This is a genomic window from Klebsiella sp. 54 (genome assembly GCF_018223875.1).
Classification (GTDB): domain Bacteria; phylum Pseudomonadota; class Gammaproteobacteria; order Enterobacterales; family Enterobacteriaceae; genus Klebsiella; species Klebsiella quasipneumoniae.
Genome location: NZ_JAGRRA010000003.1, coordinates 173,014 through 288,356, shown reverse-complemented (window position 1 = coordinate 288,356; position 115,343 = coordinate 173,014). Strand labels below are relative to the sequence as shown.

The 115,343-nt window shown below is 58.1% G+C and carries 105 protein-coding genes, 3 tRNA genes, 1 pseudogene and 1 other annotated feature (1 of these 110 running past the window's edge); of the genes and pseudogenes, 68 read left to right on the top strand and 41 right to left on the bottom strand.

Going from position 1 to position 115,343, the window contains the following annotated elements:
• Positions 1-38 precede the first annotated feature (38 nt).
• From pobA to bglJ, 4 genes are all read left to right on the top strand, one after another.
• Positions 39-1,223, top strand: a complete 1,185-nt coding sequence (gene pobA, locus KHQ24_RS11045; RefSeq protein WP_211777274.1) for a 4-hydroxybenzoate 3-monooxygenase — start codon at positions 39-41, stop codon at positions 1,221-1,223.
• A gap of 16 nt (positions 1,224-1,239) precedes the next feature.
• Entirely contained in the window at positions 1,240-2,121 is an 882-nt protein-coding gene (locus tag KHQ24_RS11040) for a helix-turn-helix domain-containing protein (RefSeq protein ID WP_023319686.1), read from the top strand.
• A gap of 264 nt (positions 2,122-2,385) precedes the next feature.
• Positions 2,386-3,108, top strand: a complete 723-nt coding sequence (locus KHQ24_RS11035) for a helix-turn-helix transcriptional regulator (protein ID WP_025999143.1) — start codon at positions 2,386-2,388, stop codon at positions 3,106-3,108.
• Complete coding sequence (bglJ, locus tag KHQ24_RS11030; protein ID WP_023319687.1) at positions 3,069-3,743, top strand: DNA-binding transcriptional activator BglJ; 675 nt, start codon at positions 3,069-3,071, stop codon at positions 3,741-3,743. The genes KHQ24_RS11035 and bglJ overlap by 40 nt, the downstream gene beginning before the upstream one ends.
• Before the next feature lie 5 nt (positions 3,744-3,748).
• On the opposite strand, the gene KHQ24_RS11025 is transcribed toward bglJ, so the two are convergent.
• Positions 3,749-4,207, bottom strand: coding sequence for a YbaK/EbsC family protein (locus KHQ24_RS11025; protein WP_004886490.1), 459 nt, complete (start codon positions 4,205-4,207; stop codon positions 3,749-3,751).
• A 333-nt stretch (positions 4,208-4,540) separates the two neighbouring features.
• Between KHQ24_RS11025 and KHQ24_RS11020 the strand changes: the two genes are divergently transcribed.
• Positions 4,541-5,884: a PTS cellobiose transporter subunit IIC gene (locus KHQ24_RS11020; protein ID WP_002887650.1), complete on the top strand. Its 1,344-nt coding sequence runs from the start codon at positions 4,541-4,543 to the stop codon at positions 5,882-5,884.
• 50 nt (positions 5,885-5,934) lie between these two features.
• Here the strand turns inward: KHQ24_RS11020 and fhuF are convergent, their stop codons facing one another.
• The 3 genes from fhuF to KHQ24_RS11005 form a co-directional block, all read right to left on the bottom strand.
• Positions 5,935-6,723, bottom strand: a complete 789-nt coding sequence (fhuF, locus tag KHQ24_RS11015) for a siderophore-iron reductase FhuF (RefSeq protein ID WP_211777273.1) — start codon at positions 6,721-6,723, stop codon at positions 5,935-5,937.
• A gap of 106 nt (positions 6,724-6,829) precedes the next feature.
• A complete protein-coding gene (locus KHQ24_RS11010; protein WP_004886496.1) occupies positions 6,830-7,876 on the bottom strand; it encodes a GGDEF domain-containing protein in 1,047 nt (348 codons plus the stop codon).
• 23 nt (positions 7,877-7,899) lie between these two features.
• Positions 7,900-8,070, bottom strand: coding sequence for a hypothetical protein (locus KHQ24_RS11005; RefSeq protein ID WP_072096669.1), 171 nt, complete (start codon positions 8,068-8,070; stop codon positions 7,900-7,902).
• 70 nt (positions 8,071-8,140) lie between these two features.
• Here KHQ24_RS11005 and KHQ24_RS11000 point away from each other — a divergent pair, with 70 nt between their 5' ends.
• Entirely contained in the window at positions 8,141-8,380 is a 240-nt protein-coding gene (locus KHQ24_RS11000; RefSeq protein WP_004886500.1) for a DUF1435 domain-containing protein, read from the top strand.
• A 21-nt stretch (positions 8,381-8,401) separates the two neighbouring features.
• Here KHQ24_RS11000 and KHQ24_RS10995 read toward each other — a convergent pair.
• The 4 genes from KHQ24_RS10995 to rsmC all read right to left on the bottom strand — a co-directional run bounded on the left by KHQ24_RS10995 (position 8,402) and on the right by rsmC (position 9,920).
• Positions 8,402-8,488 (bottom strand) — tRNA-Leu (locus KHQ24_RS10995).
• A 30-nt stretch (positions 8,489-8,518) separates the two neighbouring features.
• Positions 8,519-8,605: transfer RNA gene (locus tag KHQ24_RS10990), tRNA-Leu, on the bottom strand.
• A 28-nt stretch (positions 8,606-8,633) separates the two neighbouring features.
• A tRNA-Leu gene (locus KHQ24_RS10985) sits at positions 8,634-8,720 on the bottom strand.
• Between the two features lie 171 nt (positions 8,721-8,891).
• A complete protein-coding gene (rsmC, locus tag KHQ24_RS10980; protein WP_032455519.1) occupies positions 8,892-9,920 on the bottom strand; it encodes a 16S rRNA (guanine(1207)-N(2))-methyltransferase RsmC in 1,029 nt (342 codons plus the stop codon).
• A gap of 102 nt (positions 9,921-10,022) precedes the next feature.
• Here rsmC and KHQ24_RS10975 point away from each other — a divergent pair, with 102 nt between their 5' ends.
• The 13 genes from KHQ24_RS10975 (at position 10,023) to deoD (ending at position 22,505) form a co-directional block, all read left to right on the top strand.
• Positions 10,023-10,436, top strand: a complete 414-nt coding sequence (locus KHQ24_RS10975) for a DNA polymerase III subunit psi (RefSeq protein ID WP_004886506.1) — start codon at positions 10,023-10,025, stop codon at positions 10,434-10,436.
• Positions 10,405-10,851 carry a ribosomal protein S18-alanine N-acetyltransferase gene (gene rimI, locus KHQ24_RS10970; protein WP_004886508.1) on the top strand — a complete coding sequence of 149 codons (447 nt, stop codon included), beginning with the start codon at positions 10,405-10,407 and terminating at the stop codon, positions 10,849-10,851. Before KHQ24_RS10975 ends, rimI begins: the two co-directional genes overlap by 32 nt.
• Positions 10,852-10,865: 14 nt before the next feature.
• The gene (gene yjjG, locus KHQ24_RS10965; RefSeq protein WP_004886511.1) at positions 10,866-11,543 is read left to right on the top strand and encodes a pyrimidine 5'-nucleotidase; all 678 of its coding nucleotides are present in this window, start codon (positions 10,866-10,868) and stop codon (positions 11,541-11,543) included.
• 90 nt (positions 11,544-11,633) lie between these two features.
• A complete protein-coding gene (gene prfC, locus KHQ24_RS10960) occupies positions 11,634-13,223 on the top strand; it encodes a peptide chain release factor 3 (protein ID WP_002887711.1) in 1,590 nt (529 codons plus the stop codon).
• Between the two features lie 219 nt (positions 13,224-13,442).
• The gene (gene osmY / locus KHQ24_RS10955; protein WP_017901234.1) at positions 13,443-14,063 is read left to right on the top strand and encodes a molecular chaperone OsmY; all 621 of its coding nucleotides are present in this window, start codon (positions 13,443-13,445) and stop codon (positions 14,061-14,063) included.
• 129 nt (positions 14,064-14,192) lie between these two features.
• Positions 14,193-14,354: a DUF1328 domain-containing protein gene (locus KHQ24_RS10950; RefSeq protein WP_002887716.1), complete on the top strand. Its 162-nt coding sequence runs from the start codon at positions 14,193-14,195 to the stop codon at positions 14,352-14,354.
• A gap of 153 nt (positions 14,355-14,507) precedes the next feature.
• Positions 14,508-15,581: a patatin-like phospholipase family protein gene (locus tag KHQ24_RS10945; protein ID WP_004886521.1), complete on the top strand. Its 1,074-nt coding sequence runs from the start codon at positions 14,508-14,510 to the stop codon at positions 15,579-15,581.
• Positions 15,578-16,372, top strand: a complete 795-nt coding sequence (locus KHQ24_RS10940) for a metal-dependent hydrolase (RefSeq protein ID WP_211777272.1) — start codon at positions 15,578-15,580, stop codon at positions 16,370-16,372. Before KHQ24_RS10945 ends, KHQ24_RS10940 begins: the two co-directional genes overlap by 4 nt.
• A 129-nt stretch (positions 16,373-16,501) precedes the next feature.
• Positions 16,502-17,779: a NupC/NupG family nucleoside CNT transporter gene (locus KHQ24_RS10935; protein ID WP_017901232.1), complete on the top strand. Its 1,278-nt coding sequence runs from the start codon at positions 16,502-16,504 to the stop codon at positions 17,777-17,779.
• Between the two features lie 415 nt (positions 17,780-18,194).
• The gene (gene deoC, locus KHQ24_RS10930; protein ID WP_032455521.1) at positions 18,195-18,974 is read left to right on the top strand and encodes a deoxyribose-phosphate aldolase; all 780 of its coding nucleotides are present in this window, start codon (positions 18,195-18,197) and stop codon (positions 18,972-18,974) included.
• Between the two features lie 109 nt (positions 18,975-19,083).
• Entirely contained in the window at positions 19,084-20,406 is a 1,323-nt protein-coding gene (gene deoA / locus KHQ24_RS10925) for a thymidine phosphorylase (protein WP_004886532.1), read from the top strand.
• A gap of 52 nt (positions 20,407-20,458) precedes the next feature.
• A complete protein-coding gene (gene deoB / locus KHQ24_RS10920; protein ID WP_004886536.1) occupies positions 20,459-21,682 on the top strand; it encodes a phosphopentomutase in 1,224 nt (407 codons plus the stop codon).
• Positions 21,683-21,785: 103 nt separating this feature from the next.
• Positions 21,786-22,505 (top strand): purine-nucleoside phosphorylase, encoded by a 720-nt coding sequence (deoD, locus tag KHQ24_RS10915; protein WP_004886539.1) that lies wholly within the window; start codon positions 21,786-21,788, stop codon positions 22,503-22,505.
• Between the two features lie 89 nt (positions 22,506-22,594).
• On the opposite strand, the gene lplA is transcribed toward deoD, so the two are convergent.
• Both lplA and KHQ24_RS10905 read right to left on the bottom strand, forming a co-directional pair.
• Entirely contained in the window at positions 22,595-23,611 is a 1,017-nt protein-coding gene (lplA, locus tag KHQ24_RS10910; RefSeq protein WP_043522288.1) for a lipoate--protein ligase LplA, read from the bottom strand.
• Positions 23,611-24,258 carry a YtjB family periplasmic protein gene (locus KHQ24_RS10905; protein ID WP_017901229.1) on the bottom strand — a complete coding sequence of 216 codons (648 nt, stop codon included), beginning with the start codon at positions 24,256-24,258 and terminating at the stop codon, positions 23,611-23,613. The genes lplA and KHQ24_RS10905 overlap by 1 nt, the downstream gene beginning before the upstream one ends.
• Positions 24,259-24,362: 104 nt before the next feature.
• Between KHQ24_RS10905 and serB the strand changes: the two genes are divergently transcribed.
• From serB to nadR, 3 genes are read left to right on the top strand one after another with little or no spacing between them, the layout of a single operon-like run.
• On the top strand, positions 24,363-25,334 hold the full coding sequence (gene serB / locus KHQ24_RS10900) for a phosphoserine phosphatase (RefSeq protein WP_004886545.1): 972 nt from the start codon (positions 24,363-24,365) through the stop codon (positions 25,332-25,334).
• A 9-nt stretch (positions 25,335-25,343) separates the two neighbouring features.
• Complete coding sequence (gene radA, locus KHQ24_RS10895) at positions 25,344-26,726, top strand: DNA repair protein RadA (protein ID WP_002887800.1); 1,383 nt, start codon at positions 25,344-25,346, stop codon at positions 26,724-26,726.
• Between the two features lie 21 nt (positions 26,727-26,747).
• Positions 26,748-27,980, top strand: coding sequence for a multifunctional transcriptional regulator/nicotinamide-nucleotide adenylyltransferase/ribosylnicotinamide kinase NadR (gene nadR / locus KHQ24_RS10890; protein WP_004886547.1), 1,233 nt, complete (start codon positions 26,748-26,750; stop codon positions 27,978-27,980).
• Positions 27,981-28,073: 93 nt separating this feature from the next.
• Here nadR and ettA read toward each other — a convergent pair whose 3' ends face one another.
• Positions 28,074-29,741, bottom strand: a complete 1,668-nt coding sequence (gene ettA, locus KHQ24_RS10885; RefSeq protein ID WP_004204211.1) for an energy-dependent translational throttle protein EttA — start codon at positions 29,739-29,741, stop codon at positions 28,074-28,076.
• Between the two features lie 228 nt (positions 29,742-29,969).
• Between ettA and sltY the strand changes: the two genes are divergently transcribed.
• Complete coding sequence (gene sltY, locus KHQ24_RS10880; protein ID WP_004204212.1) at positions 29,970-31,907, top strand: murein transglycosylase; 1,938 nt, start codon at positions 29,970-29,972, stop codon at positions 31,905-31,907.
• A gap of 88 nt (positions 31,908-31,995) precedes the next feature.
• A complete protein-coding gene (gene trpR, locus KHQ24_RS10875; RefSeq protein ID WP_004204213.1) occupies positions 31,996-32,325 on the top strand; it encodes a trp operon repressor in 330 nt (109 codons plus the stop codon).
• Here the strand turns inward: trpR and yjjX are convergent.
• Positions 32,312-32,827 carry an inosine/xanthosine triphosphatase gene (yjjX, locus tag KHQ24_RS10870; protein ID WP_064178541.1) on the bottom strand — a complete coding sequence of 172 codons (516 nt, stop codon included), beginning with the start codon at positions 32,825-32,827 and terminating at the stop codon, positions 32,312-32,314. The two genes, trpR and yjjX, sit on opposite strands and share 14 nt — an antisense overlap.
• A 113-nt stretch (positions 32,828-32,940) precedes the next feature.
• Between yjjX and gpmB the strand changes: the two genes are divergently transcribed.
• Positions 32,941-33,588 (top strand): 2,3-diphosphoglycerate-dependent phosphoglycerate mutase GpmB, encoded by a 648-nt coding sequence (gene gpmB / locus KHQ24_RS10865; RefSeq protein WP_004204216.1) that lies wholly within the window; start codon positions 32,941-32,943, stop codon positions 33,586-33,588.
• On the opposite strand, the gene robA is transcribed toward gpmB, so the two are convergent.
• Complete coding sequence (robA, locus tag KHQ24_RS10860; protein WP_004204217.1) at positions 33,585-34,454, bottom strand: MDR efflux pump AcrAB transcriptional activator RobA; 870 nt, start codon at positions 34,452-34,454, stop codon at positions 33,585-33,587. The genes gpmB and robA overlap by 4 nt on opposite strands.
• A 209-nt stretch (positions 34,455-34,663) precedes the next feature.
• On the opposite strand from robA, the gene creA reads away from it, so the two are divergent.
• From creA to creD, 4 genes are read left to right on the top strand one after another with little or no spacing between them, the layout of a single operon-like run.
• Entirely contained in the window at positions 34,664-35,137 is a 474-nt protein-coding gene (creA, locus tag KHQ24_RS10855; RefSeq protein ID WP_004204218.1) for a protein CreA, read from the top strand.
• A gap of 12 nt (positions 35,138-35,149) precedes the next feature.
• Complete coding sequence (creB, locus tag KHQ24_RS10850) at positions 35,150-35,839, top strand: two-component system response regulator CreB (protein WP_135730093.1); 690 nt, start codon at positions 35,150-35,152, stop codon at positions 35,837-35,839.
• Positions 35,839-37,263 carry a two-component system sensor histidine kinase CreC gene (gene creC / locus KHQ24_RS10845; RefSeq protein ID WP_009309172.1) on the top strand — a complete coding sequence of 475 codons (1,425 nt, stop codon included), beginning with the start codon at positions 35,839-35,841 and terminating at the stop codon, positions 37,261-37,263. Before creB ends, creC begins: the two co-directional genes overlap by 1 nt.
• 59 nt (positions 37,264-37,322) lie before the next feature.
• Positions 37,323-38,675 carry a cell envelope integrity protein CreD gene (gene creD / locus KHQ24_RS10840; RefSeq protein WP_211777271.1) on the top strand — a complete coding sequence of 451 codons (1,353 nt, stop codon included), beginning with the start codon at positions 37,323-37,325 and terminating at the stop codon, positions 38,673-38,675.
• Positions 38,676-38,738: 63 nt separating this feature from the next.
• On the opposite strand, the gene arcA is transcribed toward creD, so the two are convergent.
• A complete protein-coding gene (arcA, locus tag KHQ24_RS10835) occupies positions 38,739-39,455 on the bottom strand; it encodes a two-component system response regulator ArcA (protein WP_002887843.1) in 717 nt (238 codons plus the stop codon).
• A gap of 95 nt (positions 39,456-39,550) precedes the next feature.
• Between arcA and yjjY the strand changes: the two genes are divergently transcribed.
• The 6 genes from yjjY to thrC all read left to right on the top strand — a co-directional run bounded on the left by yjjY (position 39,551) and on the right by thrC (position 45,814).
• Positions 39,551-39,691, top strand: coding sequence for a protein YjjY (yjjY, locus tag KHQ24_RS10830; protein WP_004146984.1), 141 nt, complete (start codon positions 39,551-39,553; stop codon positions 39,689-39,691).
• A gap of 397 nt (positions 39,692-40,088) precedes the next feature.
• Entirely contained in the window at positions 40,089-40,775 is a 687-nt protein-coding gene (locus KHQ24_RS10825) for a tRNA/rRNA methyltransferase (protein WP_004204223.1), read from the top strand.
• A 211-nt stretch (positions 40,776-40,986) separates the two neighbouring features.
• The gene (gene thrL, locus KHQ24_RS10820) at positions 40,987-41,055 is read left to right on the top strand and encodes a thr operon leader peptide (RefSeq protein ID WP_004222578.1); all 69 of its coding nucleotides are present in this window, start codon (positions 40,987-40,989) and stop codon (positions 41,053-41,055) included.
• Positions 40,994-41,111, top strand: a sequence feature (Thr leader region). (Overlaps the previous gene by 62 nt.)
• A gap of 25 nt (positions 41,112-41,136) precedes the next feature.
• A complete protein-coding gene (gene thrA / locus KHQ24_RS10815; RefSeq protein WP_009309175.1) occupies positions 41,137-43,599 on the top strand; it encodes a bifunctional aspartate kinase/homoserine dehydrogenase I in 2,463 nt (820 codons plus the stop codon).
• 1 nt (position 43,600) lies between these two features.
• Positions 43,601-44,530, top strand: a complete 930-nt coding sequence (gene thrB / locus KHQ24_RS10810) for a homoserine kinase (RefSeq protein WP_186926287.1) — start codon at positions 43,601-43,603, stop codon at positions 44,528-44,530.
• A gap of 3 nt (positions 44,531-44,533) precedes the next feature.
• On the top strand, positions 44,534-45,814 hold the full coding sequence (thrC, locus tag KHQ24_RS10805; protein WP_002887863.1) for a threonine synthase: 1,281 nt from the start codon (positions 44,534-44,536) through the stop codon (positions 45,812-45,814).
• Positions 45,815-45,862: 48 nt separating this feature from the next.
• On the opposite strand, the gene yaaA is transcribed toward thrC, so the two are convergent.
• Together yaaA and KHQ24_RS10795 are read right to left on the bottom strand one after the other, a co-directional pair.
• Positions 45,863-46,636: a peroxide stress protein YaaA gene (gene yaaA / locus KHQ24_RS10800; protein ID WP_009309177.1), complete on the bottom strand. Its 774-nt coding sequence runs from the start codon at positions 46,634-46,636 to the stop codon at positions 45,863-45,865.
• Between the two features lie 77 nt (positions 46,637-46,713).
• Positions 46,714-48,144, bottom strand: coding sequence for an alanine/glycine:cation symporter family protein (locus tag KHQ24_RS10795; RefSeq protein ID WP_004204227.1), 1,431 nt, complete (start codon positions 48,142-48,144; stop codon positions 46,714-46,716).
• A gap of 202 nt (positions 48,145-48,346) precedes the next feature.
• Here KHQ24_RS10795 and tal point away from each other — a divergent pair, with 202 nt between their 5' ends.
• The 3 genes from tal to KHQ24_RS10780 all read left to right on the top strand — a co-directional run bounded on the left by tal (position 48,347) and on the right by KHQ24_RS10780 (position 51,408).
• On the top strand, positions 48,347-49,300 hold the full coding sequence (gene tal, locus KHQ24_RS10790) for a transaldolase (RefSeq protein WP_004204228.1): 954 nt from the start codon (positions 48,347-48,349) through the stop codon (positions 49,298-49,300).
• A gap of 99 nt (positions 49,301-49,399) precedes the next feature.
• Positions 49,400-49,987: a molybdopterin adenylyltransferase gene (gene mog / locus KHQ24_RS10785; protein ID WP_004204229.1), complete on the top strand. Its 588-nt coding sequence runs from the start codon at positions 49,400-49,402 to the stop codon at positions 49,985-49,987.
• Between the two features lie 119 nt (positions 49,988-50,106).
• Positions 50,107-51,408, top strand: coding sequence for an MFS transporter (locus tag KHQ24_RS10780; RefSeq protein WP_009309178.1), 1,302 nt, complete (start codon positions 50,107-50,109; stop codon positions 51,406-51,408).
• A 56-nt stretch (positions 51,409-51,464) separates the two neighbouring features.
• Here the strand turns inward: KHQ24_RS10780 and satP are convergent, their stop codons facing one another.
• The 3 genes from satP to KHQ24_RS10765 form a co-directional block, all read right to left on the bottom strand.
• Positions 51,465-52,031 (bottom strand): acetate uptake transporter, encoded by a 567-nt coding sequence (satP, locus tag KHQ24_RS10775; protein WP_004204231.1) that lies wholly within the window; start codon positions 52,029-52,031, stop codon positions 51,465-51,467.
• Between the two features lie 88 nt (positions 52,032-52,119).
• Positions 52,120-52,869: an acidic protein MsyB gene (msyB, locus tag KHQ24_RS10770; protein ID WP_048979796.1), complete on the bottom strand. Its 750-nt coding sequence runs from the start codon at positions 52,867-52,869 to the stop codon at positions 52,120-52,122.
• Between the two features lie 28 nt (positions 52,870-52,897).
• On the bottom strand, positions 52,898-53,302 hold the full coding sequence (locus KHQ24_RS10765; protein WP_009309180.1) for a DUF2541 family protein: 405 nt from the start codon (positions 53,300-53,302) through the stop codon (positions 52,898-52,900).
• Between the two features lie 396 nt (positions 53,303-53,698).
• Here KHQ24_RS10765 and dnaK point away from each other — a divergent pair, with 396 nt between their 5' ends.
• From dnaK to nhaR, 4 genes are all read left to right on the top strand, one after another.
• Positions 53,699-55,615 carry a molecular chaperone DnaK gene (gene dnaK / locus KHQ24_RS10760; RefSeq protein WP_004204234.1) on the top strand — a complete coding sequence of 639 codons (1,917 nt, stop codon included), beginning with the start codon at positions 53,699-53,701 and terminating at the stop codon, positions 55,613-55,615.
• Positions 55,616-55,702: 87 nt separating this feature from the next.
• Entirely contained in the window at positions 55,703-56,836 is a 1,134-nt protein-coding gene (gene dnaJ, locus KHQ24_RS10755) for a molecular chaperone DnaJ (RefSeq protein WP_002887955.1), read from the top strand.
• Between the two features lie 176 nt (positions 56,837-57,012).
• Positions 57,013-58,188, top strand: coding sequence for a Na+/H+ antiporter NhaA (nhaA, locus tag KHQ24_RS10750; RefSeq protein WP_017901221.1), 1,176 nt, complete (start codon positions 57,013-57,015; stop codon positions 58,186-58,188).
• A gap of 53 nt (positions 58,189-58,241) precedes the next feature.
• Positions 58,242-59,138 carry a transcriptional activator NhaR gene (nhaR, locus tag KHQ24_RS10745; RefSeq protein WP_002887961.1) on the top strand — a complete coding sequence of 299 codons (897 nt, stop codon included), beginning with the start codon at positions 58,242-58,244 and terminating at the stop codon, positions 59,136-59,138.
• Between the two features lie 108 nt (positions 59,139-59,246).
• Here the strand turns inward: nhaR and rpsT are convergent, their stop codons facing one another.
• Positions 59,247-59,510 (bottom strand): 30S ribosomal protein S20, encoded by a 264-nt coding sequence (rpsT, locus tag KHQ24_RS10740; protein ID WP_002887965.1) that lies wholly within the window; start codon positions 59,508-59,510, stop codon positions 59,247-59,249.
• 116 nt (positions 59,511-59,626) lie between these two features.
• Between rpsT and KHQ24_RS24555 the strand changes: the two are divergent.
• The 8 genes and pseudogenes from KHQ24_RS24555 to KHQ24_RS10705 form a co-directional block, all read left to right on the top strand.
• Positions 59,627-59,832, top strand: a pseudogene (locus tag KHQ24_RS24555) (DUF2575 domain-containing protein); the annotation flags it as partial.
• 7 nt (positions 59,833-59,839) lie between these two features.
• The gene (gene ribF, locus KHQ24_RS10735) at positions 59,840-60,778 is read left to right on the top strand and encodes a bifunctional riboflavin kinase/FAD synthetase (protein WP_004204236.1); all 939 of its coding nucleotides are present in this window, start codon (positions 59,840-59,842) and stop codon (positions 60,776-60,778) included.
• Positions 60,779-60,821: 43 nt separating this feature from the next.
• Positions 60,822-63,638, top strand: coding sequence for an isoleucine--tRNA ligase (gene ileS, locus KHQ24_RS10730; RefSeq protein WP_004204238.1), 2,817 nt, complete (start codon positions 60,822-60,824; stop codon positions 63,636-63,638).
• The gene (gene lspA, locus KHQ24_RS10725; RefSeq protein ID WP_004204239.1) at positions 63,638-64,138 is read left to right on the top strand and encodes a signal peptidase II; all 501 of its coding nucleotides are present in this window, start codon (positions 63,638-63,640) and stop codon (positions 64,136-64,138) included. The genes ileS and lspA overlap by 1 nt, the downstream gene beginning before the upstream one ends.
• 116 nt (positions 64,139-64,254) lie before the next feature.
• Entirely contained in the window at positions 64,255-64,704 is a 450-nt protein-coding gene (fkpB, locus tag KHQ24_RS10720) for an FKBP-type peptidyl-prolyl cis-trans isomerase (RefSeq protein WP_023291927.1), read from the top strand.
• A gap of 1 nt (position 64,705) precedes the next feature.
• Positions 64,706-65,656, top strand: a complete 951-nt coding sequence (gene ispH, locus KHQ24_RS10715) for a 4-hydroxy-3-methylbut-2-enyl diphosphate reductase (RefSeq protein WP_211777270.1) — start codon at positions 64,706-64,708, stop codon at positions 65,654-65,656.
• A 67-nt stretch (positions 65,657-65,723) separates the two neighbouring features.
• Positions 65,724-66,638 (top strand): ribonucleoside hydrolase RihC, encoded by a 915-nt coding sequence (gene rihC / locus KHQ24_RS10710; RefSeq protein ID WP_211777269.1) that lies wholly within the window; start codon positions 65,724-65,726, stop codon positions 66,636-66,638.
• A gap of 29 nt (positions 66,639-66,667) precedes the next feature.
• A complete protein-coding gene (locus tag KHQ24_RS10705) occupies positions 66,668-67,033 on the top strand; it encodes a DUF805 domain-containing protein (RefSeq protein WP_211777268.1) in 366 nt (121 codons plus the stop codon).
• Here the strand turns inward: KHQ24_RS10705 and KHQ24_RS10700 are convergent.
• Positions 66,981-67,910, bottom strand: coding sequence for a LysR family transcriptional regulator (locus KHQ24_RS10700; RefSeq protein ID WP_211777267.1), 930 nt, complete (start codon positions 67,908-67,910; stop codon positions 66,981-66,983). The genes KHQ24_RS10705 and KHQ24_RS10700 overlap by 53 nt on opposite strands.
• Positions 67,911-68,002: 92 nt before the next feature.
• Here KHQ24_RS10700 and KHQ24_RS10695 point away from each other — a divergent pair, with 92 nt between their 5' ends.
• Positions 68,003-68,632 carry a hypothetical protein gene (locus tag KHQ24_RS10695; protein ID WP_004204246.1) on the top strand — a complete coding sequence of 210 codons (630 nt, stop codon included), beginning with the start codon at positions 68,003-68,005 and terminating at the stop codon, positions 68,630-68,632.
• 5 nt (positions 68,633-68,637) lie between these two features.
• Here KHQ24_RS10695 and KHQ24_RS10690 read toward each other — a convergent pair whose 3' ends face one another.
• The 6 genes from KHQ24_RS10690 to citS form a co-directional block, all read right to left on the bottom strand.
• Positions 68,638-69,342, bottom strand: coding sequence for a response regulator (locus KHQ24_RS10690; protein ID WP_080847995.1), 705 nt, complete (start codon positions 69,340-69,342; stop codon positions 68,638-68,640).
• Positions 69,335-70,963, bottom strand: a complete 1,629-nt coding sequence (locus KHQ24_RS10685) for an ATP-binding protein (RefSeq protein WP_048322953.1) — start codon at positions 70,961-70,963, stop codon at positions 69,335-69,337. The genes KHQ24_RS10690 and KHQ24_RS10685 overlap by 8 nt, the downstream gene beginning before the upstream one ends.
• A gap of 165 nt (positions 70,964-71,128) precedes the next feature.
• Positions 71,129-72,430, bottom strand: coding sequence for an oxaloacetate decarboxylase subunit beta (locus tag KHQ24_RS10680; RefSeq protein WP_004204249.1), 1,302 nt, complete (start codon positions 72,428-72,430; stop codon positions 71,129-71,131).
• A 15-nt stretch (positions 72,431-72,445) separates the two neighbouring features.
• Positions 72,446-74,215 (bottom strand): sodium-extruding oxaloacetate decarboxylase subunit alpha, encoded by a 1,770-nt coding sequence (oadA, locus tag KHQ24_RS10675; RefSeq protein WP_211777266.1) that lies wholly within the window; start codon positions 74,213-74,215, stop codon positions 72,446-72,448.
• Positions 74,216-74,230: 15 nt separating this feature from the next.
• Positions 74,231-74,479 carry an oxaloacetate decarboxylase subunit gamma gene (locus KHQ24_RS10670; protein ID WP_004204254.1) on the bottom strand — a complete coding sequence of 83 codons (249 nt, stop codon included), beginning with the start codon at positions 74,477-74,479 and terminating at the stop codon, positions 74,231-74,233.
• Positions 74,480-74,636: 157 nt separating this feature from the next.
• On the bottom strand, positions 74,637-75,977 hold the full coding sequence (gene citS / locus KHQ24_RS10665) for a citrate/sodium symporter CitS (protein ID WP_004204255.1): 1,341 nt from the start codon (positions 75,975-75,977) through the stop codon (positions 74,637-74,639).
• Between the two features lie 256 nt (positions 75,978-76,233).
• On the opposite strand from citS, the gene citC reads away from it, so the two are divergent.
• The 12 genes from citC (at position 76,234) to folA (ending at position 90,390) form a co-directional block, all read left to right on the top strand.
• Positions 76,234-77,262: a [citrate (pro-3S)-lyase] ligase gene (gene citC / locus KHQ24_RS10660; RefSeq protein WP_004204257.1), complete on the top strand. Its 1,029-nt coding sequence runs from the start codon at positions 76,234-76,236 to the stop codon at positions 77,260-77,262.
• A gap of 30 nt (positions 77,263-77,292) precedes the next feature.
• A complete protein-coding gene (gene citD, locus KHQ24_RS10655) occupies positions 77,293-77,586 on the top strand; it encodes a citrate lyase acyl carrier protein (RefSeq protein ID WP_017901212.1) in 294 nt (97 codons plus the stop codon).
• Positions 77,583-78,452 (top strand): citrate (pro-3S)-lyase subunit beta, encoded by an 870-nt coding sequence (gene citE / locus KHQ24_RS10650; protein ID WP_004204262.1) that lies wholly within the window; start codon positions 77,583-77,585, stop codon positions 78,450-78,452. Before citD ends, citE begins: the two co-directional genes overlap by 4 nt.
• A 10-nt stretch (positions 78,453-78,462) precedes the next feature.
• Positions 78,463-79,989, top strand: coding sequence for a citrate lyase subunit alpha (gene citF / locus KHQ24_RS10645; RefSeq protein ID WP_004204263.1), 1,527 nt, complete (start codon positions 78,463-78,465; stop codon positions 79,987-79,989).
• 18 nt (positions 79,990-80,007) lie between these two features.
• Positions 80,008-80,916 carry a triphosphoribosyl-dephospho-CoA synthase CitG gene (gene citG / locus KHQ24_RS10640; protein WP_211777265.1) on the top strand — a complete coding sequence of 303 codons (909 nt, stop codon included), beginning with the start codon at positions 80,008-80,010 and terminating at the stop codon, positions 80,914-80,916.
• A gap of 226 nt (positions 80,917-81,142) precedes the next feature.
• Positions 81,143-81,964, top strand: coding sequence for a 4-hydroxy-tetrahydrodipicolinate reductase (gene dapB / locus KHQ24_RS10635; protein WP_211777264.1), 822 nt, complete (start codon positions 81,143-81,145; stop codon positions 81,962-81,964).
• Positions 81,965-82,421: 457 nt separating this feature from the next.
• A complete protein-coding gene (gene carA / locus KHQ24_RS10630; protein ID WP_004204266.1) occupies positions 82,422-83,570 on the top strand; it encodes a glutamine-hydrolyzing carbamoyl-phosphate synthase small subunit in 1,149 nt (382 codons plus the stop codon).
• 17 nt (positions 83,571-83,587) lie between these two features.
• Positions 83,588-86,812 carry a carbamoyl-phosphate synthase large subunit gene (gene carB, locus KHQ24_RS10625; protein ID WP_004204267.1) on the top strand — a complete coding sequence of 1,075 codons (3,225 nt, stop codon included), beginning with the start codon at positions 83,588-83,590 and terminating at the stop codon, positions 86,810-86,812.
• A gap of 168 nt (positions 86,813-86,980) precedes the next feature.
• Entirely contained in the window at positions 86,981-87,214 is a 234-nt protein-coding gene (locus KHQ24_RS10620) for a YgdI/YgdR family lipoprotein (RefSeq protein ID WP_002888059.1), read from the top strand.
• 131 nt (positions 87,215-87,345) lie between these two features.
• The gene (kefF, locus tag KHQ24_RS10615) at positions 87,346-87,879 is read left to right on the top strand and encodes a glutathione-regulated potassium-efflux system oxidoreductase KefF (RefSeq protein ID WP_004204269.1); all 534 of its coding nucleotides are present in this window, start codon (positions 87,346-87,348) and stop codon (positions 87,877-87,879) included.
• A complete protein-coding gene (gene kefC / locus KHQ24_RS10610; protein ID WP_004204270.1) occupies positions 87,872-89,737 on the top strand; it encodes a glutathione-regulated potassium-efflux system protein KefC in 1,866 nt (621 codons plus the stop codon). Before kefF ends, kefC begins: the two co-directional genes overlap by 8 nt.
• 173 nt (positions 89,738-89,910) lie before the next feature.
• Positions 89,911-90,390, top strand: a complete 480-nt coding sequence (gene folA / locus KHQ24_RS10605) for a type 3 dihydrofolate reductase (RefSeq protein WP_004204271.1) — start codon at positions 89,911-89,913, stop codon at positions 90,388-90,390.
• 277 nt (positions 90,391-90,667) lie between these two features.
• Here the strand turns inward: folA and apaH are convergent, their stop codons facing one another.
• From apaH to lptD, 6 genes are read right to left on the bottom strand one after another with little or no spacing between them, the layout of a single operon-like run.
• A complete protein-coding gene (gene apaH, locus KHQ24_RS10600) occupies positions 90,668-91,516 on the bottom strand; it encodes a bis(5'-nucleosyl)-tetraphosphatase (symmetrical) ApaH (RefSeq protein WP_004204272.1) in 849 nt (282 codons plus the stop codon).
• A gap of 4 nt (positions 91,517-91,520) precedes the next feature.
• Positions 91,521-91,898: a Co2+/Mg2+ efflux protein ApaG gene (gene apaG, locus KHQ24_RS10595; protein WP_004204274.1), complete on the bottom strand. Its 378-nt coding sequence runs from the start codon at positions 91,896-91,898 to the stop codon at positions 91,521-91,523.
• 2 nt (positions 91,899-91,900) lie between these two features.
• A complete protein-coding gene (gene rsmA / locus KHQ24_RS10590; RefSeq protein ID WP_065878099.1) occupies positions 91,901-92,722 on the bottom strand; it encodes a 16S rRNA (adenine(1518)-N(6)/adenine(1519)-N(6))-dimethyltransferase RsmA in 822 nt (273 codons plus the stop codon).
• Positions 92,719-93,708 carry a 4-hydroxythreonine-4-phosphate dehydrogenase PdxA gene (gene pdxA / locus KHQ24_RS10585; RefSeq protein WP_023319708.1) on the bottom strand — a complete coding sequence of 330 codons (990 nt, stop codon included), beginning with the start codon at positions 93,706-93,708 and terminating at the stop codon, positions 92,719-92,721. The genes rsmA and pdxA overlap by 4 nt, the downstream gene beginning before the upstream one ends.
• Before the next feature lie 5 nt (positions 93,709-93,713).
• Complete coding sequence (gene surA / locus KHQ24_RS10580; protein WP_211777263.1) at positions 93,714-95,000, bottom strand: peptidylprolyl isomerase SurA; 1,287 nt, start codon at positions 94,998-95,000, stop codon at positions 93,714-93,716.
• Between the two features lie 54 nt (positions 95,001-95,054).
• Positions 95,055-97,403, bottom strand: coding sequence for an LPS assembly protein LptD (gene lptD / locus KHQ24_RS10575; RefSeq protein ID WP_032431190.1), 2,349 nt, complete (start codon positions 97,401-97,403; stop codon positions 95,055-95,057).
• A gap of 243 nt (positions 97,404-97,646) precedes the next feature.
• Between lptD and djlA the strand changes: the two genes are divergently transcribed.
• The gene (djlA, locus tag KHQ24_RS10570; RefSeq protein ID WP_008807470.1) at positions 97,647-98,474 is read left to right on the top strand and encodes a co-chaperone DjlA; all 828 of its coding nucleotides are present in this window, start codon (positions 97,647-97,649) and stop codon (positions 98,472-98,474) included.
• A 30-nt stretch (positions 98,475-98,504) separates the two neighbouring features.
• Here djlA and KHQ24_RS10565 read toward each other — a convergent pair whose 3' ends face one another.
• Together KHQ24_RS10565 and KHQ24_RS10560 are read right to left on the bottom strand one after the other, a co-directional pair.
• Complete coding sequence (locus KHQ24_RS10565) at positions 98,505-99,203, bottom strand: response regulator (RefSeq protein WP_004204282.1); 699 nt, start codon at positions 99,201-99,203, stop codon at positions 98,505-98,507.
• The gene (locus KHQ24_RS10560; RefSeq protein WP_032455545.1) at positions 99,193-100,818 is read right to left on the bottom strand and encodes an ATP-binding protein; all 1,626 of its coding nucleotides are present in this window, start codon (positions 100,816-100,818) and stop codon (positions 99,193-99,195) included. The genes KHQ24_RS10565 and KHQ24_RS10560 overlap by 11 nt, the downstream gene beginning before the upstream one ends.
• Positions 100,819-101,141: 323 nt before the next feature.
• Here KHQ24_RS10560 and KHQ24_RS10555 point away from each other — a divergent pair, with 323 nt between their 5' ends.
• Together KHQ24_RS10555 and citX are read left to right on the top strand one after the other, a co-directional pair.
• Entirely contained in the window at positions 101,142-102,506 is a 1,365-nt protein-coding gene (locus KHQ24_RS10555) for a 2-hydroxycarboxylate transporter family protein (protein WP_211777262.1), read from the top strand.
• Between the two features lie 179 nt (positions 102,507-102,685).
• On the top strand, positions 102,686-103,225 hold the full coding sequence (citX, locus tag KHQ24_RS10550) for a citrate lyase holo-[acyl-carrier protein] synthase (RefSeq protein WP_004204286.1): 540 nt from the start codon (positions 102,686-102,688) through the stop codon (positions 103,223-103,225).
• Between the two features lie 42 nt (positions 103,226-103,267).
• Here the strand turns inward: citX and rluA are convergent, their stop codons facing one another.
• The 6 genes from rluA to araB all read right to left on the bottom strand — a co-directional run bounded on the left by rluA (position 103,268) and on the right by araB (position 113,621).
• Positions 103,268-103,927: a bifunctional tRNA pseudouridine(32) synthase/23S rRNA pseudouridine(746) synthase RluA gene (rluA, locus tag KHQ24_RS10545; RefSeq protein ID WP_004204288.1), complete on the bottom strand. Its 660-nt coding sequence runs from the start codon at positions 103,925-103,927 to the stop codon at positions 103,268-103,270.
• Between the two features lie 11 nt (positions 103,928-103,938).
• Positions 103,939-106,845 (bottom strand): RNA polymerase-associated protein RapA, encoded by a 2,907-nt coding sequence (gene rapA, locus KHQ24_RS10540; RefSeq protein WP_211777261.1) that lies wholly within the window; start codon positions 106,843-106,845, stop codon positions 103,939-103,941.
• 187 nt (positions 106,846-107,032) lie between these two features.
• The gene (gene polB, locus KHQ24_RS10535; RefSeq protein ID WP_049115496.1) at positions 107,033-109,390 is read right to left on the bottom strand and encodes a DNA polymerase II; all 2,358 of its coding nucleotides are present in this window, start codon (positions 109,388-109,390) and stop codon (positions 107,033-107,035) included.
• Positions 109,391-109,566: 176 nt separating this feature from the next.
• Positions 109,567-110,262, bottom strand: coding sequence for an L-ribulose-5-phosphate 4-epimerase (gene araD, locus KHQ24_RS10530; RefSeq protein WP_049004281.1), 696 nt, complete (start codon positions 110,260-110,262; stop codon positions 109,567-109,569).
• A gap of 136 nt (positions 110,263-110,398) precedes the next feature.
• Complete coding sequence (gene araA / locus KHQ24_RS10525; protein WP_057213368.1) at positions 110,399-111,901, bottom strand: L-arabinose isomerase; 1,503 nt, start codon at positions 111,899-111,901, stop codon at positions 110,399-110,401.
• 10 nt (positions 111,902-111,911) lie between these two features.
• Positions 111,912-113,621, bottom strand: coding sequence for a ribulokinase (gene araB, locus KHQ24_RS10520; RefSeq protein ID WP_211777260.1), 1,710 nt, complete (start codon positions 113,619-113,621; stop codon positions 111,912-111,914).
• Between the two features lie 337 nt (positions 113,622-113,958).
• Between araB and araC the strand changes: the two genes are divergently transcribed.
• Positions 113,959-114,804 carry an arabinose operon transcriptional regulator AraC gene (gene araC / locus KHQ24_RS10515; protein ID WP_004204301.1) on the top strand — a complete coding sequence of 282 codons (846 nt, stop codon included), beginning with the start codon at positions 113,959-113,961 and terminating at the stop codon, positions 114,802-114,804.
• A gap of 128 nt (positions 114,805-114,932) precedes the next feature.
• Positions 114,933-115,343, top strand: the 5' portion of a protein-coding gene (locus tag KHQ24_RS10510) for a DedA family protein (protein WP_017901199.1). Its footprint extends 357 nt past the window's final position; 411 of the gene's 768 nt are visible here — the first part of the coding sequence; it begins with the start codon at positions 114,933-114,935; the stop codon falls past the right edge of the window.

Here is a 115,343-nt window from a genome sequence, read left to right as displayed (position 1 = left end):
TATACAAATAATTAACCCTGCAAAAGTGAGACAATCCTATGAAAACACAGGTCGCGATTATTGGCGCTGGCCCTTCCGGACTGCTGCTGGGGCAGCTCCTGCACAACGCCGGCATCCACACGGTCATTCTTGAGCGTCAAACGCCGCAGTATGTGCTGGGGCGCATCCGCGCGGGAATTCTGGAAAGCGGTACCGTCGCTCTGCTTCGCGAAGCGGGCGTGGCGCAGCGAATGGACGTCGAAGGCCTGGTGCATCATGGGGTGGAGTTTCTCTTTGACGGCCAGCGGGTGCCTGTCTCACTGAGCGAGCTGACCGACGGCAAGAGCGTGATGGTTTACGGCCAGACTGAAGTGACCCGCGATCTGATGGCTGCCCGGGCCGCCAGCGACGCGCCGATCGTGTACGGCGTGAGCGAAGTGACTATCCATGACGCGAAAAGCGACCGGCCGACGATCACCTATCTTAGCGAAGGAGAATTCTGTCGCCTGGAGTGTGACTTTATCGCCGGTTGCGACGGGTTCCATGGCGTGTCGCGGCAAAGTATTCCCGCTGACATCCTCAAAACTTACGAGAGCGTCTGGCCGTTCGGCTGGTTAGGCCTGTTGGCGGATACGCCGCCGGTCAATCCGGAGCTGATCTATGCGCATCATCAGCGGGGATTCGTTTTATGTAGTCAGCGCTCACTTACTCGCAGCCGCTACTATTTGCAGGTTCCGCTGAGCGATAAAGTGGAAGACTGGTCGGACGAACGCTTCTGGCAGGAGTTGAAATGCCGATTGCCGGCGGATCTGTCATCAAAGTTAGTGACTGGTCACTCACTTGAGAAAAGCATCGCTCCCTTGCGCAGCTTCGTCGTAGAGCCGATGCAATATGGGCGATTGTTTCTGGTGGGGGATGCCGCGCATATCGTACCGCCGACCGGCGCTAAAGGGTTGAACCTGGCGGCATCGGACGTGAACTATCTGTGGCGGATCCTTCGCGAATACTACCATCATGGCCGGAGCGATCTGCTCGCGACCTATTCGCGACTAGCGCTGGATCGGGTCTGGAAAGGGGAACGCTTTAGCTGGTTCATGACCCGCCTGCTGCACGATTTCCCGCAGCAGAGCGAATTCGACGCCAAAATGCAGGCGGCCGATCGCCGCTACTATCTGGGCTCGCGCGCTGGGCTGACCACCATCGCGGAAAACTACGTGGGCCTGCCCATGGAGCGCGTCGTCTGACTGAACAGGAGTAACTATGTCGCCCGTCCAAACTGTTCCGGTATTTAAGCTCTATGGCGAGGAGCGCGGCTGGCCGACGCCGGACCTGCTGCACTGCGAATCGATTTTGCAGCGCAGCAGCCTGTATCAGTGGCATATTCGTGTCCACCAGCACGCCGAAATGGTCCAGCTCCTCTATCTGCACAAAGGTCGGGCGGAGATCGAAATTGAAGGCACCACTGCGGTGATGACGGAATCCTGCATCCAGGTGGTGCCCGCCCTCTGCATTCATGGCTTTCATTTTTCACCCGGGACGCACGGATTTGTGCTCTCCCTGGCGCTGCCGCTGCTGAGCCGCTTTGAAAATCAGTTCGGCCGGCCGCTGGATGTGCTTAGCGTAGCGCAGTGTCTGCCGGTGGGGCGTTCCCGGGGGCGTATGCATACGCTGTTTTCAGCGCTTCGCGAGGAGTACAGTGCCGATCATGACGCACGGGAAATGATGCTTTATTCGCTGCTGGGGACGCTGCTGGTCTGGCTGAACCGGCAGTGCCGCCCCGCACCGCCCGCGGAAGACAAAGCGGAGCGAAAGCGCAGTATGATGCGTCATTTTTCCCGGCTTATTGAGAGCCACTACCGGCAGCATCTCCCGCTGGCGGAGTATGCGAAGTTGATTGGGCTGTCGGTCACGCATTTAAACTATTTATGTCGCGAGTTCTATGGCTGTAGCGCTCTCGGGGTACTGCATCAGCGACTGATGCTTGAGGCGCGGCGTAACCTGCAGTACACTCGCATGACGGTAACGCAACTCTCTGATTATTTGGGTTTTAGCGACGCCGCCTATTTTTCTCGCTTTTTCCGCCGCTACAGTGGCATGTCGCCTAAAGCATTTAGAGAAGCAATTAAAGAGAATGCTTCATAATTTTCAAGCCTGAAATTATTTTTGCTAAATAATAGTTTTATCTTTTCTAATTTATTAGCGCAGAGGCGTCTGTGCTAATATTCATCGCAAGTATACACAGGAATAATATTTACACGGTATGACCACGGTTCGGTCATGCAGTATATCGTGTACGCGGGCCATGAATATGCTTTTAATATTCATCCAGTAAATGGTATGGCGATCGAGTCACTCGCCGAACGTTTACGGGCAAGCGAAGGAACTTCGACAGGAAGCGGAGGTGTTATGTTACCAGGACAAGGTAAGTTTGGCGTCGTTATTAGTAAAATCCCCGTCATGCAGTCAGGGTTAAAGGTGATCTTCAATGAGAACCTCCCGGATTACGAACTCAGTTTTTGTCGCTCTCATGATGAGCTCACCCTTTTACAACTGCGGCGGGCGGTGCTGGTCGTTGCGGATATCTCCGGCGAGATTGCGCAACCCCGGGCCGTCTGCGAGCGTTATTACGCCCTCATGACCCAGTATCGTGATATTCACTGGGTTTTTATGGTCAGCGACAGCCTCTATCCATTAGCCGTTGAGCTATTAATTCGTCCCGAAAGCTCGCTCATCTCCGAGAGCGAGCCGGTAAACCGGCTGATTGAGGTGATTTGTGCTGGTAGCCGTGCGGCTGAGCAGATTAGCCGTACGCTGTTTACCGGGAATGAGGACAGCGATTTCGCAAGCTACCACTCTGCGGCGATGCTGACCCTGTCAGAGCGAAAAGTTCTGCGCCTTCTGGCGAAGGGATGGGGAATTAACCAGATCGCCGCGCTGTTGAAAAAGAGCAATAAGACGATCAGCGCGCAGAAAAATAGCGCAATGCGTCGCTTATCGCTACGCAGCAACGCTGAAATGTATGCCTGGATCAACAGCGCGCAGGGAATGCAAGAGCTGAATATCAATTCAGCTTACGGGGAGCAAATGGAATGGAAAAAAATAGCACAACCCGTCATGTCGCCATCGTAGAAAAATGTGTGATGACGGAAATGGCCTGGCGCTATATCTTTAGCCGTGAAGATAACAGCCAATACCGCATTCATTTTTTTAAAAATATCAATTTGCTCAGGGCGGTGGAAGCGTCTTTCCCATGGTCAGCAATGATCTTTTCACTTTCAGGGAGTCGTTCGTCCAGAGCCGAGAGCCTGCTTTTTCTTCACGAGATGGCGAGGATCCGACCGGAAGTCCAAACGATTATTCTGGCTAATAATGAAAGCGAAATGCGCCTGATCGGCCATTTAATGCCGTCCTGCCTGCACGGTATATTAAATAAATCTGCGCCGCGACGCGGGTTGCAGGAGCATTTATTACAGCTGCTGGATAATCATTCCCTCGCCGGCAAAGAGCATTTTTGCGGCAGAGAGGCATGCAACGATCCGCTAAGTCCGACGGAGCACGCTATTCTTCGGTATATGTCGTGGGGATATTCGCTTTCGGAAATTGCGGTGCAGCTGAACCGGAACATTAAAACCATCCGCGCGCATAAGTTCAACGCCATGACCAAGCTCGGGGTTCGCTCTGACATTGGTTTATTAAACGCGGCGGATATCTTGCTGCATTTACCGATAAACGGCCCGACCAGCGCCGTTAAACAGGTGGCATAACGCGGCTATATGCATACGTCTACCCATGTTGCGTCGGTGAGCTGCGCCATTCGTTCTGGTTCGATGCGAACGGCGCTGTGAATAGCCCCCGCTGCGGGTAGTACCTCCTGATAGTGCCTGAGCGAGACGTCACAGAAGACGTCCAGCGGATTTTCCAGACCAAACGGGCACACGCCGCCGACCGGATGGCCGGTCCAGGTCACCACCTCATCGCTGCTCAACATACGCGCTTTTGCGCCAAAGGTTTCTTTCAGCTTTTTATTATCCAGCCGCGCATCGCCCCTGGCGACGATCAGTACAATTTTATCTTTGATCTTGAGCGACAGCGTTTTGGCTATTTGTCCCGGCTCAACGTTGTGCGCGGCAGCGGCGAGCGCCACGGTGGCGGTACTCTGGTTTAACTCAATAATTTCGATATCGGGGGCGTGTTCGGCAAAGAACTGCCGTACAGACTGCAGACTCATTGGATTCTCCTGATTTAAGCCTGGTTAAATCTGTCACAAGCCTGGCGGAGTGTAAATATCGGCGCGGACAATCCAGATTCTTTCTATTTTGTCGATCTCCTTCACATTCACCGTAACCGGTTACTGTAACCGGTTGCGGTTATCTGCATTGAGATGAATACTGGAACAGTCACTTCTCCTTTTATTTATAACAAAAGAGCCGTGTATGAATCGTTGTGTTATGAGCAGTATAGCCGGTGATCCACCCGCGGCCTGCTGCATCAAAAAGCGGTCATCGTAACGGCAGGGTAATCGTTGTTGGGCCAGTATCAATAGCCTGTCAGGAGGGCTACTATGTCTGCTAACCATGCTGCGTTTAATTTGATATTTCGCTTTGTAGAAAATTACATAAGCCCCATAGCAGGGCGGATCTCATCGCAGCGTCACGTCATGGCTATCCGTGACGGTTTTATCTCCGCGATGCCGTTTATGATCGTCGGATCGTTTCTGCTGGTGTTTGCTTATCCTCCTTTTTCCCCGGATACCACCTGGGGTTTCGCCCGCGCCTGGCTGGATCTGGCAAAAGAGTTCGAGGGGCGCATACTGACCCCCTTTGATATGACAATGGGGATCATGTCGATCTACATCTGCGCGGCAATCTCTTACAACCTCGGTAAGCACTACGAGAAATCCAATCAGCTCGATCCCTTTATGTGCGCGATGCTGTCGATCATGGCCTTTTTACTGATTGCCGCGCCGAAGACGAATGGCACGCTGCCGGTGGATAGCCTCGGCGGAACAGGGATCTTTACCGCCATTCTGGTGGCGATCTACTGTGTGGAGATGATGCGTTTTCTCAAAGCACATAACATCGGTATCCGTCTACCGGATCAGGTCCCTCCGATGATCAAAAATTCCTTTGATCTGTTGATCCCGGTGCTGGTGGTTGTGCTGACGCTCTATCCGCTGAGCTTGTTTATTCAACACCATTTTGACATGCTGATCCCGCAGGCCATTATGGCGATTTTCAAACCGCTGGTTTCGGCAGCCGATTCCCTGCCGGCGATCCTGCTGGCGGTCCTCATCGGCCATCTGCTGTGGTTTGCCGGGATCCACGGTGCGGCGATCGTTTCCGGGATGCTGCAGATGTTCTGGCTGACCAACCTCGGTATGAACCAGCAGGCGCTGGCCCAGGGCGCACCTCTGCCGCATATCTTTATGGAGGCGTTCTGGACCTTCTTTATCGTGGTCGGAGGTTCCGGTGCCACCATGGGGCTGGTGTTCTGCTATCTGCGCAGTCGTTCAGCGCATTTGCGCTCCATTGGTCGTTTGAGCGTGGTGCCAAGCCTGTTTAACATTAACGAGCCGGTCATCTTTGGGACGCCTATTGTCATGAATCCGGTGTTCTTTATTCCGTTCCTGCTGGCGCCGATGGTGAATGCGGTGCTGGCCTGGGCGGCAATGAAGCTGGATCTGATCGGCCGCGTCATCTCCGTGGTGCCGTGGACGGCGCCGGCGCCGATTGGCGGTGCCTGGGCGCTGGGCTGGGATTTCCGGGCGGCAATTCTGGTCATCGTTCTGGCCTGCGTGTCGGCGATTATCTACTTCCCGTTCTTTAAGGTGTATGAGAAACAGCTGCTTGCTCAGGAAGCGGAAGAGGCCGAACGGGCGGAACAGGAGAGTCAGCAGACCGCATAAATAGTGACCGGGCGGCCACAGGCTGCCCGTAGCTTATTGGGAACAGGGCGTTATTTTAACGTGCAGTCGCCGCACTGTTGGACGTGCGGCAGGCGATAGCGCTGACAGCAGGTGCGTCGGACTAACTGCCCTTCACGCAGCACGACCGTTCGCCATAGTGGGTTATCCTGACCATCGGCGAGTTGTTTTTCAAAGAAACAGTGCTGGCGCAGGGCGGCAAGCTGCTCATCCCCCAGCAGCGCGCGCATTTCCCCAAGATACCAGTTAATCAGATAGCCTGTATTGCTCCAGATAAGCTTGCCATTGATTTCGCCCGTCGCTTCCAGCGCCTCAATAACCGGCTGCAGGGTGCGCGTCACCAGGGCATCCATCCGCGACAGCGGTGACAGTCTCTCGATGCCTGCATCACTATGGACATCAATCCAGAAACAGGCCGCCCGGCCGCTTTCGTGAAATTCGACGTGGAAATGTTCCGGCGCCAGGCTGAGACCCTGTGGTTCATTGAGCAACGCCAGCATCAGCGGCGGCACCAGCAGACCGATATACCATTGCGCCCAGAGCGAGAGCAGAGGTTTCTGTTCCCGTGTCAGCGTTGGCTGATGACGATAGATATGATCGGAATAAGTGGCCAACAGGGAGCGTAAGGCGGTGGGTTGCGACCACTCGGCGAGCGTCAACGCGTGACCGGGAGCGGATTCATCCAGGCGCAGGAAATCGAGCAGATGGGGGCGCAGGGTGGCGATTTTTTCCCGAATACTCTCCGCCAGGGCGCGCTCAGCCGTCGGCAAAGGGGCCCGCCAGATAAGTTCATCGCTGAGAGGAAGGGAACGCCAGGCCATTCGATTTCCAGATACAAATCTAAATGATAATGATTCCTGATATTAGTTGTTTGCAGGCGGCATGGCAAGAATTTTGTCGGCGCCACGATGCCGCAGCGCGCGCGGGTTAACTGGCCAAAATAATGTTGCGGCCTTTATTTTTAGCTTCATAGAGTGCGCCATCGGCTCGCGCCAGCGCTTGCTCAATATTGTCATCAATGAGCGGCGTCAGACCAATACTGATGGTCACGTTGGTGGCGACGCTCTCATTAAACATATGCGGGATTTTCAGGTCATAGACCCGCTGTCGAATTCGTTCGGCAGCCTGCCAGGCCGTTTCTTCGCTGCTATTGGTCAGCAGCACCATAAACTCCTCTCCACCAAAGCGGGCGACAATATCGCGCGAGCGTACGGCGTTACGAATGGCAGCAGAGACGCGAATGAGCGCCTGATCGCCCATCATATGACCGTAGTGATCGTTATAGGCTTTGAAATGATCGATATCGAGGAGCAGCACGAAGTGGTTATCGCCGTCCAGCGCCAGCAGGGTATCGAGGCGATTCTGCAGTCCGCGGCGATTATACAAACCGGTCAGGGGATCCAGCATACTGAGATCGTTGAGGGTGTTGCGTTCCTGCATCAGTTTATCCATCAATCCTTGTGTAAAGGCATCGCTGCGCTTCTGGATAATATTTTGCAGGGTAATACCGGCAATAGGCAGCATAAAACAGTAAGTCATGCGCAACCATTGTTCTCCCTCCGCCATTATCAGGCAGGCAAGGAAAGTCGGTAAAGAGTGGAGGGTAAAGGCAGTGATATTATTGGAAAAAGCGATGGTGCCGATAAACAGAATGCTTAATAGGGCGATCACCAGATAGTTAAAATGCGGCGGTGTCAATAGCATCGCCTTTGTCACTACGTGCCATGCCCATAGCATGCCAAATAACAACGAGATAGCGGAAATATTTATTTTCGATTGCGGCCATTTCCAGTGCCAGAGTAGCAGCAACCCGCTGCAGGCCACGATCAGGGCGCAGGGCAGCGTGAAACGAACTACCGTAAATAGGGGGGTGACCAGCGACAGAGAGGAAGAAATGAAATTAAGCAGTAAAAAAAGCCGTAAGGAATATTGATATTTTTGTGCGTAATGTGCTCGCCAGGTTTGTGCAGTCATATCGGAAGAATCATTATTAGTCGTTAAATTTCAAAATGATGAAAGCCAAAAATGAAGAGTCTGATAACAATGTGCAAAAAAAGGTTATTTGCAAAATAAGAAAAATATTTAATATATATCGATAATCCGCTTAATTTATCACCTTCATGAATGTATGTCATTACCGCGAACGTAAAGAATAAGGCACAGAGCACTTTGCAAATGACAAATGATAAAAATTATCATATGATATTGGTTATCATTATCGTTGTGAGAGGTAAAACCATGCTGCTGCGAGCATTAGGAAGCGGTTGGGCAGTCGTCGTTCCCGGCGCGCTGATTGTCGCTCTCGGGTATGCCGGGGTGTCGGCTGACGTATGGCGGACGCTGGTCGCGGTGGGCATGCTGATGTCCGCGGTGATGATATGGCATCGTCAACTGCGCCATTTTATCCTGCTGCCATCGTGCGTTGCATTGATTGGTGGGATAATGCTGATGATGGTGGATATCAAACTGAGAGGATAACGTCGGGAGAGGGAAGAATATTGGTGCGAGGGGGGGGACTTGAACCCCCACGTCCGTAAGGACACTAACACCTGAAGCTAGCGCGTCTACCAATTCCGCCACCTTCGCACAGTATTCTTTCTTTGGATATTGCCTCGTTGGTGCGAGGGGGGGGACTTGAACCCCCACGTCCGTAAGGACACTAACACCTGAAGCTAGCGCGTCTACCAATTCCGCCACCTTCGCCCAGTGCGAGCAATATCTTCGTGGATTATGGTGCGAGGGGGGGGACTTGAACCCCCACGTCCGTAAGGACACTAACACCTGAAGCTAGCGCGTCTACCAATTCCGCCACCTTCGCATACCATCGACACTATGAAAGTATCGTTACCACGGAGGCGCATTCTAGTGGTTTTCGGCGACACGTCAATAGTTAATTATGCAGGTTGTATCGATTGCTGCAAAAATGGGCGGATTTGCCCGCGGGAAGCGCCAGCGGCACCAGGAGCGGGCCGCCGGCGTGAAAAGACGATTATTTTTTCGCCTGACGGGTCATGATGGTGCGATAGACCTTAAAACGTCCGGTCTGGGCGATCACCTCATGGAAGCCGAACGTCTCATCCAGCACCTGCGGATACGGCAGGAAGGCGTTGGCGACAATGCGCAGCTCGCCGCCGCTGTTGAGATGGCGAACCGCGCCGCGGATCAGCGCCTGGGCGGCTTCGAGGCTGGTCTGCAGGCCGTCATGGAATGGCGGGTTGGAGATGATCATGTCGAAGCGACCATTGACCTCGGAGAAGACGTTGCTGGCAAACACATCGCCAGCCAGGCCGTTGGCGGCAAGCGTCGCGCGGCTGGCTTCAACCGCCGGGGCGCTGACGTCGCACAGGGTGAGGCGCACTTTCGGCGAATGGCTGGCCAGCGCGGCGGCCAGCACACCCGCGCCGCAGCCGACGTCCAGCACTTTCCCTTTGGTATGCGGCTCGAGGGTGGAGAGCAGCAGCTGGCTGCCGACGTCCAGACCGTCGCGGCTGAAGACGCCCGGTAGGGTTTTAATCGTCAGATTATCCAGTGTGTATTCGCCCCAGAAAGCTTCGGCGTCGAAGGCGGGCTGCTTTTCCAGACGGCCATGATAGAGGCCACAGCGGCGAGCGCTATCCACTTTGTTTAATGGCGCGTATTCAGCCAGCATCTGCTCCGCGCTGCGGACGCCGCTGCGGTTTTCACCGACGACGAAAATGTCGCTTCCCACTGGCAGCAGAGAGAGCAGGTTCATCAGCTGGAACTGCGCCTCTGGTTTGTTCTTTGGCCAGTAGTAGATCAGGGTGTCGCACTCGGCGACGTCAGCCGCCTCAGCCACTAAGCTAAAACGGACGGTGTCACCCATCTGGCGGCTGAGGACCTGCCAGTGGTGGAACTGCTGGGTGTGGGCGCGGCTGGCCGCGGTATCCAGACGCGCAGGCAGGTCATCCTGCAGGTCACCGGCAAACAGAACGCGGGCGGACTCGAAATCATCACTGTGGCGCAGCAAGACTTCACTTGCCGGGGTAAAAGCGGACATGAAACACTCCTTCATTAAGACTGGCGCCGATTATAGTAGTTTGTTGGCGCAGATACGACGGATTTGCTATATTGCGCGCTTGTTTAACAGGAGTGTTTCGCTATGACATCCCGACGAGACTGGCAACTACAGCAGCTGGGCATTACCCAGTGGTCGCTGCGCCGACCGGGGGCGTTACAGGGCGAAATCGCTATCTCGCTTCCTGAACATATTCGTTTGGTGATGGTGGCGGAAACCCCGCCGTCGCTGACAGAGCCGCTGATTGGCGACGTATTGCGCGCGCTGGCCGTAACGCCAGATCAGGTCCTGCAGCTGACCCCGGAGCGGGTGGCGATGCTGCCGCAGGACAGCCGCTGTAACAGCTGGCGGTTGGGCACAGAGGCGTCGCTGCCGCTGGCGGGCGCCCAGGTGTCCACCCCCGCTTTTGATGAACTCCAGACCAGCGCGCCGGCTCGCAGGGCGCTCTGGCAACAAATCTGCGCACATGAACACGATTTCTACCCTCAGCACGGCTGATTTAACCCGAGCCTGGCAAATCGAAACCCGCGCCCACGCTTTCCCGTGGAGCGAACAGACCCTGGCCAGTAACCAGGGGGAACGCTATCGCAACTATCAGCTGTCGGTGGATGGCGAAATGGCGGCTTTCGCCATTACGCAAGTGGTGCTGGATGAGGCGACGCTGTTCAATATCGCTGTCGATCCCGCTTACCAGCGCCGTGGCCTGGGGCGAGCGCTGCTGGAACATGTCATTGATGAAGTCGAAAAGCTCGGCGTCGTCACGCTATGGCTGGAGGTGCGCGCCTCCAACGTTGCCGCCCTCGCGCTGTATGAAAGCTTAGGCTTCAATGAAGCGACGATTCGCCGCAACTACTACCCGACGGCCGACGGGCGCGAAGACGCCATTGTTATGGCTCTGCCAATCAGTATGTAAGACAAGGTGATACGATGAAATGGGACTGGATTTTCTTTGATGCCGATGAAACGCTGTTTACGTTTGATTCTTTCAGCGGCTTACAGCGGATGTTTCTCGACTACAGCGTGACCTTTACCGCCGAAGATTTTCAGGACTATCAGGCCGTGAATAAGCCGCTATGGGTGGATTACCAAAACGGCGCCATCACCTCGCTGCAGCTGCAGCACCAGCGTTTTGACAACTGGGCGCAACGTTTGAATGTGCCGCCGGGGGAGCTCAACGACGCGTTTATGAATGCGATGGCGGAAATCTGTGCGCCGCTGCCGGGTGCGGTCTCTCTGCTCAACGCGCTGCAGGGCAAGGTCAAAATGGGCATCATCACCAACGGCTTTACCTCGCTGCAGCAGACTCGTCTGGAGCGGACCGGTTTACGCGATCACTTTGATTTGCTAATTATTTCTGAAGAAGTGGGCGTCGCTAAACCGGACGCGCGCATTTTCGATTACGCGCTGGCGAAGGCGGGTAACCCACCGCGCTCGCGGGTGCTGATGGTCGGCGATACCGCCGAGTCGGATATTCGCGGCGGCGTGAACGCCGGACTGGCGACCTGCTGGCTCAATGCGCATCAGCGCGAGCTGCCGGCGGACCTCGAGCCGGACTGGACGGTGACCTCGTTAAGCGAACTGGAGCAGCTCCTGTGTAAACACTGATTGCCTCCCCCCCGTTGATGGGTAAAATAGCCGCAATTTTTCGTATTCCACATGCGTGGCCCATGGCCGCGTTTACTTAGAAGATTAATTATGACGTTGTCTCCTTATCTGCAAGAGGTGGCCAAACGCCGCACTTTTGCCATTATCTCTCACCCGGATGCCGGTAAGACCACCATCACCGAAAAGGTGCTGCTGTTCGGACAGGCGATTCAGACCGCCGGTACCGTAAAAGGCCGTGGCTCCAGCCAGCACGCGAAATCCGACTGGATGGAGATGGAAAAGCAGCGTGGTATCTCGATCACCACCTCGGTAATGCAGTTCCCGTATCATGACTGTCTGGTGAACCTGCTGGATACCCCGGGGCACGAAGACTTCTCCGAAGATACCTACCGTACCCTGACGGCGGTGGACTGCTGCCTGATGGTGATTGACGCGGCAAAAGGCGTCGAAGATCGGACCCGTAAGCTGATGGAAGTCACCCGTCTGCGCGATACGCCGATCCTCACTTTTATGAACAAACTCGACCGTGATATCCGCGATCCGATGGAGCTGCTGGATGAAGTCGAGAACGAGCTGAAAATTGGCTGCGCGCCGATTACCTGGCCTATCGGCTGCGGTAAGTTGTTCAAGGGCGTCTATCATCTCTACAAAGATGAAACCTACCTGTATCAGACCGGTAAAGGCCATACCATCCAGGAAGTGCGCATCGTGAAGGGGCTCAACAACCCGGATCTTGACGCGGCGGTGGGGGAAGATCTCGCGCAGCAGCTGCGTGACGAGCTGGAGCTGGTGCAGGGCGCGTCGAACGAGTTCGATAAAGATCTGTTCCTGGCCGGGGAAATCACCCCAGTGTTCTTCGGGACCGCGTTAGGTAACTTCGGCGTTGACCATATGCTGGATGGCCTGGTGGAGTGGGCGCCGGCGCCGATGCCGCGTAACACCGACACCCGTGAAGTCACCGCCACGGAAGAGAAGTTCACCGGCTTCGTGTTTAAAATTCAGGCCAATATGGACCCGAAACACCGCGACCGCGTGGCTTTCATGCGCGTGGTGTCCGGTAAATATGAGAAAGGCATGAAGCTGCGTCAGGTGCGCATCGGTAAAGACGTGGTGATCTCCGACGCGCTGACCTTTATGGCCGGCGACCGTTCACACGTCGAGGAAGCCTATCCTGGGGATATTATCGGCCTGCATAACCACGGCACCATTCAGATTGGCGATACCTTCACCCAGGGCGAGATGATGAAGTTCACCGGTATTCCGAACTTCGCACCGGAACTGTTCCGTCGTATTCGCCTGAAGGATCCGCTGAAGCAGAAACAGCTGCTGAAAGGGCTGGTTCAGCTCTCTGAAGAGGGCGCGGTGCAGGTCTTCCGTCCGATCGCCAATAACGATCTGATCGTCGGCGCCGTGGGGGTGCTGCAGTTTGACGTCGTCGTGGCGCGCCTGAAAAGCGAATACAACGTGGAAGCGATTTACGAATCGGTCAACGTGGCCACCGCGCGCTGGGTTGAATCCACTGACGTGAAGAAATTCGAAGAGTTCAAGCGCAAAAATGAAGTTCAGCTGGCACTGGATGGCGGCGATAACCTGACTTACATCGCTCCGACGATGGTCAACCTGAACCTGACGCAGGAGCGTTATCCTGACGTGGTGTTCCGCAAAACGCGCGAGCACTAATCCCTGACGAAGCGCGGCGCAGGCCGCGCTTTTTTCTTCTTCTGCCCGCGCTTCCTTCCTTCTGGAAAGTTCTTAAAACGCCGCTAATTCGTCTGTTTTTTATCCATATCCTCCGCAACCCCTTCGCCTGTCTACTATATTTAATTCGTGTTTTTAAAAATGCTGGCGTAATTCACTGCGATAAGACGCCAGCGCTGGTGAAAAAACGAGGACATCACGATGACCAGACTAAAGAATGCCAATATGTTGCTGGCGCTCTTCTTAGGCTTAGCCGCGTTGAACGCCTCGGCAGAGACGGAAAAAACAACGGTAGACAGTGCGAAGTCAGCTGCCAGCAATGCGGGAGAGGCGGTAGACAATTCGATTAATAAAGTCGGCGATTTTATGGACGACAGCACCATTACCGCGCGGGTAAAGGCGGCGCTGATCGACCATAAGGATATTAACTCCGGCGATATTTCGGTGAAAACGGAAAACAAAGTGGTCACCCTCAGCGGCGACGTCACCAGTGCTGAACAGAAAAGTCAGGCGCTGAGCGTGGCAAAAGCGGTCGAAGGCGTCTCTCAGGTTAACGACAAACTGACGGTGCAGCACAAATCGTCGAGCGAGACGGCGACGCTGAAAGGCTATGCCGGGGATACCGCTATTACCAGCGAAGTGAAAGCCAAGCTGCTGGCGGATGACATTGTCCCTTCGCGCAATGTGAAAGTAGAAACTAACGCCGGCGCCGTGCATCTGACCGGTACGGTGGCTTCCGCTGCGCAGGCTGAGCGCGCCGCAGAGATTGCGAAAGCGGTCTCCGGTGTGAAAAGCGTCCGCAACGATCTTAGCGTGAAGTAAATCGAGTTATTAACAAAAGTGTTGTCTGGCCAAGGTTGCCGAACGAATAGCAGCATCCACTGAGCGATGAGCTAGACAGAAAGGGTGCGCAAACCGCTGTTCACCGTCCATTATGGTAAGGAGAAAAGTATGTTTCGATGGGGAATTATTTTTCTGGTCATTGCATTAATTGCTGCGGCCCTGGGCTTCGGTGGTCTGGCGGGTACTGCCGCTGGCGCCGCGAAAATCGTCTTTGTCGTCGGGATTATCCTGTTCCTGGTGAGCCTGTTTACTGGACGCAGACGTCCTTAGGTGGCCCGCGATGCGGGCGATGCTGAAGCCTGAGCATTTTTACTGACACGTCGTCTTACACAAAGCCAGTCCTGCGGACTGGCTTTCGCGGTTTAAGCGGCGGGCAAATTGCGTTACCTTGTCAGGAGAAGACCAATCGAACAGGAAAGCAGGGTGGGGCAACGCATTCCCGTCACGCTGGGCAATATCGCCCCGCTGGCGGTTAAACCCTTCCGACCAGGCAAGCTGGCGCTGGTGTGTGAAGGCGGGGGACAGCGAGGGATTTTCACCGCCGGGGTTCTGGACGAATTCATGCGCGCCGGATTTAACCCCTTTGACCTGATGCTGGGGACTTCCGCGGGGGCGCAAAACCTCTCCGCCTACATGTGTAATCAGCAAGGCTATGCCCGCAAAGTCATCACCCGCTACACCACCTCACGCCAGTTTTTCGATCCGATGCGCTTTGTGCGCGGCGGCAACCTTATCGATCTCGACTGGCTGGTCGAGGCCACCTCGCAGCAGATGCCGCTGGCCATGAACTATGCTGAAACGCAGTTCGCGCAGGGAAAAGAGCTGTGGATGTGCGCCTGTCGCGGCGACGATTACTCCGCCAGCTATTTTTCACCAACGCCGCAAACCTGGCTGGATCTGATCCGCGCCTCCAGCGCCATCCCTGGATTTTATCGCAGCGGCGTATTGCTTGACGGCGTCAGCTACCTTGACGGCGGCGTCAGCGATGCGATCCCGGTTCAGGAGGCGGCCCGCCGCGGCGCTCAGACCATCGTGGTGATCCGCACCGTCCCCTCGCAGATGTTTTATACCCCGGAGTGGTTTAAGCGGATGGAGCGCTGGCTGGGGGAGAGCAGCCTGCAGCCGCTGGTCAATCTGGTGCATCACCACGAAACCACCTATCGCGCCATCCAGCAGTTCATCGAGAAACCGCCCGGTAAGCTGCGGATCTTCGAAATCTATCCCCAGCGGCCGCTGCGCAGCATGGCGCTTGGCAGCCGACTGCCGGCGCTGCTGGAGGACTACAAAACCGGACGCCAGTGCGGCCGTTATTTCCTGGCCACCGTGGGTAAACTGCTGGCTGACCGGCCGCCGCTGTTGCGCCACGCGCCGCGTGTTGCCCGGCCCTCGCCGGTGGTGGTGCCGCCGGTGCCGGTGGCCAATGAAGCGCCGCAGGCGACCATCATCGCTGCGCCGCAGGCCAATGACGCAAGCTTTAATCATGAGGATCTGGCGTGACGCACCGTTTTATCGATACCCACTGCCACTTCGATTTTTCCCCCTTCGCGGAAGATGAGGTCGCCAGCCTGGCGCGTGCGGCGCAGGCCGGCGTCGGACGAATTATCGTTCCGGCCATCTCCGCTGAGCGTTTTAGCCGCGTGCTGGCGCTGGCGGCGCAGCACGAGGCGCTGTATGCCGCGCTGGGCCTGCATCCGATTGTCATTGAGCAGCATACCGATGAGGGGCTGGCGCAACTGGAGGCGTCGCTGGCGCAGCGCCCGCCAAAACTGGTGGCGGTGGGGGAGATTGGTCTCGATCTCTATCGCGACGAGCCGCAGTTCGATCGTCAGCAGGCGCTGCTGGAAGCGCAGCTGCGTCTGGCGAAGCGTTACGATCTGCCGGTGATTCTCCACTCCCGACGCACCCACGATAAGCTGGCGATGCTGCTGAAAAAACATGCCCTGCCGCGTACTGGGGTGGTACATGGCTTCGCCGGCAGTCTGCAGCAGGCCGAGCGCTTTGTGCAGCTTGGCTATAAGATCGGCGTTGGCGGCACCATTACCTATCCCCGCGCCAGCAAAACCCGCGAGGTGATGGCGCGTCTGCCGCTTTCAGCCCTGCTGCTGGAGACCGATGCCCCGGATATGCCGCTCAATGGCTTTCAGGGACTGCCCAATCGCCCGGAACAAGCTGCGCGGGTATTTGAGGCCCTGTGCGAACTGCGCCCTGAGCCTCCGGCAGCCATAGCCGAAGGGATAATGCGCAACACACTCGCCTTGTTTTCCTTACCCTCAGCCACTGTATGGTGATCGAATTCTCATAATTGTCCATCCATATCATTGATTTGCTTAAAATGTGTGAAGCCAGGCGGGCAGGATAGTTTCGGGCCGATATAATCACGCCGTTAGTGCTGGACTATCAAAACACAGGGAATCTGTATGCAAATCCTCATGGGACTTATCGGCATGGTGGCGCTGTTGGCCATTGCTGTGCTGCTCTCCAATAATCGAAAAGCCATTAACCTGCGTACCGTGCTCGGCGCCTGGATAATCCAGGTGGGTATCGGCGCGTTAATATTGTATGTACCGGCCGGGCGCTCGGCGCTGTTAGCGATGTCGAACGGCGTCGCCAGCGTTATTGCCTACGGCAATGAAGGGATTAGTTTCATCTTCGGCGGGCTGGTTTCCGATAAAATGTTCGAGGTATTTGGCGGCGGCGGCTTCGTCTTTGCCCTGCGCGTGCTGCCGGTGATCGTTTTCTTCTCGTCGCTGATTGCCGTGCTTTACTACCTGGGCATTATGCAGCTGGTCATTCGCATTCTCGGCGGCGCGCTGCGGGCGGTTCTGAAGACCTCGCGTACCGAGTCGCTGTCGGCCACGGCGAACATCTTCGTTGGTCAGACCGAAGCGCCGCTGGTGGTGCGTCCTTATATCGCCACCATGACCCGCTCGGAGCTGTTTGCGGTCATGTGCGGCGGCCTGGCCTCGGTGGCGGGTTCCGTGCTGGCGGGCTATGCGCAGATGGGCGTTCCGCTGGAGTACCTGATTGCCGCGTCGTTTATGGCGGCGCCGGGTGGACTGCTGTTTGCCAAAATTATCGTACCGGAAACGGAGAAACCGGACGATAACCCAGCTCATGACCGCCAGAGCGCGGATGCGGATAAACCGGCCAACGTGCTGGACGCCGCCGCCTCCGGCGCCGCGTCTGGTATGCAGCTGGCGCTCAACGTCGGCGCAATGCTGCTGGCGTTTATTGCGCTGATCGCTCTGCTGAACGGCATTCTGTCCGGCGTCGGCGGCTGGTTTAACCATCCGGAGCTGTCGCTGCAGATGATCCTCGGCTGGGTCTTCTCACCGCTGGCGTGGGTGATCGGCGTGCCGTGGCACGAAGCGACGGTAGCGGGGTCGTTTATCGGCCAGAAGCTGATCATTAACGAGTTCGTGGCCTATATGAACTTTGGCGAGTATCTGAAGGCGGACGCTGAGGTGGCGGCGGCCGGGCTGCAGGTTATTTCAGATCACACCAAAGCCATTATCTCTTTCGCGCTATGCGGATTCGCCAATCTGTCATCGATCGCCATCCTGATTGGCGGCCTCGGGGGGATGGCACCCAACCGGCGTCAGGATATCGCCCAGCTTGGGCTGCGTGCGGTGGCGGCGGGGACGCTGTCTAACCTGATGAGCGCCACCATCGCCGGGGTTTTCCTCGCCCTCTAAACCTGTTACCTGAACCAGCGGCCGTCGCGTCGCTGGTTTTATTGAGTTTGTGAAAATTCCATCATTTCTGGTTTTCAGAAAAACCATTTACATTTCAAATGATAATCATTTTATCACCGGCAGTGCGGACAAAATGTGCGCCACGTTGTCGAGTGGCGCTGTTATTATGTGTTAGAATTGTCACATCCCCATTGGTTGCAGAGTTTTGATTATGCTTAAGAGGGGCGTGATGATAATTGTCGCGGTATGCACCGATGTTTCGTGATTAAAATCACATTACAGTAATGCAAATTAGTAAGTGGTTTTCATTAACTGTGATGAATGTCGAAGTGTAACAGCGAGTGAATGTTACAATAGTAACAGACTCGCAAGGTGAACAAACTATTGAACCGGCACTGCGCCGGCGGAGTATGAAATGACTGATTTAAAAGCAAGCAGCCTGCGCGCGTTAAAACTGATGGACCTGACCACCCTGAACGACGACGACACCAATGAGAAGGTGATTGCCCTGTGTCATCAGGCGAAAACCCCGGTGGGTAACACCGCGGCGGTCTGTATCTATCCGCGCTTCATCCCGATTGCCCGTAAGACGCTGAACGAGCAGGGAACGCCGGATATCCGCATCGCCACGGTCACCAACTTCCCGCACGGTAATGACGATATCGACATTGCTCTGGCGGAAACCCGCGCGGCGATCGCTTACGGTGCTGATGAAGTGGACGTGGTTTTCCCGTACCGCGCGCTGATTGCCGGTAACGAACAGGTCGGCTTCGAGCTGGTGAAAGCCTGTAAAGAGGCCTGCGCGGCGGCCAACGTGCTGCTGAAAGTGATCATCGAAACCGGTGAGCTGAAAGAAGAAGCGCTGATCCGTAAAGCGTCTGAACTCTCTATCAAAGCCGGGGCCGATTTCATCAAAACCTCGACCGGTAAAGTGCCGGTGAATGCCACGCCAGAAAGCGCGCGCATCATGATGGAAGTCATTCGTGATATGGGCGTTGAGAAAACCGTTGGCTTCAAACCGGCGGGCGGCGTGCGCAGCGCGGAAGATGCGCAGCAGTTCCTGGCGATCGCCGATGAGCTGTTTGGCGCCGACTGGGCCGATGCTCGTCACTACCGCTTTGGCGCCTCCAGCCTGCTGGCCAGCCTGTTGAAAGCCCTGGGCCACGGCGACGGCAAGAGCGCCAGCAGCTACTGATTGTCAGACATTGCCGGATGAGGCTTCACTTATCCGGCCTACAGGATCGTAGGGCGGGTAAGCGTAGCGCCACCCGCCACCATTCACCCGATTCCTCATGGGGGTTACCGTGTTTCTCGCACAAGAAATTATTCGTAAAAAACGTGATGGTCAGGCATTAAGCGATGAAGAGATCCGCTTTTTCATCAACGGCATCCGCGACAATACTATCTCAGAAGGGCAGATCGCCGCGCTGGCGATGACCATCTTCTTCCATGATATGTCTATGCCGGAGCGCGTTTCGCTGACCATGGCGATGCGGGATTCCGGTACCGTTCTGGACTGGAAAAGCCTCAACCTTAACGGCCCGATCGTCGATAAACACTCCACCGGCGGCGTCGGGGATGTCACTTCGCTGATGCTGGGGCCGATGGTGGCCGCCTGCGGCGGCTATGTGCCGATGATTTCCGGCCGCGGCCTCGGCCATACCGGCGGTACCCTGGATAAACTGGAAGCCATCCCGGGCTTCGATATTTTCCCGGACGACAACCGCTTCCGCGAGATTATTAAAGATGTCGGCGTGGCGATTATCGGGCAGACCAGCTCCCTCGCTCCGGCGGACAAACGTTTCTATGCCACCCGCGATATTACCGCGACGGTGGACTCCATCCCGCTGATCACCGCCTCGATCCTTGCCAAAAAGCTGGCGGAAGGGCTGGATGCGCTGGTGATGGACGTTAAAGTCGGCAGCGGCGCGTTTATGCCGACTTATGAGCTTTCCGCCGCGCTGGCGGAAGCGATCGTCGGGGTCGCCAACGGCGCCGGCGTGCGCACCACCGCGCTGCTGACCGATATGAACCAGGTGCTGGCCTCCAGCGCCGGGAACGCCGTTGAAGTTCGCGAAGCGGTTCAGTTCCTGACCGGCGAATACCGCAACCCACGCCTGTTCGACGTGACGATGGCGCTGTGTGTGGAGATGCTGATTTCCGGCAATCTGGCGAAAGATGACGCCGAAGCCCGGGCGAAACTGCAGGCGGTGCTGGATAACGGTAAAGCGGCGGAAGTCTTTGGTCGCATGGTCGCGGCGCAGAAAGGACCGAGCGACTTTGTCGAGAATTATGATCATTATCTGCCGACGGCGATGCTGAGCAAAGCAGTCTATGCTGATACCGAAGGTTTTATCAGCGCGATGGACACTCGCGCGCTGGGCATGGCAGTGGTTTCTATGGGCGGCGGCCGCCGTCAGGCATCAGACACCATTGACTATAGCGTTGGCTTTACCGAGATGGCGCGTCTGGGTGACCGCGTGGACGGACAGCGTCCGCTGGCGGTGATCCATGCCAAAGACGAGAACAGCTGGCAGGAGGCCGCGAAAGCGGTCAAAGCGGCCATTAAACTGGACGATAAAGCTCCGGAAATTACACCGACAGTCTATCGCCGTATCACTGAATAGCGATATACTGATCTGATCGCTTTTTTGCAGCGCAAGATGTATGGAGAACAAGATGAAACGTGCATTTATCATGGTGCTGGACTCCTTTGGGATTGGCGCAACGGAAGACGCAGACCGTTTTGGCGACGTCGGCGCCGATACGCTGGGCCACATTGCGGAAGCCTGCGCCAAAGGCGAAGCTGACCACGGCCGCAAAGGCCCGCTGAATTTACCGAACCTGACCCGTCTGGGGCTGGTGAAAGCGCATGAAGGCTCCACCGGTAAAATTGCCGCCGGAATGGATGGCAATGCCGAAGTGATTGGCGCCTATGCCTGGGCGCATGAACTCTCTTCTGGTAAAGATACGCCGTCCGGCCACTGGGAAATCGCTGGCGTGCCGGTACTGTTTGACTGGGGCTACTTCAGCGATCACGAAAACAGCTTCCCGCAGGAGCTGCTGGATAAGCTGGTGAAACGCGCCAACCTGCCGGGCTACCTCGGCAATTGCCACTCTTCCGGGACGGTGATCCTCGATCAGCTCGGCGAAGAGCATATGAAAACCGGGAAACCGATTTTCTATACCTCCGCTGACTCCGTATTCCAGATCGCCTGTCATGAAGAGACCTTTGGCCTCGACAAACTGTATGAGCTGTGCGAAATCGCCCGTGAAGAGCTGACCGAAGGCGGCTACAACATTGGCCGCGTCATCGCCCGTCCGTTTATCGGCGATAAAGCCGGCAACTTCCAGCGTACTGGCAACCGTCACGATCTGGCGGTCGAACCGCCGGCGCCGACCGTGCTGCAGAAGCTGGTTGACGAGAAGAACGGCCACGTGGTGTCTGTCGGTAAGATAGCGGATATCTACGCCAACTGCGGCATCACCAAAAAAGTGAAAGCCACCGGGCTGGACGCGCTGTTCGACGCAACCATTAAAGAGATGAAGGAAGCTGGCGACGAGACTATCGTCTTCACCAACTTCGTCGACTTTGACTCCTCCTGGGGCCACCGTCGCGATGTCGCCGGCTACGCGGCGGGTCTGGAACTGTTCGACCGTCGTCTGCCGGAGCTGATGGAGCTGGTAGGGGAAGACGACATTCTGATCCTCACCGCCGACCACGGCTGCGACCCGACCTGGACCGGTACCGACCACACCCGCGAGCATATTCCGGTGCTGGTGTACGGCCCGAAAGTGAAACCAGGTTCGCTCGGTCACCGTGAAACCTTCGCGGACATCGGCCAGACTATCGCGAAATACTTTGGTACGTCTGACATGGAATATGGCAAAGCCATGTTCTGAGGTCATTGCCCGGTGGCGCACAGCGATCCGGGCCTACTATTTTGTAGGCCGGGTAAGGCGTAGCCGCCACCCGGCAAAAACAACAATATAAAAGGAACTGAAGATGGCAACTCCTCACATTAACGCAGAAATGGGCGATTTCGCTGACGTAGTTTTGATGCCGGGCGACCCGCTGCGCGCCAAGCACATTGCCGAAACCTTCCTCGAAGACGTGCGTGAAGTGAATAACGTGCGCGGCATGCTGGGCTTCACCGGCACCTATAAAGGCCGCAAAATCTCCGTAATGGGCCACGGGATGGGTATCCCGTCCTGCTCTATCTACACCAAAGAGCTGATCACCGATTTCGGCGTTAAGAAAATCATCCGCGTTGGCTCCTGCGGCGCAGTGCGCGAAGACGTCAAACTGCGCGACGTGGTGATCGGCATGGGCGCTTGCACCGACTCCAAAGTGAACCGTCTGCGTTTTAAAGACCATGACTTCGCGGCGATTGCCGATTTCGGCATGGTGCGTAACGCGGTAGACGCGGCGAAAGCGTTGGGCGTTGACGCGCGCGTCGGCAACATCTTCTCCGCAGACCTGTTCTATACCCCGGACCCGTCCATGTTCGACGTGATGGAAAAATACGGCATCCTGGGCGTGGAAATGGAAGCGGCGGGTATCTACGGCGTGGCGGCGGAGTTCGGGGCGAAAGCGCTGACCATCTGCACCGTGTCTGACCATATTCGTACCCACGAGCAGACCACTGCCGCGGAGCGTCAGACCACGTTCAACGACATGATTAAAATCGCGCTGGAATCGGTACTGCTGGGCGACCAGGAGTAAGCGTGGTATAGCCCGGTAGCGCTTTGTTTACCGGGCTTGAGTCAAGTCTGTAGGCCGGATAAGGCGTAGCCGCCATCCGGCTTTTTTTATCAGCGCACTGCGCCGGCAATCCATGCCGACAGCTCTTTCAGTTCCGCTTCTTGCTCCGGGAAATCGCCGACCAGCGCCTCACACTGCTGCTGCAAAACCTCAGCCCGATACTGACAGCCGACTAAGCGTGCCGCCAGCGCCTCCAGCGGCGCCGGATTCAGGCTATCGGTAAAGGCCTGCGCGCGGGTGATATGTCCTTTCTCAACGTCAAAATGCAGCTCGACGCCGCCCCAGGGGAAGCGCTCGTCCAGCAGGTGGGAAAAGGCGGGCGCCTGGCCGAAGTTCCATTCCCAGCTGCTCTGGCGAGCGAAAGTGTCGGCAAAGTTCGGCAGGTCCGGCGTGTTGTCCGGGGAGATCACCTCGGCGTCTACCCGTTCGCCGTAATGGCTGAAGAACGCCTCCTGGATCGCCTCGCAAACTTGCTGATGGGTAATGCCCGGCAGTAGCTCAACCAGATTCGCCACTCGCCCGCGCACCGAGGTAATGCCTTTAGCCTGCAGCTTTTTCTGGTCCGGGTTGAGGTAGTTGGCAAGACGGCTTAAATCGGCGTTGAGCAGCAGGGTGCCGTGGTGAAAACCGCGGTCCATGGTTTCACGATAGGCGGAGCCGGAGACTTTGCGGTCGCCGCTGTCGGTTTTGACCACCAGATCGTTGCGCCCGGAGGCTTCGGCGGTTACGCCGAGTGAATTGAGCGCCGCCAGCACAATAGCGGTGGAGACGGTTTTGTCGTACTCCGGTTTGCCAGCCATAAAGGTAAAGCAGGTATTGCCGAGGTCGTGGAACACCGCGCCGCCGCCGCTGCTGCGACGGGCCAGCCGCACATGATCTTCTTCCATTCGGCGGGTATTACACTCCTTCCACGGGTTCTGCGCGCGGCCGATGACCACGGTATCGGCATTGCGCCACAGGAACAGCACCCGCTGGGTGGCGGGCATCTGGCGGAAAATGCACTCCTCGACCGCCAGGTTGAACCACGGGTCGTAAGAGTCAGAAAGCAGGAGGCGCAGTGTGGACATTATAGATTTCCTTTCTTTTCATCGTCTTCATCCTCAACCGGCTTGTTGGCGGTGAGCAGGAAGGGCGATTGCTGCCAGCGGGTGCGTTTGCCCTGCAGCAGCGTGCGGGTCAGTACCACGCCGATGGCCAGGGACAGCAACAGCATCAGGCGTAAGATATTGGTGGTATTATCCACCTGCTTCGCCTCGGTCGCCAGAGTATGGGTATCGAGGGTCAGACGCAGATAGCCCAGCGGGCCATTTTTTCCCGGCACCGGTTCGACAATCTGCTGGTTGAAGTAGCCGCCGGCTTTCTTACCATCCAGCGCCAGCCGGTCGCGAACCTCGACGCTTTCGCCAGAGCGCGCCACCAGGTCGCCCTGTTCGTCATATACCCCGGCGTCAAGTACGCGGCTGTTGTGGGTGAGCTGCGTCAACAGCTGATGGATGCGCTTCTCGTCCGGCGTCTCGCTGCGCATCAGCGGCGCGAGATTCAGCACCACCTGCTGCGCCAGCGTGCGGGCCAGCTCTTCCAGCTGCGGATTGCGTTGTTTCTGACTGTTCTGACTGAACCACGAGGCGCCCTGCATCAGCGCGACGAGCAGGGCGAGACAGATAAGGACAATGACCGCACGATGCAGCCGGAATTTCAGTTTTGCGCGAACCATATTCCACCTTTGAAAATTTGCAGCTTAATGTTGCCAGAAGCGCTGGTTACAAGGTAGCCTCATGCGTTATTTTCCTCGCCTGAATGAAGAGATGTGGAGCCGTAATGCCTAACAGTTTGACCTGGTGCGACCTGCCTGAAGACGTTTCCCTGTGGCCTGGGTTGCCGCTTTCCCTGAGCGGTGACGAGGTCATGCCGCTGGATTATCACGCCGGGCGCAGCGGTTGGCTGCTGTACGGACGTGGGCTGGATAAACGCCGTCTGACGGCGTGGCAGCGCGAGCTGGGCGCCGCGTTAGTGATCGTCGCCTCCTGGGTGGTCGAGGATTACCAGGTGATCCGCCTGGCGGGCTCGCTTACCCCGCGTGCGACGCGACTGGCGCATGAGGCGGGGCTGGACGTCGCGCCATTGGGTAAAATCCCCCATCTGCGCACCCCAGGGCTGCTGGTGATGGATATGGACTCCACGGCGATCCAAATTGAATGCATCGATGAGATCGCGAAACTGGCCGGCACCGGCGAGCTGGTGTCGGAAGTGACCGAGCGGGCGATGCGTGGCGAGCTGGACTTCACCGCCAGCCTGCGCCAGCGCGTGGCGACGCTAAAAGACGCCGATGCCAACATTCTGCTGCAGGTTCGCGACGCGCTGCCGCTGATGCCGGGCCTGGCGCAGCTGGTGCTCAAGCTGGAAACGCTGGGCTGGAAGGTGGCGATCGCCTCCGGCGGCTTTACCTTCTTTGCGGAGTATCTGCGCGACAAACTGCATCTCGACGCGGTGTTCGCCAACGAACTGGAGATCCGCGACGGTAAGCTTACCGGCAACGTGCTCGGCGATATCGTCGATGCCAAATACAAAGCCAATACGCTGCGCAAGCTGGCGGAAAAGTATGAGATCCCAACGGCGCAGACCGTGGCCATCGGCGATGGCGCCAACGACCTGCCGATGATTAAGGCTGCCGGGCTTGGCATCGCGTATCATGCGAAGCCTAAAGTGAATGAACAGGCGGAAGTGACTATCCGCCACGCTGACCTGATGGGGGTATTCTGTATTCTCTCGGGCAGCATGAACCAAAAGTAAGAGGTAAACGTGGCGAAAGCTCCAAAACGCGCATTTGTCTGTAATGAATGTGGTGCGGATTATCCGCGGTGGCAGGGGCAATGCAGCGCCTGCCATGCCTGGAATACCATCACCGAGATGCGCATCGCCGCGTCGCCGCAGGTGGCGAGAAACGAGCGTTTGTCAGGCTACGCCGGTAACGCCGGCGTCTCGAAGGTGCAGAAGCTGTCAGACATCAGCCTGGAAGCGCTGCCGCGTTTCTCCACCGGGTTTAAAGAGTTCGATCGCGTACTCGGCGGCGGCGTGGTGCCGGGCAGCGCGATCCTGATTGGCGGCAACCCCGGCGCGGGGAAATCGACCCTGCTGCTGCAGACTTTGTGCAAGCTGGCGGAAGGGATGAAAACGCTGTACGTCACCGGGGAGGAGTCCCTTCAGCAGGTGGCGATGCGCGCTCATCGCCTTGGGCTGCCGACGGCGAACCTGAACATGCTCTCGGAAACCAGCATTGAGCAGATCTGTCAGATTGCCGATGAAGAAAAACCGCAGCTGATGGTGATCGACTCAATCCAGGTGATGCATATGGCCGACGTTCAGTCGTCGCCGGGCAGCGTCGCCCAGGTACGTGAAACGGCGGCCTATCTGACGCGCTTTGCCAAAACTCGCGGCGTGGCGATCGTTATGGTCGGCCACGTCACCAAAGACGGTTCGCTGGCCGGCCCGAAGGTGCTGGAGCACTGTATTGACTGCTCGGTGCTGCTGGACGGCGATGCCGACTCCCGTTTCCGCACTCTGCGCAGCCACAAAAACCGCTTTGGCGCGGTGAATGAGCTGGGCGTTTTCGCCATGACCGAGCAGGGGCTGCGCGAAGTCAGCAACCCGTCCGCTATCTTCCTCAGCCGGGGAGATGAAATCACCTCCGGCAGCTCGGTGATGGTGGTCTGGGAAGGGACCCGCCCGCTGCTGGTGGAGATCCAGGCGCTGGTGGATCACTCGATGATGTCCAACCCGCGCCGCGTGGCGGTGGGGCTGGAACAGAACCGTCTGGCGATCCTGCTGGCGGTGCTGCATCGCCACGGCGGCCTGCAGATGGCCGATCAGGATGTCTTCGTCAACGTGGTCGGCGGGGTGAAGGTCACGGAAACCAGCGCCGATCTGGCGCTGCTGCTGGCGATGGTCTCCAGCCTGCGCGATCGCCCGCTGCCGCAGGATCTGGTGGTCTTTGGCGAAGTGGGGCTGGCCGGCGAAATTCGCCCGGTGCCGAGCGGTCAGGAGCGTATCTCCGAAGCGGCGAAGCATGGCTTCCGCCGCGCCATCGTCCCGGCGGCCAATGTGCCGAAAAAAGTGCCGGAAGGCATGCAAATCTTTGGTGTGAAAAAGCTTTCAGACGCGCTAAGCGTTTTTGACGACTTATAATAAGTTAAAAGGAGATTAGCGATGTCGTCATTTGACTATTTAAAAAGCGCCATAAAGCAGAAAGGCTGTACCCTGCAGCAGGTGGCGGAAGCCAGCGGGATGACCAAGGGGTATCTCAGCCAGCTGTTGAACGCCAAAATCAAAAGCCCGAGCGCGCAGAAGCTTGAAGCGCTGCATCGCTTCCTCGGGCTGGAGTTTCCCCGCCGACAGAAAAGCGTCGGCGTGGTGTTTGGTAAATTTTACCCGCTGCATACCGGGCACATCTATTTGATTCAACGCGCCTGTAGCCAGGTCGATGAGCTGCATATCATCATGGGCTACGACGATACTCGCGACCGCGAGCTGTTTGAAGAGAGCGCCATGTCGCAGCAGCCAACGGTGCCTGACCGCCTGCGCTGGCTGCTACAGACCTTTAAATATCAGAAGAATATTCGCATCCATGCGTTCAATGAAGAGGGGATGGAGCCCTATCCGCACGGCTGGGATGTGTGGAGTCATGGGATCCGCGCTTTTATGAGCGAAAAAGGGATCGAGCCGAACCGGATCTATACCTCGGAAGAGGCCGATGCGCCGCAGTACCTTGAGCATCTGGGGATCGAGACGGTGCTTATCGATCCTAAGCGGACCTTTATGAATATTAGCGGCGGCCAGATCCGCGAGAACCCGTTCCGCTACTGGGAATATATTCCGACGGAAGTGAAACCGTTCTTTGTGCGGACGGTGGCGATCCTCGGCGGCGAGTCGAGCGGTAAATCAACGCTGGTCAATAAGCTCGCCAATATCTTCAATACTACCAGCGCCTGGGAATATGGCCGGGATTATGTCTTTTCGCATCTCGGCGGCGATGAGATGGCGCTCCAGTATTCTGATTACGATAAAATTGCCCTCGGTCATGCCCAGTATATTGATTTCGCAGTGAAATATGCCAACAAGGTGGCATTTATCGATACCGACTTCGTCAGCACTCAGGCGTTCTGTCTGAAGTACGAGGGGCGTGAGCACCCGTTCGTGCAGGCGCTGATTGATGAATACCGCTTTGACCTGGTGATTCTGCTGGAGAACAACACCCCGTGGGTGGCTGATGGGTTACGCAGTCTTGGGAGTTCCGTGGATCGTAAAGAGTTTCAGTCGCTGCTGGTGTCGCTGCTGAAAGAGAATGAGATCGAGTTCGTCCATGTTAAGGAGTCGGACTACGATACGCGCTTCCTGCGCTGCGTCGAGCTGGTGAAGCAGCTGATGGGGGAGCAGGGGTAGGTCCTCTGCGGGCTGTTGCCCTCACCCCGGCCCTCTCCCGGTGGGAGAGGGAGCAAACATTAAAAAAGGCAACTTGCGTTGCCTTTTTGCATTTTATTTTGAGATACGTTTGTACTTGATTCGCTTCGGCTCCAGCGCGTCGGCGCCGAGAGTGCGTTTCTTGTACTCTTCGTACTCGGTAAAGTTACCTTCGAAGAACTCCACCTTACCTTCATCCTGGTAATCCAGAATGTGGGTGGCAATACGGTCAAGGAACCAGCGGTCGTGCGAGATAACCATCGCGCAGCCCGGGAACTCCAGCAGGGCGTTTTCCAGCGCGCGCAGGGTTTCGATATCCAGGTCGTTGGTCGGTTCATCGAGCAGCAGGACGTTACCGCCGACCTGCAGCAGCTTCGCCAGGTGCAGACGACCGCGTTCACCGCCGGACAGCTCGCCAACGCGTTTACCCTGGTCGACGCCTTTGAAGTTAAAGCGGCCCACGTAGGCGCGGCTCGGCATTTCGGTGTTGCCGATCTTCATGATATCCAGGCCGCCGGACACTTCTTCCCACACGGTTTTGCTGTTGTCCATCGCGTCGCGGAACTGATCGACGGAAGCCAGCTTAACGGTTTCACCCAGGGTGATGGTGCCGGAATCTGGCTGTTCCTGGCCAGACATCATGCGGAAGAGGGTGGATTTACCCGCGCCGTTCGGACCGATGATGCCGACGATAGCGCCTTTCGGTACCGAGAAGCTCAGATCGTCGATCAGCACGCGGTCGCCGTAGGATTTGCGCAGATGGCTGACTTCCAGAACTTTATCGCCCAGACGCGGGCCTGGCGGAATGAACAGTTCGTTGGTCTCGTTACGTTTCTGGTATTCAACGTTGTTAAGCTCTTCAAAGCGCGCCAGACGGGCTTTGCCCTTAGACTGACGGCCTTTTGCGCCCTGGCGAACCCACTCGAGCTCTTTCTCGATGGATTTGCGACGTGCGGCTTCCTGAGAAGCTTCCTGCGCCAGACGCTGATCTTTCTGCTCCAGCCAGGAGGAGTAGTTGCCTTCCCACGGAATACCTTCGCCGCGGTCAAGTTCGAGGATCCAGCCGGCGACGTTATCGAGGAAGTAACGGTCGTGGGTAATCGCCACCACGGTGCCTTCGAAGTCGTGCAGGAAGCGTTCCAGCCAGGCGACGGACTCGGCGTCGAGGTGGTTAGTCGGTTCGTCGAGCAGCAGCATATCCGGTTTTTCCAGCAGCAGGCGGCACAGCGCGACGCGGCGGCGTTCACCACCGGAAAGATTAGCGATTTTCGCATCCCAGTCCGGCAGGCGCAGGGCGTCGGCCGCGCGCTCCAGCTGCACGTTCAGGTTGTGGCCGTCGTGCGCCTGGATAATCTCTTCGAACTTGCCTTGCTGTGCGGCAAGCTTATCGAAGTCCGCATCCGGCTCGGCGTATTTGGCATAGACTTCGTCCAGACCCTTCAGCGCGTTAACCACTTCGGCGACCGCTTCTTCCACGGACTCGCGTACGGTGTGCTCCGGGTTGAGCTGCGGCTCCTGCGGCAGGTAGCCAATTTTAATGCCGGGCTGCGGACGCGCTTCACCTTCTATCTCGGTGTCGATACCGGCCATGATGCGCAGCAGGGTAGATTTACCGGCGCCGTTCAGACCGAGCACACCGATTTTCGCGCCAGGGAAAAAGCTGAGGGAGATATTTTTCAAAATATGACGTTTCGGCGGAACCACTTTGCCGACACGATGCATGGTATAAACGAATTGAGCCACGTTGGACTTCGCCTCTTTCTATTTTGATAGATAGTTCAAAGCCGAAGTGTAGCCTTTTTCGCGCGCTAATCCCAGCGAGGCGACAGGATTCACAGAAGCGTAAAAAAATGTTCAGGACATGGCGCGTTTAGCGTTGTCTGATTAGCATAAGTAAAGCCGCCTGCCGAACCGGCAGGGGCTTTTAAGCGGCACGATGCTGCGAAAATGCACCTGAAAGAGGAAGAGCTTGTGGAAAAAGCCAAAAAAATGGCGTGGCATCTTTTGGCTGCCAGCGTTGGTCTGTTGGCGTTGAGTCAGCTGGCGCATGCGGATTCACTGGATGAACAGCGCAGCCGCTACGCACAAATTAAGCAGGCGTGGGATAACCGGCAGATGGATGTGGTTGACCAGCTGATGCCCACGTTAAGCACCTATCCCCTGTATCCCTATTTGCAGTACCGGCAGATTACCGACGATCTGATGAACCAGCCGGCGCTGGTGGTGAAAAACTTTATTGACGCCAACCCGACGCTGCCCCCGGCGCGTTCATTACGTTCGCGTTTCGTGAATGAACTGGCCCGGCGCAGCGACTGGCGCGGCTTGCTGGCGTTTAGCCCCGATAAGCCGACCAGCACCGAGGCGCAGTGCAACTACTACTACGCCAAACTGAGCGTGGGTCAGTCGCAGGAGGCCTGGAGCGGAGCGAAAGCGCTCTGGCTGACGGGCAAGAACCAGCCCGGCGCCTGTGAACCGCTGTTCAGCGCCTGGCGCGACTCCGGCCAACAGGATCCGCTGGCCTATCTCGAACGGATCCGCCTGGCGATGAAGGCCGGCAATATTGGGTTGGTGAAATCGCTGGCCCAGCAGATGCCTGCCAACTACCAGAGCATCGCCAGCGCCGTGGTCGCCCTGGCTAACGATCCTAACAGCGTTCTGACCTTTGCCCGTACCACCGGGGCGACGGACTTTACCCGCCAGATGGCCGCCGTCGCTTTCGCCAGCGTCGCCCGTCAGGATGTGGAAAATGCCCGTTTGATGATCCCTTCGCTGGTGCAGGCCCAGCAGCTCAATGAGGATCAGACCCAGGAGCTACGCGATATTGTCGCCTGGCGCCTGATGGGGAACGATGTGACCGAAGAGCAGGCCATCTGGCGCGACGATGCGATTATGCGCTCGCAGTCCACGCCGCTGGTGGAGCGGCGGGTACGGATGGCGCTGGGGACGGGCGATCGCCATGGTCTGAATACCTGGCTGGCGCGCCTGCCGATGGAGGCGAAAGAGAAAGACGAATGGCGCTACTGGCAGGCGGATCTGTTGCTGGAGCGCGGCAGGGACGAGGAGGCGCAGGCGATCCTCCGGTCGTTGATGCAGCAGCGGGGTTTCTACCCGATGGTCGCTGCGCAGCGTCTCGGCGAGGAGTATACCTTCCGCATTGATAAAGCGATTGGCACGCTCGATCCGGCGCTGGCCTCCGGTCCGGAGATGGCCCGGGTGCGCGAGCTGATGTACTGGAATATGGATAACACCGCGCGCACTGAATGGGCGAACCTGGTCACCAGCCGTAGTAAATCCCAGCAGGCGCAGCTGGCGCGTTACGCTTTTGATCAACACTGGTGGGATCTGAGCGTGCAGGCGACGATCGCCGGAAAACTGTGGGATCAGCTGGAGGAGCGCTTCCCGCTGGCCTATAACGATCTGTTTGCCCGCTATATCAGCGGTAAAGATATTCCGCAGAGCTACGCGATGGCGATTGCCCGCCAGGAGAGCGCCTGGAACCCGAAAGTGCGCTCGCCGGTCGGCGCCAGCGGGCTGATGCAGATTATGCCGGGCACCGCGACGCATACCGTCAGCATGTTCAGCATTCCCGGCTACAGCGGCCCGTCGCAGCTGTTGGATCCGGAAACCAACATCAACATCGGCACCAGCTATCTGCAGTACGTTTACCAGCAGTTCGGTAATAACCGCATTTACGCCTCGGCGGCCTATAACGCCGGGCCGGGTCGGGTACGCACCTGGCAGGGGAACAGCGCCGGACGGATCGACGCCGTGGCGTTTGTCGAGAGTATTCCGTTCTCGGAAACACGCGGCTACGTGAAGAATGTCCTCTCCTATGACGCCTACTATCGCTACTTTATGGGTCAGCAGGATAAGCTCTTCAGCGATGCGGAGTGGCGGCAGCGTTACTGATCGCCGGGAAGTATGTTATGCTTTGTACTCGTTGATGAGTACATTCGACGGGCAGCGTAAGCTGCCCGTCTCAATATGGTGGCGCGATATGACCCAACAATCTCCCTATTCCGCGGCCGTTGCCGAACAACGTCATCAGGAGTGGCTGCGCTTTGTGGCGCTGCTACAGCAGGCCTATGCGCAGGATCTGCATCTACCGTTGCTGCAGCTCATGCTGACCCCTGATGAGCGTGAAGCGCTGGGGACTCGGGTGCGCATTATCGAAGAGCTGCTGCGCGGTGAGATGAGCCAGCGCGAGCTGAAAAATGAGCTCGGTGCCGGCATTGCGACCATTACCCGCGGGTCCAACAGCCTGAAGTCGGCGCCGGTTGAGCTGCGCCAGTGGCTGGAGCAGACGCTGCTGGCTAGCGATAAATAGCGTTGTGGAACGGGCTTAACGCCAGCACGACCGCCTGATGGTAAACGCTGCTGCGGGTTAATTTGCCGTTGGTGAAAACCCCAATCGCTCCCTCTTTACGACCAATCTGATCGATGCCGGTATACTGCGACATGACCGGCCCGAGGGCTTCGCCAGCGCGAACCTGCTCAAGAATAACGTCAGGCAACGGCAGCGTGGCTGAGCGCGCTTCTCCGCGCTGGCTGGCGCTTTCGATGACCACCCAGCTAAAGGTACTGCCATCGTCAATTCCGGCTTCGATGGCGACCCAGAAATCGGCATGGGGCTGGGCGAGGCGCGCATTGGCGACGCGATTTCGTGCGCCAGCGCGCGTTTCCTCGCTGCCGAATGGCTGTTCCGGCACGCCGCTCTCGACGGAGACGGACTCAATGTGGCAGGATCCTTCGCCGAAAATCTCGTCAAAAGCCTGCAGAATTGCCTGAATTTTGGCGGGATTAGTGGTCGCTGAGACAACATGGTGCATAATCAAAACAACTCAGAATAAACTAACGTCATCGCAGTATACTCTAAATCACCCCCAGGGCAGTCGGTAATGCCCGCAAGCGGTCGATAACGAGTTCAGAACGGAAAAAAAGCATGTTACAGGTATACCTTGTTCGCCACGGTGAAACGCAGTGGAACGCCGAGCGACGTATTCAGGGTCAGTCCGACAGCCCGCTGACCGCACACGGTGAGCGCCAGGCCTGGCAGGTTGGCGAGCGCGCCAGAACGCTGGGGATCACCCATATCATTACCAGCGATCTGGGACGAACCCGTCGCACAGCAGAGATTATTGCCGAAGCCTGCGGCTGCAGCGTGATCGCTGATGCGCGCCTGCGCGAGCTGGATATGGGAGTGCTGGAGAAGCGCCATATTGACTCGCTCAGCGAAGAAGAAGAGGGCTGGCGCCGCCAGTTGGTCAACGGCACGCCGGATGGTCGCATTCCGCAGGGCGAATCGATGCAGGAGCTTAGCGAACGTATGCATGCGGCGCTGGCCGCCTGTCTGGAATTACCGGCCGGTAGTCGACCGCTGCTGGTGAGTCATGGTATCGCGCTGGGCTGCCTGGTGAGTACGATTTTAGGGCTGCCGGCATACGCAGAGCGTCGTCTGCGCCTGCGCAACTGCTCGATCTCGCGCGTCGATTATCAGCAAAGCCCGTGGCTGGCTTCCGGCTGGGTGGTGGAAACGGCGGGCGACGTCTCGCATCTTGACGCCCCCGCGATGGACGAGCTGCAGCGTTAACGGCGGATCGGGATCAGATACTCGCAGCGCAACTGAATCGGCGTGGCCTGATCCCGGCTTTCATCTTCAGGATAGAAGCGTTCAATATCCAGCCCCTTGCGACGCGTCAGGTTCAGCATCGGCATGCAGGTGCCGTAGACCGTCAGGATGAATTCCTGCAGGCCGGTACCCAGCCCTTCATACGTAAACATGACATACTCGCCGCCCTCCAGCGTCACCGGATGGGCGTTCTGCAGGTGGCCGTTAGCCATCTCCGGCGTCAGCGCGGTGGTATAGAACACTTCCTGCTCATCGTCTTTCTCCAGGCTCGGACGCGGTTCATGCAGCCCGTAGAGCACCGGGGGGATCGACGGCGAGTTGCCGAGGAAATCTCGCCAGAACTGGACCCGCATCTGGTTGCGGAAGTCGGATATTTCCTCCAGCTTACAGGTATAGCTCTGAGTCACACCGAGCAGTTGAGTCGTGGGTAGGGCGACAAATTCATGTTTCGGCAGGGTAAACTCGCCAAGACGTAGCGGCGGACGCATACCGAACGAGCTCCAGTCCGGCGAGCGGCGGTAGAGAGCCGGCGTCAGCGAGAATTGCTTCTTGAACGCCCGGGTGAAGGTCTGCTGGGAGTCGAAACGGTACTGCAGCGCAATATCAAGGATTGGACGGGCGGTAAGGCGTAATGCGACAGCTGATTTCGACAACCGGCGCGCGCGAATATAGGCACCGATAGCGTGGCCGGTGACATCCTTAAACATTCGCTGCAGATGCCACTTGGAATAACCTGCCTTCGCCGCCACATTGTCCAGAGAAAGCGGCTGATCCAGGTGACCTTCCAGCCAGCTAAGGAGATCGCGAATAATCCCTGCTTGATCCATAAAATGTCCCCATCCTTAAACACAGGTGCCTGATATTAAAGTAGCGGATAATAGCATTTTTTGATGTTTTAGCATTCAGTGTTTTTTTTGCTTTTAAATGCGGTAGGTCAGTGGATCTGAACGATAATTTTGTAAAGCTGTGATCTATAAACCTTTTCTGCTAAGTCCGTGATAATCACTTAGCTATATTTTTTAATAATGGTAACAATATGAAATACAAGAAGTTTGCGATGGGCCTGCTGTTGCTGGCCGGCTGTCAGATTGCTCAGGCGGAGCAGATTGGTTCCGTGGATACGGTCTTCAAATGGTTAGGACCGGATCACAAAATTGTCGTCGAAGCCTTTGACGATCCGGATGTACAGAACGTGACCTGCTACATCAGCCGGGCGAAAACCGGCGGGATCAAAGGCGGCCTGGGGCTGGCGGAGGATACCTCCGACGCGGCCATCTCCTGCCAGCAGGTCGGGCCGATTGAGCTGACGGACAAAATCAAAAATGGCAAAAGCCAGGGCGACGTGGTGTTCCAGAAGCGCACCTCGTTAGTATTTAAAAAGCTACAGGTCGTTCGCTTCTATGATGCGAAGCGCAATGCGCTGGTCTACCTGACCTATTCGGATAAAGTAGTTGATGGTTCGCCGAAGAACGCCATCAGCGCCGTGCCGATTATGCCCTGGAATAAATAAACGGGAGCGCGCATGCAGCAGCCATGGATTTGGTTAGTTGAGGATGAACAGAGTATCGCCGATACCCTGGTTTATATGCTCCAGCAGGAGGGCTTCCAGGTCACCGTCTTCGACCGCGGGTTGCCCGCGCTGGAGGCGGCGGCGCATCAGGCGCCCGATGTCGCCATCCTCGACGTTGGCTTGCCGGATATCAGCGGCTTCGAGCTCTGTCGGCGCCTGCTGACACGTTATCCGGCGCTACCGGTGCTGTTTCTCACGGCGCGGAGCGATGAGGTCGATAAGCTGCTGGGGCTGGAAATCGGCGCTGACGATTACATCGCCAAGCCGTTTTCGCCGCGCGAAGTTTGCGCGCGGGTGCGCAGCGTGCTGCGACGGCTGCAAAAATTTGCCGCGCCTTCGTCGGTAGTTCGCGTCGGCGAGTTTGTGCTTGACGAGCAGGCGGCGTCGATAAGCTGGTTCGGCCAGCCCCTGAACCTGACGCGCTATGAATTTCTGCTGTTGAAAACTTTGCTTCACGCGCCCGGTCGCGTTTTCTCCCGTCAGCAGCTGATGGAGCGGGTATGGAGCGATGCCTGGGAAAGCCTCGACCGCACCGTCGACACCCACATCAAAACCCTGCGCGCTAAACTGCGGGCCGTGAATCCTGATTTGTCGCCAATCAATACCCATCGCGGGATGGGCTACAGCCTGGGGCGCAGCTGATGCGCATCGGCATGCGCCTGCTGCTGGGCTATTTCCTTATCGTCGCGATCGCCGCGTGGTTTGTACTGTCGATCTTTGTCCAGGAAGTGAAGCCGGGCGTGCGCCGGGCGACGGAGGGGACCCTCAACGATACCGCCACCCTGCTGGCGGCGCTGGCGCGTGAGGACCTGCTGGTGGCAAACCCGCAGCAGGGCAGGCTGGCGCAGGCCTTTCAACAGCTCAACCAGCAGCGGCTAAACGCCAACATTGGCGGAATTAAAAAGGTGCGTAATGAGTACCGCGTCTATCTGACCGATGCCCGGGGCAAGGTCGTGTTTGACTCCAGTGGAGAGGCGACAGGGCAGGACTATTCACGCTGGAACGACGTCTGGCTCACCCTGCGCGGGCAGTATGGCGCGCGCAGTTCGCGCAGCGATCCGCATGATGAAGCCAGCTCGGTGATGTATATCGCCGCGCCGGTGATGGATAAGGGGCGGATTATCGGCGTGCTGAGCGTCGGTAAACCCAACCTGGCGATGACGCCGGTCATTAAGCGCAGCGAGCGGCGGATCCTCTGGGCCGGCGGCGCCCTGCTGGGCATTGCGCTGTTGATCGGCTGCGGCGTCGTCTGGTGGATCAATTTCTCTATCGGTAAGCTGGTGCGCTATGCGGACTCCGTGACCGCTGACCGCCCGCTGCCGTTGCCGGAGGTCGGCAGCAGCGAACTGCGTAAGCTGGCCCAGGCGCTGGAGAGCATGCGGGTGAAGCTCGAAGGCAAAAACGCCATCGAAAACTATGTCTATGACCTGACGCACGAGCTGAAAAGTCCGCTGGCGGCTATTCGCGGTGCGGCGGAGATTCTGCGCGAAGGGCCGCCGCCTGCGGTGGCGGCGCGGTTTACTGAGAATATCCTTGCGCAGAACACCCGCATGCAGCTGCTGGTGGAGCGGTTACTCCAGCAGGCGCGACTGGAAAGCCGGCTGGAGATAAAGCTACAGCCGGTGTCGATAGATGCGCTATACCAACGCCTGGCGGAGGAGCGCGACATCGCCCTGGCGGCGAAAGCCATTACTCTGCGCTGGCAGGCGAGTGGGATGCTGGTCAATGGCGATGGCGAACTGCTGGCCCAGGCGCTGGGTAATCTGCTCGACAACGCGATTGATTTTACCCCCCAGGGCGGCGAGATCGCCCTGGGGGTAGAGAAACGAAATGCAGAGGTGCAACTGAGCGTAACGGATAACGGATGCGGTATTCCGGACTATGCCCTGACGCGGATCTTTGAGCGGTTCTACTCGCTACCGCGTGAAGACGGCCACAAGAGCAGCGGCCTTGGGCTGGCCTTCGTTCGTGAAGTGGCGCGCCTGCATCATGGCGATATCCGTCTGCGCAATCGGCCCGAAGGCGGCGTGGTCGCTACGCTGAGACTTCACCGTCCCTTCACATAGCTTCAAATTCTCCCCACACAGCCGCCCTATGGTGAGGCCATCACGATAGGGAGAAAGCTATGTTGAAATCACCGTTATTCTGGAAAATCACCACGCTAATAGGCTGTATTGTGCTGTTATCTCTACCTTTAATGATGGTCAGGGAGCTCATCAATGAGCGGGCTGATTATCGCAGCGAGGTAGTGGACGCCATTGAGCAGAGCACCAGCGGTTCGCAAAAACTCGCCGGGCCGCTGATCGCTATTCCGGTAACCGAGACGCTGACCCGCAGGGAAAACCAAAAAGAGGTCGCCTATCAGCGTAGCTGGGTGTACTACTGGCTGCCGGAGTCGCTGGCGGTCACCGGCAAACAGACCGTGGAGTCGAGAAGGGTGGGCATCTACAGCGGGCAGGTATGGCATAACGCCCTGCAGATTAAGGCCACCTTCGATCCGCTGCGTCTGGCGTCGCTGCGAAAAACGCATATCACCCTGGGCCTGCCGCGGCTGGTGGTGAGCGTCGGCGATGCCCGCGGCATTGGCGCCATCCACGCCCCGAAGGTTAACGGCAGCGTATTAAGCGTGGAACCAGGGCTGGGGATCAGCGGCGATGGGGCGGGCATCCATATGCGGATGCCTGCGCTGGCGGAGGACAACAAGCCGCTTGAGATTGCTTTTTCGCTCGATCTGAACGGGACGGGCGCATTTTCACTGGCGCCGCTCGGGCGCAACAGCGAGCTGCAGCTGACCAGTAACTGGCCGCATCCCGGCTTTCTCGGCAGCTTCGTGCCAACGAAACGCGAAGTGAATGCTGCCGGCTATCGCGCCCACTGGCAAAGCAGCTGGTTCGCCAATGATATGGGCAGCTATTTCAAGGATGATATGGAGATCCCGTGGTCGCGCTTACCGGCGTTCAGTGCCGATGTCATGTCGCTTGCCGACCAGTACCAGCTAACCGATCGGGCGACAAAATATGCCATCCTGTTAATCGGGCTGACGTTTATGGCCTTTTTCGCTTTCGAGAGCCTGACCCATCGACCCCTGCATCCGATGCAATATTTGCTGGTGGGCTTATCGCTGGTGCTGTTTTACCTGGTGCTGCTGGCGCTTTCGGAGCACATTGGCTTTACCGCCGCCTGGCTGGCCGCCAGTCTGTGCGGCGCGGTGATGAATGGGATCTACCTCCAAGCGGTGCTCAGGGGATGGCGCAACAGCCTGCTGTTTGTCGCCGCGCTGCTGCTGCTGGATGGGGTGATGTGGTTTCTGCTGCACTCCGAGGACAGCGCGCTGCTGTTGGGGACCGGTGTGCTGGCGCTGGCGCTGAGCATTCTGATGTTTTTGACCCGGCGAGTGGACTGGTATGCGTTATCGTTACCGAAAGGCAGTGCGCCGCCGTCTGCCGATGACGACAAACTGCGCCTGTGGAAAGAGTGACGGCATAAAAAAACGGCGCCCTCGGGGCGCCGTTTTCACATCATAGCTGCGGAATAACTCGCATTATTCCTGCAGATCGCCACAGAAACGGTAACCTTCACCGTGGATGGTAGCGATGATTTCCGGAGTATCCGGAGTGGATTCGAAGTGTTTACGAATCCGACGAATGGTCACGTCAACGGTACGGTCATGCGGCTTCAGCTCGCGACCGGTCATTTTCTTCAGCAGCTCGGCACGAGACTGAATTTTGCCCGGGTTTTCGCAGAAGTGCAGCATCGCGCGGAATTCACTGCGCGGCAGCTTGTACTGTTCGCCGTTCGGGCTAACCAGGGAACGGCTGTTGATATCGAGTTCCCAGCCGTTGAACTTGTAGCTTTCCACGCTGCGACGCTCTTCGCTCACGGTACCGAGGTTCATGGTACGGGAGAGCAGGTTGCGCGCGCGGATAGTCAGTTCACGCGGGTTAAACGGTTTAGTGATATAGTCGTCAGCGCCGATTTCGAGGCCAAGGATCTTATCCACTTCGTTGTCGCGGCCGGTTAAGAACATCAGCGCGACGTCGGCCTGCTCGCGCAGCTCGCGCGCCAGCAGAAGACCATTTTTACCCGGCAGGTTGATATCCATGATCACCAGGTTGATATCATTTTCAGACAGGATCTGATGCATTTCCGCGCCATCGGTCGCTTCGAATACATCGTAACCTTCTGCTTCGAAAATACTTTTTAACGTGTTGCGTGTTACCAACTCGTCTTCAACGATAAGAATGTGCGGGGTCTGCATGTTTGCTACCTAAATTGCCAACTAAATCGAAACAGGAAGTACCAAAGTCCCTGACCTGCCTGGTGCATGTCGCAAATTAACATGCGCGGCGTAACATGACTAAAGTACGTAATTGCGTTCTTGATGCACTTTCCATCAACGTCAACAACATCATTAGCTTGGTCGTGGGTACTTTCCCTCTGGACCCGACGGTGTCAAAAACGGCTGACATCCTAACCATTTTAACAGCAACATAACAGGCTAAGAGAGGCCGAACACCCAATAAAACTACGCTTCGTTGACATATATCAAGTTCAATTGTAGCACGTTAACAGTCTTGTGAAATCATTGCATCGCCATGCTCTTTATAGTCACAATCTTTACCCGGCTCAACTAGTTGCGTGGATAAATTAATAAATACAGTGAATCCAATGTCTGGAACGATGCGTCAGATGAAATTTCATTGCCCATCATATGGATAAATGGGTTCTGTTAACATACTCCTTGTCATGGCCTCCTGAGAACAGTTTAGATTTTTTTATGGGTAAGAAAACGCAATTTTAGTGATTTTTGTTGCAAATTTGTAAATTTTCACCGCGTAAAATGGGGGGCTCCGCGCCTCAGACAACGCCTGAGAGAGAGAATGAAACCGCAATGCGTTTAACGATTATTTTGGTCGGTCCTGCCCGGGCCGAGAATGTCGGTGCCGCCGCCAGGGCGATGAAAACCATGGGATTTCGCGATCTGCGGATCGTGGACAGTGAAGCCCATCTGGCGCCGGCGGCACGCTGGGTGGCGCACGGCTCAGGCGACATCCTCGATGGCATCACCACCTATTCCACCCTTGCTGAGGCGCTGCACGACGTCGATTTTACCGTCGCCACCACCGCCCGCAGTCGCGCGCGGTTTCACTATTACGCCACGCCGCAGCAGTTGTTGCCGCTGCTGGAGGAGAAGGCGAACTGGATGACCCATACCGCGCTGGTATTTGGCCGTGAAGACGCCGGATTGACCAATGAGGAGCTGGCCCTGGCCGATGTGCTGACCGGCGTGCCGATGGTCGCGGATTATCCGTCGCTGAACCTCGGTCAGTCGGTGATGGTTTACTGCTATCAATTAGCATCGCTTATGCAACAATCGGCTCCCGCCGCTGCCGCGGCAGACCATCATCAGCTGCAGGCGTTGCGCCTCCGCACCATGGCCTTGCTTTCGCGTCTGGGCGTGGAGGACGATGCCAAACTGGCCGACTGGCTGTCGCAACGATTGGGGCTGCTGCAGCAGCGAGACACGGCAATGTTGCATCGTTTGCTGCATGATATTGAAAAAAACCTACCAGAATAAAGTTCTGTCATATTTTTTATTTATGGTTGCATGTACTGTTTTTGCGGGAGGTGTTCCGCCAATCTGGGTGTTTTTTCTTGTCGAGGTGGCGCAATACGTAAGCCGGCTGAAATGGGGTTAATTGAGAAATTCATTGACTTAAGACGGCAGATACTTTAACCAATATAGGCAGGACACACAGACAGATAAAAATACAGAGTACACAACATCCATGAATCGCATCGGCATGATTACCACCATTATCACCACCACCATTACCACAGGTAACGGTGCGGGCTGACGCGTACAGGAAACACAGAAAAAAGCCCGCACCTGAACAGTGCGGGCTTTTTTTTTGACAAGAGATCAAGGGGTAAGAACCATGCGAGTGTTGAAGTTCGGCGGTACATCAGTGGCAAATGCGGAACGGTTTCTGCGGGTTGCCGATATTCTGGAGAGTAATGCTAGGCAGGGGCAGGTAGCGACCGTCCTGTCTGCCCCGGCGAAGATCACTAACCATCTGGTAGCGATGATTGAAAAGACCATTGGCGGCCAGGATGCCCTCCCCAATATTGCCGACGCTGAACGCATTTTTGCCGAACTTCTTCAGGGCCTTGCCGACGCCCAGCCCGCTTTCCCGCTCGCCCAGTTGAAAGCCTTTGTTGAGCAGGAGTTTGCTCAGATTAAGCATGTCCTGCACGGTATTAGCCTGCTGGGTCAGTGCCCGGATAGCGTCAATGCCGCGCTGATCTGCCGAGGCGAAAAGCTCTCCATCGCCATCATGGCGGGTCTGCTGGAAGCCCGTGGTCATAAAGTCAGTGTCATTAACCCGGTGGAAAAACTGCTTGCCGTTGGTCACTACATGGAGTCCACGGTCGATATCGCCGAATCCACCCGCCGCATCGCCGCCAGCCAGATCCCGGCAGACCATATGATCCTGATGGCTGGGTTTACCGCTGGCAATGAGAAGGGGGAGCTGGTGGTGCTGGGGCGCAACGGCTCCGACTATTCGGCTGCGGTGCTGGCCGCCTGCCTGCGCGCCGATTGCTGCGAAATCTGGACCGATGTCGACGGAGTGTACACTTGCGACCCGCGCCAGGTGCCGGATGCGCGTCTGCTGAAATCGATGTCTTATCAGGAGGCGATGGAGCTCTCCTATTTTGGCGCGAAAGTGCTGCACCCGCGCACCATCGCCCCTATCGCCCAATTCCAAATCCCATGTCTGATTAAAAATACTGGCAACCCGCAGGCGCCGGGAACGCTCATCGGCGCCAGCCGCGACGAGGACGATCTGCCGGTTAAAGGCATCTCTAACCTCAACAACATGGCGATGTTCAACGTTTCCGGGCCGGGGATGAAAGGCATGGTCGGCATGGCCGCCCGCGTCTTCGCCACCATGTCCCGCGCCGGCATCTCGGTAGTGCTGATCACCCAATCCTCCTCCGAGTACAGCATCAGTTTCTGCGTGCCGCAGAGCGACTGCGCGCGAGCCAAACGGGCGATGGAAGATGAGTTTTACCTCGAGCTGAAAGAGGGACTGCTGGAGCCGCTGGCCATTATGGAGCGTCTGGCTATTATCTCGGTGGTGGGCGATGGGATGCGCACCCTGCGCGGTATCTCGGCGAAATTTTTTGCCGCGCTGGCCCGCGCCAATATCAATATCGTGGCGATTGCTCAGGGTTCTTCCGAACGCTCCATTTCGGTGGTGGTCAGCAATGACGACGCTACCACCGGCGTGCGCGTGACCCATCAGATGCTGTTCAACACCGACCAGGTGATCGAAGTGTTCGTCATCGGCGTCGGCGGCGTCGGCGGCGCGCTGCTGGAGCAGATCAAACGCCAGCAGGGTTGGCTGAAGAGCAAACATATCGATCTGCGCGTTTGCGGCGTGGCCAACTCTCAGGCGCTGCTGACCAGCGTGCATGGTCTGAATCTGGAAAACTGGAGTGAAGCGCTGGCGGAGGCGAAAGAACCCTTTAATCTTGGCCGCCTGATCCGCCTGGTAAAAGAGTACCACCTGCTGAATCCGGTGATCGTCGACTGTACCTCCAGCCAGGCGGTCGCCGATCAGTACGCCGACTTCCTGCGCGAAGGTTTCCATGTGGTCACGCCGAATAAAAAGGCCAATACCTCTTCACTGGATTACTATCATCAGCTGCGCCACGCGGCGAGCAGCTCGCGCCGCAAGTTCCTCTATGACACGAACGTTGGCGCTGGCCTGCCGGTGATTGAGAACCTGCAGAACCTGCTCAACGCCGGCGATGAACTGCGCCATTTCTCCGGGATCCTTTCCGGCTCCCTGTCGTTTATCTTCGGCAAGCTGGATGAGGGCGTGAGTTTCTCGGCGGCGACGGCAATGGCCCGTGAGATGGGGTATACCGAGCCGGATCCGCGCGACGATTTATCCGGGGTGGACGTCGCGCGTAAGCTGCTGATTCTGGCCCGTGAGACCGGGCGTGAACTGGAGCTGTCGGACATTATCGTCGAGTCGGCGCTGCCGGCGGACTTCGACGCCAGCGGTGATGTCGAGACCTTTATGGCCCGCCTGCCGTCGCTGGATGATGAGTTCGCTTCGCGGATCGCTAAGGCGCGCGATGAAGGTAAAGTCTTGCGCTATGTCGGTAACATCGAAGAGGATGGTACCTGCCGGGTGAAAATTGCCGCCGTTGACGGCAACGATCCGCTGTACAAAGTCAAAAATGGCGAGAACGCGCTGGCCTTTTACAGCCACTATTATCAGCCATTGCCGCTGGTGCTGCGCGGCTATGGTGCCGGGAACGACGTCACGGCGGCCGGCGTATTCGCCGACCTGCTGCGCACCCTTTCCTGGAAGTTAGGAGTTTAAGATGGTCAAAGTATATGCCCCGGCTTCCAGTGCCAATATGAGCGTCGGGTTTGATGTGTTGGGCGCGGCGGTCACGCCGGTCGATGGCACGCTGCTTGGCGACAATGTCACTGTCGAAGCGGCGGAGCAATTTAGCCTGCAGAATCTGGGACGCTTCGCCAGCAAACTGCCGACGGCGCCGCAGGAGAACATTGTTTACCAGTGCTGGGAAAGCTTTTGTCGGGAGATCGGTAAGACGGTGCCGGTGGCGATGACGCTGGAAAAAAACATGCCGATTGGTTCCGGGCTGGGTTCCAGCGCCTGCTCGGTGGTCGCCGCGCTGGTGGCGATGAACGAGTTTTGCGGTAAGCCGCTGAACGAGACGCGCATGCTGGCGCTGATGGGGGAGATGGAAGGGCGTATCTCCGGCAGCATTCACTACGACAACGTGGCGCCGTGCTATCTTGGCGGCATGCAGTTGATGATCGAAGAGAATGGGATTATCAGCCAGCAGGTGCCCGGGTTTGATGAGTGGCTGTGGGTGCTGGCCTATCCGGGGATTAAAGTCTCCACCGCCGAAGCGCGGGCGATTCTGCCGGCGCAGTACCGCCGTCAGGATTGTATCGCCCATGGTCGCCACCTCGCGGGCTTTATTCATGCCTGCTACACCCGCCAGCCGCAGCTGGCGGCAAAATTGATGAAAGATGTGATTGCCGAACCGTACCGAACCAAACTGCTGTCGGGCTTTAGCGAAGCGCGTCAGACGGCCATGGAGATGGGCGCCCAGGCTTGCGGCATCTCCGGCTCTGGCCCAACGCTATTCGCGTTGTGCGATAAGCCGGACACCGCACAGCGCGTCGCCGACTGGCTTGGCGCGCACTATCTACAGAATCAGGAAGGCTTTGTTCATATTTGCCGGCTGGATACGGCGGGCGCACGCGTAGTGGGATAACCAATGAAACTGTATAACTTAAAAGATCACAATGAGCAGGTCAGCTTTGCGCAGGCCGTTACCCAGGGACTTGGCAAGCATCAGGGCCTGTTCTTTCCGCACGATCTGCCGGAATTCAGCCTGACTGAAATCGACGATATGCTGGCGCAGGACTTTGTCACCCGCAGCGCCAAAATTTTATCCGCCTTTATCGGCGATGAGATCCCGCAGGATGTCCTGCAGCAGCGGGTCCGCGCGGCGTTTGCGTTTCCGGCGCCGGTGAGCAAGGTTCAGGAGGATGTCGGCTGTCTGGAACTGTTCCATGGCCCCACGCTGGCGTTCAAGGATTTCGGCGGCCGCTTTATGGCGCAGATGCTGACCCACATTGCGGGCGACAAGCCGGTCACCATCCTCACGGCGACCTCTGGCGATACTGGTGCGGCGGTGGCGCATGCTTTCTATGGTCTGCCGAACGTTAAGGTGGTGATCCTCTATCCGCGCGGCAAGATCAGCCCGCTGCAGGAGAAGCTGTTCTGTACTCTCGGCGGCAACATCGAAACCGTGGCGATTGACGGCGACTTCGACGCCTGCCAGGCGCTGGTGAAGCAGGCGTTTGACGATGAAGAACTGAAGGCGACGCTGGGGCTGAACTCGGCTAACTCCATTAACATCAGCCGCCTGCTGGCGCAGATCTGCTACTACTTCGAAGCGGCGGCGCAGCTGCCGCAGGAAGCCCGCAATCAGCTGGTGATTTCTGTGCCGAGCGGCAACTTCGGCGATCTGACCGCCGGTCTGCTGGCGAAGTCGCTGGGTCTGCCGATCAAACGCTTTATCGCTGCCACCAACGCCAACGACACTGTTCCGCGCTATCTGCAGGGCGGCGAGTGGGCGCCAAAAGCCACCCAGGCGACGCTGTCCAACGCCATGGACGTCAGCCAGCCGAACAACTGGCCGCGTGTCGAAGAGCTGTTCCGCCGTAAAATCTGGCGTCTCAGCGAGCTGGGCTATGCCGCGGTCGATGATGAGACCACCAAAGCGGCAATGCGCGAGCTGAAGGCCATCGGCTACATCTCTGAGCCGCACGCGGCGATTGCCTGGCGCGCGCTGCGCGATCAGCTGCAGCCGGGAGAGTACGGTCTGTTCCTCGGCACCGCCCATCCGGCGAAGTTCAAAGAGAGCGTGGAGGAGATCCTGCAGGAGACCCTGCCGCTGCCGAAAGAGCTGGCCGACCGCGCCGACCTGCCGCTGCTGTCTCACAACCTGCCGGCGGATTTCGCCGCGCTGCGTAAGCTGATGATGGGCTAAATCCTTACCGTCCCCCTGTCGCGTCGAACACCGCAGGGGGACGCTTACTTACTGCTCGTGGCGTTTAAACACCAGTTCGCCTTTCTCCGAAGCCTCCGCATCAAAGAAATAGCCTTCGCTATTAAAGGATTTCAGCTGCTCCGGCTGGGTTAAGCGATTTTCAATAATGTAGCGGCTCATCAGGCCACGGGCTTTCTTGGCATAGAAGCTGATCACTTTGAATTTGCCGTTCTTCTCATCGAGGAAGACCGGCTTGATCAGCTGGCCCTGCAATTTTTGCGTTTTCACCGATTTAAAATACTCATCGGAAGCCAGGTTGATGACGATATCGTCGCCCTGAGCCTGCAGCGCCTGATTCAGCTTCTCGGTAATGGTATCGCCCCAGAACTGGTACAGATCTTTACCGCGCGGGTTTTCCAGACGGATCCCCATCTCCAGGCGGTAGGGCTGCATCAGGTCCAGCGGGCGCAGCACGCCATACAGGCCGGAGAGCATGCGCAGGTGTCGCTGGGCGAAGTCAAAGTCGTCCTCAGTGAGCGTCTCTGCCTGCAGGCCGGTGTAGACATCGCCCTTAAAGGCGAGGATCGCCTGGCGGGCATTTTGCGGCGTAAAGTCAGGGTGCCAGTCGTGGAAACGGGTGGCGTTCAGATCCGCCAGCTTGTCGCTGATGCTCATCAGCTTGCCGATTTGCGGCGCGGTCAGCTGACGGGCGATGCTGATAAGCTCTTGAGAATACTCGAGGAGTTCGGGCTGGGTATAGCGAGTCGTTGCCAGCGGGCTTTGATAATCGAGCGTTTTAGCAGGTGAAATCAGAATCAGCATATCCAGTCCTTGCAGGTAATTTCGACGAATTTTAACAAAAAAAGTGCATGGTGGGATCGATAGCTGCGATTGCCGCGTTATTCGCGCGGCAGTTCATTCCACGCGCCCGGGGCCAGCTGCTGGTGAATCTCGGGATAGCGCGATGCATCAAAAGTGGGCTGGATGCCCAGCTGGCGCTGACGCAGATAATCACTGGCGATAATTCGCACCGTCGGGGAGAGCAGCAGGATGGCCGTCAGGTTGGTCATCGCCATCAGCGCCATAATGATATCCGCGCTCTGCCAGACGACCGGCAGGCTAACCAGGGTCCCCAACAGCACCATCAGGACGGTGAGTATTCGCAGACCCCAGATATAACGCGGCTTATCCAGATGCAGAAAGATCAGATTATTTTCCGCATACACGTAGTTGGCCACGATAGAGCTAAAAGCGAACAGCAGCACGATGAGGGCGATAAAATCCGCTCCCCAGCCGCCGACCAGCACGCTCATCGCGTGTTGCAAGTCCTGAATACCATTGAGCGTATATTCATTGTCGGGCCGCGGCGCCAGCATGACGATAATCGCGCTGGCGGTACAGATCACGATGGTATCGATAAACACGCCTATCATCTGCACGATACCCTGCGCCGCCGGGTGCGGCGGCCATGAGGCGGCGGCTGCGGCGGCGTTAGGCGAAGAGCCCATCCCTGCTTCATTGGAGAACATGCCGCGCTGAAAGCCGCTGGTCAGCGCCTGGCTGATGGTGTAGCCCACCGCGCCGGCGGCGGCTTCCTGCCAGCCGAAGGCGCAGCGAAAGATGGTGGCGAAAATCGTCGGCAGGGCGGTGATATGCCACAGGCCGATAAGCAGGCTGGTGGCGATCCATAGCAGCGCCATGATGGGCACTATCCACTGCATCAGGCGCGCCACGCCGCGTAAACCGCGGAGGATGGCCAGCAGAACGACAACGGCCAGCACGCCGCCGCTGACCGCCGCCGGCAGATCGAACGCATAGCGCAGGGCATGAGCCACGGAGTTGGCCTGCACGGTATTGAAGATAAAGCCATAGGCCAGCAGCAGGAGGATCGAAAACAGCACGCCCATCCAGCGCATGCCGAGCCCGCGCGCCATATACCAGGCCGGGCCGCCGCGGAACTGGCCGCGGCTATCGCGTTCTTTATACAACTGGGCAAGGGAACATTCGGCGAAGCTGCTGGCCATGCCGAGCAGGGCGGAGACCCACATCCAGAATACCGCTCCTGGTCCGCCGGCGGCAATGGCCAGCGTGACGCCGGCAAGATTACCGCTGCCAACCCGGGCGGCAAGACTGGTACATAACGCCTGAAAAGAGGTTAAACCGCCCGGCTGCGGGTGCAGGCTTTTTTTCAGACTGCGGCTAAATTTGCGCACGTAACGGAACTGAATACCCCGGGTTTGCCAGCTAAACCAGATCCCTGCACCCAGTAGCAGATAAATCATCACTGAGCCCCAGAGTATTTCATTGATAAATGAGAGAAAATCAGGCATTAAACATCCTCTTGTCCATGCCGGAACGCCAGTGTAAGCGTTACCAATTAAGTGACAATCCTTGCGCTTTCAGCAAATTAATCTGCATAGTTTATCACACTCTGCGCTCTTCTCTCGTCGGCGGTTGCGCTGACCCGGCAGCGTGTTATCATCTGGGCAGACCGGTTACATCCCCTTAACTGCTGTTTAAGAGAAATATATCATGACGGATAAATTAACTTCTCTGCGTCAGTACACCACTGTCGTCGCTGACACCGGAGATATTGCGGCAATGAAGCTGTATCAGCCTCAGGATGCCACCACCAACCCTTCCCTGATCCTCGGCGCGGCTCAGATCCCTGAGTACCGTAAGCTGATTGACGACGCTGTGGCCTGGGCTCGTAGCCAGAGCAGCGATCGCGCACAGCAAATCCTTGATGCTTCCGACAAGCTGGCGGTGAACATCGGTCTCGAAATTCTGAAACTGATCCCGGGCCGTATCTCCACCGAAGTGGATGCACGTCTCTCCTACGACACCGAAGCGTCTATCGCCAAAGCTAAGCGCATCATCAAGCTGTATAACGACGCGGGCATCAGCAACGATCGTATTCTGATCAAGCTGGCTTCCACCTGGCAGGGCATTCGCGCCGCTGAGCAGCTGGAAAAAGAAGGCATCAACTGCAACCTGACCCTGCTGTTCTCCTTCGCTCAGGCTCGTGCTTGCGCCGAAGCGGGCGTCTTCCTGATTTCGCCGTTCGTTGGTCGTATCCTCGACTGGTACAAAGCCAACACCGATAAGAAAGAGTACGCGCCGGCAGAAGATCCGGGCGTGGTTTCCGTCAGCGAAATCTACGAGTACTACAAGCAGCACGGTTATGAAACCGTAGTGATGGGCGCCAGCTTCCGTAACGTTGGTGAAATTCTCGAACTGGCTGGCTGTGACCGCCTGACCATCGCCCCGGCGCTGCTGAAAGAGCTGTCCGAGAGCGAAGGCGCCGTTGAGCGTAAACTGGTGTATACCGGTGAAGTGAAAGCGCGTCCGGAGCGTATTACCGAATCTGAGTTCCTGTGGCAGCATAACCAGGATCCGATGGCGGTAGACAAACTGGCGGAAGGTATCCGTAAGTTTGCGATCGACCAGGAAAAACTGGAAAAAATGATCGGCGAACTGCTGTAATCCCGCAAGTGGCCGACGCCCGTCGGCCACATTACACTGTCTGTCCCGCCAGCAGCAGTGTATCATTTCGTTTAACGCTACAGTTTGAACGGAATAACCATGAATACCTTACGAATCGGCTTAGTTTCCATTTCCGATCGCGCCTCCAGCGGCGTCTATCAGGACAAAGGCATCCCGGCACTGGAAGAGTGGCTGGCGCGTGCCCTCACTACCCCTTTTGAACTGCAGACTCGCCTGATTCCGGATGAGCAGGTCATTATTGAGCAAACGCTGTGCGAACTGGTTGACGAGATGGGGTGCCACCTGGTGCTGACCACCGGCGGAACCGGCCCTGCGCGTCGCGATGTGACGCCCGACGCCACGCTGGCGATTGCCGATCGCGAGATGCCGGGCTTCGGCGAGCAAATGCGCCAGGTTAGCCTACACTTTGTGCCGACGGCGATCCTTTCCCGGCAGGTCGGGGTGATCCGCAAGCAGGCGCTGATCCTCAATCTACCCGGACAACCGAAAGCGATTCAGGAGACCCTGGAAGGGGTGAAAGATGCTGACGGCAACGTGCTGGTGCACGGTATTTTCGCAAGTGTACCTTATTGTGTACAGTTGCTGGAGGGGCCTTATGTGGAAACCGATGGCCGTGTGGTAGAAGCATTTCGTCCAAAAAGCGCCAGACGCGAAACTTTATCCTGAATTTGATGCATTTGTGACATAACCTGCATCGCTGATGGTGTGCCGTTTTATTTACGATATAGTGCTGTTTACTTTACACACTATAAAATACGCTGCACACCTCAGGATGAAATCGCGTTATGTCATATGCAAACCGACCGCTCAACCGCCAGGATTATAAAACGCTAACGCTGGCCGCCCTTGGCGGCGCGCTGGAGTTTTATGACTTTATCATCTTCGTTTTCTTCGCCGCCGTCGTCGGCGAGCTCTTCTTCCCCGCGGATATTCCGGAATGGCTGCGCCAGGTACAGACCTTTGGCATTTTCGCCGCCGGTTACCTGGCGCGTCCGCTGGGGGGGATCATCATGGCCCACTTTGGCGATCTGGTAGGGCGTAAAAAAATGTTTACCCTCAGCATTCTGCTGATGGCGGTGCCGACCCTGGCGATTGGTCTGCTGCCGACCTACAGCTCGGTGGGCATCGTCGCGCCGCTGCTGTTGCTGCTGATGCGTATTCTGCAGGGGGCGGCGATCGGCGGCGAGGTACCTGGCGCCTGGGTGTTTGTCGCCGAGCATGTTCCGGAAAAACGCATTGGTATCGCCTGCGGCACGCTGACGGCCGGCCTGACCGTAGGCATCCTGCTGGGATCGGTGGTGGCGACGCTTATCAACACCAGCCTGACGCTGCAGGGGATCCACGACGGCGGCTGGCGGATCCCCTTCCTGCTGGGGGGCGTATTTGGCCTGGTGGCGATGTATCTGCGCCGCTGGCTGCAGGAGACGCCGATTTTTCTTGAGATGCAGCAGCGCAAAGCGCTGGCGCAGGAACTGCCGGTAAAGGCGGTCGTCCTCAAGCACCAGAAGGCGGTGGCGGTCTCTATGCTGCTGACCTGGCTGCTGTCGGCAGGCGTGGTGGTGGTGATCCTGATGTCGCCGGTCTGGCTGCAGAAACACTATGGCTTCGCCCCGGCGATGACCCTGCAGGCCAACAGCATTGCCACGATTATGTTGTGCATCGGCTGTCTGCTCGCCGGGCTGGCGGCGGACCGCTTCGGCGCCAGCCGCACCTTTATCGTCGGCAGCCTGCTGCTGGCGGTTGCCAGCTGGGCATTTTATCACCTGTCCGGCGCCAGCCCGCAGCGGCTGTTTCTGCTGTACGGTACGGTGGGACTCTGCGTGGGCGTGGTGGGGGCGGTGCCTTATGTCATGGTGCGGGCCTTCCCGGCGGAAGTGCGCTTCACCGGCATTTCCTTTTCCTACAATCTGTCGTACGCGATTTTTGGCGGCCTGACGCCGATTGCCGTCACGATGCTGATGGGGGTGTCGCCGATGGCCCCGGCCTGGTATGTTCTGGCCTTGTCGCTGATGGGCTTGGGATTAGGTATCTGGCTGCGTCAGGGGCTGACGGCGGCGAGGTTGCCGGAAGGGGAGCTGCAGCGCTAAGCAGGGTTTACCGATGATGACCAGCCGCCGCCCTGTCACAGGGCGGCGGCGGAAGATTAACGCGGTTCGCCGATCGGCAACACGGTGCGGCCGAACTGCTCGTTCAGCACTTCGCCCATCGCCAGGTAAATGGCGCTGGCGCCGCAGATCAGGCCGATCCAGCCGGCTACTTTCACGATGCCTTCGTTATCTACCAGATGCCCAATCGCCAGCAGCGCGAACAGCACCGTCAGGCTCAGGAACACGAACTGCAGCATACGTGCGGCTTTCAGCGTGCCGAAGAACATGAACAACGTAAAAATACCCCACAGGCCGAGATACATGCCGAGGAAGTGCGCGTTCGGCGCATCAGCCAGGCCCATTTTCGGCATCAGAAGGATAGCAACCAGCGTCAGCCAGAAGCTGCCGTAGGAGGTAAAAGCGGTCAAGCCAAAGGTGTTGCCTTTTTTGTATTCCAGCAGGCCGGCAAAAATTTGCGCAATGCCACCGTAAAAAATGCCCATCGCCAGGATAGCTACATCGAATGCGAAGAGGCCGCTATTCGCCAGGTTAAGCAGAATAGTGGTCATGCCGAAGCCCATAAGGCCCAGCGGTGCCGGATTAGCCAACTTAGTGTTGCCCATAATTCCTCAAAATTATCATTAAAAGGGAAGCATTACCCCGCGACTTGGCGGCGGGGCGCGGCATAATAATGAGGCGCGTAAAGGCTGTCTATGATCTGGCGGGGTATTTTTCACCAATTTCAGTTGCGCCCGACGACGAGTGGAGCATTTGTCGTAAACAGGCAATTTGCAGGACCGCGGGGATGGTGACCCGATAAGCGCTGCCGCTCACCGCTTTCACGCTGTTCAGCGCGGCGCCAAGCGGCCCCCCCAGCCCGGCGCCGCGTACCAGGCCATGACCGATGACGCTCACGGCGGCGTGCGTGCGCAGGATGGCGGTTAACCGCTCATCCAGTAGCAGGGCAACGCCTTCACTCAGCTTGCGGCGTCTCAACAGATGGGGCAGCAGGCTTTCCAGCTCAAGACTCCGGCACTCCACCGCGGCGAGAAACTGCGTTTTTTGTGCCGCATCCAGCTTATTCCAGCTGTGCTGCAGAAAATGCGTCAACAACTGTTGCTCAATCTGCGGCGTCGTCATCTGTTTATCGACCTTTGCCTTCAGCCTCTTACACACATCCAGCAGGATGGCGCGATAAAATTTGCCATGGCGGCGCAGCGTATTGGCGATGCTGTCGCCGCCGAAATGCTGTAGCTCGCCGGCGATCAACTGCCAGTTGCGGCGATAGCGCTCCGGGTGGCCCTCCATAGACAGAAAGGTTTCGTTGCGCAGCAGCGTACTGGAGAGACGGGGTTTGCCATTTTCCCCGTGGGTCAGAATACGGGTAAACGCTTCCAGATGCGCCTCGCTGCACTCAGGCAGAAAGGCGAGATCGTCATCATCCAGATAATTAATACGCATAACGTTTTCTCTCGGGCAGGGGACGACGTTAGTCGTCGCCGATAATTTTCAGTGAGGCCATATCTGAGGAGTTGACCGTCTGGCCGGAGAAGGCGATTTTTTTCACACAGCGCTTGTTGTCGTTATCGCTGTTGAGGGTGATCCAGCCGGTGGTGTTGCCCTCTTTGATCCCGGCGGGCACGTTCAGCGTGTGGCTGGCGCCGTGGCTGGCCTTAAAGTAGACGGTTGCTCCGGAGAGCTGTATATCGCCGCGCTCGGCGCTGAGCTGAATACGTTTGACCACCCGGCAGACGGGGAGCTTCAGCGTCAGATCGTTGGTCTCATTGCGCGGCATGGCGATCACGCCGAGGATCTTATGGTCGTTGGCGGCCGCCGAGGTGATAACTGACACGCTAAGGATAAGCCCCGCTGAAAGCCGGAATAGTGATTTCATTAATCTGTCCCCTGAATAAGTAAAGTGCGAGGGCGGGGATCTTATCACTGCGAAAACGGGGCTTTTAGCGCACAAGTATTGCGTTTTATGTCAATGATATTATGAATATATTTGGTTATTTTATTCGTTATTTATATGGATGTTTCGCCATCTTTTTTGCCGCCCGGCAACATCGTTTGCTGAGCCATCGGCGACAGGGGGCGAGGGCGTCGGCTGGTCCCCGGCAAAAAATTTTTCTACTTGCCCCTTGATGCCGGAGTGGGCGACCCCATCTTGTAGTCAACCGCAGTGAAGAACCTGAAAAAAAATGATGTCTGGGCAGTTGAAACCGCAGGTTTCGCCCTTATTACAGGTTCACAACCACATGTTGATCGAATTTTTAGTGGAGACGTTTAGATGGGTAAAATTATTGGTATCGACCTGGGTACTACCAACTCTTGTGTAGCGATTATGGATGGCACTACTGCACGCGTGCTGGAGAACGCCGAAGGCGATCGCACCACGCCTTCTATCATTGCCTATACCCAGGATGGTGAAACTCTGGTTGGTCAGCCGGCTAAACGTCAGGCAGTGACAAACCCGCAAAACACCCTGTTTGCGATTAAACGCCTGATTGGCCGCCGCTTCCAGGACGAAGAAGTTCAGCGTGACGTTTCTATCATGCCATACAAAATTGTTGCCGCAGACAATGGCGACGCATGGCTGGATGTGAAAGGCACCAAAACGGCACCGCCGCAGATCTCTGCTGAAGTGCTGAAAAAAATGAAGAAAACGGCTGAAGATTACCTGGGTGAACCGGTAACTGAAGCGGTTATCACCGTACCGGCTTACTTCAACGATGCGCAGCGTCAGGCCACCAAAGATGCTGGCCGTATCGCCGGTCTGGAAGTCAAACGTATCATCAACGAACCGACCGCGGCCGCGCTGGCGTACGGTCTGGATAAAGAAGTGGGCAACCGTACTATCGCGGTTTACGACCTCGGTGGTGGTACTTTCGATATCTCTATTATCGAAATCGACGAAGTGGATGGCGAAAAAACCTTCGAAGTACTGGCGACCAACGGTGACACCCACCTGGGCGGCGAAGACTTCGATACCCGTCTGATCAACTACCTCGTTGATGAATTTAAGAAAGATCAGGGCATTGACCTGCGCAACGACCCGCTGGCGATGCAGCGTCTGAAAGAAGCCGCTGAGAAAGCGAAGATTGAACTGTCTTCTGCTCAGCAGACCGACGTTAACCTGCCGTACATCACTGCAGATGCGACCGGTCCGAAACACATGAACATCAAAGTGACTCGCGCGAAACTGGAAAGCCTGGTAGAAGACCTGGTTAACCGTTCCATCGAGCCGCTGAAAGTAGCCCTGCAGGATGCCGGTCTGTCCGTTTCCGATATCAACGACGTGATCCTCGTTGGTGGTCAGACTCGTATGCCGATGGTGCAGAAGAAAGTGGCCGAGTTCTTTGGTAAAGAACCGCGTAAAGACGTTAACCCGGATGAAGCCGTGGCGATCGGTGCTGCCGTTCAGGGCGGTGTACTGACTGGTGATGTGAAAGACGTTCTGCTGCTCGACGTGACCCCGCTGTCGCTGGGTATCGAAACCATGGGCGGCGTGATGACTGCGCTGATCAGCAAAAACACCACCATCCCGACCAAGCATAGCCAGGTGTTCTCTACCGCTGAAGACAACCAGTCTGCGGTCACCATCCATGTGCTGCAGGGTGAGCGTAAACGCGCGTCTGATAACAAATCTCTGGGTCAGTTCAACCTGGATGGTATCAACCCGGCGCCGCGCGGCATGCCGCAGATCGAAGTGACCTTTGACATCGATGCTGACGGTATCCTGCACGTCTCCGCGAAAGACAAAAACAGCGGTAAAGAGCAGAAGATCACCATCAAAGCGTCTTCCGGTCTGAACGAAGAAGAAATTCAGAAAATGGTTCGCGAAGCGGAAGCTAACGCCGAATCTGACCGTAAGTTCGAAGAGCTGGTACAGACCCGCAACCAGGGCGACCATCTGCTGCACAGCACTCGCAAGCAGGTTGAAGAAGCAGGCGATAAACTGCCGGCTGACGACAAAACTGCCATCGAGTCTGCGCTGACCGCGCTGGAAACTTCGCTGAAAGGTGAAGACAAAGCGGACATCGAAGCGAAAATGCAGGCGCTGGCGCAGGCTTCCCAGAAGCTGATGGAAATTGCCCAGCAGCAGCATGCTCAGCAGCAGGCGGGTTCCGCTGACGCTCAGGCGAGCAACGCGAAAGACGACGATGTTGTCGACGCTGAGTTCGAAGAAGTGAAAGATAAAAAATAATCGCCCTTTGAACGGGTAAAACACTGGCACGGGCGAAGAGGTTTCCTCTCCGCCCGTGCACGCATGTTAAGGGGCTGAAAAACACCGATGGCAAAGCAAGATTACTACGAGATTTTAGGCGTCTCCAAAACAGCGGAAGAGCGTGAAATCAAAAAGGCTTATAAGCGCCTGGCCATGAAGTATCACCCGGACCGCAACCAGGGTGATAAAGAGGCCGAAGCCAAATTTAAAGAAATCAAAGAAGCGTATGAAATCCTGACTGATGCCCAGAAGCGTGCGGCCTACGATCAGTACGGCCACGCGGCCTTTGAGCAGGGCGGCATGGGCGGCGGCGGCGGTTTTGGCGGCGGTGCGGACTTCAGCGATATCTTTGGCGATGTTTTCGGCGATATCTTTGGCGGCGGACGTGGCCGGCAGCGCGCGGCGCGCGGCGCCGATCTCCGTTACAACATGGAGCTGACGCTGGAAGAAGCGGTACGTGGCGTCACCAAAGAGATCCGTATTCCGACGCTGGAAGAGTGCGACGTCTGCCACGGCAGCGGCGCCAAAGCAGGCAGCAAACCGCAAACCTGTCCGACCTGTCATGGCGCAGGCCAGGTACAGATGCGTCAGGGCTTCTTTGCGGTACAGCAGACCTGTCCGCACTGTCAGGGACGCGGTACGCTGATTAAAGATCCGTGCAATAAATGTCATGGTCACGGCCGCGTTGAGAAGACCAAAACCCTGTCGGTTAAAATCCCGGCGGGCGTGGATACCGGAGACCGGATCCGTCTGGCGGGTGAAGGTGAAGCCGGCGAGCATGGCGCACCGGCAGGCGATCTGTACGTTCAGGTCCAGGTGAAGCAGCACGCTATCTTTGAGCGTGAAGGCAACAACCTGTACTGCGAAGTGCCGATCAACTTCACCATGGCTGCGCTGGGCGGCGAGATTGAGGTCCCGACGCTCGACGGCCGTGTCAATCTCAAGATTCCTGGCGAAACCCAGACCGGCAAACTGTTCCGCATGCGCGGCAAAGGCGTGAAATCCGTTCGCGGCGGCGCGCAGGGCGATCTGCTGTGCCGGGTGGTGGTGGAGACGCCGGTGGGGCTGAACGAGAAGCAGAAGCAGCTGCTGAAAGAGCTGCAGGAAAGCTTCGGCGGCCCGACCGGGGAAAACAACAGCCCGCGTTCGAAAAGCTTCTTCGACGGTGTGAAGAAGTTCTTCGACGATTTGACCCGCTAATTCCGCTTTCGCTGACTCCTGGCCCGGGCCTTTGCTGCCCGGGCTTTTTTTGTCTTATCGCTCCTCTTTGATTCGTAAAAATCGAATGTTTACTCAACTTAAATCTGATTTTTTCGAGTTATCAGTTTGTGTATTATGCTTTTATCGAGTTATTCACCAACAGGATGAAAGTAAAAGTGAAACATCTGCAACGATTCTTCAGTAGCGATGCTTCCGGCGGCATTGTCTTAATCATCGCCGCGGTGCTGGCGATGGTCATGGCCAATACCAGCGTGACCAGCGGTCTGTATCACTCCTTCCTTGATACGCCTGTACAGCTGCGGGTGGGGGCGCTGGAGATCAACAAGAATATGCTGCTCTGGATCAATGATGCCCTGATGGCGGTGTTCTTCTTGCTGATTGGCCTCGAGGTCAAACGCGAGCTGATTCAGGGCTCGCTGGCGAGTCGTCGTCAGGCGGTCTTTCCAGTGATTGCCGCGCTCGGCGGGATGATCGTCCCGGCGCTGGTCTATCTGGCCTTTAACGCTCAGGATCCTGTCGCCAGAGAGGGATGGGCGATCCCGGCAGCGACGGATATTGCCTTTGCCCTTGGCGTGCTGGCGCTGTTAGGCAGCCGCGTCCCGACGGCGCTAAAGATTTTCCTGATGGCGCTGGCGATCATTGATGACCTGGGGGCTATCGTGATTATCGCGCTGTTTTATACCCACGACCTGTCAATGCTCTCGCTGGGCGTGGCGGCGGCGGCGATTGCGGTGCTGGTGGCCCTGAATCTGAGCGGCGTGCGGCGCACTGGGATCTATATTCTGGTCGGCGCGGTGCTGTGGACGGCGGTGCTGAAGTCCGGCGTTCACGCGACGCTTGCCGGAGTCATCGTCGGCTTTATGATTCCGTTACAGGAAAAGCAGGGTAAATCCCCGGCCAAAGCGCTTGAGCATGTCCTGCACCCGTGGGTCGCGTTTATGATCCTACCGCTGTTTGCCTTTGCCAACGCGGGTGTCTCGTTGCAGGGGGTCACACTTGATGGACTGACGTCGCTGCTGCCTCTGGGCATCATGGCCGGCCTGTTTATCGGTAAGCCGCTGGGGATCAGCCTGTTCTGCTGGCTGGCCCTGAAGCTGAAGTGGGCCTCGCTGCCGGAGGGGACCACCTGCGGGCAGATTATGGCGGTGGGTATCCTGTGCGGGATTGGCTTTACGATGTCGATTTTTATCGCCAGTCTCGCCTTTGGCAACGTGGATCCCGCGTTGATCAACTGGGCCAAGCTTGGCATCTTGATCGGCTCAGTGTTATCGGCCGTCACCGGATACCTCATACTGCGTCAGCGCGCGACGGATACTCGCCTCGCGGTATAACCTTTCTGCGGAGGGCCTCTCCGGCCCTCCAGGACATTATCAGGGAGAGAAGCATGTCACATATCAACTACAACCATCTGTACTACTTCTGGCACGTCTATAAAGAAGGGTCTGTCGTGGGCGCGGCGGAGGCGCTGTTTCTGACGCCGCAGACCATTACCGGGCAGATCAAAGCGCTGGAGGAGCGTCTGCAGGGTAAATTATTCAAGCGCAAGGGAAGAGGGCTGGAGCCGAGCGAGCTCGGGGAGTTGGTCTTCCGCTATGCCGACCGGATGTTTACCCTGAGCCAGGAGATGCTCGACATCGTCAACTATCGCAAAGAGTCTAATCTGCTGTTTGACGTCGGCGTGGCCGATGCGCTCTCGAAGCGGCTGGTCAGCGGCGTGCTGGATGCCGCCGTTGTCGAAAGCGAGCAGATTCATCTGCGCTGTTTTGAATCCACCCATGAGCTGCTGCTGGAGCAGTTGAGCCAGCATAAGCTCGATATGATTATCTCTGACTGCCCGATCGACTCGACGCAGCAGGAAGGGCTGTTTTCGGTGAAGATTGGCGAGTGTAGCGTCAGCTTCTGGTGTATGAACCCGGCGCCGACGAAGCCGTTCCCGGCTTGTCTCGAAGAGCGACGGCTGCTAATCCCCGGCCGACGATCGATGCTGGGACGTAAGCTGCTGAACTGGATTAATGTGCAGGGGCTGAAGGTGGAGATTCTCGGCGAGTTTGACGACGCGGCGCTCATGAAAGCCTTTGGCGCTGCGCATAATGCGATATTTGTCGCGCCGACGCTCTACGCGCATGATTTCTATCATGATGAATCGATTGTCGAAATTGGCCGCATGGATAGCGTGATGGAGGAGTATCACGCTATTTTCGCCGAACGGATGATTCAGCATCCGGCGGTACAGCGCATCTGCAATCGCGATTATTCGTCGCTGTTTACTGAACCCAGATAGCCGGAAAGCGTGGCTGGCGTGGCTCAGGTCGCGCCAGGGCGGGGAAGATGACAGGCATAAAAAAACCCGCTTTCGCGGGTTTTTTCACAAAGCGACAACAAGCAGCAATTAAGCCAGTTTGTTGATCTGAGCGGTCAGGTTAGCCTTATGACGCGCAGCTTTGTTTTTGTGGATCAGACCTTTAGCAGCCTGACGGTCCACGATCGGTTGCATTTCGTTAAATGCTTTTTGTGCAGCAGCTTTGTCGCCAGCTTCGATAGCTGCGTATACTTTCTTGATGAAAGTACGCATCATAGAGCGACGGCTAGCGTTGTGCTTGCGAGCCTTTTCAGACTGAACGGCGCGCTTCTTAGCTGATTTGATATTAGCCAAGGTCCAACTCCCAAATGTGTTCTATATGGACAATTCAAAGGCCGAGGAATATGCCCGTTTAGCCTTCTTTTGTCAATGGATTTGTGCAAATAAGCGCCGTTTAACACCACAGCGCTTCATTACGTAGTGATGGCGCAAGATTCTACCAGCTTGTTGCAGGCGAATACAGCTTTTCCACCATAAAAATCGCCGGGGGCGGGCGGTTTTCCCGCTTACCCGCGCTGAGTGAATGAATTCCTGAGAACTTTCGTTGCCGAGGAGCAATCGCTGGTTAACGTTGACAGTTGTACAAGGTATACTCGGACGATTTTCACTGTTTTGAGCCAGACATGAAGCTGATACGCGGCATACATAATCTCAGTCAGGCCCCGCACGGGTGCGTGCTGACCATTGGCAATTTTGACGGCGTGCATCGTGGGCATCAGGCGCTGCTGCAGCGATTGCGCGAAGAGGGCCGCCAGCGCGGTTTACCGGTGGTGGTGATGATTTTCGAACCCCAGCCGCTCGAGCTTTTTGCCGCCGATAAAGCCCCGGCGCGGTTGACCCGCCTGCGTGAAAAGCTGAGCTATCTGGCTGAAAGCGGGGTCGACTATGTGCTGTGCGTTCGCTTCGACCGCCGGTTCGCCGCGCTGACGGCGCAGGATTTTATCAGTGAACTGCTGGTGCGCCGCCTGGGCGTGCAGTTCCTTGCCGTCGGTGACGATTTCCGCTTTGGCGCTGGTCGCCAGGGGGATTTCTTGTTATTACAAAAGGCGGGGGCGGAATACGGCTTCGACGTCACCAGCACCCAAACCTTCTGCGAAGGCGGGGTGCGGATCAGCAGCACGGCGGTGCGTCAGGCGCTGGCCGATGACGATCTTCTTCTTGCGGAGACGCTGCTCGGCCATCCGTTTAGCATTTCCGGACGCGTCGTGCATGGCGACGAACTGGGCCGTACCATAGGTTTTCCGACGGCGAACTTACCGCTGCGTCGTCAGGTTTCCCCGGTTAAAGGGGTCTATGCGGTAGAAGTGACAGGTCTGGGCGACAAACCAATCGCCGGTGTCGCCAATATTGGCACCCGTCCAACGGTAGCGGGCGTGCGTCAGCAGCTCGAAGTGCATCTGTTGGACGTTGTAATGGACCTCTACGGTCGCCATATCAATGTAGTACTGCGTAAAAAGATACGTAATGAGCAGCGGTTTGCGTCGCTGGACGAGCTGAAGGCGCAAATCGCACGTGATGAGTTAACGGCCCGCGAATTATTTGGGCTGACCAGCCAGGCCTGAGCCACTGGTGTTTATCAAACCGAAATACGGAACCGAGAATCTGATGAGTGACTATAAATCGACCCTGAATTTGCCGGAAACAGGGTTCCCTATGCGTGGCGACCTCGCCAAACGCGAACCGGGAATGCTGGCGCGTTGGACCGATGATGACCTGTACGGCATCATTCGTGCAGCCAAAAAAGGCAAAAAAACCTTCATTCTGCATGATGGCCCTCCTTATGCGAATGGCAGCATTCATATTGGTCACTCGGTAAACAAGATTCTGAAAGACATTATCGTTAAGTCCAAAGGACTGACGGGCTATGACTCGCCTTACGTTCCGGGCTGGGACTGCCACGGTCTGCCGATCGAGCTGAAAGTAGAGCAGGAATACGGCAAGCCGGGCGAGAAGTTCACCGCAGCAGAATTCCGCGCCAAGTGCCGCGAATATGCCGCCGAGCAGATCGACGGCCAGCGTAAAGACTTTATTCGCCTCGGCGTGCTGGGCGACTGGTCGCATCCGTACCTGACCATGGACTTCAAAACCGAAGCCAATATCATTCGCGCGCTGGGCAAAATCATCGGCAACGGCCATCTGCATAAAGGCGCCAAGCCGGTGCACTGGTGCGTAGACTGCCGTTCCGCGCTGGCGGAAGCGGAAGTGGAGTATTACGACAAGACTTCCCCATCCATCGACGTGGCGTTCCACGCGGTAGATAAAGCCGCGGTGCTGGCGAAATTCGGCGTCGCCGACGTCAACGGCCCGGTGTCGCTGGTTATCTGGACCACCACTCCGTGGACCCTGCCGGCTAACCGCGCCATCTCCCTGTCGCCGGAGTTCGACTATGCGCTGGTGCAGGTTGACGGTCAGGCGCTGATCCTGGCGAAAGACCTGGTCGAGAGCGTGATGAAGCGCGTTGGCGCGGCCGATTACACCATCCTGGCGGCGGTGAACGGCGCCGAGCTTGAACTGATGCGTTTCCAGCATCCGTTCCTGGATTTCGACGTGCCGGCGATCCTTGGCGACCACGTGACGCTGGATGCCGGTACCGGCGCGGTGCATACCGCCGGCGGCCACGGTCCGGACGACTACACGATCAGCCAGAAATACGGTCTGGAAATCGCTAACCCGGTTGGCCCGGACGGAGCTTATCTGCCAGGCACCTATCCGTCCCTGGACGGTATCAACGTCTTCAAAGCCAACGATATCATCGTTGAGATGCTGCGTGAGCGCGGCGCGCTGCTGCATGTGGAAAAAATGCAGCACAGCTATCCGTGCTGCTGGCGCCACAAGTCGCCGATCATCTTCCGCGCCACCCCGCAGTGGTTCGTGAGCATGGATCAGAAAGGTCTGCGCGCGCAGTCGCTGAAAGAGATCAAAGGCGTGCAGTGGATCCCGGACTGGGGCCAGGCGCGTATCGAATCGATGGTCGCCAACCGTCCTGACTGGTGTATCTCCCGTCAGCGTACCTGGGGCGTGCCGATGTCGCTGTTCGTGCATAAAGAAACCCACGAACTGCACCCGCGTACCCTTGAGCTGATGGAAGAAGTCGCGAAGCGTGTTGAAGTCGACGGCATCCAGGCGTGGTGGGATCTCGATTCCCGCGACATCCTTGGCGATGACGCTGACAGCTACGAGAAAGTGCCGGATACCCTCGACGTCTGGTTTGACTCCGGATCGACCCACTCTTCCGTGGTTGACGTGCGTCCGGAATTCGCCGGTCACGCCGCCGATATGTATCTGGAAGGCTCCGACCAGCATCGCGGCTGGTTCATGTCCTCGCTGATGATTTCCACGGCGATGAAAGGCAAAGCGCCCTATCGTCAGGTACTGACCCACGGCTTCACCGTCGATGGTCAGGGGCGCAAAATGTCCAAGTCTATCGGCAACACCGTTAGCCCGCAGGACGTGATGAACAAGTTGGGCGCCGACATCCTGCGACTGTGGGTGGCTTCCACCGACTACACCGGCGAAATGGCGGTCTCTGACGAGATCCTCAAACGCGCCGCGGACAGCTATCGTCGTATCCGTAACACCGCGCGCTTCCTGCTGGCGAACCTGAACGGTTTCGATCCGGCAAAAGACATGGTCAAACCGGAAGAGATGGTGGTGCTGGATCGCTGGGCGGTCGGCTGCGCGCAGGCGGCACAGGAAGATATCCTGAAAGCCTACGAATCCTACGACTTCCACGAAGTGGTGCAGCGCCTGATGCGCTTCTGCTCCATTGAGATGGGCTCGTTCTACCTCGACATCATCAAAGACCGCCAGTACACCGCTAAGGCGGACAGCGTGGCGCGTCGCAGCTGCCAGACCGCGCTGTTCCACATCGTGGAAGCGCTGGTGCGCTGGATGGCGCCGATCATGTCCTTCACTGCGGACGAAATCTGGGGTTACCTGCCGGGCGAGCGTGAGAAATACGTCTTTACCGGCGAATGGTATCAGGGTCTCTTCGGCCTGGCCGACGACGAAGCGATGAATGACGGCTTCTGGGATGAGCTGCTGAAAGTCCGTGGCGAAGTCAACAAAGTGATCGAGCAGGCGCGTGCGGATAAGAAAGTCGGTGGTTCGCTGGAAGCTGCGGTGACGCTGTATGCTGATGCCGACCTGGCCGCTAAGCTCAACGCACTGGGGGATGAATTGCGATTTGTCCTGTTGACCTCCGGGGCGAACGTCGCAGACTATGCGAGCGCATCTGCTGATGCGCAGCAGAGCGAACTGCTCAAAGGGCTGAAAGTCGCATTGAGTAAAGCTGAAGGTGAGAAATGCCCGCGCTGCTGGCATTACACCACCGATATCGGCAAGGTGGCGGAACACGCGGAAATCTGCGGACGCTGTGTGAGCAACGTCGCCGGTGACGGCGAGCAACGTAAATTCGCCTGATGAGTAAATCGATCTGTTCAACGGGGCTACGCTGGCTGTGGGTGGTCGTAGCCGTGCTGATTATCGATCTGGGCAGCAAATTCCTGATCCTCCAGAACTTCGCTCTGGGGGAGACGGTTCCGCTGTTCCCGTCGCTTAATCTGCATTATGCCCGCAACTATGGCGCGGCCTTTAGCTTCCTCGCCGACAGCGGCGGCTGGCAGCGCTGGTTCTTTTCCGGGATCGCGATCGGCATTTGCGTGGTGCTGACGGTGCTGATGTACCGTTCGAAGGCGTCGCAAAAGCTGAACAATATTGCCTACGCCCTGATTATTGGCGGCGCGCTGGGCAACTTGTTCGATCGCCTGTGGCACGGCTTTGTGGTCGATATGATCGACTTCTACGTCGGCGACTGGCACTTCGCCACTTTCAACCTCGCCGATAGCGCTATCTGCATCGGCGCGGCGATGATTGTGCTGGAAGGCTTCCTGCCGAAACCGACCGCAAAAGAGCAGGTGTAAATGTTAATGCCGGGTGGCGCCACGCCTGCCCGGCCTACAGAATGTGTGGTCTCCCGTCGCCCGGTAAGCGTAGCGCCTCCGGGCAACAGGTGACCTAAAACAAGCGAGCAATTTGCATGTCTAAATCCGTACAGAGCAACAGCGCGGTTCTCGTTCACTTCACGCTGAAGCTGGACGATGGATCCACCGCCGAGTCCACCCGTAACAATGGCAAACCGGCGCTGTTTCGCCTCGGCGACACCTCCCTGTCTGAAGGGCTGGAGCAACAGCTTCTTGGTCTGAAAGAGGGCGAGAAAAAGGCCTTTTCGCTGGAGCCTGACGCCGCTTTTGGCGTCCCGAGCCCGGACCTGATTCAGTATTTCTCTCGCCGCGAGTTTATCGACGCCGGCGAGCCGGAGATCGGCGCGATTATGCTCTTTACCGCAATGGATGGCAGCGAAATGCCTGGCGTGATCCGCGAAGTGAACGGCGATTCCATCACCGTCGACTTCAACCATCCGCTGGCCGGGCGCACTGTTCATTTTGATATTGAAGTGCTGGAGATCGATCCGGCGCTGGAGGATTAACATGCAGATCCTGTTGGCTAACCCGCGCGGCTTTTGCGCTGGCGTTGACCGCGCTATCAGCATTGTAGAAAACGCGCTGACGCTGTACGGCGCGCCGATCTATGTTCGTCATGAAGTGGTGCATAACCGCTATGTAGTGGATAGCCTGCGCAAGCGCGGCGCCATATTTATCGAACAGATCAGCGAAGTACCGGACGGCGCGATCCTGATTTTCTCCGCTCACGGCGTATCGCAGGCGGTACGGAATGAAGCGAAGAGCCGCGACCTGACGGTGTTCGACGCCACCTGTCCGCTGGTGACGAAAGTGCATATGGAAGTCGCCCGCGCCAGCCGCCGTGGCGAAGAGTCGATTCTGATCGGCCATGCCGGACACCCGGAAGTCGAAGGCACTATGGGGCAGTACAATAACCCGCAAGGGGGCATGTACCTGGTCGAGTCGCCGGAAGACGTTCTCAAGCTGGAAGTCAAAAACGACGCCCGGCTGTCGTTTATGACCCAGACCACCCTCTCGGTGGACGATACCTCTGATGTGATTGACGCGCTGCGCGCGCGTTTCCCGAAAATCGTCGGCCCGCGCAAAGACGACATTTGCTATGCCACCACTAACCGTCAGGAAGCGGTGCGCGCGCTGGCGGAGCAGGCTGACGTGGTGCTGGTGGTCGGTTCGAAAAACTCCTCCAACTCTAACCGCCTCGCCGAACTGGCGCAGCGGATGGGTAAGGCAGCCTACCTGATTGACGATGCCTCCGATATTCAGGAAGCCTGGGTCAAGGATGCGGCCTGCGTCGGCGTGACGGCGGGCGCATCGGCGCCGGATATTCTGGTGCAGAACGTTATCACCCGGCTGCAGGAGCTGGGCGGTGGCGAAGCGGTGCCGCTGGAAGGCCGAGAAGAGAATATCGTTTTTGAAGTGCCGAAAGAGCTGCGTGTGGATGTCCGTGAACTAGAGTAAGTTCTTTCCGCCTGCAATATGAGAAGATGCCAGACTTAACGTCTGGCATTTTTTTTAGGGGGAAACCATGCGCTTACCGATCATTCTTGATACTGACCCGGGCATCGACGATGCTGCCGCCATTGCTGCGGCGCTGTTCGCTCCCGAGCTGGATCTGCAGCTAATGACCACCGTGGCGGGCAATGTCTCGGTGGAGAAGACGACCCGTAACGCGCTGCAGCTGCTGCACTTCTGGCATGCCGATGTGCCGCTGGCGCAGGGCGCTTCGATGCCGCTGGTGCGTCCCCTGCGCGATGCCGCTTCGGTGCATGGCGAATCCGGTATGGAAGGGTATGACTTTGTTGAGCATCAACGTCAGCCGCTGGCGAAGCCGGCCTTCCAGGCGATCCGTGATGCGCTTATGCACGCTGCCGAGCCGTTCACTCTGGTGGCGATTGGCCCGCTGACCAATATTGCGCTGCTGCTGACCCAGTATCCGGAATGCGTATTCAACATTCGCCGGCTGGTGATCATGGGCGGCTCGGCGGGCCGCGGCAACTTTACGCCGAATGCCGAATTCAATATTGCCATCGACCCGGAAGCTGCCGCGAAAGTCTTCCACAGCGGGCTGGAGATTGTGATGTGCGGGCTGGACGTCACCAATCGGGCGCTGTTGACGGCGGATTATCTGGCAACCCTGCCGACGCTGAACCAGACCGGTAAAATGCTCCATGCGCTGTTTAGCCACTATCGCAGCGGCAGCATGAGCAGTGGTCTGCGAATGCACGATCTCTGCGCTATCGCATGGCTGGCCCGCCCGGAACTGTTCACTCTGCAGCCATGTTTTGTGGCGGTGGAGACGCAGGGCACCTGGACCGCCGGCACCACGGTGGTGGATATTGAAGGACGACTGGGTCAGCCGGCGAACGCCCAGGTGGCGCTGGATATCGACGTGGAAGGGTTTCAGCGCTGGGCGGCGGAGGTGATTGCCCTGGCGCCGTAATACCCACCCAATCTTCAAGGAGAGAAGCAATGACCTATGGACAGGCGTATTTGAGCGGCTGGAAAGAGACCTTTAATTTTAGCGGCCGGGCCAGCCGACAGCAGTTCTGGACGTTTTTTCTTATCAATCTACTGATCGCCAGCGCGCCGCTGGCCGTCTGGTGTCTGGCAACCCGCCTAGACCCTCGCTACGGCATCCTCAGTTTTGTGGTCATACCCTTTGCGGCGCTGTGGCTGCTGTTGATGGCGATCCCCCTGTTGGCAGTTGGCTGCCGGCGGATGCATGACATCGGCCGCTCCGGGATCTGGTTCGTGCTGGGGATTATCATTCCGTGGTTTGCGGTTATTTCGCTGGCTCTGTGCTGCCTGCGTTCAGCGCAGGCACCGTCTCGCTGAGATAATCAATCATCGCCCGCATTCTGGCGGGCATATGCTTATCTCCCGCCCACAGCAGCCACAGATCGCCGGAGTAGCTGCTGATAAATTCCCACTCGGGCAGCACCTGCACAATGTCGCCATTCGCCAGCGCCTCGCGGGCGGTGAACAGCGGCAGGCTGCCGATCCCCAGATGCTGCTTAACCGCGTCGAGGCGCACGGCGGTATGGTTGGCGGCGTAACGCCCGTATGTTTGCACCGTTTCGGTTTTCCCTTCCCGACGGAACTTCCAGCGCGCGTCGGCGGGCGTTTCGCCAAGGCTGATGCAGCTGTGCGCCCGCAGTTTCTGCGGCGTGTTCGGCATACCGTGGCGCTGTAAATAGGCTTCAGTGGCGCAGATAACGTGCGTGACCGGCATCAGCGGTTTGCCATGCAGGCCGGGCGAGGGGGTATTGGTGATGCGTAGCGCCAGATCGATACCGTCATCGATAAAATCCAGAGGGCGATCTTCCAGCCGCAGGCAGACGTCAACCTGCGGGTAACGGTGAAAAAACGCCATCATCAGCGGATGGATCACAAAGCGGCCGATAGCTTTCGGTACGCTGAGCGTCAGCTTTCCCTGGGCGACCGTTTGGCGACTGCCGGCGGAATCCATCGCCTGTCGCGCCGCTTCCAGCATCTGCTGGGCATGCTGATACACCGTTTCCCCGGCATCGCTCAGACGCAGTTTGCGGGTGGTACGCTGCAGCAGTTTGCAGCCCATCTCTCGCTCCAGCCGCGACACGCTGCGGCTAACCGCGGAAGGGGTAATGCCGCTCTGGCGGGCGACGGCGGAGAAGCTGCCCTGGTCGACGATCTGTACGAAGAGGGCAAGGTCGGGCAGGAGGTTCAGATTCATTTGTGCCCCTGGAGCAAGAGTGCATTGGCGGATGATGGGATTATCGCTGTCGGTATTAATAATATACTGGGCGAACAGAGAGGAGAATCACTATGACTGAACGGGTTTATTACACCAGCGATGCTACCGACGGGCGCGCCCAGATCATCGCCTGCACTGCAGAAGCGGATGGCCGTTACGCCATCGAACTGGATCGGACGCTGTTTCACCCGCAAGGGGGCGGTCAACCGGCGGATTGCGGCTGGATTGCCGGACAGGCCGTTGAGACGGTGGTTGTGCGCGGCGACAGGGTGCTGCATATTCTGTCGCAACTGCTTCCCCTCGGTGAAGTGGAGATGAAAATTGATGCCTCCGCGAGACAGCTGCATGCTCGTCTGCATTCTGCCGGCCACCTGCTTGGCCTGGCGGGCGAACAGCTTGGCTGGCAACCGGTGAAAGCGCACCACTGGCCCGGCGAAGGGCGGATAACCTTTGCCAGCAGGAATAGCGCCGCGCTGCCGGACGCCAGTGCGCTACTGGCGCTAGTAAAGGCATGGCAGGCGCAGGATTTACCGCGTCAGGTGACGTTCGCTGACGGCATGCGCAAAGTGGGATTCGGCGAGCTGCCCGCCTATCCCTGCGGTGGCACCCACGTCGCCCGTCTGGCGGAGCTGGGCGACATTGTCATTAGTCAGATTAAGATGAAGAAGGGGCAGTTGGTGATCAGCTATTCCCTGACGTAAACGTTTCAGATCTGCTCAGGGTAGGTCTGTTTGCCGCGATAAATACGCTCCGGTCGGCCAACCTTGCCGTAGCTGATTTCCGCTTCCAGAAAGTCGTTCTTCACTCCCTGTTCCAGATAACGGCGAGCGGTGGTTTTGCTGCTGCCAAGGATACGCGCCAGCGAGTCGGCGGTATGTACCACCGCCGGGTCGGCAAACAGCTGGAGTACGCGCTGAAAGGTGCTTTCATCGATCCCGCGTAGCGGTGCGCTGGCCGGTTCCGTCTGTTCCCGAGCCTGAATATTAAACAGCGCATCGACGTGGATCTGACTGGCCTGTTCGCTGGAACGCAGCGAGCTGCGATAGCGGGCGAAGCGCTCCAGGGTGTGCTGCAGGCGCTGATAATGCACCGGCTTAATTAGATAGTCGAACACCCCCAGGCGCAGCGCTTCGCTGATGGTATCCATATGATTATCAGCGGTAATAAAGATGATCCGCCCCTTGTAATGGGTACTGACCGCATGGCGGATCAGATCGATACCTTTGCCATCAGGTAAGAAATTATCCAACAGGATCAGCTGCGGTTGATACAGTCTGAGTTGTTTCCTGGCGCTCTCGAGTTTATCCGCAATGCCAATGACGTCGAACTGGGGAAACTGTTTGATGTTATCCACCAGGATCTCCGCCAGCATAGGTTCGTCTTCAACGATAAGAGTGGTGATGCTATCCATGATGTTCATCTCGGGTCAGGGGAATATAAAGAGTAAAGATGGTGCCAAAGGGAAGGTTATTTTCGACGACGATGCTGCCGCCTGCCTGTTCCACGTAGCTGCGAACCAGCCAGAGTCCGATGCCATGATCTTTGCTGACGCTGCTGGTGACGCCGCGCTCGAAGATCCGATCGCGCAGCGTCTCGTCAATGCCGCATCCCTGATCGGCGACCTCGATAATCACTTCGTGGCCGTCGCTGTTGATCAGGCACTCTATCTGCTTTGAGCCCTGCGGCTGTTGCAGGCTGGCATTGTAGGCGTTATCAAGCAGATTCCCCACGATCGAGATCCATTCGTTGTGAGAAAGGGCGGTGGGTAATCTGTCGACGAAGCAGGCCGGATCGAAAACCAGTTCCAGACCGAGCTCTTTGGCGCGGTAATACTTGCCGATCAACAGCCCGGCCAGATGGTTATCCTGGAAATTCCGCGCGATAAAATCGATCACTTTCTGGTGGCTTTCCGACTGCTGTTGGATCAGATCCAGCGCATGATCGTAGCGTTTAAGAAACAGCAGGCCGGCGATGGTGGAGATCAGATTGCGATGCTCATGCTGCACGGCGCGCAGGTTATCGGCATACTGTTGCACCTGACTGAGCTGCAGGCTGAGGGTGTTGATATCGTCTTTACTACGAAAGCTGATCACCCAGCCCTGTGGCTCATTATTTAAGATCACCGCCATCCGGCTGGCGATCACTTTGATATGATTGAAGGTGACGATCTCGTCTTTTTTATTGGTCTGCGGCGCATCGTAGAAGAAAGCCTCCTGAGAAATAACGCTGCTGATCCCTTTACCGATAAGCGTCGGTTCCGGTTGGCTCAGGTTGAGCAGCCGGCGGGCAGTCTGATTAATCGCGGTGATCTTGTAACGGGAGTCGATGGCGATGAGCCCTTCGAACACGGATTCAAACAACACGCTTTGCTGGATCAACAGCTGCGACAGCTGTTGAGGTTCCATATTCAGCATCTGCTTTTTGATATGCAACGAGAAGCGGCGGGCGCAGTAGAGCAGGAGCAGTAACATGATCGCCATCGGGATCAGCAGCGAGCTTATCTGCAGGCTGAGCCAGTTCTCTAACTGTTCAATGGTATAGCCTACCGACACAATGCCAATCACCTTGCCGGTCTCGTCCTGAATCGGTGATTTACCGCGCAGCGAGGAGCCCAGCGAGCCTTTGCGCACTGACACGTAGCTTTTCGCGTTTAACAATGCTTCATCGCTATCGCCGCCCTCCATCGATTTGCCGATTTCATCAGGATTAACATGATAGAGGCGCTGGCCGTTGGCATCACCGACGGTGATATAGGTGGCGTCGGAGAACGAACGCATGGGATCGATAAGCGCTTTGATTCTGGCGAGATCGCGTTTCTGAACCGCTTCGACCAGCTCCGGCATCGCCGAAATCTGCATTGCCTGAATCAGCGCCCGCTGCCCGACCTGGTAATGCAGACGCTCTTCGGTAATGTCGGTCAGATACCATGACATCGCCAGCATAACGATCGTCGAGGTGAATAAGATCAGCAGGAAGATGCGATTCTGAAACGATCGCCTGGCAAACCAGTGGGTGATTTTTCGGGTATACATAGCGCCAATAGACATTAAATGATTAGTTTCCCCGTTTCGCGGCCCGAGAACCCGCAGATGGCGCACAGAACCGCTAATTTCAGAAAAGTGATCGATGGCAAGGGGGCGCTGTTAATCCTGACCCGGAGGCGAGGTAACGGCCACGCCTCCGGAGAGGATGCCGGCCTACATCGCCAGCACGTACTTGAGCATCACCCCGGCGGCGATCGCCGAGCCGATCACCCCAGCCACGTTCGGGCCCATGGCGTGCATCAGCAGGAAGTTCTGCCCGTCCGCTTCCAGACCCACCTTGTTCGACACCCGCGCCGCCATCGGCACCGCCGACACCCCGGCTGAACCGATCAGCGGGTTGATCGGGTTCTTACTGAACCTGTTCAGCAGCTTCGCCATCAGCACCCCGGCCGCGGTGCCCACGCAGAAGGCGATCACCCCCAGCAGCAGGATCCCCAGGGTCTGCGGCTGCAGGAACTTGTCCGCCACCAGCTTGGCTCCCACCGACAGCCCGAGGAAGATGGTCACGATGTTGATTAGCGCGTTCTGCACCGTGTCGCTCAGCCGCTCCACCACCCCGCTCTCGCGCATCAGGTTGCCGAAGCAGAACATCCCCAGCAGCGGCGCGGCGTCCGGCAGCAGGAGCGCCACCAGCAGCAACAGCACCGCCGGGAAGAGGATCTTCTCCCGCTTACTCACCGTACGCAGCTGCACCATGCGGATCTTCCGCTCCTTATTCGTGGTCAGCGCCTTCATGATCGGCGGCTGGATCAGCGGCACCAGCGCCATGTAGGAGTAGGCCGCCACCGCGATGGCCCCCAGCAGCTCCGGCGCCAGCTTGCCCGACAGGTAGATAGCCGTCGGGCCGTCGGCGCCGCCGATGATGCCGATGGCCGCCGCCTGCGGCAGGGTGAAGCTGATGATGCCGAAGTAGTTCAGCGTCAGCGCCCCGAGCACGGTGGCGAAGATACCGAACTGCGCCGCCGCCCCCAGCAGCAGGGTGCGCGGGTTGGCCAGCAGCGGGCCGAAATCGGTCATCGCCCCGACGCCCATGAAAATTACCAGCGGCGCGATGCCCGAGCCAATCGCCACCTTATAGAAGATGGCCAGCACCCCGGCGGAGTAGCCCATGTCCACCGCCAGGCTCTCCATCTGCCCCTGCACCGACGGCAGGGCCAGGGCCAGCGCGTCCTTAATGGCGTGGACGTCCGGCGCGCAGTGGAGCTTCGCGGCAATCACCGCCAGCTGCGCCGGGTCGTGGTGGGCCAGCAGGCTCTCCAGGGCGGTGAGCGCTAGCCCGGCCTCCGGAATATTGGAGAGCAGGCCGCCGAAGCCAATCGGCAGCAGCAGTAACGGCTCGAACTTCCTGGCAATCGCCAGCCAGAGCAGCAGCAGGCTGACCAGCAGCATCACCGCCTGGCCGAACCCCAGGTGCATCAGCCCCATCCCCTGAATCAGGGCGTTCAGACTTTCCATTTCCGCTCCTCGTCCTTACGCCAGGGTCATCAGGGTGTCGCCGACCGCCACCGCGTCGCCGGACTTCACCGCGATACCGCGCACGGTGCCGGCCTGCGCGGCGCGGATTTCGGTCTCCATCTTCATGGCTTCCAGAATCAGCAGCACCTCGCCTTCGGCCACCGCCTGGCCTTCCGCGGCCAGCACCTTCCAGATAGTGCCCGCCAGCGGGGCGGTCACCGGGGTGCCGGAGCCGGCCGGGGCCGGGGCGGCAGCAGGCGTAGCGGCCACCGGCGCGGCGCTGAGCTGGCTGACGTCGCCGCCGTCGCTGACCTTCACCACAAAGGCCTTGCCTTCCACTTCCACGGTGTAGACGCCGGAGGCGGCTGGTTTCTCAGCCTTCGCGGCAGGTCTGGCTTCTTCCAGCTGCGGCAGCGGTTCAAAGGCTGCCGGATTGTGGCGGTTTTCGAGGAACTTGAGGCCTATTTGCGGGAACAGCGCCACGGTGAGCACGTCGTCGATGGCGTTTTCGGCAAGCGTGATGCCCTTCTCCTGTGCCTGGCGTCTGACGTCGGCTTCCAGCTGCGCCAGCTCCGGCTTCAGCAGGTCCGCCGGGCGGCAAGTGATGGCCTCTGCGCCCTCGAGTACCCGCGCCTGCAGGGCGGCGTTCACCGGCGCCGGAGTGTGGCCGTATTCACCTTTCAGAATGCCGGCGGTCTCCTTCGCGATGGTTTTGTAGCGCTCGCCGGTGAGGACGTTGAGCACCGCCTGGGTGCCGACAATCTGCGAGGTCGGGGTGACCAGCGGGATGAAACCGAGGTCCTCGCGCACGCGAGGGATTTCCGCCAGCACTTCATCCAGACGGTGGGCGGCGCTCTGCTGCTTCAGCTGGCTTTCGAGGTTGGTGAGCATCCCGCCCGGCACCTGGGCGACGAGGATACGGCTGTCGGTGCCTTTCAGCTGCCCTTCGAAGGCGTGGTACTTCTTACGCACCTCGCGGAAGTAGGCGGCGATGCTCTCCAGCTTGTGGATATTCAGCCCGGTGTCATATTGCGTGCCGGCGAGGGTGGCCACCAGCGCCTCGGTGGCCGGATGGCCGTAGGTGGCGCTCATGGACGAAATCGCCGTATCCACGCCGTCGACCCCGGCTTCAATGGCCTTCAGCAGGGCCATCTCCGCCATGCCGGTGGTGGCGTGGCAGTGCAGGTGCAGGGTGACGTCGTAGCGTTTTTTGATTTCGCTGACCAGCTCAAAGGCGGCATGCGGCGTCAGAATGCCGGACATGTCCTTGATGGCGATGGAGTCGACGCCGGTCTCCAGCAGCTGTTCGGTGAGGTCGAGCCAGGTCTGCAGGGTGTGCGCCGGGCTGGTGGTGTACGAAAGCGTGCCCTGGGCGTGGGCGCCGTGGCTGCGCACCGCCTGCAGGGCGGCCTGCATGTTGCGCGGGTCGTTCATGGCGTCGAAGACACGGAAGACGTCCATGCCGTTTTTGACGGCGCGCTCCACGAAGCGCGCCACCACGTCATCGGCGTAGTGGCGGTAGCCGAGCAGGTTCTGGCCGCGGAGCAGCATCTGCAGCGGGGTTTTCGGCATCGCTTTTTTTAGCTCGCGCAGGCGGACCCACGGGTCCTCGCCGAGAAAGCGGATGCAGGCATCAAAGGTGGCCCCGCCCCAGCACTCGAGGGAGCGGTAGCCGACGTCGTCAAGCTGAGCGGCGACGGGGAGCATATCGTCGAGGCGCAGGCGGGTGGCGAACAGGGACTGGTGGGCGTCGCGCAGGACGACATCGGTAATGGCAACAGTCATGAATTCCTCCGTGAATTAAGGGTGCAAACGGCGATGGTGGTGAATGGCGGCGACAATCGCCGGCTTTAAGCGGGCGAAGTCGTCGGCGGGCGCGACGGCGGCCGGTGCCGGTTTTGACGCCGGAAGCGGCTCGGGAAACAGACGGTTAACGGCGAGGGACATCCCCTGGATGGCGAAGATGAGCAGCAGCAGGAACACCAGCACAAAGCCCATGCCGAGAAACATCAGGGTGAAGCCTTCGCCTAGCAGCGCAGCATCAGTCATGTATACCTCTCAAAATAGGGGCACGATGGCGCGCTGCCTGGCGACGTTTCTGGCATTCCCGGCTAAGGAGCAGGGTGGATTTCCCTCTGCCGCTCCCGGCATTGGACCCTGGCGATGCTAGTCGTCGTCCGTTCAACGGCGCCATCGTGCAAATGGGTTAAATCATCATGCCGAACACGATGCTGGCGATGACCAGCACAATACCGCCACCCAAACGGGAGGAGATTTGCGCATAAGAGATAAGGTTCATACGGTTACAGGCAGAGAGCACTTCCAGGTCACCGGAACCGCCGCGGTTGGCCATGCACAGACCCGCGGTGATCGCTGATTCAATCGGGAAGAAGCCAATCATCCAGCCGCCCAGGGCCGCGCCAACCACCGCGCCAACGACGATAACCGCGGCGATGACGACGTTAGCGAAGGTAATAGCGTTGATGATTTCCTGCAGGTCGGTGTAGCAGACGCCGACGCCGACCATCAGCACCCACAACAGCTGTTTGGAAAAGAAATCCGACAGGCGTTTGGCGCCAGCTTTGATTTCGGGTGTGCAGAGGCCAGAGGCGTTCAGCGCCGCGACGATCAGCACCATCCAGGCAAAATAGTGAATCGATACGCCGCCAATGCTGGGCAGGATTTTCTTCGCCATCACGTAGGCCAGCAGGAAGCAGGTGGTGGCCAGCACCATGCCGACGGCGGTTTCGCGATGAGTGATCTGGCCCGCTTTTTCGTCTTCTTCGACTTTAAACGAGGCTTTGCGCACCAGCTCGCCCTCGCCGCTCAGCCAGGTGTGTTTTTTACCGATGATATCGAGTACGGCGGCAAAGACGATGGCAAAGATATTGGCGATGGTCAGAATAGCGATAGCGGTTGAATAGTACTCTTCGCGAGACCGACCGGTAACGGAGTGATAAATTTCCGACAGCGGTACCGCGCCCGCGCCGTTGCCGCCGCCCATGATCGGCAGGACGTACAGCATCATAATGCGATCCATCGGGATGCCGAACACCAGGCCGATGACGATACCGAAAATCGACGCGCCGACAATGCCCATCAGAATGGTCGGGATGTAGCCGAGCAGCGATTTCAGCAGCAGACGACGGTTTACCGACAGGATCGCGCCGGTAATTAATACGGCGATGAATAAGTTAAGGAAGTTACTCTCATCCATGACGTTACTGATGGCATCGATCTCTTTCTGCGTGAAAATACCGGCATAAACGAAATATGCTGCCACCAGAAAGATCATCACTGGCGCACCACCGATATATTTGTTGAATATCGGCAGGCGTTTACCTATTTCGCCAAACAGGGCGCCGATAATAAACATAATGGCAAAGCCGCCAACCAGGTCGGTGGGTAACGCATTAAAGAAGTGGGAAAGTAATAGCGTAATTAACGCAAACGCATAAAGGGGTAACGGCATGCCGAAGATTTTAAATCCCAGCAGGTCGCTCACGCCTTTTTTCTCCGTCGCCGGAGCCTGGCTCATGTTAGTCATAAACGTTATCCTGTTTATCAATGAAGTAATAAGACCGGCGCATAGTAATAAATAGACTCAGTGTTAAGGTGTGATAACCTTCACTGAATACTCGTGTTTTTAATTAATTTAATTATTTTTATTATGCTGAATGAATTAACAACATAAAAACCATAAAGCCAATTAAGCGACGAGAAAAACTGTGATTTAAATACAAGAATCGATAGCCGAACGCTGGCGAAATACAGGTCGTTTTGGAATAACGAAGCGCTAAAAAATGACTCTGATATTAAAACGCGTTCAGCTACGGAAGGATAAATCGCGGCGAGAGGCGATTGACCTCTTTCTCCGTCAGCATCAGCTCTCATTAGAGGCTGATTGCGAAATGGCCATTATCGCCGAGTACCGGCAGCGGCTGGTCGGCTGCGGCGCCATCGCCGGCAACGTGCTGAAGTGCATCGCTATCGACCCCTCGCTGCAGGGGGAGGGGCTGAGCCTTAAGCTACTGACAGAATTACTCACCCTGGCTTACGAACTGGGGCGCAGCGAACTGTTTTTATTCACTAAGCCCTGTAACGCCGCGCTCTTTGCCGGCGCCGGCTTCTGGCCAATTGCGCAGGCCGGCAATCTCGCCGTGTTACTGGAAAATAGCCGCGAACGGCTGACCCGCTACTGCCGCCAGCTGGCGATGTACCGTCAGCCGGGACGCAAAATCGGCGCTATCGTGATGAACGCCAACCCGTTCACGCTCGGCCACCGCTGGCTGGTGGAGCAGGCGGCCCGTCAATGCGACTGGCTACACCTGTTTGTGGTGAAAGAGGATGCCTCCCGTTTCACGTATCAGGATCGCTACACGCTAATCGAAAAAGGGATTGCCGGCATCGACAAAGTGACGCTGCATCCCGGTTCGGCATACCTCATCTCGCGGGCCACCTTCCCCGGCTACTTCCTCAAAGAACAGGGGGTGGTGGATGACTGCCACAACCAGATCGATCTCCAGCTGTTCCGCGAACATTTAGCCCCGGCGCTGAAGATAACCCATCGTTTTGTCGGCACCGAGCCGCTGTGTTCGCTGACCCGCCATTACAACCAGCGTATGAAAGCGTTGCTGGCAGCGCCGGGCGACGCGCCGCCTGTTGAGGTCGTTGAGCTGGCGCGGATCGAAAAAAACGGCGGGCCGATATCGGCTTCAAGGGTGCGCGAACTGTACCGGCAGCGCAACTGGCAGGCGGTGGCGGCGCTGGTGCCGCCGGGAACCCTCTCTTTTCTGATGCAACTGGCGGAAAGCGAACATCAAACCGCCTGATTTTTACGCCATAACAAAGGATTTGCCTCTATGGAAATGAAGATTGACGCCCTGGCCGGCACGCTGGAGTCCAGCGATGTGATGGTCAGGATTGGGCCGGCGACGCAGCCGGGCATTCAACTGGAGATCGACAGCATTGTGAAGCAGCAGTTTGGCGATGCGATTGAGCGAGTGGTCAGAGAAACCCTGATGCAGCTCGGCGTTAGCCAGGCCAACGTGGTGGTGGATGATAAAGGGGCGCTGGAGTGCGTTCTGCGCGCCCGAGTTCAGGCTGCGGCCCTGCGCGCGGCGCAACAGTCTCAATTGCAATGGAGCCAGCTATGAAACCACGTCGCAGTATGCTGTTTATCCCCGGAGCCAATGCCGCCATGTTAAGTACTTCATTCGTCTACGGCGCCGATGCGGTGATGTTCGACCTTGAAGATGCCGTTTCGCTGCGCGAGAAAGATACCGCTCGTCTGCTGGTGTATCAGGCGCTGCAGCACCCGCTGTATCAGGATATCGAAACGGTGGTGCGCATTAACCCACTAAATACCCCGTTTGGACTGGCCGATCTGGAAGCCGTGGTTCGTGCGGGCGTGGATATGGTGCGCCTGCCGAAAACCGACAGCAAAGAAGATATCCATGAGCTGGAAGCTCACGTTGAGCGTATTGAGCGTGCGTGCGGCCGCGAAGTGGGCAGCACCAGGCTCATGGCGGCCATCGAGTCGGCGTTGGGGGTGGTAAACGCGGTCGAGATCGCCCGCGCCAGCCCGCGTCTGTCGGCCATCGCGCTGGCGGCTTTCGATTACGTGATGGATATGGGCACCTCCCGCGGCGACGGCACTGAGCTGTTCTATGCCCGCTGCGCCGTGCTACATGCTGCGCGGGTTGCCGGCATCGCCGCCTATGACGTGGTGTGGTCGGATATTAATAATGAAGAGGGATTTCTTGCGGAAGCGAATCTGGCGAAGAACCTCGGCTTCAACGGGAAATCACTGGTCAACCCGCGCCAGATCGAACTGCTGCACCAGGTCTATGCCCCGACGCGAAAAGAGGTCGACCATGCGCTGGAGGTGATTGCCGCGGCGGAAGAGGCAGAGTCGCGCGGTCTGGGCGTGGTGTCGCTGAACGGTAAGATGATCGATGGACCGATTATCGACCACGCGCACAAAGTGGTGGCGCTTTCGGCTTCCGGTATTCGTGATTAAGGGGAATAAGATGAAAGAGACAGTAGCAATGCTTAATCAGCAGTACGTGATGCCGGAAGGATTGACCCCTTACAACGGCGTGACGGCGAAAAGTCCGTGGCTGGCTAGTGAGACGGAAAAGCGTCAGCGTAAAATCTGCGACTCGCTGGAAACGGCAATCCGTCGCTCCGGCCTGCAAAACGGCATGACCATCTCGTTCCACCACGCGTTTCGCGGCGGTGACAAAGTGGTCAATATGGTGGTGGCGAAGCTAGCGGAGATGGGATTTCGCGATCTGACCCTGGCGTCCAGTTCGCTGATCGACGCCCACTGGCCGCTGATTGAGCATATTAAAAACGGCGTGATCCGTCAGATCTACACCTCCGGTCTGCGCGGCAAGCTTGGCGAGGAGATCTCCGCCGGCCTGATGGAAAATCCGGTGCAGATCCACTCTCACGGTGGTCGCGTACAGCTGATCCAAAGCGGTGAGCTGTCCATTGACGTGGCGTTCCTCGGCGTTCCCTGCTGCGATGAGTTTGGCAACGCCAACGGCTTTAGCGGTAAGTCGCGCTGCGGCTCGCTGGGCTACGCGCGCGTTGATGCGGAACATGCCAAATGCGTCGTGCTGTTGACCGAAGAGTGGGTGGACTACCCTAACTACCCGGCCAGTATCGCCCAGGATCAGGTGGATCTGATCGTTCAGGTGGACGAAGTGGGCGATCCGCAAAAAATCACCGCGGGCGCCATTCGTTTGACCAGCAACCCGCGCGAGCTGCTGATCGCCCGCCAGGCGGCGAAAGTGGTTGAACATTCCGGTTACTTTAAAGATGGTTTCTCGCTGCAGACCGGCACCGGCGGCGCCTCGCTGGCGGTGAGCCGCTTCCTGGAAGACAAAATGCGCCGCAACGGCATTACCGCCAGTTTCGGCCTTGGCGGCATCACCGGGACGATGGTCGACCTGCATGAGAAAGGGCTGATTAAAACGCTGCTCGACACCCAATCGTTCGATGGCGATGCGGCGCGCTCGCTGGCGCAGAACCCGAACCACGTCGAAATCTCTACCAATCAGTATGCCAGCCCGGGTTCCAAAGGGGCCTCCTGCGAGCGCTTAAACGTAGTGATGCTCAGCGCGCTGGAAATTGACACCGACTTTAACGTCAACGTGATGACCGGCTCCAACGGCGTGCTGCGCGGCGCGTCAGGCGGACATAGCGATACCGCCGCCGGCGCGGATCTGACCATCATTACCGCGCCGTTAGTTCGCGGCCGCATTCCCTGCGTCGTGGAAAAAGTGCTGACCCGCGTGACGCCGGGAGCCAGCGTGGATGTGCTGGTCACCGACCATGGCATTGCGGTAAACCCGGCGCGCCAGGACCTGATCGACAATTTACGCAACGCCGGTATTCCGCTGATGACCATTGAGGAACTGCAGCAGCGCGCGGAGCTACTGACGGGCAAACCGAAGGCGATCGAATTTACCGATCGGGTGGTGGCGGTAGTCCGCTATCGCGACGGTTCGGTCATCGATGTGATCCATCAGGTGAAAAACAGCGACTAAGCGCAGAGGGGAAAGGCTATGAGCGACGTGTTAATTCAACCTCCGCGTGTGCTACGCGGGAAACCACTGAGCGCCGAAGAGGTGGTCAGCGCGGTAGAGCGCGCGCTGTTGACCGAAGTTCGCCTGACCCCAAAGCCCGGGCTGGTGGATATTCGTAACGCTGGCGCGCACCGGGATATGGATCTGGCCTCGTTTGAGGCCAGTACCGCGGTGGTGGCGCCGTGGATGGAGAAGTTTTTTACCATGGGCCACGATACCGCGGCGGTCGCGCCGGAGCAGGTATTGATGATGCTGCGGCCGGTGGGAATGGCCTGCGAGAACGATATGCTGGAGGTCACCGGCGGGGTGAATACCCATCGTGGGGCGATCTTCGCTTTTGGCCTGCTCAGCGCGGCGGCGGGCAGGCTGGTTTCGAAAGGCGAGCCGATAGAACAGCACCGGCTCTGCGACCAGGTGGCGCGCTTCTGTCGCGGCATGGTTATGCAGGAATTATCCTCCGCCAGCGGGGAACGGCTGAGCAAAGGCGGGATTCATTTTCTGCGTTACGGTTTCTCCGGCGCCCGCGGCGAGGCGGAGAGCGGATTCCTGACCGTGCGCACCCAGGCATTACCGGTCTTTAACCGCATGATGGAGGAGACTGGCGACAGCAATCTGGCGCTGCTGCAAACCCTGCTGCATCTGATGGCATGGAATGATGACACCAATCTGGTGTCTCGCGGCGGGCTGGCCGGGCTGAACTATGTCCAGCAGGAGGCGCAGCGGCTGCTGTGGCAGGGCGGCGTACTGGCTGACGGTGGCCTGGAGGCGCTGCGCCAGTTTGATGACGATCTGATTGCTCGCCACCTCAGCCCCGGCGGTAGCGCCGATCTGCTGGCGGTGACCTGGTTTTTATCCGCGTTTCCCGCCGGCGCGCTTTTCCCGCTGTAACCCTCTGCAACATGGCCTTCGCCCGCACCGGCGGGCGGGGCATCATCATTCGCCATCCTGGTTATCACTGCGTAAACGAGGAATTGCGGCACAATCGTATAGTTTTTACTGATATCGTCCGCCGTTTGTCATAAATTTCTAATTATCGGCGTTTTTGAGTAGCGGCCCGTTGACGGGCTGGTTACTCTGAAAACAATTTACGTAATGTTAACAAAAGAGAATAGCTATGCATGATGCACAAATCCGCGTGGCCATCGCCGGCGCGGGCGGCCGGATGGGACGCCAGTTAATTCAGGCTGCGCTGCAGATGGATGGAGTGGCGCTGGGCGCGGCGCTGGAGCGTGAAGGGTCCAGCCTGGTGGGCAGCGACGCCGGCGAGCTGGCGGGTGCCGGCAAAGCGGGCGTCACGGTGCAAAGCAGCCTGACGGCGGTAAAAGATGATTTCGACGTGTTGATCGATTTTACCCGCCCGGAAGGCACGCTGAACCATCTGGCGTTTTGCCGCGACCACGGCAAAGGGATGGTCATCGGCACCACCGGTTTTGACGACGCCGGCAAGCAGACGATTCGCGACGCCGCGCAGGAGATTGCCATTGTCTTCGCCGCTAACTTTAGCGTCGGCGTCAATGTCCTGTTAAAGCTGCTGGAGAAGGCGGCGAAGGTGATGGGCGACTACACCGACATCGAAATTATCGAAGCGCACCATCGGCATAAAGTGGATGCGCCGTCAGGCACCGCGCTGGCGATGGGCGAAGCGATCGCCGGAGCATTGAACAAAGATCTCAAGGACTGCGCGGTCTACAGCCGTGAAGGCCACACTGGCGAACGCGTCCCGGGCACCATTGGCTTCGCCACCGTCCGCGCGGGGGATATCGTCGGGGAGCATACGGCGATGTTTGCTGATATTGGCGAACGTATCGAGATCACCCATAAAGCCTCCAGTCGAATGACCTTTGCTAATGGCGCGGCTCGCTCTGCATTGTGGCTGAAAGGCAAGAAAAGCGGACTCTTTGATATGCGTGATGTGCTGGATCTGAATAGTTTATAACGATTATTACCCATCGTGATGTGGTTATTGCTATCAATAAGTTATTGATGCAAGGGGCAATATTTTGTTGCCCTTTTTTATTTTTGGCCGCTTTAGGTTGTTATTTTTCTGAATGGGCTATAAGTTAGGGTGTTGTTCGGTTTTTAAGTGAATGAAATGTAAATTTTGACCATCTGGTCCACTTTTTTGCCGTCCAGCGCCAGATTTTACACTCTTCGCCGTCCGCAAGCGTTTTCTCAGCCAGGTTTGTTGATCTTTTTGGCGTAAAAATCACGTGTTATGCGCCAGTGGCGTAAAATGACATTAAAAATCTCCGCTTTAAGTTGACTTTTATCCGACATCTCTCCAGAATGCCGCCGTTTGCCAAAAATCTGCGGGCAACAGATTTGCATTGATTCAGATCGTGTTTATGAATTAATATGCAAATAAAGTGAGTGGATATTCTCTGGAGGATGTTTTGATTAAGTCAGCGCTATTGGTTCTGGAAGACGGAACCCAGTTTCACGGTCGGGCCATCGGGGCAACCGGCACGGCGGTTGGGGAAGTCGTTTTCAATACTTCAATGACCGGTTATCAAGAAATCCTCACTGATCCTTCCTATTCCCGCCAAATCGTCACTCTTACTTATCCTCATATTGGTAATGTCGGCACCAACGCCGCCGATGAAGAATCTTCTCAGGTACATGCTCAGGGTCTGGTTATTCGCGACCTGCCGCTGATTGCCAGCAACTTCCGCAGTACCGAAGACCTCTCTTCCTATCTGAAGCGCCATAACATCGTGGCGATTGCCGATATCGATACCCGCAAGCTGACGCGTCTGCTGCGTGAGAAAGGGGCGCAGAATGGCTGCATCATCGCGGGCGACAGCCCGGATGCCCAGCTGGCGCTGGAAAAAGCGAAAGCGTTCCCGGGCCTGAATGGCATGGACCTGGCGAAGGAAGTGACCACCGCAGAAACCTACAGCTGGACGCAAGGCAGCTGGACCCTGGCGGGCGACCTGCCGGAAGCGAAAGCGGAAAGCGAGCTGCCGTTCCACGTCGTGGCGTATGACTTCGGCGCGAAACGCAACATCCTGCGCATGCTGGTTGACCGCGGCTGCCGCCTGACGGTGGTGCCGGCGAAGACGTCGGCGGCGGATGTGCTGGCGCTGAATCCGGACGGCATTTTCCTCTCCAACGGCCCTGGCGACCCGGCGCCGTGTGATTACGCTATCGAGGCGATTGAAAAATTCCTCGAGACCGATATTCCGGTGTTTGGCATCTGCCTCGGCCATCAGCTGCTGGCGCTGGCGAGCGGCGCCAGGACCATTAAGATGAAGTTCGGCCACCACGGCGGCAACCACCCGGTGAAAGATATTGATAACAACGTGGTGATGATCACCGCCCAGAACCACGGCTTCGCCGTGGATGAGGCGACGCTGCCGGCCAACCTGCGCGTAACCCACAAGTCGCTGTTCGACGGCACCCTGCAGGGGATCCATCGCACCGACAAGCCGGCGTTCAGCTTCCAGGGGCACCCTGAAGCGAGCCCGGGGCCGCACGATGCCGCGCCGCTGTTCGACCACTTTATCGAGTTAATTGAGCAATACCGTCAGTCCGCGAAATAATCAGGAGTAAAAGAGCCATGCCAAAACGTACAGACATAAAAAGTATCCTGATTCTGGGCGCGGGCCCGATTGTTATCGGTCAGGCGTGCGAGTTTGACTACTCCGGCGCCCAGGCCTGTAAAGCCCTGCGCGAAGAGGGCTACCGCGTTATCCTGGTGAACTCTAACCCAGCGACCATCATGACCGACCCGGAAATGGCCGATGCCACCTACATCGAGCCGATTCACTGGGAAGTGGTGCGCAAAATCATCGAAAAAGAGCGCCCGGACGCGGTGCTGCCGACCATGGGCGGCCAGACGGCGCTGAACTGCGCGCTGGAGCTGGAGCGTCAGGGAGTGCTGGCTGAATTCGGCGTGACCATGATTGGCGCCACCGCCGATGCGATTGACAAGGCCGAAGACCGTCGCCGATTCGATATCGCGATGAAAAAAATCGGTCTCGACACCGCGCGTTCAGGTATCGCCCATACGATGGAAGAGGCGCTGGCGGTAGCGGCTGACGTCGGCTATCCGTGCATCATCCGTCCGTCGTTCACCATGGGTGGCACCGGCGGCGGCATCGCCTATAACCGCGAAGAGTTTGAAGAGATTTGTACCCGCGGCCTGGATCTCTCTCCTACCAACGAGCTGCTGATTGATGAATCGCTGATCGGCTGGAAAGAGTATGAGATGGAAGTGGTGCGCGATAAGAACGACAACTGCATCATCGTCTGCTCTATCGAAAACTTCGACGCCATGGGGATCCACACCGGTGACTCCATCACCGTTGCGCCGGCGCAGACCCTGACCGACAAAGAATACCAAATCATGCGTAACGCCTCGATGGCGGTGCTGCGTGAAATCGGCGTCGAAACCGGGGGCTCTAACGTTCAGTTCGCGGTCAACCCGAAAAACGGTCGCCTGATCGTTATTGAAATGAACCCGCGCGTTTCCCGCTCCTCGGCGCTGGCCTCCAAAGCCACCGGTTTCCCGATTGCCAAAGTGGCGGCCAAGCTGGCGGTAGGTTACACCCTCGACGAGCTGATGAACGACATCACCGGCGGCCGTACCCCGGCTTCCTTCGAGCCGTCCATCGACTACGTGGTCACTAAAATCCCACGCTTTAACTTCGAAAAATTCGCCGGCGCCAATGACCGTCTGACCACCCAGATGAAGTCCGTCGGCGAAGTGATGGCGATTGGCCGTACCCAGCAGGAATCCTTGCAGAAAGCGCTGCGCGGTCTGGAAGTGGGCGCCACCGGCTTCGACCCGAAAGTGAGCCTCGACGATCCGGAAGCGCTGACCAAAATCCGCCGCGAGCTGAAAGACGCCGGCGCTGAGCGTATCTGGTACATCGCCGACGCGTTCCGCGCGGGCCTCTCGGTTGACGGCGTCTTCAACCTGACCAACATCGACCGCTGGTTCCTGGTGCAGATTGAAGAGCTGGTCCGTCTGGAAGAGAAAGTGGCGGAAGTGGGCATCAACGGCCTCGACGCTGACTTCCTGCGCACCCTGAAACGTAAAGGCTTTGCCGATGCGCGTCTGGCGAAGCTGGCGGGCGTGCGGGAAGCGGAAATCCGTAAACTGCGCGACCAGTATGACCTGCACCCGGTCTACAAGCGCGTGGACACCTGCGCCGCGGAATTCGCCACCGATACCGCCTACATGTACTCCACCTATGAAGAAGAGTGCGAGTCCAACCCGTCCGTTGACCGCGATAAAATCATGGTCCTCGGCGGCGGCCCGAACCGTATCGGTCAGGGTATCGAATTTGACTACTGCTGCGTACACGCCTCGCTGGCGCTGCGCGAAGACGGTTACGAGACCATCATGGTCAACTGTAACCCGGAAACCGTCTCTACCGACTACGACACTTCCGACCGTCTGTACTTCGAGCCGGTCACCCTGGAAGACGTGCTGGAAATCGTGCGCATCGAGAAGCCAAAAGGCGTTATCGTGCAGTACGGCGGGCAGACTCCGCTGAAGCTGGCGCGCGCCCTGGAAGCCGCAGGCGTACCGGTTATTGGTACCAGCCCGGACGCTATCGACCGGGCGGAAGACCGTGAGCGCTTCCAGCACGCGGTTGACCGTCTGAAGCTGAAGCAGCCGGCGAACGCCACCGTCACCGCCATTGAGCAGGCGGTAGAGAAAGCGAAAGAGATTGGCTACCCGCTGGTGGTGCGTCCGTCTTACGTGCTCGGCGGTCGGGCGATGGAGATCGTCTATGACGAGCAGGATCTGCGCCGCTACTTCCAGACTGCGGTCAGCGTCTCCAACGACGCGCCAGTGCTGCTGGACCGCTTCCTCGACGACGCGATTGAAGTGGATGTCGATGCCATCTGCGATGGCGAAATGGTGCTGATTGGCGGCATCATGGAGCATATCGAACAGGCAGGCGTCCACTCCGGCGACTCCGCCTGTTCCCTGCCAGCCTATACCCTGAGCAAAGAGATTCAGGATGTGATGCGCGAGCAGGTGCAGAAGCTGGCCTTCGAGCTGCAGGTTCGCGGTCTGATGAACGTCCAGTTCGCGGTGAAAGATAACGAAGTCTATCTGATTGAAGTCAACCCGCGTGCGGCGCGCACCGTGCCGTTCGTCTCCAAAGCCACCGGCGTACCGCTGGCGAAAGTGGCGGCGCGCGTGATGGCCGGTAAGACGCTGGCGCAGCAGGGCGTGACCAAAGAGATCATCCCGCCGTACTACTCGGTGAAAGAGGTGGTCCTGCCGTTCAACAAATTCCCGGGCGTTGACCCGCTGTTAGGGCCAGAAATGCGTTCCACCGGGGAAGTGATGGGCGTTGGCCGTACCTTTGCCGAAGCGTTCGCCAAAGCGCAGCTGGGCAGCAACTCGACCATGAAGAAACAGGGTCGCGCGCTGCTCTCCGTCCGCGAAGGCGACAAAGAGCGAGTGGTCGACCTGGCAGCGAAGCTGCTGAAGTTTGGCTTCGAGCTGGATGCGACTCACGGCACGGCGATTGTGCTGGGCGAAGCGGGCATCAACCCGCGTCTGGTGAACAAGGTGCATGAAGGTCGTCCGCACATTCAGGACCGTATCAAGAATGGCGAATATACCTACATCATCAACACCACCGCAGGTCGTCAGGCGATTGAAGACTCCAAGCTGATTCGCCGCAGCGCGCTGCAGTACAAGGTGCACTATGACACCACCCTGAACGGCGGCTTTGCCACCGCGATGGCGCTGAACGCTGACGCCACCGACAAGGTGATTTCGGTTCAGGAAATGCACGCGCAAATCACCAAATAAGCGCTCCGGCCTGGCCGGATAGCAACACACCTGGGCTGACGACTTCGTCAGCCCATTTTTTTGGCTTCGGCCATCTTCAGAGAGTTCTGCTTTTAACCCCCTGTCGGGTCAGGCTAACTATAGTTAGCACCATAACGATACCTATTGATGAAAAGACAGGAGGATACAATGCGGAACAATATTCTGGTGGCATCCGCACTGGCAGCGACGGCAATCATGTTCGTGGCCGGCTGCTCATCGAATCAGTCGATCAAAACCACCGACGGCAAGACCATTGTCACCAGCGGTAAACCGCAGGTGGATGATGATACCGGTCTGGTCTCTTACAAAAATGCCGAAACCGGACGCGTGGAGCAGATTAACCGCGATCAGGTGAAATCTATGGATGAGCTGGATAATTAAGGCCTGACGTTTGCCATTCAGGCGCGCGTTGTGTCCACCACCGCGACATAAATCACAGTTATCATTGTAAGCGGTTCATTTAACTGTCTACACTCTTGCTGATTACGACAAGAGCTAACGCAGGCCAATCAATGATTCTGATAATTTATGCGCATCCTTATCCGCAGCATTCGCATGCGAATAAGCGAATGCTTGAACAAGCAGGGACGCTTGAAGGCGTAGAGATACGCTCCCTCTATCAACTCTATCCCGACTTTAATATCGATGTCGCCGCCGAGCAGGCGGCGCTCGCCCGTGCCGATCTGGTTATCTGGCAGCACCCGATGCAGTGGTATAGCGTGCCGCCGCTGCTGAAGCTGTGGATGGACAAAGTGCTGTCGCACGGCTGGGCCTATGGCCATAACGGTATTGCGCTGCGCGGTAAATCGCTGATGTGGGCGGTGACCACCGGCGGCGGTGAAAGCCACTTTGATATCGGTTCGTTTCCCGGTTTCCCGGTGCTGGCGCAGCCGCTGCAGGCCACGGCGCTCTACTGCGGGATGAAATGGCTGCCGCCGTTCGCCATGCACTGCACCTTTATCTGCGATGACGAAACGCTGCAGGCGCAGGCCCGCCATTATCGTCAACGCTTAATTGACTGGCAGGAGGCACATCAGAATGGATAGCCATACGCTGATACAGGCGCTGATTTACCTGGGCGCCGCGGCGCTGATTGTGCCCATCGCCGTCCGCCTTGGGCTTGGGTCGGTGCTGGGCTATCTCATCGCCGGCTGTATTATTGGGCCGTGGGGGCTGCGGCTGGTGACCGACGCCGAGGCGATTCTGCACTTTGCCGAGATTGGCGTGGTGCTGATGCTGTTCGTCATTGGTCTGGAGCTGGATCCGCAGCGTCTGTGGAAGCTGCGCGCTTCGGTGTTTGGCGGCGGTGCGCTGCAGATGGTGGCCTGTGGGGTATTGATCGGCCTCTTCTGCATGCTGCTGGGGTTGCGTTGGCAGGTGGCCGAGCTGATCGGTATGACCCTGGCGCTCTCCTCAACCGCGATCGCCATGCAGGCGATGAATGAGCGCAATCTGACGGTATCGCAGATGGGGCGCAGCGCCTTCGCGGTGCTGCTGTTCCAGGATATCGCGGCGATCCCGCTGGTGGCGATGATCCCGCTGCTGGCGGCCAGCGGCGGCGCCACTTCGCTGATGGCTTTTGCCCTTTCCGCGCTGAAGGTGGCCGCAGCGCTGGCGCTGGTGGTGGTGCTGGGGCGCTATCTGACCCGTCCGCTGCTGCGCTTTGTCGCCCGTTCCGGTCTGCGCGAAGTATTCAGCGCCGTGGCCCTGTTCCTGGTCTTCGGCTTTGGGCTGTTGCTGGAGGAGGTGGGGCTGTCGATGGCGATGGGGGCGTTTCTCGCCGGGGTGTTGCTGGCCAGCTCCGAGTATCGCCATGCGCTGGAAAGCGATATTGAGCCGTTTAAAGGCCTGCTGCTGGGGCTGTTTTTTATCGGCGTCGGGATGTCGATTGATTTCGGCACCCTGGTCACCCATCCGCTGCGTATCGTGATTTTGCTGGTGGGTTTCCTGGCGATAAAAATGCTGATGCTGTGGCTTATCGCCAGGCCGCTTGGCGTGCCTCGCGCTCAGCGCCGCTGGTTTGCGGTGCTGCTGGGGCAGGGGAGTGAGTTCGCGTTTGTGGTCTTTGGCGCCGCGCGGATGGCGGAGGTGCTGGACGGCGAATGGGCAAAGGCGCTGACCCTGGCGGTGGCGCTGTCGATGGCGGCAACCCCCATTCTGCTGGTGCTGTTGACCCGTCTGGAGAAATCGTCCAGCGGCCAGGCGCGGGATGCGGACGAGATTGATGAAGAGCAGCCGCGGGTGATTGTCGCCGGCTTTGGCCGCTTCGGGCAGATCGCCGGGCGACTCCTGCTCTCCAGCGGGGTGAAGATGGTGATCCTCGATCACGACCCGGACCATGTCGATACCCTGCGCAAATTTGATATGAAGGTCTTCTACGGCGATGCCACCCGGGTCGATCTGCTGGAGTCGGCCGGCGCCGAAAAGGCGGAGGTACTGATCAATGCCATTGACGATCCGCATGTCAGCCTGGAGCTGGTGGCGAGGGTAAAAGAGCATTTTCCGCATCTGCAGATTATCTCCCGCGCCCGCGATGTCGATCACTATATCCAGCTGCGTCAGGCTGGCGTTGATGCCCCGGAGCGTGAAACCTTCGAGGCGGCACTGAAATCCGGCCGAATGACCCTGGAGGCGCTGGGGCTCGGCGCGTATGAAGCGCGCGAGCGGGCCGATCTGTTCCGTCGTTTCAACCTGCAGATGGTCGAAGAGATGGTGGCGATGGCGGAAAACGACGCGGCGTCGCGGGTGGCGGTCTTCAAGCGGACCAGCGATATGCTGACCGGCATCATCAACGAAGATCGTCATCATCTGTCGCTGGTGCAGCGGCACGGTTGGCAGGGGACGGAAGAGGGCAGGCACACCGGCGATATCGCCGATGAGCCGGAAAATAAGCCCTCCGCCTGACGCTAATCAGTAACATTCTGTTTTCGTTTGGATCCTGTTCTGGCGGCCCACGGTGTGAACGTGGGCTTGCCAGCAAATCAGAAAATTTTCTTATTCTTTACCCTCCGGCCAGTCGACGAAGTTGTACGCTTTCCGTATAGTGGCGACAATTTTTTGTACTCAGGAATGAATGAATGATCAGTCTGATTGCGGCGTTAGCGGTAGATCGCGTCATTGGTATGGAAAACGCCATGCCATGGAACCTGCCTGCCGATCTCGCCTGGTTCAAACGCAACACATTAAATAAGCCGGTAGTGATGGGGCGTCTGACCTGGGAATCCATTGGGCGCCCGTTGCCGGGGCGTAAAAATATCGTGATCAGCAGCAAGCCAGGCAGCGACGATCGCGTGCAGTGGGTCTCCTCCGTTGACGAAGCGATTGCCGCCTGCGGCGATGTGGAAGAGATCATGGTGATCGGCGGCGGTCGGGTGTATGAGCAGTTCCTGCCAAAGGCGCAGAAGCTCTATCTGACCCATATCGATGCGGAAGTGGAAGGCGATACCCATTTCCCGGATTACGATCCGGACCAGTGGGAATCGGTGTTCAGCGAGTTTCATGACGCCGACGCGCAGAACTCCCACAGCTACTGCTTTGAGATCCTCGAACGCCGTTAAGCGGGAAGGATAGCAATGAAAAACCCCGGTCGCGTCTGGCGTGACCGGGGTTTTCTTTGCCGTGAATTCAGCGCGGATGACGCTGCCACTACTTTTCTGCGCCATGTCTCCTGTCGCGGGATGCGTTTTTCCAGAGTGCTGCCCGGCTGACAAATGGCACCTAAACGTAGGTCGGGTAAGGCGTTAGCCGCCACCCGACACAAAAGTGGCTTCGCGTCCGCTGTTCTTGCCCGGCGGCGCTGCGCTTGCGCGGGCCCGGGGGAGTGCGCCTGTTTCTTCAGGACGCGACGGCTTCGCCTTCGTCGAGGCTTTTCTGCCGGTTCGACGGCTGGGTAAAGTACTGCTTATCCTCCCAGCGCAGGCAGGTGAGTTCACCGCCCCAGCAGCAGCCGGTATCCAGCGCGTAAATGCCCTCCGGCGTACCGCGTCCCTCCAGCGACGCCCAGTGACCAAAGGCAATGCTGTAGGCACTGCTGACCGGACCAGGAATGGCAAACCACGGCTTCAGCGGCGCCGGGGCGTCCTCGGGCGCTTCTTTCGAGTACATATCCAGCTGGCCGTTCGGGAAGCAGTAGCGCATGCGGGTAAAAGCGTTAGAGATAAAGCGCAGGCGCGCCAGGCCGCTCAGCTCGTTGCTCCAGTGATTCGGCATGTCGCCGTACATGGCATCGAGGAAGAAAGGGTAGGAGTCGCTGGAGAGCACCGCTTCAACATCGCGCGCGCACTGCTGGGCGGTCTCCAGATCCCACTGCGGAGTGATGCCGGCATGGGCCATCACCAGCTTTTTCTCTTCGTCCACCTGGAGCAGCGGCTGACGACGCAGCCAGTTAAGCAGCTCATCGGCATCCGGCGCTTCCAGCAGTGATTTCAGACGATCCTTCGGCTTGTTGCGGCTGATGCCGGCGAAGACCGCCAGCAAGTGTAAATCGTGATTGCCCAGCACCAGTCGCACGCTGTCGCCCAGAGATTTGACATAGCGCAGAACCTCCAGCGACCCCGGGCCACGGGCTACCAGATCGCCGGTCAGCCACAGCGTATCGCTCCGCGGGTCGAATTCAACCTGCGCTAATAATGCGATCAGTTCATCGTAGCAACCGTGAACGTCGCCAATAAGGTATGTTGACATTGTTTTAATGAATGAGCGTTGGAACTGCGAGACGGAAAACAGGGATCTCGATACGGAACGGCGCGCCGTCGATATCGATCATCTCATAATGACCCTGCATGGTTCCCAGCGGCGTTTCAATGACCGCGCCGCTGGTATATTGATATTCACCGCCGGCGGGAATATGCGGTTGCTCGCCGACCACCCCTTCACCCTGAACTTCAGTCTCACGACCGTGGCCGTTAGTGATGAGCCAGTAGCGGCCAAGCAGCTGAACCTGACTCCGCCCCAGATTGCGAATGGTGACGGTATAAGCGAAGACGTAGCGCTCTTCTTCCGGAGAAGATTGCGATTCGATATAGACGCTTTGCACCTGGACGCAAACACGAGGCGAATTGATCATGGTTAGCTCTCCTTCGATGGCAGATTGTCAGACAGCCAGTTGGCCATCTGGCAGTACTGCGCCACGGAAATATTTTCTGCACGCATGGCCGGGTCGATGCCCAGATCGGTCAGCACTTCCACACTGAACAGATTGCCGAGACTGTTGCGGATGGTCTTGCGGCGCTGGTTGAACGCTTCGGTGGTGATGCGGCTCAGCACCCGGATCTCTTTGACCGGATACGGCATCGTGCTGTGCGGCACCAGACGGACCACCGCGGAATCGACCTTAGGCGGCGGGGTGAACGCGCTCGGCGGCACTTCGAGTACCGGGATCACCTGGCAATAATATTGCGCCATCACGCTTAACCGACCATACGCCTTACTGTTCGGTCCGGCAACCAGACGATTCACCACTTCCTTCTGCAACATAAAGTGCATATCGGCAATGGCATCAGTATAGCTGAACAGATGGAACATCAGCGGGGTCGAAATATTGTACGGCAGGTTGCCGAAGACGCGCAGCGGCTGACCCATTTTCTCCGCCAGTTCGCCGAAGTTCATGGTCATCGCATCCTGCTGATAGATGGTCAGCTTCGGCCCGAGGAACGGATGCGTCTGCAGGCGTGCCGCCAGATCGCGGTCCAGCTCAATGACGGTCAACTGGTCAAGGCGTTCGCCGACCGGCTCGGTCAGCGCGGCGAGACCGGGGCCGATTTCAACCATCGCCTGGCCTTTCTGCGGATTAATCGCCGAGACGATGCTGTCGATCACAAACTGATCGTTGAGGAAGTTCTGCCCGAAGCGTTTACGGGCTAAATGGCCCTGATGGACTCGATTATTCATTGGGTATTAACAATCATTTTGATGGCGAGATTAAGCGCCGTGATAAAACTGCCGACGTCCGCTGTTCCCTGGCCCGCTAATTCCAGTGCGGTGCCGTGGTCGACGGAGGTACGAATAAAAGGTAAACCGAGCGTAATGTTCACGCCGCGGCCAAAGCCCTGGTATTTTAGCACGGGCAGGCCCTGATCGTGGTACATCGCGAGTACTGCATCGGCATGGTCAAGGTATTTGGGCTGGAAAAGGGTGTCAGCTGGCAGCGGACCGCTGAGGTGCATCCCCTTCGCGCGCATCTCTTCCAGCACCGGAATGATGGTGTCTATCTCTTCCGTTCCCATATGACCGCCTTCGCCAGCATGCGGGTTAAGTCCGCAAACCAGCACGTGCGGCTGGGCAATACCAAATTTCGTGCGCAGGTCGTGATCGAGAATCGTGATGATCTCGCGCAGCAGGTCGGGCGTTATCGCCTCGCTGATGGCTTTCAACGGCAGATGGGTCGTCACCAGCGCCACCCGCAGCTCCTCGGTCGCCAGCATCATCACCACTTTGCTGGCCTGCGCGCGCTCTTCGAAGAACTCGGTATGACCGGTGAAGGCGATGCCGGCGTCGTTGATGTTGCCTTTGTGCACCGGGCCGGTCACTAACGCCGCGAATTCTCCGCTCAGGCAGCCGTCGCAGGCGCGCGCCAGCGTCTCGACCACGTAGGCGCCGTTATGTACGTTCAGCACGCCGGGCTCCGCCGGGACGCTCAGCGGGACGTTAAGCAGCGTCAACGTACCGGCACGCTGCGGAACGGCCGGTTGCGCAGGATCGTATGGCAGGAGAGATAAAGGAAGACCGAGCCTTTGGGCTCGGTCAGTTAACAGGGCGCCGTCGGCGCAGATCACCAGCTCAACTGGCCAGTCGCGCTGGGCAAGCTGCACGACCAGGTCAGGGCCAATCCCGGCGGGTTCGCCGGGAGTGATAACAACTTTACGGGTTTCAGGCATCGATATTAGTTGCTCAGAATTTTAACATACGCACTGGCGCGCTGTTCCTGCATCCAGGTTGCCGCTTCTTCAGAGAATTTGCGGTTCATCAGCATACGGTAAGCACGATCTTTCTGCGCGGCGTCGGTTCTGTCGACCTGACGGCTATCCAGCAGTTCGATCAGGTGCCAGCCGAAGGAGGAGTGTACCGGTCCGCTGGTCTGCCCTTTGTTCAGACGCATCAGCGCATCGCGGAACGCCGGGTCGAAGATATCCGGCGTGGCCCAGCCTAAATCACCGCCCTGGTTCGCCGAGCCCGGATCTTCAGAATACGCTTTCGCCGCTTTAGCGAAGGTGGTTTTCCCGCTCTTAATGTCGGCGGCAATTTGCTCCAGCTTCGCCTGAGCCTGCGCATCGTTCATGATTGGCGATGGCTTCAGCAGAATATGACGGGCATGCACTTCAGTGACGGAGATGTTCTGGGTCCCGCCGCGCAGATCGTTCACTTTCAGAATGTGGAAGCCGACGCCGGAACGGATCGGACCGACGATATTCCCTTTCTTCGCGGTGCTTAACGCCTGGGCGAAAATGCCCGGCAGCTCCTGGATACGACCCCAGCCCATCTGGCCGCCCTTCAGCGCCTGCTGGTCGGCGGAGTAGGTGATCGCCAGTTTACCGAAGTTGGCGCCGTTGCGCGCTTGCTCAACGATAGCATTCGCTTGCTCCTGGGCCGCGGCGACTTGATCGGAGGTCGGGTTCTCCGGCAGCGGGATCAGGATGTGGCTCAGGTTGAGCTCGGTGCTGGCGTCGTTCTGGTCGCCGATCTGTTTGGCCAGCGCTTCCACTTCCTGCGGCAGCACGGTGATGCGACGACGTACTTCATTGTTACGCACTTCCGAAATCAGCATCTCTTTACGGATCTGGTTACGGTAGGTGTTGTAGTTGATGCCTTCATAGGCCAGACGGCTGCGCATCTGATCCATGGTCATGTTGTTTTGTTTAGCGATGTTGGCGATGGCCTGATCGAGCTGGTCGTCAGAGACCTTCACGCCCATCTTCTGCCCCATCTGTAACACGATCTGGTCCATGATCAGTCTTTCGAGGATCTGATGGCGCAGGGTCGCGTCATCCGGCAGCTGTTGGCCAGCCTGACCAGCATTGAGCTTAACCGATTGCATCAAACCATCGACGTCGCTTTCCAGCACGACGCCATTATTGACGACGGCCGCTACTTTATCGACCACCTGGGGGGCAGCGAAACTGGTATTCGCGATCATGGCGATACCGAGAAGCAGCGTTTTCCAGTTCTTCATACTTTTTCCATTTCGATTAACCGCAAATGCGGATGATGTTGTAAACCAGCCGCATCACAGGGAGCTCTGGTACGGTAAAATGTTCGAACGCAGCATCTGCTGGGTGCCGAGGCCGTAGTTAGAGCTCAGACCGCGCAATTCGATATTGATTCCGAAGGTGTTGTCGTATTTGCTCTCGCCGCCGTTGTTGTTGCTATCCCAGCCGTTGACTTTACGTTCGTAGCCAAGACGGATGGCGTAGCAGCAGGAGTTATACTGGACACCCAACATCTGGTTTGCTGCTTTCCGGGTATTGGTATCGTAGTAGTAGGCACCGACCACGGACCAGCGATCGACGATCGGCCAGCTGGCGGTCATCCCCACCTGCGAGATACCCTCTTTATATTGCGCCGCGGTGGAATATGACGGCAGTGTGGCCTGAATATATTCCGGGCTGGCGTAACGATAGTTAAGCTGGACTAAGCGGTTTTCATCGCGACGGTATTCAATGGTGCCGTTACCGGTTGCGACGTTATCCAGACGCGTATCGTACTGGATCCCGCCGCGCAGACCCCAGTTATCGGCAATGCGCCAGTAGGTGTCGCCGGCCCATACCAGTGAACCCGTGGTGTCGTTGTTCTCCCAGTTGATGTTGTCATCACCGGTGCGTGACTCGGTGAAATAGTAGATTTGACCAACGGAAATATTAAAACGTTCCACCGCGGCGGCGTCATACACGCGCGAGGTGATACCGGTAGTGACCTGATTGGCCGACGCGATGCGGTCGAGACCGCTATAGGTACGGTCGCGGAACAGGCCGGTGTAGTCCGACTGCAACAGCGTGGAGTCGTAGCTGCCGATTTCACTCTGATCGCGGTACGGCACATACAGATACTGCATGCGCGGTTCCAGCGTTTGGGTGAATCCCTCCTGCAGGTCGCGCTCGAAGACCATTTTGCCGTCGACTTTAAACTGCGGCATCACGCGGCTAACGGACTCTTTGTAGTCCGTGCCGTTGGCGGCGTTGTACTTATCGAGGTTGCTCTGCTGGTAGTGGGTCGCCAGCAGCTTGGCTTCGGTATTCAGACTGCCCCAGCCGTTCGACAGCGGCAGGTTGATCGTCGGTTCGAAGTGAACGCGGGTCGCTTCCGGCATGTTGTTATTCGAGTTAACAAAATGGGCGACCTGGCCGTACAGATGGGTATCGAACGGACCGACATCGTTCTGGTAGTAGTTAATGTCGAGCTGCGGCTCAGCCGAGTAGGAGTTGCTCGACTCCCGATCGAAGACCTGGAACTGCTTGGTTGAGACCGTGGCGTCGAAGTTCTGATTGACATACCCGGCGCTGAATTTCTGCGTCGCATAGCCGTCGGTACTGGAACCATACTTCGAGCTGAAATCGTTGAAGTAGTCAGGATCGCTGACCTTGGTGTAGTCAGCGTTCAGACGCCACACCTGATCGATAACCCCGGAGTGGTTCCAGTAGAACAGCCAGCGGCGGCTGTTGCTGTCGCTGGAGTGGTCATCTTCGTAGATTTTATCCGACGGCAGGTAGTCGAACTCCGTTAAGCCGCTGCCGAGCTGGGTCAGGTAGCGGAATTCGTTTTCCCACATCACGCCGCCGCGCTTGTTCATATAGTGCGGGGTGATGGTGGCATCGAAGTTTGGCGCGATGTTCCAGTAGTACGGCAGGGAGAATTCCACGCCGTTTTTGGTGCTGTATTTCGCGTTCGGGATCAGGAAGCCTGAACGACGCTTATCGCCCACCGGCAGCTGCAGGTAGGGGCTGTAGAAAATCGGCACGGAGCCAAGCTTGAAGCGGGCGTTCCAGATCTCGGCGACCTGCTCTTCGCGATCGTGGATAACTTCGCTGCCCACGACGCTCCAGGTGTCGGAGCCCGGCAGACAGGAGGTAAAGCTGCCGTTTTCCAGAATGGTATAGCGGTTTTCACCGCGCTGTTTCATCAGGTCAGCAGTACCGCGTCCCTGGCGTCCGACCATTTGATAATCGCCCTGCCAGACGTTGGTATCTTTAGTATTCAGATTCGACCAGGCTTTTGGCCCTTTGAGGATCACCTGGTTATCGTCGTAATGCACGTTGCCCAGCGCGTCCACCGTGCGCACCGGCTGCGCCTGGCCCGCGGCCTGCTGCTGATGCAGCTGAACTTCGTCGGCGCGGAGGCGGCTATTCCCCTGGTTGATATCGACGTTGCCGGTAAAGACGGCGTTGTCCGGGTAATTGCCCTTCGCATGATCGGCGTTAATCGTCACCGGCAGATCGCCAGGCCGCCCTTCCACGAGCGGACGATCAAAGCTTGGCACGCCAAGCATACATTGCGTTGCGAGATCGGCAGCGAGGCCTTGTTGGCTATACAAGGCGCTGGCAATCATCGTAGCCAGGAGGCTGGGAATACGTTTTTTCATACGTTGTATTTATTGTTCCATCATCTTGTGGCAGCGGCTTGCAAACGGTCAGAGCCTAACTTACTCAACTTTATCACGCTAGTGTTAATCCTGCCCGTTTCGAGCCCGAGCGTTAGGCACCCTGTTGAATGACGAGTATGATAAAGCAAATTATAGGCTATGTCCCACAATTGACCGAGGCGCGAGTGCCGGGTAACGTGCGGTCATATTCGTGCTTAACGGCGACAAACAGTTGGGGAGTCTATGCAGTATTTGGGTAAAGTGATTGGCGTGGCAGTAGCTTTGCTGATGGGCGGTGGGTTCTGGGGCGTGGTGCTCGGCTTCCTGGTCGGCCATATGTTTGACCGGGCGCGCAGCCGCCGGTTGAATCTCTTCGCCAATCAGCAGGAGCGTCAGTCGCTCTTCTTTTCCACCACCTTTGAAGTGATGGGGCATCTGACCAAATCCAAGGGCCGCGTTACCGAGGCGGATATTCACGTCGCCAATGTGCTGATGGATCGCATGAATCTGCACGGCGCTTCGCGTACCGCGGCGCAGCAGGCGTTTCGCGACGGTAAAGCCGACAATTATCCGCTGCGCGAGAAGATGCGCCAGCTGCGCAGCGTCTGCTTTGGCCGCTTCGATCTGATTCGGATGTTTCTGGAAATTCAGCTGCAGGCGGCGTTCGCTGACGGCGAACTGCACCCTAACGAACGTGAAGTGCTGTTCGTCATCGCCGATGAGCTTGGCATCTCTCGCGCCCAGTTCGATCAATTCCTGCGAATGATGCAGGGCGGCGCCCAGTTTGGCGGCGGTTCGCAGCAGCAATCTTATGGTCAGCACGGCGGCAACGCCGGCTGGCAGCAGGCGCAGCGCGGGCCAACGCTGGAGGACGCCTGCAACGTGCTGGGGGTGAAACCGACTGACGACGCGGCGACGGTGAAGCGCGCCTATCGTAAGCTGATGAACGAGCACCATCCGGACAAGCTGGTGGCGAAAGGGCTGCCGCCGGAGATGATGGAGATGGCCAAACAGAAAGCCCAGGAGATCCAGAAGGCCTGGGAGCTGATCAAAGAACAGCGCGGCTTCTGAGTTTTTCAGCCCCTCGCCCGGCGAGAGGGGTTAGCGTTTGGCCTGTGCGCGGCGATACAGCCGCCGCGGATGGCCGATTTTTCCATACAGCATCTCCACCTCCAGAAACCCGGTCTCAACGCCGTGTTCAAGATAGCGGCGGGCGGTGGTTTTGCTGAGTCCGGCGGCGCTGACCACCTCATCAACGGAAAAGCAGTGCGCTTCCCGGCCGCTAAACAGACCCTGTACCAGCGCCAGCGTCTTCTCTTCAATCCCCTTGCTGCCACTATCTACGCGATAGTTCTTCGCCTGCAGTTGATAGAGGGAATCGACGTTCTGCTGATCGACGATTTTCCACTCCCGCTGCTGATCGTAGAACTGGATAAAACGCTCCAGCGACTGACTTAGCCGCTTCCATGATACCGGCTTAAGAATATAGTCGAAGGCGCCGTTGCGGATAGCCTGGCTGCAGGTTTCCATATCGCTGGCGGCGGTGATAAAGATCACCGAGCATTGGCTGGTCGCCAGCGCCGGATCGGTCATCAGCGTCACCCCTTTGCCGTCCGGCAAATAGTTATCCAGCAGTACCAGCTGCGGCGGGGTGGCGTGGAGCAACTGGCGGGCCTGGGCGAGGGAGGCCGCCATGCCCGCCAGCCGCAGGCGCGGGTGTTTCTGCACAAGCTCGGCGTGCAGGCGCGCAAGCTCGCTCTCATCTTCAATGATTAGCACATCGACCAGGTCATGATGCATCGTGGGCCTCCGGGTGCGGACGGGCAGGCGCGTCGGCCGGGATAAACAGGGTGAAGATCGTTCCCCGCGGCGCGTTATCGGCGACTTCGATGGTGCCGCCCGCCTGAGTGACATAATGTTCAATAAGATACAGACCAATGCCGTGATCGCCACGGGTTTTGGTGGTGACGCCGCGTTCAAAAATGCGCTCGCGGATATCGGGGCGGATGCCGACGCCGCGGTCGGCCACTTCGATAATCAGCTCCCGGGCGTTGAGCTGGATCAGGACTTCCACCGGCTCATGCGGAAGCTCGGCGCGCTGCGTGGCTTCGATGGCGTTATCCAGCAGGTTGCCGATGATGGAGATCAGCTCGGATTCCATCAGCGACGGCAGGGGACGGTCGATGCGGCAGGCCGGGTCGAAGCTCAGCGCCACGCCTTTTTCACGGGCGCGGGTGGCTTTGCCGAGCAGCAGACCGCATAGCGTCGGCGAGTGGAAGTGTGAGGAGATAAAGTCCAATAGCTCCTGAGCATGTTCCGACTGGGCCTGAATATAGCGGATCGCTTCGTCATAATGGCCCATATGCAGCAGGCCGGAGAGGGTAGTCATCCGGTTGAGCTGCTCGTGGCGCATGATGCGTAGATTGTCGACATAGCGCTTCACCTGGCTCAGCTGGGCGGTGAGGGCATTGATTTCATTGCGGTCACGGAATGTGATCACCCAGCCCTGCAGGGTATTCTCCAGCATAATGCGTACCCGACTGGCGAGCACGGTCAACTGGTTGAAGCGGCACAGCTCATCGTGGGTGTCGCGCTCAAGCATGTCGCCGCTGGCGAAAAAGGGCTGCGGGGAAATCACGCTGTCAATCGACTGACCGCGCAGCTGACTGGCGGGCTGGCTGAGTCCCAGCAGGCTGCGGGCGGCATGGTTTATCACCTCAATGCGCCGCTGGCGATCGATGACGATCACCCCCTCAAAGATCGACTCCATCATCGCCTTTTGCTGTCGCACCAGCAGGCCTATCTCCCGCGGCTCGAGCGAAAAAATCTGCTTTTTAATGCTGCGGGTAAAGTACCAGGAGAAGATAAACAGGGCGATGAGCAGCAGGACGGCGGCGATAAAAATATTGATCACTTTGGTCAGGGTAATGCTGTCGAGATAGCTGGTGAGGTAGCCGACGGAGACAATGCCGATCACCCGCCCCTCGTCATCGACGATCGGTGTTTTGCTGCGCAGCGAGACCCCAAGTCCGCCTTTGCGAATGGTGGTAATGGATTTTCCCTCCAGTACCGCCTGGTTGTCGCCGCCAACCAGCCGCGTGCCAACCCACTCCGGATGGACCGAATGAAACAGATGCATCCCCTGGCGGTCGCCGATGACGATAAAGCTGGCGTCGCTATGGGCGGCGATTTGCTGCATAAACGCCTGAATCGCCTGTGGGTCATGCCGGCTGACCTGCTGACGTAAATTTGGCATCAGGGCTATCTCTTCGGCCTGAATTTTGGCCCGGGCGCTCATTTCCTGATAAAGCTGGCGGCTGGCGTCAAAGTAATAATAAATACCCAGCGCGATAAAGAGGACTGAGAAAAAAGCGACCAGCGAAATAAACAGCTTATATTGAAAAGATAATTTCATAGGTCCCGGACGACGTATTCACCATACCGGCACTCTATCATTTTTCTGTCACGTGACGTAAATGTTAAAGGAAAGTTGTGATCAGCGGCGCAGGCGCGGGCTGCCGCCAGCGGTTGCGGTGGATATAAGGCGTGATGGGAAATAAAAACCATAAAAACCACGATAATAAATCAGAGATATATCACCCCTGCGCGGATCCGCGAATAGAAACCATAAAAACCATAGTGACCATTAAAACTTCTTTTTTAATTCGGGGAGCTTCACATTAACGACGCCGCTGTCCCTTTACGCTGAAAATGAATAATAACGACAGGGCTGAATTTATGAGCACGACAGACAATGCATTCTCTGCAACCCTTGAACCGATCAATACGCCGAAAGCCACGCTCAGGCAGCGCTGGTGGCACATCATGGATAACTGGAAGGTAGGGATCGTCCCGCTGCCGCTGTTTTTGCTGGCCGGGGGGCTGATTGCCCTCGACTGCCTTGGCGGTAAACTGCCGAGCGATATCGTGGTGATGGTGGCCACTCTGGCTTTCTTTGGCTTCGCCTGCGGCGAGTTTGGTAAACGCCTGCCGGTGCTGGGGAAACTCGGCGCGGCGGCGATCTGCGCCACTTTTATTCCTTCCGCGCTGGTCCATTACGGCCTGCTGCCGGACGTGGTCGTGGAATCCACCACCAAATTCTATAAATCCACCAACATCCTCTATCTTTATATCTGCTGCATTATCGTCGGCAGCATCATGAGTATGAACCGCACCACCTTGATTCAGGGCTTCCTGAAGATCTTCTTCCCAATGCTGTGCGGCGAGGTGGTCGGCATGCTGGTGGGCATCGGCGTTGGCACGCTGCTGGGCATGGAGCCGTTTCAGGTGTTCTTCTTTATCGTGCTGCCGATCATGGCCGGCGGCGTGGGGGAAGGGGCGATCCCGCTGTCGATGGGCTATGCCGCGCTGATGCATATGGAGCAGGGGGTGGCCCTGGGCCGGGTGTTGCCGATGGTGATGCTCGGCAGCCTGACGGCGATCGTCATCTCCGGCTGCCTCAACCAACTCGGCAAGCGCTTCCCGCATCTGACCGGCGAAGGGCAACTGATGCCGAACCGCAGCCATGAAACCCGCAGCCTCGGCGAGAGTGAAGGCATGAGCGGTAAAACCGACGTCGGGACGCTGGCCTCCGGCGCGCTGCTGGCGGTACTGCTGTATATGATGGGGATGCTCGGCCACAAACTGATTGGTCTGCCGGCGCCGGTGGGCATGCTGTTTCTCGCGGTGCTGTTAAAGCTGGCTAATGTGGTGTCTCCGCGCCTGCAGGAGGGATCGCAGATGGTGTATAAATTCTTCCGCACCGCGGTCACCTACCCGATCCTCTTTGCCGTCGGTGTGGCGATCACCCCGTGGCAGGAGCTGGTGAACGCCTTCACTTTCACCAATCTGCTGGTGATCGTCAGCACCGTCTCCGCGCTGGTGGCGACCGGTTTCCTGGTCGGTAAAAAGATAGGGATGCACCCGATCGATGTGGCGATTGTCTCCTGTTGCCAGAGCGGGCAGGGCGGCACCGGCGATGTGGCGATCCTGACCTCTGGTAACCGCATGAGCCTGATGCCGTTCGCGCAGATCGCTACCCGGATTGGCGGGGCGATAAATGTCTCTCTGGGGTTGCTGTTCCTCAGCCACTATCTGGCGTGATATAACGCTACGCTCAGCGATAAAACTGCTATTTTCCGCTACAGAACGCCGAAAATATCTGCGTTCTGTATCCTAAATGCTCCGCATTTAGCGTTACAATCAGCGCGCGATCGGCTATCGCAACCATCATTATGACAGTCCAGGCGCTGTCGCATTTATCATATGTAGGAGAGGAATTAATGTCAGTGGATACTCCCGCCCAGGCGGGCGTCAGCATCGACGCATTGCTGGCGGCGAAAGAGCAGCGTGCAGCCCGCCAGGCCGACTGGTTGGCCCATTATCAGCAGCCTGTTATTTCCCTGACCCTGGTAACCCCCGGGGCGGTGAAGGACAGCATTCGCTATCGCAACATGATGGGCGTAGCCCTCCAGGCCTGCGATCAGCTGCTTTGGAAGCACCGCTGGCAAACGCTGGATCGTCAGGTGCTGTGGCTGCCGACCGGGCCTGAAGCGCTGTGGTGCGTGGCGCATCCGGCCAGCGAAATCAAAGCGATGTGCAGTACGCTGGAGCAGAGCCATCCGCTGGGACGCTTGTGGGATATCGATGTGATCTGTCCGCAGAGCGGGCAGGTGGGACGCCAGTCGCTGGGCGAGTCGCAGCGCCGCTGCCTGCTGTGCGATGAGCCGGCGCACGCCTGCGCGCGTAGCCGTCGTCACGACACCGATCTCGTCGTTGCCCGCGTTGAGCAGATGATTGACGCGTGGTTTGCCCGCGATTAACGGGTTAGCATTCCCCGGCGGCAGAGCGCTGCCGGGGAGGTCCTAAAAGTCGAGCGGCGCGCGGAAGGTCATCGCGTTGCCGTAGGCGGGGTGGGTGATGGTGAGCGTCTCGGCGTGAAGCAGCAGGCGCGGGGCCATCGCCAGCGCCTCCGGCGTGGCGTAAAAGCGGTCGCCAAGGATCGGATGTCCCAGCGCCAGCATATGCACGCGCAGCTGGTGTGACCGTCCGGTAATTGGCTTCAGGCGCACGCGGGCGGTATTATCTTCCGCGTACTCCAGCACCTCATACTCGGTCTGCGCCGCTTTGCCGGTTTCATAACACACCTTCTGCTTTGGCCGGTTCGGCCAGTCGCAAATCAGCGGTAAATCCACCAGGCCCTCCGCCGGCTGCGGATGGCCCCAGACGCGGGCGATGTACTGCTTCTTCGGCTCGCGCTCGCGGAACTGGCGCTTCAGTTCGCGCTCGGCCGCCTTATTCAGCGCCACCACAATCACGCCGCTGGTGGCCATATCAAGGCGATGCACCGATTCGGCCTGCGGGAAGTCGCGCTGAATGCGCGTCATCACGCTGTCTTTATGCTCATCAAGACGACCCGGCACGGACAACAAGCCGCTCGGCTTGTTGACCACCATGATGTGCTCATCCTGATACAGGATCACCAGCCAGGGATCCTGCGGCGGATTGTAGTTTTCCATCGCCATTTCGCGTTCCGTTACTGGTGAGTGACGACGATCAGACGCAGCGCGTCCAGACGCCATCCGGCCTGTCCCAGCGCCTCCAGCACCTGCTGGCGATTGCTTTCAATCGCCGCCAGTTCGTCGTCACGGATGTTCGGGTTGACCGCCTTCAGCGCTTCCAGACGGGAGAGCTCCGCCGTCAGCTTATCGTCGGCTTCACTACGCGCCGCGTCGATCAGCCCCTGCGCCGCCTTGGCGATCTGCGCTTCGCCCTGCTGCAAAATGGCATGAACGTCCTGCTGCACCGCGTTGACCAGCTTGCTGCCGGTGTGGCGATTGACCGCGCTCAGCTGGCGGTTGAAGCTTTCAAACTCCACCTGGCCGGCGAGGTTGTTGCCGTTTTTATCCAGCAGCATGCGAACCGGGGTCGCCGGCAGGAAGCGGTTGAGCTGCAGCTGCTTCGGCGCCTGCGCTTCGACCACGTAGATCAGCTCCAGCAGCAGAGTGCCGACCGGCAGCGCCTTGTTCTTCAGCAGGGAAATGGTGCTGCTGCCGGTATCGCCGGAGAGGATCAGGTCGAGGCCGTTGCGGATCAATGGGTGTTCCCAGGTGATGAACTGCGCGTCTTCACGGGACAGCGCCACGTCACGCTCGAAGGTGATGGTGCAACCGTCCTCCGGCAGCCCCGGGAAATCCGGCACCAGCATATGGTCGGAAGGGGTGAGGACGATCAGGTTTTCCCCGCGGTCGTCCTGGTTGATGCCGACGATATCGAACAGGTTCATCGAGAAGGCGATCAGGCTGGTGTCGTCATCCTGCTCTTCGATGCTCTCCGCCAGGGCCTGGGCTTTCTCGCCGCCGTTGGAGTGGATCTCCAGCAGACGGTCGCGGCCCTGCTCCAGCTGCGCTTTCAGAGCGTCATGCTGCTGGCGGCAGGATTTGATCAGATCGTCAAAGCCGTCGGTGGATTCCGGCGCCGCAAGGTAGTTGATCAGCTCGTCATGGACGCTGTCGTAGACGGTCCGTCCGGTCGGGCAGGTATGTTCAAAGGCGTCGAGGCCTTCGTGATACCAGCGCACCAGCACCGACTGCGCGGTCTTTTCCAGGTACGGGACGTGGATCTGGATATCGTGCGCCTGGCCGATACGGTCGAGACGGCCGATACGCTGCTCCAGCAGATCCGGGTTAAACGGCAGATCGAACATCACCAGGTTGCTGGCGAACTGGAAGTTGCGTCCTTCGGAGCCGATCTCGGAGCACAGCAGCACCTGGGCGCCGGTGTCTTCTTCAGCAAACCACGCCGCGGCGCGGTCGCGTTCGATAATCGACATCCCTTCATGGAACACGGCGGCGCGGATACCTTCGCGCTCGCGCAGCACCTGCTCCAGCTGGAGCGCGGTGGCGGCTTTGGCGCAAATCACCAGTACCTTCTGCGAGCGATGGCTGGTCAGGTAGCCCATCAGCCACTCGACGCGCGGGTCAAAGTTCCACCAGGTGCCGGTATCGCCTTCAAATTCCTGATAGATCTGCTCCGGGTAGAGCATGTCGCGCGCGCGCTCTTCCGCGGTTTTGCGGGCGCCCATGATGCCGGATACTTTGATGGCGGTCTGGTACTGGGTCGGCAGCGGCAGGCGAATGGTGTGCAGCTCGCGTTTCGGGAAACCTTTGACGCCGTTACGGGTGTTACGGAACAGCACGCGGCTGGTGCCGTGGCGATCCATCAGCATCGAGACCAGCTCCTGGCGCGCGGCCTGGGCGTCTTCGCGATCGCTGTTGGCGGCCTGCAGCAGCGGCTCGATATCCTGCTCGCCGATCAGATCGCCGAGGGTATTGAGTTCGCTATCGCTCAGCTTGTTACCCGCCAGCAGCAGGGCGACGGCGTCGGCCACCGGACGGTAGTTCTGCTGTTCTTCGACAAACTGCGCGAAATCGTGGAAGCGGTTCGGATCCAGCAGGCGCAGGCGCGCAAAGTGGCTCTCCATCCCCAGCTGTTCCGGCGTCGCGGTCAACAGCAGAATGCCCGGCACGCGTTCGGCCAGCTGTTCAATCGCTTGATATTCGCGGCTCGGGGCGTCTTCGTTCCACACCAGATGGTGCGCTTCATCGACCACCATCAGGTCCCACTCGGCGTCGCACAGGTGCTCCAGACGCTGCTTGCTGCGGCGCACGAAGTCTAAAGAGCAGATCACCAGCTGTTCGGTTTCGAACGGGTTGTAGGCGTCATGCTGTGCTTCGGCGTAGCGCTCGTCGTCAAACAGCGAGAAGCGCAGGTTGAAGCGGCGCAGCATTTCCACCAGCCACTGGTGCTGGAGAGTTTCAGGGACCACAATCAGTACGCGCTCGGCGGCGCCGGAGAGCAGCTGCTGGTGCAGGATCATCCCGGCTTCGATGGTTTTACCTAAGCCCACTTCATCGGCCAGCAGGACGCGTGGCGCGTGACGACGGCCCACGTCGTGGGCGATGTTCAGCTGATGCGGGATCAGGCTGGTGCGTTGGCCGCGCAGGCCGCTCCACGGCATGCGGTACTGCTCGCTCTGGAACTTGCGCGCGCGGTAGCGCAGGGCAAAGCGGTCCATGCGGTCGATTTGTCCGGCGAACAGGCGGTCCTGCGGCTTGCTGAACACCAGTTTGCTGTCGAGCAGCACTTCACGCAGGGTGACGTTCGCTTCCTGGGTATCGAGGCGGGTGCCAGTGTAGGACAGCAGCCCGTTCTCTTCATGCACTTTGTCAACGTGGAGCTGCCAGCCTTCGTGGCTGGTAATGGTGTCGCCCGGGTTAAACATCACGCGAGTGATCGGGGAATCGTTGCGTGAGTACAGACGGTTTTCGCCGATGGCGGGGAAAAGGAGAGTGACCATGCGCGCATCCAGCGCTACCACCGTCCCTAATCCTAGTTCGCTCTCTGTGTCGCTAATCCAGCGTTGACCAAGTGTAAAAGGCATATATGTTCGGCTCTTTAGTTCTTTAATTGCAGGCAATAGTTGATCATCTCCATGTACAACCGGAGATGCGTCAAAATTGGGGCCAGGAATGGAAAGGGCGCTATATTACTGGATGGCAGAACGTTCGTCACGTCCTCCTCACGGTTCATTTTCAGGCTTCTGCGCCCGCGGAATGGGTGAGAAAAAATCAAAATAGCCCCAGCTGTCCTGTCACTATTGTAGCAAAGTCGTCGTTGACGAAGGGCAGGATCCCTTCCGCTACCGGCTGCAGCTGCTTTGACAAATAGTGGTCGTAATCGAGTGGCGACTGCTGATAATCCACCGGTTCCGGACCGCCGGTGGTCCAGACGTATTTGATGGTGCCGCGTTGCTGATACTGCTGCGCCCGACCCCGCTTCAGGTTGTGCTCATCGGCAAGCCTCGCGGCGCGCACGTGCGGCGGCACGTTGCGCTGATACTCCGCCAGCGGCCGACGCAGGCGTTTGCGATAAACCAGCTGCTCATCGAGCTCGCCGTTCATCAGCCTGGCGATAGTCTCCCGCACATAATCCTGATAGGGCTGGTTGCGGAAAATGCGCAGGTACAGCTCCTGCTGAAACTGCTGGGCCAGCGGCGTCCAGTCGGTGCGCACCGTTTCCAGACCCTTGAAAACCATGCGCTGGCCGTCGCCCTCCTGAATCATTCCGGCGTAACGCTTCTTGCTGCCGGTATCGGCTCCGCGGATCGTCGGCATCAAAAAGCGGCAGAAGTGGGTTTCGTATTCCAGCTCCAGGGCGCTGGTTAGCTGGAGTTTGCCAAGCTCCTGCGCCCACCAGGCGTTGACGTCGTTCACCAGCGTCCGGCCGATCTCCGCCGCCTGCGCTTCGCTGTGCGGGCGCTTAAGCCAGACGAAGGTGGAGTCGGTATCGCCGTAGATGACGTCATAACCATTGGCTTCAATTAACGCTTTAGTCTGACGCATGATCGCGTGGCCGCGCATGGTGATCGACGAGGCGAGACGTGGGTCGAAGAAGCGGCAGGCGCTGGTGCCCAGCACGCCGTAAAAAGCGTTCATGATGATCTTCAGCGCCTGGGAGAGCGGCTTATTGTGCTGGCGCTTGGCTTCATCGCGGCCGTGCCAGATCTGGCTGACAATCCCCGGCAGGCAGTGCTTGTCTCGCGAGAAGCGGGCGCCGAGGAAGCCCTCAATGCTGTGCTGGTCATCGGGCTGCGCCAGGCCCTCCACCAGGCCGACAGGATCGATTAAAAAGGTGCGAATGATCGACGGATACAGGCTCTTGTAGTCCAGCACCAGCACCGAGTCATACAGGCCGGGGCGGGAGTCCATCACATAGCCGCCGGGGCTCGCCTGGGGCGGCACGTCGCCGAGGTTCGGCGCCACGTAGCCCAGGCGGTGCATGCGCGGAAAATAGAGGTGACTGAAGGCGGCGACCGAGCCGCCGTGGCGATCGGCGGGCAGGCCGTTGACCGTCGCCCGCTCGAGCAGAAATGGCATGATCTCCGTTTTGTGGAAGATCCGCGTCACCAGCTCGCAGTCCTGTAGGTTATAGATGGCCAGCGCCGGTTTATCTTCATGGAAGCGGCGATCGATCTCGTCCATCCGATCCCATGGGTTGTCGATGGCTTTGCCTTCGCCCAGCAGCTCGCGGGCCACCGCCTCCAGCGAAAAGGAGGAGAAATTCCAGAACGCCGATTTCAGCGCGTCGATGCCGTCAATAATCAGCCGGCCGTGGGCCTGGGCGAAGAAGACACCGTTCTTAAAACCGTGCTCGCGCCACTCCAGCTCGCTGTTGCCGCGGCCGAGCCTTAGCGGGATGCGGTAGCGTTCGGCATGCTTTTGCAGGACGCGCAGATCGAACTGCACCACGTTCCAGCCGATCAGCACGTCGGGGTCGTGATCGGCAAACCAGGCGTTGAGTTTTTCCAGCAGCAGGGGGCGACTGGCGACGTAGACCAGATCGAAATCGACGTCTGGCGGCGTTTCCGGTTCGGGGCCCAGCATGTAGACCACCCGCTGACCGCAGCCTTGCAGGCCGATGCAGTACAGCTCGCCGTGGCGGCTGGTTTCGATATCCAGCGACACCCATTTCAGCGGCGGGCGATAGTCAGGATTAGGTTTCATGCGCGCGTTAACCAGCTGTGGGCCGCGCGTTTCGCCTTCCACCCACACCGGGGCGGTAATAAAGCGCTCCATCAGGTAGCGCTCCGGCGGACGGATATCGCCCTCATAGAGGGTGACGCCGCTGTCGCGGAGCATCTTCTCCAGACGCATCAGTTGACGATGGGCGCGGCAGTAGAGGCCGACAACCGGCTGGCGGTGGAAATCTTTCAGGGCCAGCGGGGCGAAGCGGAAGCCTTTCTCACCCTGCAACAGTCGCTCAGCCTGCGCCCGCTGCGCTTCGGGGATAAAGGCGACGGACTCCTGCGGCGGCAGCGTGACCTGCAGCGGGCCGTCGTCGGTGGCCAGCCAGAAGGAAAGCTCGGTGCCTTGCGGAGTGTCCCGCCAGTGACGGGTGAGTAGAAAACCTGCTCGTGGCTGGGTCACGGGTGCTCTCGATGATAAAAAACCAGGCCTGATTATAGCCTAGTTTCTCAATGAGTGCTGGGATTTTATACAGGTATTCGGCGCTGAGGTGGCCCCCGGATTTCGGCTTGCGCCTTATCCGGTCTGCCAGACGGTGCAGAGCCGTAGCCCTGCTAAACGCAGCGCGAGCAGGGTGATTATTGGCCGTAGTAGGCTTTGGCCCCATGCTTACGCAGATAGTGTTTATCCAGCAGCGTCTGCTGCATATCCGGCAGCTGCGGCGCCAGCTGGCGGCAGAAGATGCCCATATAGGCGATCTCTTCCAGCACGATGGCGTTATGCACCGCGTCTTCGGCGTTTTTACCCCACGCGAACGGGCCGTGGGAATGAACCAGCACGCCGGGCATCTGCGCCGGGTCGATCTCGCGCTGGCGGAAGGTTTCGACAATCACCTTGCCGGTTTCCCATTCGTATTCGCCGTTGATCTCCGCATCGGTCATCAGCCGGGTGCAGGGCACCGGACCATAGAAATAGTCGGCGTGGGTGGTGCCGGTCGCCGGAATAGCTTGACCGGCCTGCGCCCAGATGGTGGCGTGGCGCGAATGGGTATGCACAATGCCGCCCAGCGTCGGGAAGGCCTGATACAGCAGGCGATGGGTCGGGGTATCCGACGAGGGTTTCTTCTTACCCTCCACCACTTCGCCGCTCTCCAGACTGACCACCACCATATCGTCGGCGGTCATCACGCGGTAATCCACGCCGGAGGGTTTGATAACCAGAACGCCCTGGTCGCGGTCGACGGCGCTGACGTTGCCCCAGGTTAAGGTCACCAGATTATGCTGCGGCAGCGCTAAGTTGGCTTCCAGCACCTGGCTTTTAAGATCTTCTAACATAGTGTGCTCCGAATAGCAGGCGAGTCGGGTATCCCTCACCCCGACCCTCTCCTGGCGGGAGAGGGAGAAAGGCGGCATCGCGCCAGGTCGGTACCCTCTCCCCGGCGGGGAGAGGGGAGGGTGAGGGGGCGACCTCTTAGCGTTTTGAACCGTAATAGACTTCATTCCAGCGCAGCGCGTCTTTGAAGGCCGGCAGACGGGTGTCGTTGTCGATGACCGTCAGCTCGATATCATTCAGTTCGGCGAACTGGCGCATATCGTCGAGGTTCAGCGCATGGCTGAAGACGGTATGGTGCGCGCCGCCGGCGATGATCCAGGCTTCCGAAGCGGTACGCAGATCCGGCTGCGCTTTCCACAGGGCGTTGGCCACAGGCAGCTTCGGCAGGTCGTGCGGGGTCGGGACGGTTTCGATGGTATTGACCAGAAGACGGAAGCGGTCTCCCAGGTCGATCAGGCTGGCGACAATCGCCGGGCCGGTCTGAGTATTGAAGATCAGGCGCGCCGGATCCGCTTTGCCGCCGATGCCCAGCGGCTGGACGTCGAGGATCGGTTTCTCGGCGGTGGCGATCGTCGGGCACACTTCCAGCATGTGCGAGCCGAGCACCAGATCGTTGCCGTTGTCGAAGTGGTAGGTGTAATCCTCCATAAAGGAGGTGCCGCCCTGCAGACCAGTTGACATCACCTTCATGATGCGAAGCAGAGCGGCGGTTTTCCAGTCGCCCTCGCCGGCAAAGCCGTAGCCCTGCTGCATCAGGCGCTGTACGGCGAGCCCCGGGAGCTGTTTCAGGCCGTGGAGATCTTCAAAGGTGGTGGTAAAGGCGTGGAAACCGCCCTGTTCGAGGAAGCGTTTCATCCCCAGCTCAATGCGCGCGGCGTCCAGCACGTTTTGACGCTTGTCGCCGTGAACCTGCGCCGCCGGGGTCAGACGATAGCTGCTCTCGTATTCATCGACCAGGGCGCTGATATCGCCGTCGCTGACGCTGTTGACCACTTGCACCAGATCGCCGACCGCCCAGGTGTTCACTGAGAAGCCAAACTTGATCTGCGCCGCGACTTTATCGCCGTCGGTCACCGCCACTTCGCGCATGTTATCGCCGAAACGGCACACTTTCAGATGGCGAGTATCCTGTTTGGAGACCGCCTGGCGCATCCAGCCACCGATGCGCTGGTGGGCCTCTTTATCCTGCCAGTGGCCGGTCACCACGCTGTGCTGCTGGCGCATACGGGCGCCGATGAAGCCGAACTCGCGGCCGCCATGCGCGGTCTGGTTCAGGTTCATAAAGTCCATATCGATGCTGTCCCAGGGCAGCGCGGCATTGTACTGCGTATGGAACTGTAGCAGCGGCTTGTTGAGAATGGTCAGGCCGTTGATCCACATTTTTGCCGGCGAGAAGGTGTGCAGCCAGACCACTAACCCGGCGCATTTGTCATCGTAGTTAGCGTCGCGGCAGATGTGGGTGATCTCGTCCGGGGTGGTGCCCAGCGGCTTAAGGACCAGTTTGCACGGCAGTTTGGCTTCCGCATTCAGGCTGTTCACCACATGTTCGGCATGCTTCGTCACCTGGCGCAGGGCTTCCGGGCCGTACAGATGTTGGCTGCCAATAACGAACCATATTTCATAGTTATCAAAAATCGTCATTTTCGTATCCTTAATGGGTGAGCGCTGCCTGAGATTGCGGGGCTTTTTCCGCCTTTGCAGCCGAAGGGAGATAGTGTTGTTCGGCGCTGACCGACCACTGTTGGTAGCGCTGATAGAGTTGTTCGAAACGCTGTGCCTGCGCCGGGCGCGGCTGCAGGGTGGTTTCCACCCGGCTTGCCATCCGCTGCTGGGCGGCTGGAATATCCTCATAGACGCCGGCGGCGACGGCGGCGAAGATAGCCGCCCCCAGCGCGCAGCACTGATCGGAGGCGACAATCTGCAGCGGACGGTTCAGCACGTCGCAGCAGGCCTGCATGATGACCTGGTTTTTCCGCGCGATACCGCCAAGCGCCATGACGTTGTTAACCGGGATCCCCTGCTCGGTGAAGCACTCCATAATGGCGCGGGCGCCGAAGGCGGTGGCGGCGATCAGACCGCCGAACAGCGCCGGCGCGTCGGTGGCCAGGTTAAGGTCGGTGATCACCCCTTTCAGGCGCTGGTTGGCATTCGGCGTGCGACGGCCGTTGAACCAGTCAAGCACCACCGGCAGATGCTCCAGCGATGGATTGTTGGCCCAGGCTTCGGTGAGCGCCGGCAGTAACTGTTTTTGGCTGGCTTTGATTTGCTCCCGCAACGCTGGCTGCTGCTGGGCTAGCTGCTCCAGCGGCCAGCCGAGAATGCGACCAAACCAGGCGTAAATATCGCCGAAGGCGGACTGGCCTGCCTCCATACCGATAAAGTGCGGGACCACGCTGCCGTCGACCTGGCCGCAGATGCCTTTGACCGTGCGGTCGCCGACGCTCTCTTTATCGGCAATCAGAATGTCGCAGGTGGAGGTGCCGATGACTTTCACCAGCGCGTTAGGCTGCGCGCCGGCGCCCACGGCGCCCATATGGCAGTCGAAGGCGCCGCCGGAGATGGCCACGGTCTGCGACAGGCCCAGGCGCTGGGCCCACTCTGCGCTCAGCGTGCCGACCGGCACATCGGCCGTCCAGGTATCGGTGAACAGCGGCCAGGCCAGATGCTGGTTAATGATGGGATCAAGCTCATCGAAGAAGCTGGCCGGCGGCAGACCGCCCCAGCTCTCATGCCACAGGGATTTATGCCCGGCGCTGCAGCGGCCGCGGCGCAGATCCTGCGGACGGGTGGTGCCGGAGAGCAGGGCGGGCACCCAGTCGCAAAGCTCCACCCACGAGGCGGCTGCCTGGGCGACGGCGTTATCTTCCCGGGTGACGTGGAGGATTTTGGCCCAGAACCATTCGCTGGAGTAGATCCCGCCAATATAGCGCGAGTAATCTTCTTTGCCCGGCTGGTGGCACAGGCGGGTGATCGCCTCGGCTTCCTCGACCGCGGTGTGATCCTTCCACAGGACAAACATGGCGTTAGGGTTGTCAGCGAATTCTTCGCGCAGCGCCAGCACGTTGCCCTCGGCATCAACGGGAGCCGGGGTTGAGCCGGTGCTGTCGACGCCAATGCCCACGACGTCGGCGCGCTGTTCGGCGCTCAGGGAGGCAAGTACGCTTTTCAGCGCCGCTTCCATGGACTCGATGTAATCTCGCGGGTGGTGGCGGAACCGGTTGTTAGCGCCATCGCAATATTGCCCTTCCCGCCAGCGCGGATACCACTCCACGCTTGCCGCCAGTTCTGCGCCGGAGGCGCATTCCACCGCCAGGGCGCGGACTGAGTCACTACCAAAGTCGAGGCCAATCGCAATTGCCATCTTGTTACTCCATGCAGAAATCATTCATGCAGCAACAGTAGATATCCCCGGCAAAATCCGTCAGGCCGGATTCGCTAATCTTATGGATTATTTTGCTGTCACCTCGCAAAGTGTGACGCCGTGCAAATATTCGATGTGGACTTTCCTGCCGTATTTATAGACACTTTTGTTACCCGGCATATCACGGTGGAATGCACGCCGCTGGCGCTTTTTTCGCTTGCTGTGCGGCTTTTTAGCGAAATTCCCACTGCCGTCGCAGTCGTGACAGGGCCGAGAGCGATAAAATGATGAATATGGACAATTGGTGTCACTAATACCTTCGGGGAGAACCACGCGTATGGCCGAAACGCAAAACGATCCGCTGCTGCCGGGCTACTCTTTTAACGCTCATCTGGTCACCGGTCTGACGCCGATTGAGGCGCAGGGATACCTGGATTTTTTTATCGACCGCCCGCTGGGTATGAAAGGCTATATCCTCAACCTGACGATCCGCGGCGAGGGGGTGATCAACAACCACGGCGAGCAGTTTGTCTGCCGGCCGGGCGATATGCTGCTGTTCCCGCCGGGGGAGATCCATCACTACGGCCGCCATCCCGACGCCAGCGAGTGGTATCACCAGTGGGTCTACTTCCGCCCGCGCGCCTACTGGCACGAGTGGCTCAACTGGCCGACCATCTTCGCCCAGACCGGCTTTTTCCGTCCGGACGAGCAGTGGCAGGCGCGCTTTGGCGAGCTGTTCGGCCAGATAGTCGATGCCGGACAGGGGGCGGGGCGCTATTCCGAACTGCTGGCGATTAATCTGCTGGAACAGCTCCTGCTGCGGCGGATGGAGGCGATCAACGAATCGCTGCATCCGCCGCTGGATAACCGGGTGCGCGACGCCTGCCAGTACATCAGCGACCATTTGGCGGACAGCCATTTTGATATCGCCAGCGTCGCCCAGCACGTCTGCCTGTCGCCCTCGCGTCTGTCGCACCTGTTCCGCCAGCAGTTAGGGATCAGCGTGCTCGGCTGGCGTGAAGACCAGCGCATCAGCCAGGCCAAACTGTTGCTGAGCACCACGCGGATGCCGATCGCCACCGTCGGGCGCAACGTCGGCTTTGAAGATCAGCTCTATTTTTCCCGCGTGTTCAAAAAATGCACCGGCGCCAGCCCGAGCGAATTCCGCGCGGGATGTGAATAAAAAGTAAAGAAAGTGAAATGATGACCCGCTTAAATGTCACAGCCAGTAAACTATTAAGACAATTGTTGGCTTGACGACGGCGCGATGGCTTCGGAGAATCCGGGCTTCGTTTTTTAACCGGGTACATTATGCAAGCATTGCTCGAACACTTTATTACCCAATCCACGGTCTACTCGTTGTTAGCCGTGATGCTGGTGGCCTTTCTCGAGTCGCTGGCGCTGGTGGGGCTTATTTTACCCGGAACGGTGATGATGGCCGGCCTTGGCGCGCTGATTGGCGGCGGTGAGGTTAATTTCTGGCAGGCGTGGCTGGCGGGGATCGTGGGCTGTCTGCTGGGAGACTGGATCTCATTCTGGCTCGGCTGGCGCTTTAAAAAGCCGCTGCACCGCTGGTCGTTCATGAAGAAAAACCGCGCCCTGCTGGAAAAAACCGAGCATGCGCTGCACCAGCACAGCATGATCACCATCCTGATTGGCCGCTTTGTCGGGCCGACGCGTCCGCTGGTGCCGATGGTCGCCGGGATGCTCGACCTGCCGGTG

Coding starts and splice junctions, on each gene's coding strand:
- pobA (WP_211777274.1), top strand. CDS start 39: ATGAAAACACAGGTCGCGATTATTGGCGCTGGCCCTTCCGGACTGCTG.
- KHQ24_RS11040 (WP_023319686.1), top strand. CDS start 1,240: ATGTCGCCCGTCCAAACTGTTCCGGTATTTAAGCTCTATGGCGAGGAG.
- KHQ24_RS11035 (WP_025999143.1), top strand. CDS start 2,386: ATGTTACCAGGACAAGGTAAGTTTGGCGTCGTTATTAGTAAAATCCCC.
- bglJ (WP_023319687.1), top strand. CDS start 3,069: ATGGAAAAAAATAGCACAACCCGTCATGTCGCCATCGTAGAAAAATGT.
- KHQ24_RS11025 (WP_004886490.1), bottom strand. CDS start 4,207: ATGAGTCTGCAGTCTGTACGGCAGTTCTTTGCCGAACACGCCCCCGAT.
- KHQ24_RS11020 (WP_002887650.1), top strand. CDS start 4,541: ATGTCTGCTAACCATGCTGCGTTTAATTTGATATTTCGCTTTGTAGAA.
- fhuF (WP_211777273.1), bottom strand. CDS start 6,723: ATGGCCTGGCGTTCCCTTCCTCTCAGCGATGAACTTATCTGGCGGGCC.
- KHQ24_RS11010 (WP_004886496.1), bottom strand. CDS start 7,876: ATGACTGCACAAACCTGGCGAGCACATTACGCACAAAAATATCAATAT.
- KHQ24_RS11000 (WP_004886500.1), top strand. CDS start 8,141: ATGCTGCTGCGAGCATTAGGAAGCGGTTGGGCAGTCGTCGTTCCCGGC.
- rsmC (WP_032455519.1), bottom strand. CDS start 9,920: ATGTCCGCTTTTACCCCGGCAAGTGAAGTCTTGCTGCGCCACAGTGAT.
- KHQ24_RS10975 (WP_004886506.1), top strand. CDS start 10,023: ATGACATCCCGACGAGACTGGCAACTACAGCAGCTGGGCATTACCCAG.
- rimI (WP_004886508.1), top strand. CDS start 10,405: ATGAACACGATTTCTACCCTCAGCACGGCTGATTTAACCCGAGCCTGG.
- yjjG (WP_004886511.1), top strand. CDS start 10,866: ATGAAATGGGACTGGATTTTCTTTGATGCCGATGAAACGCTGTTTACG.
- prfC (WP_002887711.1), top strand. CDS start 11,634: ATGACGTTGTCTCCTTATCTGCAAGAGGTGGCCAAACGCCGCACTTTT.
- osmY (WP_017901234.1), top strand. CDS start 13,443: ATGACCAGACTAAAGAATGCCAATATGTTGCTGGCGCTCTTCTTAGGC.
- KHQ24_RS10950 (WP_002887716.1), top strand. CDS start 14,193: ATGTTTCGATGGGGAATTATTTTTCTGGTCATTGCATTAATTGCTGCG.
- KHQ24_RS10935 (WP_017901232.1), top strand. CDS start 16,502: ATGCAAATCCTCATGGGACTTATCGGCATGGTGGCGCTGTTGGCCATT.
- deoC (WP_032455521.1), top strand. CDS start 18,195: ATGACTGATTTAAAAGCAAGCAGCCTGCGCGCGTTAAAACTGATGGAC.
- deoB (WP_004886536.1), top strand. CDS start 20,459: ATGAAACGTGCATTTATCATGGTGCTGGACTCCTTTGGGATTGGCGCA.
- deoD (WP_004886539.1), top strand. CDS start 21,786: ATGGCAACTCCTCACATTAACGCAGAAATGGGCGATTTCGCTGACGTA.
- lplA (WP_043522288.1), bottom strand. CDS start 23,611: ATGTCCACACTGCGCCTCCTGCTTTCTGACTCTTACGACCCGTGGTTC.
- KHQ24_RS10905 (WP_017901229.1), bottom strand. CDS start 24,258: ATGGTTCGCGCAAAACTGAAATTCCGGCTGCATCGTGCGGTCATTGTC.
- serB (WP_004886545.1), top strand. CDS start 24,363: ATGCCTAACAGTTTGACCTGGTGCGACCTGCCTGAAGACGTTTCCCTG.
- nadR (WP_004886547.1), top strand. CDS start 26,748: ATGTCGTCATTTGACTATTTAAAAAGCGCCATAAAGCAGAAAGGCTGT.
- trpR (WP_004204213.1), top strand. CDS start 31,996: ATGACCCAACAATCTCCCTATTCCGCGGCCGTTGCCGAACAACGTCAT.
- yjjX (WP_064178541.1), bottom strand. CDS start 32,827: ATGCACCATGTTGTCTCAGCGACCACTAATCCCGCCAAAATTCAGGCA.
- gpmB (WP_004204216.1), top strand. CDS start 32,941: ATGTTACAGGTATACCTTGTTCGCCACGGTGAAACGCAGTGGAACGCC.
- robA (WP_004204217.1), bottom strand. CDS start 34,454: ATGGATCAAGCAGGGATTATTCGCGATCTCCTTAGCTGGCTGGAAGGT.
- creA (WP_004204218.1), top strand. CDS start 34,664: ATGAAATACAAGAAGTTTGCGATGGGCCTGCTGTTGCTGGCCGGCTGT.
- creB (WP_135730093.1), top strand. CDS start 35,150: ATGCAGCAGCCATGGATTTGGTTAGTTGAGGATGAACAGAGTATCGCC.
- creC (WP_009309172.1), top strand. CDS start 35,839: ATGCGCATCGGCATGCGCCTGCTGCTGGGCTATTTCCTTATCGTCGCG.
- creD (WP_211777271.1), top strand. CDS start 37,323: ATGTTGAAATCACCGTTATTCTGGAAAATCACCACGCTAATAGGCTGT.
- arcA (WP_002887843.1), bottom strand. CDS start 39,455: ATGCAGACCCCGCACATTCTTATCGTTGAAGACGAGTTGGTAACACGC.
- yjjY (WP_004146984.1), top strand. CDS start 39,551: ATGACTAAAGTACGTAATTGCGTTCTTGATGCACTTTCCATCAACGTC.
- KHQ24_RS10825 (WP_004204223.1), top strand. CDS start 40,089: ATGCGTTTAACGATTATTTTGGTCGGTCCTGCCCGGGCCGAGAATGTC.
- thrA (WP_009309175.1), top strand. CDS start 41,137: ATGCGAGTGTTGAAGTTCGGCGGTACATCAGTGGCAAATGCGGAACGG.
- thrB (WP_186926287.1), top strand. CDS start 43,601: ATGGTCAAAGTATATGCCCCGGCTTCCAGTGCCAATATGAGCGTCGGG.
- thrC (WP_002887863.1), top strand. CDS start 44,534: ATGAAACTGTATAACTTAAAAGATCACAATGAGCAGGTCAGCTTTGCG.
- yaaA (WP_009309177.1), bottom strand. CDS start 46,636: ATGCTGATTCTGATTTCACCTGCTAAAACGCTCGATTATCAAAGCCCG.
- KHQ24_RS10795 (WP_004204227.1), bottom strand. CDS start 48,144: ATGCCTGATTTTCTCTCATTTATCAATGAAATACTCTGGGGCTCAGTG.
- tal (WP_004204228.1), top strand. CDS start 48,347: ATGACGGATAAATTAACTTCTCTGCGTCAGTACACCACTGTCGTCGCT.
- mog (WP_004204229.1), top strand. CDS start 49,400: ATGAATACCTTACGAATCGGCTTAGTTTCCATTTCCGATCGCGCCTCC.
- KHQ24_RS10780 (WP_009309178.1), top strand. CDS start 50,107: ATGTCATATGCAAACCGACCGCTCAACCGCCAGGATTATAAAACGCTA.
- satP (WP_004204231.1), bottom strand. CDS start 52,031: ATGGGCAACACTAAGTTGGCTAATCCGGCACCGCTGGGCCTTATGGGC.
- msyB (WP_048979796.1), bottom strand. CDS start 52,869: ATGCGTATTAATTATCTGGATGATGACGATCTCGCCTTTCTGCCTGAG.
- KHQ24_RS10765 (WP_009309180.1), bottom strand. CDS start 53,302: ATGAAATCACTATTCCGGCTTTCAGCGGGGCTTATCCTTAGCGTGTCA.
- dnaK (WP_004204234.1), top strand. CDS start 53,699: ATGGGTAAAATTATTGGTATCGACCTGGGTACTACCAACTCTTGTGTA.
- dnaJ (WP_002887955.1), top strand. CDS start 55,703: ATGGCAAAGCAAGATTACTACGAGATTTTAGGCGTCTCCAAAACAGCG.
- nhaR (WP_002887961.1), top strand. CDS start 58,242: ATGTCACATATCAACTACAACCATCTGTACTACTTCTGGCACGTCTAT.
- ribF (WP_004204236.1), top strand. CDS start 59,840: ATGAAGCTGATACGCGGCATACATAATCTCAGTCAGGCCCCGCACGGG.
- ileS (WP_004204238.1), top strand. CDS start 60,822: ATGAGTGACTATAAATCGACCCTGAATTTGCCGGAAACAGGGTTCCCT.
- lspA (WP_004204239.1), top strand. CDS start 63,638: ATGAGTAAATCGATCTGTTCAACGGGGCTACGCTGGCTGTGGGTGGTC.
- fkpB (WP_023291927.1), top strand. CDS start 64,255: ATGTCTAAATCCGTACAGAGCAACAGCGCGGTTCTCGTTCACTTCACG.
- ispH (WP_211777270.1), top strand. CDS start 64,706: ATGCAGATCCTGTTGGCTAACCCGCGCGGCTTTTGCGCTGGCGTTGAC.
- rihC (WP_211777269.1), top strand. CDS start 65,724: ATGCGCTTACCGATCATTCTTGATACTGACCCGGGCATCGACGATGCT.
- KHQ24_RS10705 (WP_211777268.1), top strand. CDS start 66,668: ATGACCTATGGACAGGCGTATTTGAGCGGCTGGAAAGAGACCTTTAAT.
- KHQ24_RS10700 (WP_211777267.1), bottom strand. CDS start 67,910: ATGAATCTGAACCTCCTGCCCGACCTTGCCCTCTTCGTACAGATCGTC.
- KHQ24_RS10695 (WP_004204246.1), top strand. CDS start 68,003: ATGACTGAACGGGTTTATTACACCAGCGATGCTACCGACGGGCGCGCC.
- KHQ24_RS10690 (WP_080847995.1), bottom strand. CDS start 69,342: ATGGATAGCATCACCACTCTTATCGTTGAAGACGAACCTATGCTGGCG.
- KHQ24_RS10685 (WP_048322953.1), bottom strand. CDS start 70,963: ATGTATACCCGAAAAATCACCCACTGGTTTGCCAGGCGATCGTTTCAG.
- KHQ24_RS10680 (WP_004204249.1), bottom strand. CDS start 72,430: ATGGAAAGTCTGAACGCCCTGATTCAGGGGATGGGGCTGATGCACCTG.
- oadA (WP_211777266.1), bottom strand. CDS start 74,215: ATGACTGTTGCCATTACCGATGTCGTCCTGCGCGACGCCCACCAGTCC.
- KHQ24_RS10670 (WP_004204254.1), bottom strand. CDS start 74,479: ATGACTGATGCTGCGCTGCTAGGCGAAGGCTTCACCCTGATGTTTCTC.
- citS (WP_004204255.1), bottom strand. CDS start 75,977: ATGACTAACATGAGCCAGGCTCCGGCGACGGAGAAAAAAGGCGTGAGC.
- citC (WP_004204257.1), top strand. CDS start 76,234: ATGACTCTGATATTAAAACGCGTTCAGCTACGGAAGGATAAATCGCGG.
- citD (WP_017901212.1), top strand. CDS start 77,293: ATGGAAATGAAGATTGACGCCCTGGCCGGCACGCTGGAGTCCAGCGAT.
- citE (WP_004204262.1), top strand. CDS start 77,583: ATGAAACCACGTCGCAGTATGCTGTTTATCCCCGGAGCCAATGCCGCC.
- citF (WP_004204263.1), top strand. CDS start 78,463: ATGAAAGAGACAGTAGCAATGCTTAATCAGCAGTACGTGATGCCGGAA.
- citG (WP_211777265.1), top strand. CDS start 80,008: ATGAGCGACGTGTTAATTCAACCTCCGCGTGTGCTACGCGGGAAACCA.
- dapB (WP_211777264.1), top strand. CDS start 81,143: ATGCATGATGCACAAATCCGCGTGGCCATCGCCGGCGCGGGCGGCCGG.
- carB (WP_004204267.1), top strand. CDS start 83,588: ATGCCAAAACGTACAGACATAAAAAGTATCCTGATTCTGGGCGCGGGC.
- KHQ24_RS10620 (WP_002888059.1), top strand. CDS start 86,981: ATGCGGAACAATATTCTGGTGGCATCCGCACTGGCAGCGACGGCAATC.
- kefF (WP_004204269.1), top strand. CDS start 87,346: ATGATTCTGATAATTTATGCGCATCCTTATCCGCAGCATTCGCATGCG.
- kefC (WP_004204270.1), top strand. CDS start 87,872: ATGGATAGCCATACGCTGATACAGGCGCTGATTTACCTGGGCGCCGCG.
- folA (WP_004204271.1), top strand. CDS start 89,911: ATGATCAGTCTGATTGCGGCGTTAGCGGTAGATCGCGTCATTGGTATG.
- apaH (WP_004204272.1), bottom strand. CDS start 91,516: ATGTCAACATACCTTATTGGCGACGTTCACGGTTGCTACGATGAACTG.
- apaG (WP_004204274.1), bottom strand. CDS start 91,898: ATGATCAATTCGCCTCGTGTTTGCGTCCAGGTGCAAAGCGTCTATATC.
- rsmA (WP_065878099.1), bottom strand. CDS start 92,722: ATGAATAATCGAGTCCATCAGGGCCATTTAGCCCGTAAACGCTTCGGG.
- pdxA (WP_023319708.1), bottom strand. CDS start 93,708: ATGCCTGAAACCCGTAAAGTTGTTATCACTCCCGGCGAACCCGCCGGG.
- surA (WP_211777263.1), bottom strand. CDS start 95,000: ATGAAGAACTGGAAAACGCTGCTTCTCGGTATCGCCATGATCGCGAAT.
- lptD (WP_032431190.1), bottom strand. CDS start 97,403: ATGAAAAAACGTATTCCCAGCCTCCTGGCTACGATGATTGCCAGCGCC.
- djlA (WP_008807470.1), top strand. CDS start 97,647: ATGCAGTATTTGGGTAAAGTGATTGGCGTGGCAGTAGCTTTGCTGATG.
- KHQ24_RS10565 (WP_004204282.1), bottom strand. CDS start 99,203: ATGCATCATGACCTGGTCGATGTGCTAATCATTGAAGATGAGAGCGAG.
- KHQ24_RS10560 (WP_032455545.1), bottom strand. CDS start 100,818: ATGAAATTATCTTTTCAATATAAGCTGTTTATTTCGCTGGTCGCTTTT.
- KHQ24_RS10555 (WP_211777262.1), top strand. CDS start 101,142: ATGAGCACGACAGACAATGCATTCTCTGCAACCCTTGAACCGATCAAT.
- citX (WP_004204286.1), top strand. CDS start 102,686: ATGTCAGTGGATACTCCCGCCCAGGCGGGCGTCAGCATCGACGCATTG.
- rluA (WP_004204288.1), bottom strand. CDS start 103,927: ATGGCGATGGAAAACTACAATCCGCCGCAGGATCCCTGGCTGGTGATC.
- rapA (WP_211777261.1), bottom strand. CDS start 106,845: ATGCCTTTTACACTTGGTCAACGCTGGATTAGCGACACAGAGAGCGAA.
- araD (WP_049004281.1), bottom strand. CDS start 110,262: ATGTTAGAAGATCTTAAAAGCCAGGTGCTGGAAGCCAACTTAGCGCTG.
- araA (WP_057213368.1), bottom strand. CDS start 111,901: ATGACGATTTTTGATAACTATGAAATATGGTTCGTTATTGGCAGCCAA.
- araB (WP_211777260.1), bottom strand. CDS start 113,621: ATGGCAATTGCGATTGGCCTCGACTTTGGTAGTGACTCAGTCCGCGCC.
- araC (WP_004204301.1), top strand. CDS start 113,959: ATGGCCGAAACGCAAAACGATCCGCTGCTGCCGGGCTACTCTTTTAAC.